Origin of the sequence: Streptomyces nogalater (assembly GCF_039532885.1) — a bacterium.
Taxonomy (GTDB): domain Bacteria; phylum Actinomycetota; class Actinomycetes; order Streptomycetales; family Streptomycetaceae; genus Streptomyces; species Streptomyces nogalater.
The window spans coordinates 4,353-99,551 of record NZ_BAAASM010000024.1 but is presented as its reverse complement, the minus strand read 5'-3'; the positions used below and the strand labels follow the sequence as shown (position 1 = coordinate 99,551).

Annotated in this window: 81 protein-coding genes, 2 tRNA genes and 1 pseudogene; 46 read left to right on the top strand and 38 right to left on the bottom strand. The window is 71.8% G+C overall.

The features are described 5' to 3' along the window. Positions 1–57: 57 nt before the first annotated feature. On the bottom strand, positions 58–732 hold the full coding sequence (locus ABD350_RS18075) for a lytic polysaccharide monooxygenase auxiliary activity family 9 protein (RefSeq protein WP_344349181.1): 675 nt from the start codon (positions 730–732) through the stop codon (positions 58–60). 473 nt (positions 733–1,205) lie between these two features. Between ABD350_RS18075 and ABD350_RS18070 the strand changes: the two genes are divergently transcribed. Continuing rightward, complete coding sequence (locus tag ABD350_RS18070) at positions 1,206–1,772, top strand: Uma2 family endonuclease (RefSeq protein ID WP_344349180.1); 567 nt, start codon at positions 1,206–1,208, stop codon at positions 1,770–1,772. A 184-nt stretch (positions 1,773–1,956) separates the two neighbouring features. Beyond that, positions 1,957–2,142: a hypothetical protein gene (locus ABD350_RS18065; protein WP_344349179.1), complete on the top strand. Its 186-nt coding sequence runs from the start codon at positions 1,957–1,959 to the stop codon at positions 2,140–2,142. Between the two features lie 3 nt (positions 2,143–2,145). Here the strand turns inward: ABD350_RS18065 and ABD350_RS18060 are convergent, their stop codons facing one another. After that, entirely contained in the window at positions 2,146–2,712 is a 567-nt protein-coding gene (locus ABD350_RS18060) for a flavoprotein (protein WP_344349178.1), read from the bottom strand. Further along, the gene (locus ABD350_RS18055; RefSeq protein WP_344349177.1) at positions 2,709–4,022 is read right to left on the bottom strand and encodes a helix-turn-helix domain-containing protein; all 1,314 of its coding nucleotides are present in this window, start codon (positions 4,020–4,022) and stop codon (positions 2,709–2,711) included. The genes ABD350_RS18060 and ABD350_RS18055 overlap by 4 nt, the downstream gene beginning before the upstream one ends. Before the next feature lie 175 nt (positions 4,023–4,197). On the opposite strand from ABD350_RS18055, the gene ABD350_RS18050 reads away from it, so the two are divergent. Both ABD350_RS18050 and ABD350_RS18045 read left to right on the top strand, forming a co-directional pair. Continuing rightward, positions 4,198–4,788 (top strand): ATP-binding protein, encoded by a 591-nt coding sequence (locus ABD350_RS18050; RefSeq protein WP_344349176.1) that lies wholly within the window; start codon positions 4,198–4,200, stop codon positions 4,786–4,788. After that, positions 4,782–5,165, top strand: a complete 384-nt coding sequence (locus ABD350_RS18045; RefSeq protein WP_344349175.1) for a hypothetical protein — start codon at positions 4,782–4,784, stop codon at positions 5,163–5,165. The genes ABD350_RS18050 and ABD350_RS18045 overlap by 7 nt, the downstream gene beginning before the upstream one ends. 184 nt (positions 5,166–5,349) lie before the next feature. Here ABD350_RS18045 and ABD350_RS18040 read toward each other — a convergent pair whose 3' ends face one another. Then, entirely contained in the window at positions 5,350–6,432 is a 1,083-nt protein-coding gene (locus ABD350_RS18040) for a pentapeptide repeat-containing protein (protein WP_344349174.1), read from the bottom strand. A 591-nt stretch (positions 6,433–7,023) separates the two neighbouring features. Between ABD350_RS18040 and ettA the strand changes: the two genes are divergently transcribed. From ettA to ABD350_RS18025, 3 genes are read left to right on the top strand one after another with little or no spacing between them, the layout of a single operon-like run. Continuing rightward, positions 7,024–8,688, top strand: coding sequence for an energy-dependent translational throttle protein EttA (gene ettA / locus ABD350_RS18035; protein ID WP_344349172.1), 1,665 nt, complete (start codon positions 7,024–7,026; stop codon positions 8,686–8,688). 6 nt (positions 8,689–8,694) lie between these two features. Continuing rightward, positions 8,695–9,126 (top strand): acyl-CoA thioesterase, encoded by a 432-nt coding sequence (locus ABD350_RS18030; RefSeq protein WP_344349171.1) that lies wholly within the window; start codon positions 8,695–8,697, stop codon positions 9,124–9,126. Then, positions 9,123–9,803 carry a DUF8185 domain-containing protein gene (locus tag ABD350_RS18025; RefSeq protein WP_344349169.1) on the top strand — a complete coding sequence of 227 codons (681 nt, stop codon included), beginning with the start codon at positions 9,123–9,125 and terminating at the stop codon, positions 9,801–9,803. The genes ABD350_RS18030 and ABD350_RS18025 overlap by 4 nt, the downstream gene beginning before the upstream one ends. A 12-nt stretch (positions 9,804–9,815) precedes the next feature. Here the strand turns inward: ABD350_RS18025 and ABD350_RS18020 are convergent, their stop codons facing one another. Beyond that, positions 9,816–10,220, bottom strand: a complete 405-nt coding sequence (locus tag ABD350_RS18020; protein WP_344349168.1) for a globin — start codon at positions 10,218–10,220, stop codon at positions 9,816–9,818. Between the two features lie 85 nt (positions 10,221–10,305). Between ABD350_RS18020 and ABD350_RS18015 the strand changes: the two genes are divergently transcribed. Beyond that, positions 10,306–11,283, top strand: coding sequence for a methyltransferase domain-containing protein (locus ABD350_RS18015; protein ID WP_344349167.1), 978 nt, complete (start codon positions 10,306–10,308; stop codon positions 11,281–11,283). A 6-nt stretch (positions 11,284–11,289) separates the two neighbouring features. Here the strand turns inward: ABD350_RS18015 and ABD350_RS18010 are convergent, their stop codons facing one another. From ABD350_RS18010 to ABD350_RS17940, 15 genes are all read right to left on the bottom strand, one after another. Then, positions 11,290–12,966 (bottom strand): FHA domain-containing protein, encoded by a 1,677-nt coding sequence (locus ABD350_RS18010; RefSeq protein WP_344349166.1) that lies wholly within the window; start codon positions 12,964–12,966, stop codon positions 11,290–11,292. Between the two features lie 34 nt (positions 12,967–13,000). Further along, positions 13,001–14,341 (bottom strand): VWA domain-containing protein, encoded by a 1,341-nt coding sequence (locus ABD350_RS18005; RefSeq protein WP_344349165.1) that lies wholly within the window; start codon positions 14,339–14,341, stop codon positions 13,001–13,003. A gap of 114 nt (positions 14,342–14,455) precedes the next feature. Next, positions 14,456–15,730, bottom strand: a complete 1,275-nt coding sequence (locus ABD350_RS18000) for a PP2C family protein-serine/threonine phosphatase (protein ID WP_344349164.1) — start codon at positions 15,728–15,730, stop codon at positions 14,456–14,458. Between the two features lie 4 nt (positions 15,731–15,734). After that, positions 15,735–18,209, bottom strand: a complete 2,475-nt coding sequence (locus ABD350_RS17995; protein ID WP_344349162.1) for a serine/threonine-protein kinase — start codon at positions 18,207–18,209, stop codon at positions 15,735–15,737. Further along, positions 18,206–19,486 carry a hypothetical protein gene (locus ABD350_RS17990; protein ID WP_344349161.1) on the bottom strand — a complete coding sequence of 427 codons (1,281 nt, stop codon included), beginning with the start codon at positions 19,484–19,486 and terminating at the stop codon, positions 18,206–18,208. Before ABD350_RS17990 ends, ABD350_RS17995 begins: the two co-directional genes overlap by 4 nt. 41 nt (positions 19,487–19,527) lie before the next feature. After that, the gene (locus tag ABD350_RS17985) at positions 19,528–20,559 is read right to left on the bottom strand and encodes a glutamate ABC transporter substrate-binding protein (RefSeq protein ID WP_344349159.1); all 1,032 of its coding nucleotides are present in this window, start codon (positions 20,557–20,559) and stop codon (positions 19,528–19,530) included. Between the two features lie 14 nt (positions 20,560–20,573). Then, entirely contained in the window at positions 20,574–22,007 is a 1,434-nt protein-coding gene (locus tag ABD350_RS17980; protein WP_344349158.1) for a hypothetical protein, read from the bottom strand. Between the two features lie 214 nt (positions 22,008–22,221). Continuing rightward, positions 22,222–23,202 carry an N-acetylglucosamine kinase gene (locus tag ABD350_RS17975; protein ID WP_344349157.1) on the bottom strand — a complete coding sequence of 327 codons (981 nt, stop codon included), beginning with the start codon at positions 23,200–23,202 and terminating at the stop codon, positions 22,222–22,224. Next, positions 23,193–24,458: a 6-phospho-beta-glucosidase gene (locus ABD350_RS17970; RefSeq protein ID WP_344349156.1), complete on the bottom strand. Its 1,266-nt coding sequence runs from the start codon at positions 24,456–24,458 to the stop codon at positions 23,193–23,195. The genes ABD350_RS17975 and ABD350_RS17970 overlap by 10 nt, the downstream gene beginning before the upstream one ends. A 7-nt stretch (positions 24,459–24,465) precedes the next feature. Next, entirely contained in the window at positions 24,466–25,299 is an 834-nt protein-coding gene (locus tag ABD350_RS17965; protein WP_344349155.1) for a carbohydrate ABC transporter permease, read from the bottom strand. A gap of 3 nt (positions 25,300–25,302) precedes the next feature. Further along, positions 25,303–26,184: a carbohydrate ABC transporter permease gene (locus ABD350_RS17960; protein ID WP_382466764.1), complete on the bottom strand. Its 882-nt coding sequence runs from the start codon at positions 26,182–26,184 to the stop codon at positions 25,303–25,305. A 56-nt stretch (positions 26,185–26,240) separates the two neighbouring features. Continuing rightward, the gene (locus ABD350_RS17955) at positions 26,241–27,587 is read right to left on the bottom strand and encodes an ABC transporter substrate-binding protein (protein ID WP_344349153.1); all 1,347 of its coding nucleotides are present in this window, start codon (positions 27,585–27,587) and stop codon (positions 26,241–26,243) included. Between the two features lie 52 nt (positions 27,588–27,639). Beyond that, a complete protein-coding gene (locus ABD350_RS17950; RefSeq protein WP_344349152.1) occupies positions 27,640–28,851 on the bottom strand; it encodes an ROK family transcriptional regulator in 1,212 nt (403 codons plus the stop codon). Positions 28,852–29,088: 237 nt separating this feature from the next. Next, on the bottom strand, positions 29,089–29,778 hold the full coding sequence (locus ABD350_RS17945) for a Uma2 family endonuclease (RefSeq protein ID WP_344349151.1): 690 nt from the start codon (positions 29,776–29,778) through the stop codon (positions 29,089–29,091). Positions 29,779–29,911: 133 nt separating this feature from the next. Continuing rightward, on the bottom strand, positions 29,912–31,018 hold the full coding sequence (locus ABD350_RS17940; RefSeq protein ID WP_344349150.1) for a mechanosensitive ion channel family protein: 1,107 nt from the start codon (positions 31,016–31,018) through the stop codon (positions 29,912–29,914). 314 nt (positions 31,019–31,332) lie between these two features. Between ABD350_RS17940 and ABD350_RS17935 the strand changes: the two genes are divergently transcribed. The 6 genes from ABD350_RS17935 to ABD350_RS17910 all read left to right on the top strand — a co-directional run bounded on the left by ABD350_RS17935 (position 31,333) and on the right by ABD350_RS17910 (position 36,952). Then, positions 31,333–31,869 carry an HNH endonuclease gene (locus ABD350_RS17935; RefSeq protein ID WP_030608086.1) on the top strand — a complete coding sequence of 179 codons (537 nt, stop codon included), beginning with the start codon at positions 31,333–31,335 and terminating at the stop codon, positions 31,867–31,869. A 257-nt stretch (positions 31,870–32,126) separates the two neighbouring features. Next, the gene (locus ABD350_RS17930) at positions 32,127–32,366 is read left to right on the top strand and encodes a hypothetical protein (protein WP_382466760.1); all 240 of its coding nucleotides are present in this window, start codon (positions 32,127–32,129) and stop codon (positions 32,364–32,366) included. Continuing rightward, complete coding sequence (gene malQ / locus ABD350_RS17925) at positions 32,367–34,460, top strand: 4-alpha-glucanotransferase (RefSeq protein ID WP_344349149.1); 2,094 nt, start codon at positions 32,367–32,369, stop codon at positions 34,458–34,460. A 119-nt stretch (positions 34,461–34,579) separates the two neighbouring features. Then, complete coding sequence (locus tag ABD350_RS17920; RefSeq protein ID WP_344349148.1) at positions 34,580–34,858, top strand: hypothetical protein; 279 nt, start codon at positions 34,580–34,582, stop codon at positions 34,856–34,858. Positions 34,859–35,085: 227 nt separating this feature from the next. Continuing rightward, positions 35,086–36,021 (top strand): DMT family transporter, encoded by a 936-nt coding sequence (locus tag ABD350_RS17915; protein WP_382466758.1) that lies wholly within the window; start codon positions 35,086–35,088, stop codon positions 36,019–36,021. A 22-nt stretch (positions 36,022–36,043) separates the two neighbouring features. Continuing rightward, the gene (locus ABD350_RS17910; RefSeq protein WP_344349147.1) at positions 36,044–36,952 is read left to right on the top strand and encodes a LysR family transcriptional regulator; all 909 of its coding nucleotides are present in this window, start codon (positions 36,044–36,046) and stop codon (positions 36,950–36,952) included. Positions 36,953–36,986: 34 nt separating this feature from the next. Here the strand turns inward: ABD350_RS17910 and ABD350_RS17905 are convergent, their stop codons facing one another. Further along, the gene (locus ABD350_RS17905) at positions 36,987–37,766 is read right to left on the bottom strand and encodes a GntR family transcriptional regulator (protein ID WP_344349146.1); all 780 of its coding nucleotides are present in this window, start codon (positions 37,764–37,766) and stop codon (positions 36,987–36,989) included. After that, on the bottom strand, positions 37,763–38,305 hold the full coding sequence (locus tag ABD350_RS17900) for a GntR family transcriptional regulator (protein WP_344349145.1): 543 nt from the start codon (positions 38,303–38,305) through the stop codon (positions 37,763–37,765). The genes ABD350_RS17905 and ABD350_RS17900 overlap by 4 nt, the downstream gene beginning before the upstream one ends. Positions 38,306–38,413: 108 nt before the next feature. On the opposite strand from ABD350_RS17900, the gene ABD350_RS17895 reads away from it, so the two are divergent. The 3 genes from ABD350_RS17895 to ABD350_RS17885 all read left to right on the top strand — a co-directional run bounded on the left by ABD350_RS17895 (position 38,414) and on the right by ABD350_RS17885 (position 40,543). Further along, entirely contained in the window at positions 38,414–38,764 is a 351-nt protein-coding gene (locus tag ABD350_RS17895) for an ATP-binding protein (RefSeq protein ID WP_344349144.1), read from the top strand. Between the two features lie 99 nt (positions 38,765–38,863). Then, positions 38,864–39,988 carry an adenosylhomocysteinase gene (locus ABD350_RS17890; RefSeq protein WP_344349143.1) on the top strand — a complete coding sequence of 375 codons (1,125 nt, stop codon included), beginning with the start codon at positions 38,864–38,866 and terminating at the stop codon, positions 39,986–39,988. A 9-nt stretch (positions 39,989–39,997) separates the two neighbouring features. Continuing rightward, complete coding sequence (locus tag ABD350_RS17885; protein ID WP_344349141.1) at positions 39,998–40,543, top strand: NUDIX hydrolase; 546 nt, start codon at positions 39,998–40,000, stop codon at positions 40,541–40,543. A 58-nt stretch (positions 40,544–40,601) separates the two neighbouring features. On the opposite strand, the gene pepN (ABD350_RS17880) is transcribed toward ABD350_RS17885, so the two are convergent. From pepN (ABD350_RS17880) to ABD350_RS17870, 3 genes are all read right to left on the bottom strand, one after another. Further along, entirely contained in the window at positions 40,602–43,178 is a 2,577-nt protein-coding gene (gene pepN / locus ABD350_RS17880; RefSeq protein ID WP_344349140.1) for an aminopeptidase N, read from the bottom strand. Between the two features lie 178 nt (positions 43,179–43,356). Further along, positions 43,357–43,602, bottom strand: a complete 246-nt coding sequence (locus tag ABD350_RS17875) for a hypothetical protein (RefSeq protein ID WP_344349139.1) — start codon at positions 43,600–43,602, stop codon at positions 43,357–43,359. A gap of 288 nt (positions 43,603–43,890) precedes the next feature. Beyond that, complete coding sequence (locus ABD350_RS17870) at positions 43,891–44,775, bottom strand: LysR family transcriptional regulator (RefSeq protein ID WP_344349138.1); 885 nt, start codon at positions 44,773–44,775, stop codon at positions 43,891–43,893. Between the two features lie 88 nt (positions 44,776–44,863). On the opposite strand from ABD350_RS17870, the gene ABD350_RS17865 reads away from it, so the two are divergent. Beyond that, positions 44,864–46,096: an MFS transporter gene (locus ABD350_RS17865; protein ID WP_425584192.1), complete on the top strand. Its 1,233-nt coding sequence runs from the start codon at positions 44,864–44,866 to the stop codon at positions 46,094–46,096. Positions 46,097–46,119: 23 nt separating this feature from the next. Here the strand turns inward: ABD350_RS17865 and ABD350_RS17860 are convergent, their stop codons facing one another. Both ABD350_RS17860 and ABD350_RS17855 read right to left on the bottom strand, forming a co-directional pair. Further along, positions 46,120–47,139: an aspartate-semialdehyde dehydrogenase gene (locus ABD350_RS17860; RefSeq protein WP_344349136.1), complete on the bottom strand. Its 1,020-nt coding sequence runs from the start codon at positions 47,137–47,139 to the stop codon at positions 46,120–46,122. 348 nt (positions 47,140–47,487) lie between these two features. Then, entirely contained in the window at positions 47,488–50,784 is a 3,297-nt protein-coding gene (locus ABD350_RS17855; protein WP_344349135.1) for a S8 family serine peptidase, read from the bottom strand. Between the two features lie 231 nt (positions 50,785–51,015). On the opposite strand from ABD350_RS17855, the gene ABD350_RS17850 reads away from it, so the two are divergent. Then, entirely contained in the window at positions 51,016–51,483 is a 468-nt protein-coding gene (locus ABD350_RS17850) for an NUDIX hydrolase (RefSeq protein ID WP_344349133.1), read from the top strand. A gap of 179 nt (positions 51,484–51,662) precedes the next feature. Here the strand turns inward: ABD350_RS17850 and ABD350_RS17845 are convergent, their stop codons facing one another. The 3 genes from ABD350_RS17845 to pepN (ABD350_RS17835) form a co-directional block, all read right to left on the bottom strand. Continuing rightward, positions 51,663–52,475 carry an SGNH/GDSL hydrolase family protein gene (locus tag ABD350_RS17845; RefSeq protein WP_344349132.1) on the bottom strand — a complete coding sequence of 271 codons (813 nt, stop codon included), beginning with the start codon at positions 52,473–52,475 and terminating at the stop codon, positions 51,663–51,665. Between the two features lie 100 nt (positions 52,476–52,575). Beyond that, on the bottom strand, positions 52,576–53,613 hold the full coding sequence (locus ABD350_RS17840; protein ID WP_344349131.1) for a hypothetical protein: 1,038 nt from the start codon (positions 53,611–53,613) through the stop codon (positions 52,576–52,578). 206 nt (positions 53,614–53,819) lie between these two features. Next, positions 53,820–56,399 carry an aminopeptidase N gene (gene pepN / locus ABD350_RS17835; protein WP_344349129.1) on the bottom strand — a complete coding sequence of 860 codons (2,580 nt, stop codon included), beginning with the start codon at positions 56,397–56,399 and terminating at the stop codon, positions 53,820–53,822. 141 nt (positions 56,400–56,540) lie between these two features. Here pepN (ABD350_RS17835) and ABD350_RS17830 point away from each other — a divergent pair, with 141 nt between their 5' ends. Beyond that, positions 56,541–57,203 (top strand): mycothiol-dependent nitroreductase Rv2466c family protein, encoded by a 663-nt coding sequence (locus ABD350_RS17830; protein ID WP_344349128.1) that lies wholly within the window; start codon positions 56,541–56,543, stop codon positions 57,201–57,203. A 142-nt stretch (positions 57,204–57,345) separates the two neighbouring features. On the opposite strand, the gene ABD350_RS17825 is transcribed toward ABD350_RS17830, so the two are convergent. After that, a complete protein-coding gene (locus tag ABD350_RS17825; protein WP_344349127.1) occupies positions 57,346–57,993 on the bottom strand; it encodes a superoxide dismutase in 648 nt (215 codons plus the stop codon). A gap of 120 nt (positions 57,994–58,113) precedes the next feature. After that, positions 58,114–59,496 (bottom strand): amino acid permease, encoded by a 1,383-nt coding sequence (locus tag ABD350_RS17820; RefSeq protein ID WP_344349126.1) that lies wholly within the window; start codon positions 59,494–59,496, stop codon positions 58,114–58,116. 401 nt (positions 59,497–59,897) lie between these two features. On the opposite strand from ABD350_RS17820, the gene ABD350_RS17815 reads away from it, so the two are divergent. After that, a complete protein-coding gene (locus tag ABD350_RS17815) occupies positions 59,898–60,479 on the top strand; it encodes a biotin transporter BioY (protein ID WP_344349125.1) in 582 nt (193 codons plus the stop codon). A gap of 135 nt (positions 60,480–60,614) precedes the next feature. On the opposite strand, the gene ABD350_RS17810 is transcribed toward ABD350_RS17815, so the two are convergent. After that, positions 60,615–62,033 (bottom strand): amino acid permease, encoded by a 1,419-nt coding sequence (locus tag ABD350_RS17810; protein ID WP_344349124.1) that lies wholly within the window; start codon positions 62,031–62,033, stop codon positions 60,615–60,617. Positions 62,034–62,260: 227 nt separating this feature from the next. On the opposite strand from ABD350_RS17810, the gene ABD350_RS17805 reads away from it, so the two are divergent. After that, positions 62,261–62,746 (top strand): ribose-5-phosphate isomerase, encoded by a 486-nt coding sequence (locus tag ABD350_RS17805; RefSeq protein ID WP_344349123.1) that lies wholly within the window; start codon positions 62,261–62,263, stop codon positions 62,744–62,746. Positions 62,747–62,885: 139 nt separating this feature from the next. Further along, the gene (locus tag ABD350_RS17800; RefSeq protein ID WP_344349122.1) at positions 62,886–63,707 is read left to right on the top strand and encodes an Fpg/Nei family DNA glycosylase; all 822 of its coding nucleotides are present in this window, start codon (positions 62,886–62,888) and stop codon (positions 63,705–63,707) included. On the opposite strand, the gene ABD350_RS17795 is transcribed toward ABD350_RS17800, so the two are convergent. After that, positions 63,704–64,948, bottom strand: a complete 1,245-nt coding sequence (locus ABD350_RS17795; protein ID WP_344349121.1) for a GNAT family N-acetyltransferase — start codon at positions 64,946–64,948, stop codon at positions 63,704–63,706. The two genes, ABD350_RS17800 and ABD350_RS17795, sit on opposite strands and share 4 nt — an antisense overlap. Positions 64,949–65,109: 161 nt before the next feature. On the opposite strand from ABD350_RS17795, the gene ABD350_RS17790 reads away from it, so the two are divergent. Then, positions 65,110–66,279: a PP2C family protein-serine/threonine phosphatase gene (locus ABD350_RS17790; RefSeq protein ID WP_344349120.1), complete on the top strand. Its 1,170-nt coding sequence runs from the start codon at positions 65,110–65,112 to the stop codon at positions 66,277–66,279. 38 nt (positions 66,280–66,317) lie between these two features. Next, entirely contained in the window at positions 66,318–66,764 is a 447-nt protein-coding gene (locus ABD350_RS17785; RefSeq protein WP_344349118.1) for an HD domain-containing protein, read from the top strand. Positions 66,765–66,788: 24 nt separating this feature from the next. Here ABD350_RS17785 and ABD350_RS17780 read toward each other — a convergent pair whose 3' ends face one another. After that, positions 66,789–67,985 (bottom strand): acyltransferase family protein, encoded by a 1,197-nt coding sequence (locus tag ABD350_RS17780; RefSeq protein WP_344349117.1) that lies wholly within the window; start codon positions 67,983–67,985, stop codon positions 66,789–66,791. A 377-nt stretch (positions 67,986–68,362) separates the two neighbouring features. On the opposite strand from ABD350_RS17780, the gene ABD350_RS17775 reads away from it, so the two are divergent. Further along, positions 68,363–68,557 (top strand): hypothetical protein, encoded by a 195-nt coding sequence (locus ABD350_RS17775; RefSeq protein ID WP_344349116.1) that lies wholly within the window; start codon positions 68,363–68,365, stop codon positions 68,555–68,557. A gap of 45 nt (positions 68,558–68,602) precedes the next feature. Here ABD350_RS17775 and ABD350_RS17770 read toward each other — a convergent pair whose 3' ends face one another. Both ABD350_RS17770 and ABD350_RS17765 read right to left on the bottom strand, forming a co-directional pair. Further along, positions 68,603–68,860 (bottom strand): DUF7660 family protein, encoded by a 258-nt coding sequence (locus tag ABD350_RS17770; RefSeq protein ID WP_344349115.1) that lies wholly within the window; start codon positions 68,858–68,860, stop codon positions 68,603–68,605. Positions 68,861–68,932: 72 nt separating this feature from the next. Beyond that, positions 68,933–69,003: transfer RNA gene (locus tag ABD350_RS17765), tRNA-Gly, on the bottom strand. Positions 69,004–69,270: 267 nt separating this feature from the next. Between ABD350_RS17765 and ABD350_RS17760 the strand changes: the two genes are divergently transcribed. The 5 genes from ABD350_RS17760 to clpX all read left to right on the top strand — a co-directional run bounded on the left by ABD350_RS17760 (position 69,271) and on the right by clpX (position 74,096). After that, positions 69,271–69,347: transfer RNA gene (locus ABD350_RS17760), tRNA-Pro, on the top strand. A gap of 178 nt (positions 69,348–69,525) precedes the next feature. Next, positions 69,526–70,896 (top strand): trigger factor, encoded by a 1,371-nt coding sequence (tig, locus tag ABD350_RS17755; RefSeq protein ID WP_344349114.1) that lies wholly within the window; start codon positions 69,526–69,528, stop codon positions 70,894–70,896. Between the two features lie 404 nt (positions 70,897–71,300). Continuing rightward, positions 71,301–71,906 carry an ATP-dependent Clp protease proteolytic subunit gene (locus ABD350_RS17750; protein WP_189996000.1) on the top strand — a complete coding sequence of 202 codons (606 nt, stop codon included), beginning with the start codon at positions 71,301–71,303 and terminating at the stop codon, positions 71,904–71,906. Positions 71,907–71,973: 67 nt separating this feature from the next. Further along, positions 71,974–72,639 (top strand): ATP-dependent Clp protease proteolytic subunit, encoded by a 666-nt coding sequence (locus ABD350_RS17745; protein ID WP_030608200.1) that lies wholly within the window; start codon positions 71,974–71,976, stop codon positions 72,637–72,639. A gap of 170 nt (positions 72,640–72,809) precedes the next feature. After that, positions 72,810–74,096 carry an ATP-dependent Clp protease ATP-binding subunit ClpX gene (gene clpX / locus ABD350_RS17740; protein ID WP_161297731.1) on the top strand — a complete coding sequence of 429 codons (1,287 nt, stop codon included), beginning with the start codon at positions 72,810–72,812 and terminating at the stop codon, positions 74,094–74,096. Between the two features lie 71 nt (positions 74,097–74,167). Here clpX and ABD350_RS17735 read toward each other — a convergent pair whose 3' ends face one another. Next, positions 74,168–75,151 carry a hypothetical protein gene (locus ABD350_RS17735; RefSeq protein WP_344349113.1) on the bottom strand — a complete coding sequence of 328 codons (984 nt, stop codon included), beginning with the start codon at positions 75,149–75,151 and terminating at the stop codon, positions 74,168–74,170. A gap of 137 nt (positions 75,152–75,288) precedes the next feature. Here ABD350_RS17735 and ABD350_RS17730 point away from each other — a divergent pair, with 137 nt between their 5' ends. The 15 genes and pseudogenes from ABD350_RS17730 to ABD350_RS17660 all read left to right on the top strand — a co-directional run. Continuing rightward, positions 75,289–77,913 (top strand): valine--tRNA ligase, encoded by a 2,625-nt coding sequence (locus tag ABD350_RS17730; protein WP_344349112.1) that lies wholly within the window; start codon positions 75,289–75,291, stop codon positions 77,911–77,913. A gap of 182 nt (positions 77,914–78,095) precedes the next feature. Continuing rightward, entirely contained in the window at positions 78,096–79,610 is a 1,515-nt protein-coding gene (gene folC, locus ABD350_RS17725; protein WP_344349111.1) for a bifunctional tetrahydrofolate synthase/dihydrofolate synthase, read from the top strand. Between the two features lie 8 nt (positions 79,611–79,618). Then, positions 79,619–79,981: a DUF4233 domain-containing protein gene (locus tag ABD350_RS17720; RefSeq protein WP_344349110.1), complete on the top strand. Its 363-nt coding sequence runs from the start codon at positions 79,619–79,621 to the stop codon at positions 79,979–79,981. A gap of 65 nt (positions 79,982–80,046) precedes the next feature. Further along, positions 80,047–80,460: a nucleoside-diphosphate kinase gene (gene ndk, locus ABD350_RS17715; protein ID WP_344349109.1), complete on the top strand. Its 414-nt coding sequence runs from the start codon at positions 80,047–80,049 to the stop codon at positions 80,458–80,460. Between the two features lie 286 nt (positions 80,461–80,746). Beyond that, positions 80,747–81,766: a rod shape-determining protein gene (locus tag ABD350_RS17710; protein ID WP_030790429.1), complete on the top strand. Its 1,020-nt coding sequence runs from the start codon at positions 80,747–80,749 to the stop codon at positions 81,764–81,766. A 168-nt stretch (positions 81,767–81,934) separates the two neighbouring features. Further along, complete coding sequence (mreC, locus tag ABD350_RS17705; RefSeq protein ID WP_344349107.1) at positions 81,935–82,903, top strand: rod shape-determining protein MreC; 969 nt, start codon at positions 81,935–81,937, stop codon at positions 82,901–82,903. 12 nt (positions 82,904–82,915) lie between these two features. Next, entirely contained in the window at positions 82,916–83,593 is a 678-nt protein-coding gene (mreD, locus tag ABD350_RS17700) for a rod shape-determining protein MreD (RefSeq protein WP_344349105.1), read from the top strand. 188 nt (positions 83,594–83,781) lie between these two features. Next, positions 83,782–86,037 (top strand): penicillin-binding protein 2, encoded by a 2,256-nt coding sequence (mrdA, locus tag ABD350_RS17695; RefSeq protein ID WP_344349104.1) that lies wholly within the window; start codon positions 83,782–83,784, stop codon positions 86,035–86,037. Beyond that, positions 86,034–87,230 (top strand): rod shape-determining protein RodA, encoded by a 1,197-nt coding sequence (gene rodA, locus ABD350_RS17690; protein ID WP_344349103.1) that lies wholly within the window; start codon positions 86,034–86,036, stop codon positions 87,228–87,230. The genes mrdA and rodA overlap by 4 nt, the downstream gene beginning before the upstream one ends. A 60-nt stretch (positions 87,231–87,290) precedes the next feature. Further along, positions 87,291–88,790, top strand: a complete 1,500-nt coding sequence (locus ABD350_RS17685; protein WP_344349102.1) for a CYTH and CHAD domain-containing protein — start codon at positions 87,291–87,293, stop codon at positions 88,788–88,790. 70 nt (positions 88,791–88,860) lie between these two features. Further along, positions 88,861–90,822 carry a TIGR03960 family B12-binding radical SAM protein gene (locus tag ABD350_RS17680; RefSeq protein ID WP_344349101.1) on the top strand — a complete coding sequence of 654 codons (1,962 nt, stop codon included), beginning with the start codon at positions 88,861–88,863 and terminating at the stop codon, positions 90,820–90,822. 177 nt (positions 90,823–90,999) lie between these two features. After that, positions 91,000–92,328: a vanadium-dependent haloperoxidase gene (locus ABD350_RS17675; RefSeq protein WP_344349100.1), complete on the top strand. Its 1,329-nt coding sequence runs from the start codon at positions 91,000–91,002 to the stop codon at positions 92,326–92,328. A gap of 85 nt (positions 92,329–92,413) precedes the next feature. Next, positions 92,414–93,526 (top strand): hypothetical protein, encoded by a 1,113-nt coding sequence (locus ABD350_RS17670; RefSeq protein WP_344349099.1) that lies wholly within the window; start codon positions 92,414–92,416, stop codon positions 93,524–93,526. Between the two features lie 48 nt (positions 93,527–93,574). Then, on the top strand, positions 93,575–94,348 hold the full coding sequence (locus tag ABD350_RS17665; protein WP_344349098.1) for a TIGR03936 family radical SAM-associated protein: 774 nt from the start codon (positions 93,575–93,577) through the stop codon (positions 94,346–94,348). 260 nt (positions 94,349–94,608) lie between these two features. Continuing rightward, a pseudogene (locus tag ABD350_RS17660) lies at positions 94,609–95,199 on the top strand (Rne/Rng family ribonuclease); the annotation flags it as partial.

The window sequence follows — 95,199 nt, the reverse complement described above, 5'->3', positions numbered from 1 at the left end:
GACCCGGTCGGCGCCGGGTCGCGTCCAGCGGGCGGTCGGGGCCGGTAACGGCCGGGGTCAGCGGAAGTTCACGTCGCTGCACAGGAAGTAGGTCTGGTCCATGTGCGAGGCCTGCCAGATGGTGTAGACGACGTGGCGGCCGGTGTAGCCGGACGTGCTCACGGGGATCGAGTAGTTCTGGCTGGGCGCGTACCTGTCGGTCTTGGTGACCAGCTGCAGGTCCTGCCAGGTCAGCGGCTGGGTGGTGGGGTCGAAGCCCTGCCGGGTGACGTAGACCTGGAAGTAGTCGGCGCCGTGGCTGGCCTGGTCGTACAGCTTCACGGTGAAGTTGGAGCCGATGTCGGTGGTCTTCCAGGGGCCGACGGCGTCGAGGGAGTTGTAGCGGCCGGCTTCGGCCTGGCCGCCGCTGCACAGCTGCCCGTTGGGGATGACGGCCTGGAAGTTGCCGGCGGAACCGTTGCGGTACAGGCCGTTCCAGTTCCACATGGCGTTGGGGTTGGCCTGCCAGGCCTGCCAGCACATGGGGTCCTGCTGGGCCATCGCCGGGTTCTGGAAGTCGCTGCCCCAGCGCTGCCAGCAGCCGTAGTTGCGGGAGGCGGGGTCGATCACCGAACCGTGCGCGGACGCGGTGCCGCCCCAGGTGATCAGGCTGATCAGTACGCCGACGAGGGTGCTCAGGACGAGCGCCAGCCGACGGACGGTGCGATGGGGTACATGTTCATGACAATGCATTGCGGGTTTCTTCCTGTGGGGGACGCCTTCACTGCGGGGGTCACGGGTGCATGGGAGCGCTCCCGCGCCTCCAGGCTGCGTGGCTTGGAACGAGGGGGCAACGCTTCGTTTCCGCCAAACCTAAAGGCCCCGTCCTTGGGTCAAACTTCCACAGAGCATGATGAACCTCACGCCGAGTCGCCCACCGGACGCACGCAAGCCGTCGCTGACCCCTTGTAGGAGGCAGGTGGCGAATATGCTTCGGTTGGGAGCGGGAGGGCTCGGGGCGGCACCCGGGGTGCGTGTCTCCCTCGTAGAGCCGAACGGTCAGCACCCGACTCGTCCTCGGCGTGATCGATGCCTCCCAAGTCGCAGTGGCGGTCCAGACGCAGCGCCGAGATCGACCAGGTGCACCGAGACGACCCGACGAGGCCCAGACAGTACGCTGAATCCAGCGGGATCGGGCCCGCGGCGCAGTGTCCGGGAGGCATGTCATGACTGCCGAGATGGTGGCCCCGGCGTGGATGCACGAGCAGATCACGGCGGAGCAATACGAGTCGTGGTCCGAGGAGCAGTGCGCCGGCATCGAAATCGTGGACGGAATGGTCGTCGTGAGTCCCAGCGCATCCAAGCGGCACAACCGGCTGGCCCGGATCCTGGCGAACGCCTTGGACGCCGCCGCCGGCTCCGACTGGAACGCCGATACGGACTTCGATGTCCGGCTGCAGGACGTCCCGCTCACGAATCGCCGCCCGGACGTCATCGTCTACCGGGCGGACACGATCGACATCACGCCCACCCGGCCTGAGCACGTACTGCTGGTGGCCGAGGTGGTGTCACCAGGCTCGGAGACCACCGACCGGATCGTGAAGGTCGACCAGTACGCCAAGGCAGGCATCGGTTTCTACTGGCGGATCGAGCAGGCGGCGACGGGCGTGCCCCTGGTGTACACATATGTCCTCGACCCCGCGACCAAGACCTACCGGGATGGGGACGTGCACACCGGGGTCGTGAAGGTCGCCGCCCCCTTCGCCGTGGAGATCGATCTCGGCCAGGTCTGAACCGGTTGTACCTGACCCGCTCTTGCAAGATGTGCTGGCCGCACGCGCGTTCTGGCTTCTCTCCCAGCCCTGGCCTGTACGGTCCCGCCCATGGCTGAGAGATCAACTACGAGCTGGCGTCACGGCATAGCGGAGGAAGCCGCGGAGATCGCCGCCGGCACTTTGGACGCCGGAGTGCGCTTGCATGGCTGAGCTGTTCCCCGAGGAACTGCTCATGGCGACCGATGCAGTCCTTGACACCGTCGAGGACCAGTTTGCCGGACTTGACGATCCCGGCGACGAGAAGGTCCTTGCTGTGGTGGAGCGCGTCGTCCGGGCCCTCCAGATCCGCTTCCCAAGAGGACCGCAGGGTGTGGGGCGGCAGTGGTGAAGTTCACCGTTGGGACGGCGGCCGAGCACGAAGCCGCGGTTCCAGTAGATCAAGGGCCTCCTCCCAGCGGAAGCTGTCGGCGCCGCCGCCCGCCTTGGGCCGGTGGGGCTCGTACGAGCCGATCAGGATGCCCATCTCCCGGAGCTGGTCCAGGCTTCGCCGATAGGCGGGGTGAGCCGCTTGGGCGGCGTTCAGGTAGGGAAGGGCAGCCGTGGGGACACCCATCCCAAACGCCTCGCAGAGGACCCCCAGCGCGAGAGTGTCGGATATGCCGGCCGCCCACTTGTTGACCGTGTTGAAGCTGGCCGGGGCGACGGCGATGGCGTCCGCCGACGGGAGCGGACGGGGATCGCCGGGTGCGCGCCACGCGGAGCGGATCGGATAGCCCGTCTGCTCCTCGATCGCCGCGGTGTCGAGGAACCCGAGCCCTTGGGGGGTGGCGATGACGCCCACGTCCCAGCGCCGCTCCTGCGCTGCTGTGATCAGCCTGCCGACGTCGGCGGCGACACCGCACGCGCAGACGACGACGTACAGGAAAGGCGTCTTGTCCGAAGCGCTCGGCTCGTTCACGCGGTGACTCCCAGTCGGCGGCTGAATCGGTGCAGTTCCGGCAGAGTACGACGGCGATCGCGGGCGACCATGCCGGCGACCAGCTCACGGACGGCAGGACGGCGGACGTCCTGGGCGGCGCAGGTCTCGGCGATGCGCAGAGCCTGGTACCCGTCGGCGAGCCGCCCCTGCTGACCGTAGGCCCGGGCCATGTCGATCCACAGCGCGGCCCGGCGTTCGGGGACAGGAAGAGGGCGGCGCATGAGCGGGCGGGCCGCCCGCAGGGCGCGGTCGGCGTCGCCGAAGGCCACCAAGGCGCTGACCTCGTGCAGGGCGACGTTGCTCGGGCTGAAGCTGGCCCAGGCATCCGGCCGGTCGAGCGCGACGTAGCGCGCCACTTCCTTCGCCTCCGTGAGCAGTTCCCGCGCCGCGCCACGGCCCCCGCCGCTGCCGGCTGAAGTGACACCACGCAGTAACAGCAGTCCGAGAGCCGCGAGGTACTGCGGAGACCGGCGGTCGTAGGACCCGGTGAGCCGCTCGGCCGTGAGCCGGACGAGGCCGACGGCCTGAGTTGGGTGCTGCGCGCGCGCCAGGACGTGGGCCTGCACGCGGACGCTCGACGCCAGGACCACCGGGTCGCCGCACCGCTCGGCCTCGGTCATGGCCCGACCGACGGCGAGCCAGGCGTTGCCCTGGTCATTCCGCTTGAGCAGCAGACTGGTCAGGGTCTGATACGCGGTGGCCAGCAACCCAGAGAGGTCGGCGCTGCCCGCCGTACCACCGGACGCCTGCCGCAGGTCCGCGATCAGACCCGGCAGCACTTGCTCCAACCCCGCGTAGTCACAGAGGTGGAAGAGCCTGCGCGCTGCGCCGACGCGCAGACGAAGGCAGTTCGCGTCCAGCCGGGCACCGGTGCCCTCCGGGCTGGTTCCCGGCAACAGCGCCCGCACGAGGCCGAGGCGCGCGTCCGAGGAGTCGCCGGCGGGAGATTCACCGCCGAGAGGGTCGGGGGAAGCCGTGAGTGCGGCAGTACTCACAGCCATGCTCGCGGCGATGAAGGTGCGGCGTTGCATTTCTCCTGTTCCCGGGTCGGCAGTGGAGGCTTCACGAGCGACGGCGAGACCCACCTCCCGCGCTGGGATACCGAGTTCGGCCGCAACCGCGCGAAGCACTCCCATGTTGTCCGTGCCACGCCCGCTCTCCAGTCGGCTCACCTTGGACTGGTGGTATCCCAGCGAGGCAGCGACGTCCTTCTGCGAGCGGCCCTGTAGCACCCGAGCACGGCGAATCACCTCGCCGATCCGTCTCGACTCACTGTGCGCTGCGGCCATCTGTCACGGCCCCTTCCGCCGTTGACCCTGCCTGCTCAACGAGCGTAGGTCAGCCGTGTCTCGCCGAGATGCAGAACCTGCATATCCCATGCAGCGCCCGCACCGAGGCAGGCCACTGATCGCGTCGGCCTGCTTGCCTGAAACGGCCGCACACGTTCATGAAGGGCCGCCGTTGATGGAAACGCACAAGTTCGCCCTGCCGGTACCCGCCAGCCTTATCGCCGTCACCGATGCGCGGCACCGAGCGGTGCGCGCAATAGGGCGCTGGAGTGGAGAGTGGGATGCCGAGGTGCTGCAGACCGCCGAACTCGTACTCAGCGAACTGCTCACCAACGCCGTACAGCACGCCGGTTCCAGTCACATCCTCCTGGCCCTCCGCCCCTTGGCGGACGTATTGAGAATCGAGGTCCATGACACCAGCGCCTCCCTGCCGAAGGTCGGTCTCCCGGACACGTACAGCGAGAGCGGCAGAGGTATGGTCCTCGTCTCCGCGCTCGCCGACCGCTTCGGGACCGAGCGGACCCACGGGGGCAAATGCTGCTGGGCCGAAATCGACCTGTCCTCCGGACCCGGCCAGCGGTTCAGCATCGGCTTCTCTCACCACGACTTCCGCGGTGACCGGTCCGTTCCACAACGCCACTGCGGACACCGCACACCTGACGGCTACGACCACTCCGCACCGAACGAAACGTCCGAAGCGCCTCCCAGCCGAGCGGCGACTTCACAAGTGCCGGCCGACACCCACCCGGGAGACTCCCGATGCTGACGGCGGCATCGAGGTGGGGCTTCTGGTGCGAGTGCTGGACGGAGAGCCTGACCGAGCAGGGCCCACCGGTGCTGCTGGCATCGTTCGATGCCTACTCCGCTCCGCAGGCGGACCGGTGGGTAGCGGTCGCCCTCGAAACGATCTCCCCGGCACTGGACGCGGACGCCTCCAGCGCAGCGTGGGAGTGGATGTATGACGGCCGCATCGACACCCGACGAGCCTTACTGCAGGCTGAGCCCTGCACGGTGTCCCTGACCCACGACAGCACCCGCATCACCTGGACGATCCGGCCCGTTCTCTTCCTGCCCCTCGCGCATCGCCAGGGCATCGAACTTCCGGCATGCGCGCACGACTTCACGCCCCGCCCTGAAGAGTGAGTTACAACTTCCTCTACTGGTTCAAGGCGGCTCGCTCCGCTCACCGCGCGCGGTCCGGCCCCCGGCCGGGCCTGCGCTCCTGTCTCCGCCCCGCTCCAGCCCGGCCGGCGCCCGTACCGCGCACGCCAGTCGTCTGATACCAGAGAAGGGGTACGTCGTTACTGAGGCGGTCGGCTCCGCGATTCTACGAGTGACCCTCAGGGGCTCCCTCTCCCCTTTCTCTGTCACTTTCTTGAAGGCACTCACGCACCCGTTTCAAAACTGCCGGATCTCTCAGGTATCGATCAGGAAGTCTACAGTTCCCCATGATCTTGGCCTGAATCAAGAGCTCTGCCGGCAGATTCACCTCATCCGTGACCATGGTCCCATCCATCAGCGCTCCCCTGAGATCAACATCCTGCATATCACCTCCGAGAAGGAACGTCTCCTTAAGGCTGACAGCCTCTAGATTCGCACCTTTCATACTTACAGTCGATAGTGCAGCTCGATCGAAATTGGCATCAAAGAGCATCGCACCCTCAAAGCTCCCCCCGTAAATATTCGCACCCTTGAATTTTGCATTGCTCAAATTAGTTCTCGCCATCGACACGTCGTAAAAAGTCACTCGATCAAACCTGGCCCCTCCGAGGATTAAGCCAGTCAGACGCCCTCCGTTCAACCTCACGCCTCGCAGATCAGTGTGTGCCAAGAGAGCGCCATGGTGCGGGTGTTCAGGCCTCCGGGTCAGGACCGTCAATGCCGCCTGAATATCTTCCGGGGCTCGATAGTCAACAGGAGTCTCGGTCGACTCGTCAGGGAGTGGCGCCCGCTCCCTTATGAATGCGGCGAGTAATTCCACGATCGTGGGATGGTCGCGCTCGGAGTCCCGCATTATACGTTCAAGCGCATAGATTCCACCCAAGCGCTCGGTCAGATTGCTTGACCCCAGCAACTTAACAGCTTCCACATAGCGATCGGTGACCTGACCCTCACGGATCAACTCTGCCTGTTCCCTATCCTTCTCTCTGGTGTGCTCGAAAATCCTATCTGTCTGCTTGTGGCTTCTATGGGTGTAGTGCACGCCGATCGCTGCCACTAGTCCGGCCCCTAAGGCCACAAGCATCGTCCGGAAACCGGTGATAACGACACCATCGGCTGGCTGAAGATCTTTCTCGCGAAGGTGAGTCCCATCAAGCCACCAAGGGCCACGCCAAAGAAGGAGGCCGTAGCCTACAACCGTTAGCGCCGCTACAAGAACAGAAGCGACCTTCCTCGTCTTAGGCTTCATGTATCGAAGCGTCCCCGAGATGGAGACTGTCCGCTCCAGGGGGGCAGAATTCAGAGCAAAACTTGAGGTAGATGGCGGAAGCAGCCTCCTCCTCACACTCAATGGATACTGATCCATGTACCGGCTATGCGGGCGGAGACGTTCCGCCCCGTAGCTTCCCAAGCTGAGGGCTCGGGTGCGGCTGGCTCCGGCTCGTCCCCACGGCCCGGCCGGCGTGGTTGCTCCCGTCGACGGCGCTGCACCGTGGCTGAGGCCGGTGGGGGTGCGGCGAGACATACGCGCGCCTGGTCGGTCGGCGTGTCCGCCGTCGTGGCTGGCTGTCGGTGGCTGAGGTTCATGCGGCGTGCTCGATGGCGCCGCTGTCAGCCGATGACCGGTTCCTGGTGATCGACTCTGGGCCGTCCCTGGGCCGTGCGAGGGTGCCCGAAGCTGACCGACGGCGACCGGCAGTGACAGACGAGACGCAGCGCGCCACAGTGAAACCCCAGGTCAGGGCCCCCGGACGGAACGGGTTTCCCCGTAGGGCTGGCGGTACGGCAAGATGGGGTGTATCTGCCCACTGCCAGATTTCAAGCTGCCGGACGGTTTCTCTTGGCTGAGTTCATTTACACCATGCGCAAGGCGCGCAAGGCGCACGGCGACAAGGTGATCCTCGATGACGTCACCCTGAACTTCCTCCCCGGGGCGAAGATCGGCGTCGTCGGCCCGAACGGTGCCGGTAAGTCGACCGTGCTGAAGATCATGGCGGGGCTGGAGCAGCCGTCCAACGGTGACGCCTTCCTCTCGCCCGGCTACAGCGTCGGCATCCTGCTCCAGGAGCCCCCGCTGAACGAGGAGAAGACCGTCCTGGAGAACGTCCAGGAGGGTGTCGCCGAGATCAAGGGCAAGCTCGACCGGTTCAACGAGATCGCCGAGCTGATGGCGACCGACTACTCCGACGCGCTGCTCGACGAGATGGGCAAGCTCCAGGAGGAGCTGGACCACGCCAACGCCTGGGACCTCGACGCCCAGCTGGAGCAGGCCATGGACGCCCTCGGGTGCCCCCCGGGCGACTGGCCCGTGGTCAACCTCTCCGGTGGTGAGAAGCGCCGCGTCGCGCTCTGCAAGCTGCTGCTGGAGCAGCCCGACCTGCTGCTGCTGGACGAGCCCACCAACCATCTCGACGCCGAGTCGGTGAACTGGCTGGAGCAGCACCTGGCCAAGTACCCGGGCACCGTGGTCGCCATCACCCACGACCGGTACTTCCTGGACAACGTGGCCGAGTGGATCCTTGAGCTGGACCGCGGCCGCGCCTACCCCTACCAGGGCAACTACTCCACCTACCTGGAGACCAAGGCCGCCCGTCTGAAGGTCGAGGGCCAGAAGGACGCCAAGCGGCAGAAGCGGCTCAAGGAAGAGCTGGAGTGGGTCCGCTCCAACGCCAAGGGGCGCCAGGCCAAGTCCAAGGCCCGTCTCGCGCGGTACGAGGAGATGGCCGCCGAGGCCGAGAAGATGCGGAAGCTGGACTTCGAGGAGATCCAGATCCCGCCGGGCCCGCGCCTGGGCAACGTCGTGGTCGAGGTCGAGGAGCTGCACAAGTCCTTCGGTGAGAAGGTGCTGGTCGACGGCCTGTCGTTCACGTTGCCGCGCAACGGCATCGTGGGTGTCATCGGCCCGAACGGCGCCGGCAAGACCACCCTGTTCAAGATGATCCAGGGCCTGGAGACGCCGGACTCCGGCGACATCAAGGTCGGCGAGACCGTCAAGATCTCCTACGTCGACCAGACCCGCGCCAACATCGACCCCAAGAAGACGCTGTGGGAGGTCGTCTCCGACGGCCTCGACTACATCAACGTCGGCCAGGTCGAGATGCCGAGCCGGGCGTATGTGTCGGCCTTCGGTTTCAAGGGGCCGGACCAGCAGAAGCCGGCCGGGGTCCTCTCCGGCGGTGAGCGCAACCGGCTCAACCTGGCGCTGATCCTGAAGCAGGGCGGCAACCTGCTCCTCCTCGACGAGCCCACCAACGACCTCGACGTGGAGACGCTCTCCAGCCTGGAGAACGCGCTGCTGGACTTCCCCGGCTGCGCCGTCGTCGTCTCCCACGACCGCTGGTTCCTGGACCGCGTCGCGACGCACATCCTCGCCTACGAGGGCGAGTCGAAGTGGTTCTGGTTCGAGGGCAACTTCGAGTCGTACGAGAAGAACAAGATCGAGCGGCTGGGTCCGGACGCCGCGCGTCCGCACCGGGCCACCTACAAGAAGCTGACCCGGGGCTGATCGGTCTTGCGCCACATCTACCGCTGCCCGTTGCGCTGGGCGGACATGGACGCGTACGGCCACGTCAACAACGTGGTGTTCCTCCGCTATCTGGAGGAGGCCCGGATCGACTTCCTGTTCCGCCCGGACAAGGACTTCCAGCAGGGGTCCGTGGTGGCGCGCCACGAGATCGACTACAAGCGGCAGCTCGTCCACCGGCACGAGCCGGTGACCATCGAGCTGTGGGTCACCGAGATCAGGGCCGCCTCCTTCACCCTCGCCTACGAGGTGAAGGACGGCGATCTCGTCTACGTCCGGGCGTCGACGGTCATCGTGCCGTTCGACTTCGACGCCCAGCGCCCGCGACGGATCACCGCGCAGGAGCGTGACTTCCTCCAGGAGTACACCGAGGCCGGCGAGGGCGCCGCGGAGGCCGAGGGGGAGGCCGTCGCCGCATGACGGTGCTGCACCTGGCCGACGAGAGGGAGGCGGCGGACCTCGCCGCCTTCCTCTCCCGGCTGCTCCACTACGACCGTGGGGCCGCGGTGCGCCTGAAGGCGGCCGGCACGGCACTCGCCGTCTTCGGCCGGCCGCCGTCCTTCGAGGTGCTGGCCGTCCGCGCGGTGCGGCTGGCGAAGCCGTACGAGGACGGGCTCGACGCCATCCTCGACGTGACCGTCTCCGCCGGTGAGCTGCTGGAGTCCGTGGACGAGCGGGGGGCCACCGCCGCCGTCCCGGGCGCGGTCACCGGTCCGCCGTGGGCCGGGCTGCTGCCGCCGCGCGCCGGCTGGCGGCCCGTGCCGGGGCTGCCCGCGCCGGACGCGCTGCGCGCCACGGTCGCCGCCGCGGTGGCCGAATTCCGCTCCCGCACCGGGGAACTGGCGCCCGAGGCCCGTACCCGCGCGGAGCTGGACCGGATCGGGCGGGACATCTGGTCCCGGCGGATAGCGGACACCGGGCTTCCGGTGCGGGCCGTGCACGCGGCCCAGTCCCTGGGCTTCCTGCGGCCGGGCGCCGGGCCCGAGGACACCAGGCTGTTCTCCTCGGGGGCGTGGCTGCGGCTGCGCACCCCCTACGGCTCGGTGGCCGTACGGCAGGCGGGCCCGCTCGGGTCCCTCGGGGTCAGCGTGCGCTGAGCCGTACCCGGCTCAGTCGGGGGTGTTCACCATCGACGCGGCGGCGTACGTCAGGTAGTTCCACAGCGTGCGCTCGTGTTCCTCGGACAGCCCGAGTTCGTCCACGGCCACCCGCATGTGCCGCAGCCAGGCGTCGTGCGCCGCCCGGTCCACGGTGAACGGGGCGTGCCGCATGCGCAGCCGGGGGTGGCCGCGGTTGTCGCTGTAGGTCGTGGGCCCACCCCAGTACTGCATCAGGAACAGGGCCAGCCGCTCCTCGGCCGGGCCCAGGTCCTCCTCCGGGTACATCGGCCGCAGGAGCGGGTCCCCGGCGACTCCCTCGTAGAAACGGTGGACGAGCCGGCGGAAGGTCTCCTCCCCGCCGACCTGCTCGTAGAAGGTCTGCTCCTGAAGCGTGCCGCGCCGAATCTCATTCACCTGTCCATGGTCTCAGACCCGGTGGCCCAGGACTCAAGGCCTAGGACCGTCCCGCGCGGGGGCCGGCCGCCCCTACTGTGGACCCATGGGCGCCTACGACAGCGAGACCGAGGCTCTCGCCGACGCGGCGCGGGCCGAGCTGGTGCGGGAGATCGACGCCGACGGGGCCTGGGCCGGGGACCCGGTGTGGCGGGAGGCGTTCGCGGCGGTGCCCCGGCACCTGTTCGTGCCGTACTACTACGTCCCCGGGCCGCGCGGCTACGAACGCCGCTGGGGCGAGAGTCCCGAACCGGGGGCCCGGGAACGCTGGGTGCGCGGCGCCTACGCGGACGCGCCGCTGGCCACCCGGCTGCGCGACGGCGAGCTGGTCTCCTCCAGCAGCCAGCCCTCCCTGATGGCCCGGATGCTGGTCGCCCTGCGGGTCGAGGACGGCGACCGGGTCCTGGAGGTGGGCGCCGGCACCGGCTACAACGCGGCCCTGCTCGCCCACCGGCTCGGCGACGGCGGCCTGGTGACCACCGTCGACCTGGAACCGGAGATCACCGAGTCGGCCCGGCGGCACCTGGCGGCGGCCGGCTACCACCCGGCCGTGGTCACCGGCGACGGCGCGCGCGGGGTACCCGAACGCGCCCCCTACGACCGGATCATCGCCACCTGCGAGTTGTGCACGGTGCCGCGCGCCTGGCTCGCCCAGTGCCGCCCCGGCGCGCGCGTCCTCACCCCGCTCGCCACCGGACTGCTCGCCCTGACCGTGCGGGACGCGCAGTGCGCCGAGGGCCGCTTCCTGCCCGGCGCCGCCTTCTTCGTGCCGCTGCGCGGCCAGGGCCGGACGGAACCGGCAAGCGTCAGCCTGGCCGGACTGCCCGCCCGGGCCCGGACGCGTGAGCCGTTCCGCTTCCTGCTCGCGCTGACCCGGGGCGCCCTCGACGCCCGGGAGGCGTACGCGCTGTGGGAGCGCGAGGGCGAGCCGGGCCGCGGCCGCTACGGCGTCACGGTCCGCGGCGAGCACGCCTGGGCCTGGCTGGACGACCCGGAGGGGCCGTACGCCTGGCCGCTGCCCTGAGCGCGGTCAGCCCCGGCGGACGGTGATCGTCGTCCAGGCGCCCACGTGCACCCGGTCGCCGTCCTGGAGCGGGACCGGCACGAACGGCTGGATCGGCTCCTCGGACATGTTGACCGTGGTGCCGTTGGTCGAGTTCTGGTCGACGACCGCCCAGCCGCCGTCCGGCTGCTGCACCAGCATCGCGTGCTGGTGCGAGACGCCCGGGTCCTCCGGCGGCACCGACAGATCGATGTCCGGGGTGTCGCCGGTGGAGTGCCGGCGGCGCCCGATGGTCACCTGGTTGCCGGTGAGCGTGCGCTGCTGCTCGGGCGAGTACGCGGGCAGGTTCAGGCCCGCGGCCTCGGGGCCGGAGCGCTGCATCATCGCCATGAAGTACGCGCGGTCCGGCCCGATGGTCGCGGTCCAGGTGCCCGACTGGGCGGCCTGGGACTGGTGCGGCGGCTGGGGTGCCTGAGGAGCCTGAGGCTGCCGGGGTGCCTGCGGGAACCCGCCCGGGCCACCCTGTCCGCCCTGTCCGCCCTGTCCGGGCGGGGCCTGGGTGGCGCCGGGGTGCGGGTAGCCGTAGCCACCGCCCTGGCCGCCGGGTTCCCGGCCCGGGCCGCCGGAGGACGGCGGGGAGATCACCCAGTCGTCCTCACCGGCCGGGGGCCGGCGGTTCGCGCGCGGGAACGCGGGCGGAGCGGGCGGAGCCGAGGCCCCGGCCTGCTGGAACGCCTGCGGGGCACCACCGGGACCGCCGGGTCCGCCGGGCGGCGTCGGCCCGGGCGCCGGACCCGGACGCGAGGGGTCACCGCCGAAGCCGGACGGGCCGGGTCCGCCGGGGCCGGACGGGCCGCCGGGACGGGAGGGATTGCCGGGACCCTGCCCCGGACCACCGCCGAACCCCGGCGGACCGGAGGGACCACCGCCCCCCGGACCCTGACCCGGGCCGCCGCCGAAGCCGGACGGCGGACCCGCCGGACGACCGGCACCGGGACCACCGGGGCCTCCAGGACCACCGGGGCCACCGGCCCCGGGACCCCCGGGCCGCTGGCCCGGGAACCCGCCGGGACCGGGACCCTGGCCCGGGAACCCGCCCGGACCGGACGCGCCACCGGCGCCGGGACCGCCCGCACCCGGGCCGCCCGTGCCGGGGCCGCCGGGTCCCTGGCCGAACCCCTGCGGGGGCGTGGGCGGGCGGTGGTCGCCGGGGGGGAACGGTGGCCGGCCCGCGGGGCCGGGCGGGGTGCGGTCGGGGCCGAACGGGGTGGGGCCCGACGGCTCGCTGCCGAAGGACGGGATCGGTTCGGCGGGGCGGTTCACCTGCGAGGGGCGCGAGCCCTGGTACTCGTAGCCGTCACCGCCGCCGTAGGTCGCGCTCGGCGGCTGGAACCGGGGCTGCGGCGGGCGCGGGGCGGCCGGGGTGTACGAGGTCGCCGTGTTGGTCAGGAAGTTCCACCGGCACTCCTCGCAGAAGGGCGCGCCGCCCTCGCGGGGCGTACGGCACTGCGGGCACAGCTCCGGTTCGGGACCGGCCGCGGCGGGACCGGGCCGGCCGGGGGCACCCGCGGGCGGCGGGAAGCCGTAGCCTCCGGTGCCCGGGGGCGGCGGCGGGGGCGGAGGTACGGCACCGGCCATGCGGTGACCGCAGACCTCGCACCAGTCGTCGGAACCCGACTGGTGTCCGTTCGGGCAGGTCGGCATGTCGGTGCTTCCCCTTCTCCTACGCTTTGGAGGGTCACTTCTTCACACGAACAGTCTTGGTGGACCGGGTCTCCAGAGTCATCTCGTCGGCCTCCGCGACCCTCGTCTTCAACCGCACAGTACCTGTCACGGCGTCGACCACGTCCACCACCTTCGCAAGCAGTTTCGCAGTATCCGCGTTCCCGGAGGCGTTCGCGAGCTGAACGGCCCGGCCCAGTTTGGCCGTTGCTCCATCGAAATCGCCCGCTTTGCGCAGGTAGATCCCTTGCTGGATGGCTTGCGCCAGTTCGGCCTGCCCGGTGTAGTGGGCGACTTGGGGGCTCATGGCGGTGGAGGCGGCCACGTCGTCGGTCCACACGGCCCGTACGAGGCCCTGCGCGCCGAGGTTCTGTACCGTTCCGTCCGGTTGCGGGACCACCAGGGAGACCCGTGCGGCGAGCATCTCCTGGCCCAGTCCGGCCGGCGGGACCGTCACGCACAGGTGGTAGTCGCGGGACTCGTCGCCCCAGGACCCGGTCGGATAGTCCCCGGCGCGCGGTCCGGCCTCGGTGCGACGGTCCGTCAAGTCCTCGACGGCGGGCGCGACTTGCTTGACGAACCGGATGGCCGTCCCGAGCGGCGTCCACACCCGCAGGGCGACGTCGGCGACCTCCTTGCCCATCGCCGTCTCCATCATCCGCGTGAAGTCGGCGGCCAGCTCGGCCGGGTCGGCGACGATGTCGGCGGTGCCGAGCAGCGCCGAGGCGATGCCTGTGACTTCTTTCACGTCCCAGTCCGTGCCCACGCCCCGCGCGTCACAGGTGAACCGGCCGGCGCACGCGTCCAGGGTGGCCCGCAGGTCGTCCGGCGACTCGTGTTCGTTGCGGCCGTCGGTGAGCAGGATGCCGTGCCGGATGGTGACGTCGGCCGCGGACAGCAGCCGGTCGGCGAGCCGCAGCCAGGTGCCGATGGCCGTACCGCCGCCCGCGCTCAGCCGGCGCAGCGCCTGCTTGGCCTGCTCGCGGGTGGTGGCGTCGGCGACCGCGAGCCGCCCGCCGCCGGGGTAGACCTCCTGGGCGACGTGGGTGCCGCCGATCACCGCGAAGCGGGTGCCGTCGCGCAGGGTGTCGATCGCGGCGGCCGTGGCCTGACGGGCGCCGCGCATCTTCGCGGGCGGGTAGTCCATGGAGCCCGAGCAGTCGACCATGACCGCCACCGCGGCGGAGGGCCGCCCCGCCGGGTGCGCCGGCGCGGCGGCGGCGCCGCCGAGGGTGCCGCCGCCGGTCGCGGTCACCGTCACTATGGCGTCGACCCGGCTGCCGCCCTCGGGCAGGTACTCGTTCTGGTAGACGTCCACCGAGAACCGCGGCACGTTCGGCTTCGCGAAATTGGCCATGCTGTGACGCATCCCCCTCGTACGCCTCGCCCACGCCAGGCGCCGGCTGCGGGCGGACCGGTCCCCTCCGGTCCGCCCCGGCTTCTCCGTGCCCGCGTGCGCGGGCTACGGCCTTCAGGCCGATCCTGCCCCCTGCGGCGGCGCCGGGAACGGCAGTACCGCCACTGTTACGTTGTCGTGGCCCCCGCCGTCCAGGGCGTGCCCGACCAGCACCTGGGCGCCGTGCAGCGGGCGGGTCGCCGCGTCCGGCGGGACGACCTCGGACATCTCCTGGGCGGTCTCGGCGTAGTTCCACAGTCCGTCGGTGCACACCACCACCGCGCCGGGCCGGTCCGGCTGGAAGCAGGCGGTGTGCGGCTCCAGTTCGTAGGCGTCCGCGCCGAGCCAGCCGGTGATCGCGTGGGCCCGCTCGTCGGCGTACGCCTCGGCCTCGCTCATCAGTCCGGCGGCCACCATCTGCGCGGCCCAGGAGTCGTCCTCGGTGAGCCGGGCGGGCGGCGCGGCGCGGTCGGTGGGCACCCAGTAGACCCGGCTGTCGCCGACCCAGCCGACGACCAGCAGTCCGGAGGTGACCACCGCGCCGACGATCGTGCAGGCCGGGGCGTTCTGGTGCGGGGCGTGCTCGCGGGCCGTTTCGGGTTCGTCGGCGAGCGCGTTGACGGCGTGCGCGGCGGCGACGATCGCCTCGTGCATCGCCGCCTGCGGATGGGTGCCGCGCGGCAGTGCGGCCAGCAGGGTGTCGCCGGCCGCCCGGGAAGCGGCCAGGGAGGCGGCGTCGGGGCGGGTCGCGGAGGACACGCCGTCGCAGACGATCGCCAGCGCCGCCGGGGTGCCGTCGGGCAGCGTGGTGTGGCCGACGGCGAACGCGTCCTCGTTGCGGTGGTGGCGCAGCCCGCGGTCGCTGACGGCCGCGACCGGGCCCGTCTCCCGCTCCATGTGGTCGCGTTCGCGGGGCTGGGCGTGCCCGCAGTTCTCGCAGTAGCCGTCGCCGTCCACCCGGCCCGTGCGGCAGGCCACGCACAGCCGGGCCGGAGCGGCGGGGGCGGCCGGCGGGGCGGCCAGCCGCGGGTCCGGGGCCTGCAACGGGTACTCGTCGGGCTCGGCCGGCCGGTCGAAGCGCACCCCGGAACCGGCGGGCCGCTCCTCCTCGGGGACCTGTCCGTGCGGCGCGCCGCCCGCGCCGGCCTCCGGCGGGTCCGCGGCGGGCGGGGGCGCGGGGCTGACGGGCCCGGCGGTACCGGTCATGGGGAGCGTCGGATGGTCCTGCGGCGGTGCGGGCACCACCGAAAGGTCGTATCCGCACGCTCCGCAGAACAGGTCACCCGGCTCCACCGGTTCCGCGCAGCTCGGGCACTTCGGCAGTGCGGCCTGCCGGGGCATCTGCGACATCGACTTACACCCACGTCCGGGGGCGGTAACGGTTGGCCCGTTCCACCAGCTCGATCCTCTCCTTGCCGCCGGGCGCCAGCCGGGCCAGCGTGCGGTAGGCACGCTCCAGGCCGAAGCGCAGCCCCCGCTCGTCCAGACCGCTGCCCAGCAGCGTCCGGCCCGCCGCGGCGGATCCGGCGCCCCCGGAGAGTACCCAGTCCAGCGCGCCGCCGAGCACTTCCGCCGACAGCCGCGCGCGCCGCGCCGGGTCCAGACCGTAGGCCTGGAGCGCCTCGACCTGCCCGGCGGCGGCCGTCAGGTCGTCCCCGAACGGTACGTCACCGGGGCCCGGTGTACGACCTCTCAGCCGGGCCCGGACGGCGGCGACCCGGGCGGCCGTGTAGTGGATGGAGGACTCCGGCACCGATTCCAGCGTGCGGACCGCGCCCTGCCGGTCCCCGGCCGCGAGCCGCACCCGGGCCAGCCCGAACGCGGCGCTCACGAAGCTCCGGTCGGTCGTCCACACCAGCCGGTAGTACTCGGCCGCGTTGTCCGGCTGGCCCAGCACCTCGGCGCACAGGCCGAGGGCCAGCTTGGGCGCGGCCTCGCCGGGGAAGGCGTCGTAGACGGCGTCGAAGGCCAGGGCGGCGCCCTCGAAGTCGCCGGTGACCAGGGCGGCCACGCCCCGCTGCCACACCACCCGCCAGTCGTCGGGCCGTTCCTCGTCCAGCTCGGCCAGGCCCGGCAGGGCGCTTTGCCGATCGCCGCTCTCCAGCCGGGCGCGGACGAGCCGCAGCCGGGTCTCCACGGTCCGCGCGGGCGCCGCGGCCAGCGCGCCGATCAGCTCGGCGGGCCCGGAGGGCGGCAGGCCCGCGAGGAAACCGGCGGCCGGGTCGCCGGGGTCGACCAGCGGCAGGGGCAGGGCGAGGGCGGCGGCCGGGGTGTCCACGGGCCGGACGAGCGCGGCCGCGCCGGGCGGGGCGGGAGCGGCGGCCGGGGTCTTCTTCCGGGCGGGGCGGGCGCCGAGCCGGGACACGTCCGCCTCCAGGGGCGGGAACAGCTCGGTGTCCGTGACCTTCACCTCGGGCCCGAACAGGGTGGACAGAGCGGGCCGCGGCTGCCCGGTCTGCAGCGCGACCACCTCGCGCAGCACGCCGGTGAGCTGCTCGGCCATCTCCTGCGCGGAGCCGAACCTGCGGTCCGGGTCGGGGTCGGTGGCGCGCACCAGGAGCCGGTAGAAGGACTCGTAGCGGCGGAACACCTCGATGGTGTCCGGGTCGGGGAGGGAGTCGGCGTAGACGGTGGTGTAGCCCTGGAAGTCGAAGGTGAGGACCGCCAGGGTGCGGCCCACCGTGTACAGGTCGCTGGCCACCGACGGGCCGGTCTCGCCGACCTCCGGGGCCTGGTAGCCGACCGTGCCGTAGATCGCCGACTCCAGGTCGTCCATCCGGCGGACGGCGCCCATGTCGATCAGCTTGAGCTGGTCCTCGGTCTGGATGGCGTTGTCCACCTTGAAGTCGCAGTACAGCAGGTTCCTGCTGTGCAGGTGGCCGAGCGCCTCCAGGGCCTCGATGCCGTAGGCGCACGCCTGTTCCACCGGCAGCGGGTCGCGGCGGCCGTCGGGGGCCCGGCGGGCGTTGGCGATCTCCTTCAGGGACTTGCCGCCGACGTACTCCATGACGATGTAGCCGTCCAGGGAGCCGGTGCGCTGGTCCAGGTGCTCGACGAAGTTGTAGATCCGCACGATGTTGGCGTGCTCGATCTCGGCGAGGAAGCGCCGCTCGGAGATCGCCGCGGCCATCGCGTCCTGGTCGCCGGTGTCCAGCAGGCCCTTGAGGACCACCCAGCGGTCGGAGACGGCCCGGTCCACGGCGAGGTAGATCCAGCCCAGCCCGCCGTGCGCGAGACAGCCCGCGACCTCGTACTGGCCGTGCACGATGTCCCCGGCGCGCAGCTTGGGCACGAAGGAGTACGGATGCCCGCACTTGGTGCAGAAACCTTCTGTGCGGCCCGGCCGGTCGCCGCGCGCCCGGCCCACCGGGGCCCCGCAGTCCGACCGGGAACAGAACCGCTTGCGCTCGGGCACCTCCGGGCGCTCCAGCACCATCGCGTGCGGGTCGGGCCGCGGCACCTGCGGCACGGACACCAGCCCGGCGCCCAGCCGCCCGCGTACCGAGGAGCCGGTGGAGGATCCCGAACTGCGCACCGACACCGAACGGCCGGTGGACTTCCCCGATACCGAACGGGACAGCCGTCCGGACACCGAGCGGCGCGAGCGCGACGACTGCGACGACGTCCGCGCGCTGCGCGAACCCGCCCCGTCCGCAGCGCCCTTGACGGCCCCGGTGGCCGGCGAGACCACCATCCCCGCCGCGGCGGGGGTACCCCCGGCCGACACCACCGGCGCGAGACCGCAGGTGTCGCAGTACAGCCCGCCGCCGACGTCCTCGTAGGCGCCACCGCACCCCGGCCGCTGGCAGGTCTGCCCCGGCTGGCTCATGACCCGTCCCCCTTACGGTCCTCCGGCTCGCCCGCGCCGCCGAGCAGCTCGGCCACCGCCCGCTGGTAGCGCAGCACGGCCTGTTCGGCCACGCGCAGGTCGCAGGGCGCGCTCCACAGCATGCGGCGGGCCGCGTCGTAGCGCTCCACCAGCAGCGGGTCCTCGGCCAGGCCGTGCCGGGCGACCTTCGCCCGGTAGGCGTCGAGCCGGCCGCGCAGCTCGGCGCGGACCGCGAGTGGCGCGGTGACCGCGGTCAACGACTCGCGGGCACGCAGCAGTTCCTCCTCCGCCTTCTCCTCCAACGACTCCAGCAGCGGGGAGAGCCGGTGCCACCGGCCCTGCCTGCGGTACTCGGCGGCGGTCGCCAGCTGCTCCTGGAGGACGGTCGGGGGGCCGCCGACCACCGGCACCTCGGTGGCGGCGATCTTCGCCAGCACCTCGACGCGCGCGGTCCGGGCCTCGGCCAGGGTGCGGTCCGCCCGGGAGAGCACGTCCCGCAGCCGGATCAGCCGCGCCTCCGCGTCCTGGCGTACCGTCAGCACGGCGTCGATCTCCCGGCGCACGTCCTCCAGGGCGCGCGCCGCACGGTCGTACACCGTGGTGTCCGGGCGTCCGCCGCCCGGCGCGGAGCTGCCCTCGGCCGGCACCCAGAACGCGAGCGGGTCGGCGACGACGTCCTCGCGCAGCCGGGTCAGCGTGCGGGTGATCCGTTCCAGGTCGTCACCGGCCGGGTGCTCACCCGGGCGCACCCCGACGGAGTGCGCGAGCTGCCGGGTGCGCTGGAGCTCGGCGGCGAGCAGGTCGATCCGCGCGGGCAGCGCCGACCACACCGCATCGGCGGCGACGATCACGTCCAGGCTCGTCGCGTACAGCTCGTTCATCCGGTCCACCAGCGCCGGCAGCGTGAACGTCTCGCTGAGCCGGCCGCTTTCGCCGCCGGGGACGGTCACGGACGCGCCGCGCAGCAGCCCGGTCAGCTCCGCCAGGTCCTCGCGGCTGGACCAGCGGCGCCGGGCGCGGACCTCCCGGGCGCCGCGCAGCGCCGCCGTGTAGGCGTCGAAGTACGTCCACAGCCGGGTGATCCGTGCCTCGGTGGCCTGCCAGCGTTCCCGGGTGACGCCGGTCAGCTCGGCGCCTTCTAGGAGTCTGCGGCCCGCGTGGTCCTGGAGGGCCAGCAGGGAGGTCTCGATCGCCTCGTGCTCCTGGCCGAGCCGCGCCAGCGCACGGTCCGCCTCGTCCCGGTCCATCACCGGCCCGGCGGGGTCCGTGACGCCCATCGATCACCTCTCGCTCGCTGTCGGTTCCGGTCGGGTGCGGCTCAGTCGCCGCGCAGATAGCGCGGCGCGGGCGGCTTCGACGCGGCCGGGTCCCGGCCCAGTGTCGCCGACAGCCACTCGTCGTACGACTTCTGCCAGCCGTTCGCCGAATAGTCCACCAGAACGCGGTTGACCCGGCGTACCAGATCGTCGGCGTCCTTCTTCATCGCCACGCCGTAGTACTCGGTCGTGAACGCCTCGCCCTTGAGCTCGACGGTCGGGTCCTGGGCGGCCTGGCTCGCGGCGAGCGCGCCGTCGGTCACCACCGCGTCGACCTCGCCGAGTTGCAGCCGGACCAGGCAGTCCAGCTGGTTGGGCACGGTGGTGGAGAGGTCGGTGGAGCGGGGCAGCCGGCCCGTCTTCCGGTCGGCGTCCAGCTTGGCGTACGCGGTCGAACCGGTCGCCGTGCACACCTTCTTGCCGGCCAGCGAGCCGTCGTAGCCGGTGACCGGCGAGGACTTGGGGGCGAGCACCTGCTGGCCGGTCCTGAAGTAGGGCGCGGAGAACGCGACCTGGCGCAGCCGGTCACAGGTGATCGTCATCGTGCGTACGACCATGTCGACGCGCCCGTCCTGGATCGCCGGGATGCGCCGGCTGGTGGGGATCGCCTTGAACTGCACCGCGTTCCGGTCGCCGAGGATGTCCTCGGCGATCCGGTGCGCGAGGTCGATGTCGAAGCCCTCCAGCCGGGCGCCCTCGGTGTTCGGGTTGCGGTAGCCCCAGCGGTAGCTGTTCTGGTCGACGCCGACGACCAGCTTGCGCTTGGCGCCCGTGCGGGCCCGGATCGCCTCGATCGTCGGGCCGTCCGCGCCGGCCGGGGGGAGTGTCCGCTCGTGCGCCCCGGCGTCCGTGCAGCCGTCGGCGCGGGCCTGGGCGCCGGTGGCGACCCGCTGGCCGGCCCGGCCCGGTTCGGGCGTCACCCGCTGGGTGCACGGCAGCAGCAGGACGAACGCCAGCGCCAACGCGCACAGCACCGCCATCGTGGCGACTCCGCCCCAGCCCCGCAGCGAGGCCCGCGCACGGTTCGCGTCCATCGCCCTGCCCCCTGTCACCGGTACTCCGAAAGCCTGCGGCCTATGCCGGCGACGGCGCCCGCCGCGCCCAGCACCGCGAGGGCGGCGGCGCCCCCCGGCAGCCAGGCCAGCGCGTCCCGTCCGTCGCCGGCGGCCTTCCTGAACTCGGCCCGCTCGTGGCCGATGGCCCGGTCCAGGCCGCGGGCGACGCCGTCGAAGCACTCGGCGGTCGCGCCCTTGGCGCCGATCACCTTGTCCAGGGCCTGCTGGTAGTTGCCGTTCTCGTCCTCGGCGCGGGCCGCGGCGTGGCGCCGCTGCCAGACGGCCGTGTCGCCCTGGGCGAGGGTGACCGGGGCGGAGCCCGCGTCGTCGTCGGCGAGCCGTGCCGCCTCGGTCAGCGCCTTGCGGAGCACCGCCATGTCCTTGTCGAAGTCGTAGTAGTGGGCGTCGTACGTCTGCCCGGCCACCGTGACGGTGTCCGCGCCGCGCGCCACCAGGCTCAGGTTCTCGTTGCCGCGCGCCTTCAGCGCGGCGATCCGGGCCTCGTGCAGCACGGTGAGCGACCGGATGCCGTGCGCGTAGGAGCCGTCGAGGCCCGAGCGGGCGACCGCGTGGCCCACGACCAGCCACAGCAGGGCGGCCGTGGTCGCGGCGGTGGCGGCGACCAGGCCGCGGTTGAGGACGCGGTGGGTGCGCCGGTACACGCGGTGCTGGGCCCAGCCGAGCGCGGCCAGGGCGAGCACGCCGAGCGCGATCGCCGCCCACGGGTACGGTGTCGCGTCGCCGTAGTCCGCGTCCAGCCGGCGGTTCTCCGTGGTGTAGAGCGTCTGCGCGGCCGGGAGCATGTGCTTTTGCATCTTCTCGTCGGCGTACCGCAGATAGGCGCCGCCCACCGGATAGCCCTGCCGGTTGTAGGTCCGGGCCCGCTCGACGAGGCCCTTGTACTCGGGCAGCAGCCGGTTCAGCCGAACCACGGTCGCCTCGGCGGCGGAGCCGGGTTCGGCGTTGGCGGCGGCGGTGACCAGTCCGGCGGCGGCCTCCCGGATGTCCTTCTCGTACTGGTCGCGGGACTTGGGGTTCTCCTGTCCGCCCGCGAGGAACGCGCTGGACGCGGCGGTGTTGGCGTCGGCCAGCGAGCGGTAGATGCCGGCCGCGCCGAAGCTGAGCGGCTGGCTGCGGTGCAGCACGTCGTCGGCGGCGGCCGAGCGGGTGCCGGTCTGCCAGGCGGTGACCGCGCCGAACGCGAGCACCAGCAGGGCCAGTACGGCACCGATGATCCGCAGCCGCCCCGGCTCGGTGGTCGCGGCGGCCCGCAGCCGCTCGGCGCCCTCGGCGAAGGCGGTGCGGCGCGCGGGCGGGGCGGGGGGCGCGGGACGGCCGTGGGGCTGGGCGGGGATGCCGGGGATGCCGGCGGCACCGGTGGGCCCGGCCGGCGGTGGCGCCGCGCTGCTCTTCGGCGGGTGTGTCACTCGACCTCCCCCATGGTCATCCGTATCGCCGCCCAGTATCACCGTCCGTACCGGCATCCGCACCGGACTTCACTGGATCTTGATCGGATCGCGGTGGCCCCCGGGGCGCGCGCCGGCGGACGTACCACCCCCCGGCAGCCAAGACGCCGGTGGCGGCGCATCGGTTCCCCCGAGGGGGCCCGGGCGGCGGCCCGCCCGCCGCCCGGGAAACCGGTCAGGGGCCGGCCGTCTCCCAGTACCGGCGCGCCCGTTCGCCCGCCGTCGCCCCCGCGCCCAGACGGTCCAGGCCCAGCAGGGCCGCGCCCAGGACCGGGCGGGCCGTGACCACGCGGACGTCGGCCTTGGGGGCGCGGGCGGCGAGCAGGGCGCGTACGGCGTCGTCCAGCCGGCGGTGGCCGGCGGTGAGGACGCTGCCGCCGAGCAGGACCGGGGTCTGTTCGTCCAGCAGGTCCAGCCGGGACAGCGCGACCGTCACCATCACCGTGACCTCCTCCGCGAGCCGGGTGACCAGCGCCCCGGCCACCCGGTCGCCGTCGGCCGCCGTGGCGAACAGCACCGGCGCCAGCTCGTGCCGGCGCGCGGGGGCGATCCGCTCCAGGTGCAGGGCCTCGATGAGCGCGTACATGGTGGGCAGCCCGAAGTGCGCGGGCAGGGTGCGGGCCAGCGCGGTCGGCTCGCCGCGGCCGTCCTCCGCGCGCGCCGCGTGCCACAGCGCCTCCTCGGCCAGGCCCCAGCCGCCGCCCCAGTCACCGGAGATCCGGCCTATGGCGGGAAAGCGGGCGGTGCGTCCGTCGGGGCGCATGCCCACGCAGTTGATGCCGGCCCCGCACACCACCGCCACCCCGCGCGGCTCGGCGACGCCCGCCCGCAGGATCGCGAAGGTGTCGTTGCGGACCTCCACCGACGTGCCCCACGCGCGGGCGCGCAGCGCGTTCGCCAGCCGCTCCTCCTCCACCGGGAGGTCGGCGTTGGCCAGGCAGGCCGACACATGGGAGACGGAGGTGACGCCCGCCTTCGCGAAGGCGCGCGCGACCGGTGCGGCCAGCGCGTCGACCGCCGCGGGCACGCCGACCGCGGGCGGGCGGAAGCCGCCGCCGCGGGCCGTGGCCAGCACCTCGCCGCCGGCGTCGACCACGGCCACGTCGGTCTTGCTGTTGCCCGCGTCGATGGCGAGCACGGTCGAGGTCAGGCCCACGCGAGGTGCTCCCGGTTGTGTGCGACCAGCCGGTCGGTGAGGGCGTCGGCGTACTCGTACTGCCCGATCAGCGGGTGGGCCAGCAGCGCGCGGAACACCCGGTCCCGGCCGCCGCGCAGCGCCGCGTCCAGAGCCAGGTCCTCGTACGCCGTCACGTTCGCGATCAGGCCCGTGAACAGCGGGTCGAGCGCCGGAGCGGGCAGCGGGACCGGGCCCGCCGGGCCGACCGCGGCCTGCACCTCGATCACCGCGTCGTCCGGCAGGAAGGGCAGCGTGCCCCGGTTGAGCGTGTTCACCACCTGGTACGGGCTGCCGCCGCCGCCCAGCAGGGCCGCCGCGAGGTCCACGGCCGCCTCCGAGTAGAAGGCGCCGCCGCGCCTGGCCAGCAGCGCGGGCTTCTCGTCCAGCGCGGGGTCGCCGTACATCGCCAGCAACTCCTTCTCCATGGCGGCCACTTCGGCGGCCCGGGAGGGCTTGGTGCGCAGTTCGCGGACGACCTCGTCGTGGGCGTAGTAGTAGCGCAGGTAGTAGGAGGGGACCACGCCGAGGCGGTCCAGCAGGGGGCGGGGCAGGCGGACGTCGGCGGCGATGGCCTCGCCGTGCCCGGCCAGCAGCCGGGGCAGCACGTCCTCCCCGTCCGGCCCGCCCAGGCGCACCCCCGTTTCCCAGGTGAGGTGGTTCAGGCCCACATGCGCCAGGTGTACGTCGGCCGGGGCCGTGTCCAGCAGGGCGGCGAACTTGCGCTGGAAGCCGATCGCCACGTTGCACAGGCCGACCGCCCGGTGCCCGGCCCGGAGCAGAGCCCGGGTGACGATGCCGACCGGGTTGGTGAAGTCGATGATCCAGGCGCGCGGATTGGCCCGGCGGACCCGTTCGGCGATGTCGAGGACGACCGGGACCGTGCGCAGGGCCTTGGCCAGGCCGCCCGCGCCGGTGGTCTCCTGGCCGATGCAGCCGCACTCCAGCGGCCAGGTCTCGTCCTTCTCGCGGGCCGCCTGGCCGCCGACGCGCAGCTGGAGCAGGACGGCGTCGGCGCCGTCGACGCCCGCGTCCAGGTCGGAGGTGGTGACGATCCGGCCGCCGTGGCCCTGCCGGGCGAAGATCCGCCGGGCCAGGCCGCCGACCAGCTCCAGCCGGTCCGCGGCCGGGTCGACCAGGACGAGCTCCTCGATGGGCAGGGTGTCGCGCAGCCGGGCGAAGCCGTCGACGAGTTCGGGGGTGTAGGTCGAGCCGCCGCCGACCACGGTGAGTTTCACAGTCAGATCAACCCTTTACTCCGGTGAGCGTCACGCCTTCGACGAACGCCTTCTGGGCGAAGAAGAACACGAGGATGACGGGCGCCATGACCAGCACGGTCGCGGCCATGGTGAGGTTCCAGTCGGTGTGGTGGGCGCCCTTGAAGGACTCCAGCCCGTAGGACAGGGTCCAGGCGCCGGGGTTCTCGGACGCGTAGATCTGCGGGCCGAAGTAGTCGTTCCAGGCGTAGAAGAACTGGAAGAGGGCGACGGCCGCGATGCCCGGCTTGGCCATGGGCAGCACCACCCGCAGCAGGGTGCGCAGTTCGCCGCAGCCGTCGACCTTGGCCGCGTCCAGGTACTCGTCCGGGATCGTGGTCAGGAACTGGCGCAGCAGGAAGATGGAGAACGCGTCCCCGCACGCCATGGGGAGGATCAGCGGCCACAGCGTGCCGGACAGGTCCAGCTGCCTGGCCCAGAACAGGTACATCGGGATGACGACCACCTGGGGCGGCAGCATCATCATCGAGATCACCAGCATCAGCGACAGCCTGCGGCCCCGGAAGCGGAACTTGGCGAGCGCGTACGCCACCGGCACCGAGGACACCACGGTGAGGACGGTGCCCAGGCCGGCGTAGAGCAGCGTGTTGCGCCACCAGGTGAGGAAGCCGGGGGTGTCGAACACCTTCCGGTAGTTGCCCCACTCCCAGGTGTGCGGGACCAGGTCCCGGCTCAGGGCCTGGCTGTCGCTCATCAGCGAGGTGAGGAACAGGAAGACGAACGGGAGCGTGAAGAACAGCGCGGCGGCCACGCCCAGGGAGTGGACCGCTATCCACTGCAGAGGTGCCTTGCGGCGGGTCATACGTCAGTCACCTGCCTGGATCAGGCCGCCGCGGCGCCGCATCAGCAGCGCGGTGAACGCCATCGACAGGGCGAACAGCACCAGCGCCACCACACACGCCGAGCCGTAGTCGAAGCGCTGGAAGCCGAGGTTGTAGACGAGCTGGGGGAGGGTGAGCGTCGACTTGTCGGGATAGCCGGGCTCGAACTGGGTGCCGGCGCCCTGGATCACCCCCGAGGCGACCTTTCCGGCGACCAGCGGCTGGGTGTAGTACTGCATCGTCTGGATCACTCCGGTGACGACCGCGAACATCACGATGGGGGAGATGGCCGGCAGCGTCACGTACCGGAACCGCTGCCAGGCCGAGGCGCCGTCCAGCTGGGCCGCCTCGTACTGCTCCGCCGGCACGTCGAGCAGCGCCGCCATGAAGATCACCATCAGGTCGCCGATGCCCCACAGCGCCAGCAGGGTCAGCGCCGGCTTGGACCACTGAGGGTCGCCGAACCAGCCCGGCGCGGGCAGACCGGCCTTCTCCAGCAGGGAGTTCACCGGCCCGGTGCCCGGGTTGAGCAGGAATGCGAAGGCCATCGTGGCGGCGACCGGCGGGGCGAGGTACGGCAGGTAGAACAGGGTGCGGAAGACACCCGTAGCCGTCTTGATCTTCGTGATGAGCAGCCCGACGCCCAGCCCGAAGACCACCCGCAGGCTCACCATCACCACGACCAGCCACAGCGTGTTGCGCAGCGCGGGCCAGAACAGCGGGTAGTGCTCGAAGACGTAGCGCCAGTTCCGCCCGCCGGTCCACTCCGGCGGGCGGAAGCCGTCGTAGTGCATGAAGGAGAAGTAGACGGTGGAGATCAGCGGGTAGGCGAAGAAGAGCGCGAAGCCGACGAGCCAGGGCGCCATGAAGGCGAGCGTGCGCAGGGTCGCGCGGCGGCGCTTCGCCGCCAGGGCGGGGGCGCTCACGGCCGCGCCTGCACGATGTCGGTGTCGATCTGCGCGGCCGTCTTCTCCAGCCCGGCCTTCAGGTCGGTGGCCTTGCCGCTCTCGTAGTCGTAGCCGAACTGCTGGATCGTCACCAGGTACACCCCGCCGTTGACGGAGGCGGGCGACGAGGTGGAGTGGGGGTTCGCGGCGATGTCCAGGAAGGTCTTGAACCGCGGGTCGTACGTCAGCTTCGGGGACTTCAGCGCGGCCAGCGTGGAGGGCACGTTGTGGATGTCGTTGGCGAAGCCGGTCACCGCGTCCGTGTCCGTGCTGACGTACTTGACGAACTCCCAGGCGGCGTTCTGCTTGCGGCTGGTGGCGGCGATGCCCGCGATGGTGCCGGTGATGTAGCCCTTGCCGTACTGGCCGGCCTGGTCGTCGGGGACGGGCAGCGGGGCCACGCCGATCTCGAAGTCCGGCTTCGCCTCCTCGGCCATGCCGAGCCGCCACTCGCCGTCGAGCTGCATGGCGACCTGACCGGTGTGGAAGGGGTGCCTGGGGCCCCACTCGTCGCCGAGGGTGGCCCGGAACCGCTCCAGCCTGCGGAATCCGCCGAGTTCGTCCACGAGCTTCTTCTGGAGCGTGAAGGCCCGCGCGAACGCCGGGTCCTTGGCGACGTTCGACTTGCCGTTCTTGTCGAAGTACGCAGGGGAGAACTGGCCGAGGTAGTGCTCGGTGGTGGTCTCCCAGCCGTGGTAGTTCGGCATGAACCCGAGCTGCCGGTAGCCGCTGCCCTGACGGATGGTCAGCTTCTTGGCGTCGGCGAGGAATTCCGACCAGGTCCTCGGCGGGTGCGTGATGCCCGCCTTCGCGAACGCCGTCTTGTTGTAGTAGAGCCCGTACGCGTCACCGAGCAGCGGGACCGCGCACCGGTCGCCCTCGAACGCGGTGTACTCGGTCATGGGCTTCGGGAACGTCTTCTCCGGGTCGATCCCGGACCTCGCGAAGAAGGGGTTCAGGTCCACCAGCGCGCCCGAGGAGCAGAACCTGCCGACGTTGTTGGTGGTGAACGAGGAGATCACGTCCGGGGCCCGGTCGCCGCCCGCCCGCAACGCCTGGTTGATCTTGTCGTCGGTCATGTTCCCGACGACCTTCACCTGGAGGTTGGGGTGCGCCCGCTCGAACCCGGCGACCAGCGACCGCACGGCCTTCACCTCGTTCGGCGCGCTCCAGGCGTGCCAGAAGGTGATCGTGGCCTCCTTCGAGGGATCGTCGTCGGCGCTTCCGACGGGCCGGCCGGTACACGCGGCGGTGAGCAGCACCGCGGTGGCGGTCAGGACGAAAGCCGCTTTTCGGGCGACTCTGGGTATGGGTGTGGGCATGACGAGGTCTCCCAGGGGACGGGTCGGCGAGGAGAGGGAAAGCCGGGGGCGCTCAGCGCGAGGTGTCGAAGACCTCGTCGCGGGTGGCGGCGAGCGCGGACTCCAGCGCGCCGCGCAGCACGGGGTGTTCGCGGACCTCGCCGACGACCAGCCGGGGCCGGGCCGCGGCCAGCTCCGCCAGTTCGGCCTGGACGAGGGCCCGCAGCACCTCGCCGCCGGCCGTCAGGGCGGAGCCGCCGAGGACGACGAGTTCGGGGTCGAGGACGGAGACGAGCGAGGCGAGGCCGGTGGCCAGCCGGGTGGCGTAGGCCCGCAGCAGTTCCCGGTGGGGGCCGTCGGCGTGGTCGGCGGCGCGGGCCACGAGCCGGGTGGCGGCCTCGGCGTGCGGTCCCGGGGGCACGTCGGATATGCCCAGTTCCCGGGCCAGCCCGGGCAGCGCCTGGGTGCCGGCCAGTTCCTGGTAGCCGCCGCTGTTGGCCTTGGTGACCTGGCGGACCAGCGGGGCGCCCGGCACCGGCAGGAAGCCGACCTCGCCGGCGCCGCCGGTCCAGCCGCGGTGCAGCCGCCCGCCCAGGACCAGGGCCGCGCCCAGGCCCTCCTGGTTCCACAGCAGCACGAAGTCGTCGTGGCCGCGGGCCGCGCCGAGCCGCTGTTCGGCCACGGCGGCGAGGTTGACGTCGTTCTCGTACTCCACCGGCATCGGCAGCGCCGCCGCGAGGTCGTCCAGCAGCGCGGGGGAGTGCCAGCCGGGCAGGTGGGAGGCGTAGCGCAGCCGCCCGGTGCCCGGGTCGAAGGCGCCGGGGGTGCCGATCACCAGCCGGTGCACATCGGACCGGACGAGCCCGGCGGCCTTGACCGCGCCGTCCAGGGCGTCGGTCACCTGCCGTACGACCGGCTGGGCGGGCCGCCGGCCGGGGGTGGGCAGCTCGTACGCGCCGACCGTGCGGCCGGTGATGTCGGCGACGGCGGCCCGGATGCGGTGCGGGGTGACGTCGAGCCCGGCGGCGTACGCCACGCCCGGATCGATCGCGTACAGCTGGGCGTTGGGGCCCGGCCGGCCCTCGCTGGTGCCGGTGGCCCGGACCAGCCCGGCCGCCTCCAGGCGGGCCAGCAGCTGGGAGGCGGTGGGCTTGGACAGGCCGGTGAGCTTGCCGATCCGGGTGCGCGACAGCGGCCCGTGCGCCAGCAGCAGGTCCAGGGCGGCGCGGTCGTTCATGGCGCGCAGGACGCGCGGGGTGCCCGGCGTACCGGCGGTTGCTGCCATGGGGGTCCACACCTGCCTTTCCGGCCGCCCAGCTTTTCAGTGTCCCGGGTGAGGCGTCCAGTCCTTGATCGACAGAGCCCTGGGATCTCGCCGTGATCACCGTGATCACTGTTAGGAAAGTTTCCTGTCCGGGTGGGAGGAACGTAAGCCGAGGAGGAAGGGGGCGTCAATAGGCGTCGGAAGACAGCGGCCCCGAGGCAACGTTGTCGTCGCCCGGGGCCGCGAGGGTCGTGGATTTCAGCTCTTGAGGAAGGGGGAGGTGTCCAGAGCGGGGTACGGCGCCGGGAGGGGCAGCGGGTCGCCGAGGGTGACCTTGGTGTCGGAGCTGTAGTACGCCTCGGCGGGGTCGTCGTCGCTCTCGTCGCTCTCGTCGGCCTCGTCGGTCTTCTGGGGGGCGACGGGGTCGGTGTAGCAGTGGGCCGTCTTGGCGTGGCGGTCGATGAGGACGTAGACGGGGATGCCGGCGGCGGCGTAGGCGCGGAGCTTGGGGCCGGTGTCCATTTCGTGGTTGGTGGAGGTGACTTCGCCGACGAGGGCAAGCAGATCGATGGGGTACCAGCCGCGATGCGCTTTCCGATAGGACTCGTCGAGTTCGGTTGGCTCCCGGCGGCAGACGTAGAAGTCCGGTACTACCAGTGCCATGGTTGTCCCGTCCGCTTGAGTGACCCGGAAGCCGTCGTTCACGCCGGCCAGGTCGAACCCGGCGAGGTGGAACTGAACGATGAGCTTCACGATGCCAGCGTTGTGTCGATGTTCCGGCTGAGGCGGCACGATGCCCGTCCCCTCGATGAACTCCGCTCGAATCGGCATTGATCCTGCCGCCTTTTCGAACGCTTCCAACAGGTCGATGGGGTCCACCTGCGGCTGCGGCTGCGGTTTCGGCACGACCGGTTCCATGATCGGCTCCATGATCGGTTCGGCGCTCATCGCTTCTCCTCGTCACGCTGATGCCAGGCTAAGCCCGTGCCGGGCGCCCCGGCAGAACGATGGGGCATTCCGTACGCCCCCGCGCCGGAATGCCCCATCTGTTCACTCGAACGAGTGTGCTGAAACCGTTCCGCTATTTCGCCGGCGGTGCCGGCCGCTGGGTGACGATCGGGGACGCCGCCGCCGACTGCGGCGAGTCCGCGTTGGCGTACACCGACGGCGCCGCCACCGTGGCCGTCGGGTCCGGGGTGTCCTCGGCGTCCTCGACCGCCGTCGCGCCGCCCACGATGCGGATGCTCGCCGCGTCGAACGCCCGCTTGATCCGCCAGCGCAGCTCCCGCTCCACCGGCACCGACTTGCCCGGCATGGTCTTCGCCGAGACCCGGACCACCATGGAGTCGATCAGCACCGAGTCCAGGCCGAGCACCTCCACCGGGCCCCACAGCAGCTCGTTCCAGGGCTCTTCCCGGCTCATCCGCTGGGCGACGTCGTCCAGCGTGGCCTTGACCCGGTCCAGGTCCTCGCTCGCCCGGACGGTCACGTCGACCCCGGCCGTCGCCCAGCCCTGCGACAGGTTGCCGATCCGCTTGACCTCGCCGTTGCGGACGTACCAGATCTCCCCGCCGTCGCCGCGCAGCTTGGTCACCCGCAGCCCGACCTCGATCACCTCACCGGTGGCCACGCCCGCGTCGATCACGTCGCCGACGCCGTACTGGTCCTCCAGGATCATGAACACGCCGGACAGGAAGTCCGTGACCAGGTTGCGCGCGCCGAAACCGATGGCCACACCCGCGACACCGGCCGACGCCAGCAGTGGCGCCAGATTGATCTCGAAGGTGGACAGCACCATCAGCGCGGCCGTGCCGAGGATGAGGAAGCTCGCCACCGAGCGCAGCACCGAGCCGATCGCCGCCGAGCGCTGCCGCCGCCGCTCGGCGTTGACCAGCAGCCCGCCCAGCGCGGTGCCGTCCACGGCCTGCGCGGTACGGCCCATCCGCTCGATCAGCTGGGTGATCGCCCGCCGCACCGCCGCGCGCAGCGCCACCGCCACGACCACGATCAGCAGGATCCTCAGGCCCATCGCGAGCCACGTCGACCAGTTCTGCTCCACCCAGCTCGCCGCGTTCGTCGCGCTCTCCTGGGCGTCCTGGAGCGTCGGCACGGCCGGGGTCGTCGACTGCGACGGTGACGGGGACGGCGACGCGCCGGCGGCCACGAGGAGGGCGGACAGGGACGACACGGCAGGTACCTCCAGGTGCTGCGCGGTCCGTACCGGCGGGGGTCAAGATCACGAAATGGTCACCGGACGGACGGGACCACCACACTAACGGGGCATCCCGGGTCCCCCGTGCCGATCCGGGCGGCGGGCGGGAAGGAGAGACACGGCTCACGCGGGCTTGAACAGGCCGGGGTGCGGGGGATGAATCAGATGTGGTCGAAAACACTCCCAGCCCGTTACCGGGACATGGTGGCGCTTCCATCAGGCCTGAGGAGAGACTGACTGCAGATCGTCCCGGCGCGAGCCACGCGCCGCCGACGCCCAAGGAGGCACCCGTGCCGCATGTCCTGGTCCTCAACGCGTCGTACGAGCCGCTCGGCGTCGTACCGCTCCGCCGCGCGCTCGTCCTCGTCCTGGAGAACAAGGCCGTCTCCCTTGAGGAATCCGGCGCCTATATGCACAGCGCGACCGTCACCCTCCCCGCACCCAGCGTGGTCCGGCTGAAGCGATTCGTCCGGGTCCCCTACCGGGGGCCCGTCCCGCTGACCCGCCGTGCGCTCTTCGCACGCGACGGGGGCCGGTGCATGTACTGCGGTGGCGTCGCAACCAGCGTCGACCACGTCATCCCGCGCAGTCGCGGGGGCAAGCACGTCTGGGACAACGTGGTGGCCTCCTGCCGCCGCTGCAACCACGTCAAGGCCGACCGCCACCTGGTGGAGCTGGGCTGGCGGCTGCGGCACAAGCCGGCTCCGCCGACGGGGCTGGCCTGGCGCATCATCGGCACCGGGCACCGCGACCCGCGCTGGCTGCCGTACCTGCAGCCGTACGGCGCGGACGACGCGCTGGCCCGGATCGACGGGGTGTCGGCCTAGCCGGTCCGGTCCGCACCGGGCCTGGCCGGTCAGGTCCGGGGTGACGCGCGCCGTGGCGTACGTGCGGGCGCGCGCCGTGACGTGGGCGCGGGCGCGTACCGGTACGGCCCCGCACCCCTCGTGCCGGTCACCGGGCCGGCCCCGGATCACCCGGGCGCCGGGCGGCTGCCGCGCGTGGGCGCGGGCTTACGGGGTAGGCCTGCCGTAACCCGTCCATGTCCGAGCCGTGGCATCCGCACACCGACAAGGAGGCCCCCGTGGCCGCTCGCCTCAGCATCCCGGCCCCGTCCAAACCCGTGGCGGCACAGTCCGCCGGGCCCGGCCAGGCGCCGCTGTGCGTCTTCAGCGCGGAGAGCGGGTACGCGCAGGCGCCGCTGACCAGCGAGCCGCCGCTGCCCGACGCCGAACCGCTGACCAGCGAGCCCCCGCTCGCCGAGGCGGCCCCGCTGACCAGCGAGTCCGACCCGGTCCCGGACATCTGCGCGCCGGGGCTGTAGATGGCCGCGGCGCCCGAGGACCACCTCGCGGAGGACCTCGCCCGGCTCGCCGAGCTGCACGGGGTCGCCACCTCCTACCGCCCCGCCCCGGACCGTACGGTCCCGGTCCCCGCCTCCGCCGTGACCGCGGCGCTCGCCGCCCTGGGCGTCGACGCGACCGGCCCCGAAGCCGTGCGCGCCGCCCTCGCCGCCCGGGAACGCGAGCTGCGCGAGCGGCTGCTGCCGCCGACGGTGGTCCGCTGGGCCGGCGCCGAGCCGCCCGCCGCCCTCACCGGCCTGCCCGCCGGCACCGTGCTGCGCGTGGTGACCGAGCAGGGAGAGGACCGGGAGGGGATCGCGGACCTGCCGCCCGGCGTCCACCGGCTGACCGCCACCGCCCCCGACGGCCGCACCGGCGAGGCCCGTCTCGTCGTCGCCCCCGACCGGCTGCCCGCCCCGCCCGGCCGCTCCTACGGCCTCCTCGTCCAGCTGTACTCCCTGCTGTCCCACCGCTCCTGGGGCATGGGCGACCTCGCCGACCTGGCGGAGCTGGCCGGCTGGGCCTCACGCACCGCCGGTGCCGGATTCGTGCAGGTCAACCCGTTGCACGCGGCCGTACCCGGCGCCCCCACCGACCCCTCCCCGTACCGCCCCTCCTCGCGCCGCTTCCCCGACCCCGTCCATCTGCGCATCGAGGACGTCCCCGAGTTCGCGTACGCCGGGGACCGCGAGCGGCTGAACGGCCTGCTGGAGCGGGCCGGACGGCTGCGCGCCGCCGTCCTGGACAAGGGCGCCCTGATCGACCGGGACGCCGTGTGGGAACTGAAGCGGGAGGCACTGGAGGTGGTCCTGGCGGTCCCCCTGGGCCCCGGCCGGCGGGCCGCCTACGACGCCTTCCGCGCCGCCCACGGCCAGGCCCTCGTCGACCACGCCACCTGGTGCGCCCTCGCCGAGGTGCACGGCCCCGACTGGCACCGCTGGCCGGACGGGCTGCGCGACCCGCGCTCGGCCGCCACCGCGCGGGCGAGGTCCGCGCTCGCCGGCCGCGTGGAGTTCCACACCCGCCTGGCCTGGCTCACCGACGACCAGCTCCGGGCGGCCCAGCGCACCGCCCGCGAGGCCGGCATGCCCGTCGGGATCGTGCACGACCTCGCCGTGGGCGTGCACCCGGCCGGCGCCGACGCCTGGGCCCAGCAGGACGTGTTCGCCGCCGGCATGTCCGTCGGCGCCCCGCCGGACGCCTTCAACGCCCGCGGCCAGGACTGGGGCCTGCCGCCCTGGCGCCCCGACCGGCTCGCCGCCACCGGTTACGCGCCCTACCGCGAGCTGCTGCGCGCCCTGTTCCGCTACGCCGGCGCCCTGCGCATCGACCACGTCATGGGCCTGTTCCGGCTCTGGTGGGTCCCTGCGGGCAGCCCGCCCACCGAGGGCACCTACGTGCACTACGACGCCGACGCCATGCTCGCCGTCCTCGCCCTGGAGGCCGCCCGTGCCGGGGCGGTGGTGATCGGCGAGGACCTGGGCACCGTCGAGCCCGGGGTGCGCGAGGCGCTCCAGCGGCGCGGGGTGCTCGGCACCTCCGTGCTGTGGTTCGAGCGGGACTGGGAGGGCGACGGCCGTCCGCTGCCGCCCGAGCGCTGGCGCGCCGACTGCCTGGCCACCGCCACCACCCACGATCTGCCGCCCACCGCCGCCCGGCTCACCGGCGACCACGTCGAGCTGCGCGACCGCCTCGGCCTGCTGGGCCGCCCGGCCGCCGAGGAGCGGGCCGAGGCCACCGCCGACGCGGCCGAGTGGCTGGCCCTGCTGGGCAGCCTCGGCCTGCTGGACCTGACGGCGGCCGGGCCGCCCGGCTCCGACGAGGAGGAGGAGATCCGCGCCGTCCACCGCTTCCTGCTGCGCACGCCGGCCCGGCTGATCGGCGTCTGGCTCCCGGACGGCGTCGGCGACCGGCGGCCGCAGAACCTGCCCGGCACCTGGGACGAATACCCGAACTGGCGCCTCCCGCTCGCCGACCGGGAGGGCCGCCCGGTCCCCCTGGAGGAGCTGGTCGCCTCGCCGCGGCTGCGGGGCCTGCTGGACGTCCTCCGGGAGGACCGGCCGCCGGGAGGCTGAGGCCAGGGGTGTCGGCAGGGGGGTGCGGGGGCGCCGGCCCCCGCCCGCCGGGCCGCGCGGGCGGGGCGGTAAGGCACCCCGGGCGCGCGGCCTTCAGCCCGGTTCGCTAACTTGAATGCGTGGACAAGAACAACGCCCTGCGCGCCGGCGCCCTGGCCGCCGGTACGACGCTGATGATGCTGCTCATGTCGTCCCCCGCGCTCGCGCTGACCCGCGACGACGGTGACGACCCCGGCCCGGGCCTGAGCGTCATCCAGACGCTGGGCCTGTACGTCTTCCTCCCGCTGGTGCTGTTCGTGGTGATCGCCGGTCTGGTCATGCTGCTGGACAAGTCGCGGGCCAAGAAGGACACCACCTCCTCCAACATCAACGTCAAGCCCGGAGGGGCCAAGGCCTGACCCGGCCGCCTCGCCGGTTCGTTCGCCGGGGGCGCCCGTCCTCCCGCCGGTACGCGCGTATGCCGTACCCGGGGGACCGGCGCCCTCGGCGTTTTCGCGTACCCCGCCCAGCACTGTTCAGGAGAACTGAAAAGAACGATCGTAAAGATTCGATGGACCTGACGGTTCAGGCCTTGCGACGGTAGGGACACCACTCTTCCCGAGGAAGCCGACCCGAAAGGCCTTCTGTGCCCGCAGCCGCGCACCAGACCCCCCTCGCGACCGCCACCGCACCCCGCGCCACCCGCTCCCGGCAGGCCGCCGCCCCCCTCCTCGGCCTGGCCTGCGCCGCGCTGGCCACCCTCGTCTGGTCCGGCAGCTTCGTCACCTCACGCGGGCTGCACGACAGCGTGCCGCCCGTCCAGCACGCCTTCTGGCGGTGGGTGATCGCGCTGCTCGCCGTCGCGCCCTTCGGCGCCCGCCGGGCCTGGCGGCAACGGCACCTCCTGCGCAAGCACGCCCGCTACGTCCTCCTCGTCTCCCTCCTCGGCGTCGCCCTCTACAACACCCTGGTCAACCAGGCCGGCCTGACCACCCCGGCCGCCACCATGGGCATGATCATGGCCGCCTCACCGGTGCTCATGGCCGTGTTCGAGCGGTTCGGCGGGGTACGGCTGGGCGCGCGGCGCACCACCGGGCTGCTCCTGGCCTGCGCGGGCGTGGTGCTGCTCGTGGCCGGCGGCGGCGCGGGCTTCACCCCGGGCACCCTGTGGATGCCGGCCGCCGCCTGCTGCTTCGCCGGCTACAGCGCGCTGCTGCGCCGCCGGCCGGCCGAACTGGACGCCACGGCCTTCCTGTTCACCACCTTCCTCGCCGGCACCGTGCTGCTGCTGCCCGCGCACGCCGTCAGCCTCGCCGCGCAGGGCGGCTTCGACCCCGCACCCGGCACGGTGCTGCCCCTGCTCTACGTCGGCGTGGCCTCCTCCGCGCTCGCCTTCTTCGCCTGGAACAAGGCCGTCGCCCTGATCGGCGCCACCCGCGCCGGCATCGTCTACTACCTCCAGCCGGTCTGCGTGGCCGCGCTGTCCTGGGCGCTGCTCGGCGAACACACCGGTGCCACCGGCCTGTTGTGCCTGGCGCTGATCCTGGCCGGGGTGGTGCTGGGCGCGGGCTCCCGCCGCTGACGGTGCCGTGTAGCGTGCGCGCATGAGCGAGTGGGATCTGAGGAAGCTGCGGATTCTGCGTACCCTGCGCGAACGGGGCACGGTCACCGCGACCGCCGCCGCCCTGCACATGACCCCGTCCGCGGTGTCCCAGCAACTCACCAATCTCGCCGCCCAGCTCGGCGTCGACCTGCTGGAGGCGCACGGCCGCCGGGTCCGGCTCACCGACGCGGCCCGGCTGGTGCTGGCGCACACGGAGCCGGTGTTCGAGCAGCTGGAGCGGGCGGACGCGGCCCTCGCGGCCTACGCGCACGGCGATGCCGGGGAGGTCCGCGTCGGCGCCTTCCCGACCGCCGTCCCCGCCCTGGTCGTCCCGGCCGTACGGGCCCTGCGGGAGACCCACCCCCGGGTGACCGTCCGGGTCCGGGAGACGGAGGCCGCCGAGGCGTACCGGCTGCTGGCCGCCGGGGACGTCGACCTGGCCCTGTCCCTGGCGGCCGAGGCCCCCGGCGCCGCCGACGCCCGCTTCACCCACGTCCCGCTGCTCGCCGACCCGCTGGACGTGGCCCTGCCCCCGGACCACCCGCTGGCCTCGGCCCCCGGCCTGACCCTCACCGACCTCGCCGCCGAGCCCTGGATCTACGGCGGCAGCGGCCCCTGGTCCGACATCACCCGCCGCGCCTGCGAGGCGGCCGGCTTCACCCCCCACCAGGGCCACTCGGCCTCCGGCTGGACCGCGATCCTCGCCATGGTGGAGGCGGGCATGGGGGTGGCCCTGGTCCCGAGGATGGCGGCCGGCCGGCGCGCGGGCGTGGTCCTCAGGGAACTGGGCGCCGACGGCCCGGTACGGCACGTGGCGGCAGCGGTGCGCAGCGGCGGCGCCGCCGCCCCGGCGACCGCCGGGGTCCTCCACGCCCTGCGCCGGGCGGCGGACCCGGCGCCCGAGGGGTGAGGACGCACAGCCGGGGCGGCACCGGTATGCCCGGTCACTCCGGGGTGAACTCGTACTGCACTTCGCAGAGGTGCCCCGCCTTGACCATGACGGTGGCTTCGATGGGGCGGTCGCCGTCGCTGTACACGACACGCAGGGTCCGCAGCACCGGAAGGTCGCTCGGCAGGCGCAATGCCTGGTACTGCTCCTGGGTCGGTACTCGTGCGGAGACGCGGTCCATGCTCAGGCGCGGCGGAAAACCGAGTTCGGCGAGCAGGGCCGGGGTGCCGCCCCTGATCTTCCGCTTCTCCGTGATGGCGGTCCCCCTGGCGAGTGCCGACGGATAGTACGACTTGACCAGTTCGACCGGTTCCCCGTCGATGGAGAGCACCTGGTGCCGCAGGAAGACCGTCTCGTCGTCGGCGATGCCCAGGACCGCCGCGACGTCGGCGGGAGGCCGGACCTCACTCACGCCGAGGAGGGTGCTGCGGGCCTCGGAGCCCGGTTTGCCGGCCTCGGTAAGCCAGCGGAAAGGCTGCCCCGCCCCGGCTGGAGCCATGTACGAAGCGGGGCGCATGGTGCGCTGCCGATGCGCGCGGACGGTGACGGAGGCTCCGGCGCGACCGACCACGAGCCGCTCGGCCTTGAGCAGCTGAAGCGCCTTCTGAATGGTCGCGTTGGAGGCATTGAACCTCGCCTTGAGCTGAGCGGTCGAGGGCAGGGCGGAGCCGGGCGCCAGGTTGCCGCTCATGATGTCGTCCCGCAGATCGGCGGCGATCCGCTCGTGCAGAGACCGCCGGTCCTCGGCGCCGCTATCAGTAGGGGGCACGATCATCCGATCCGCATTTCGTAGCGCAGCCGCTGTGTATGGGCCGGCATGACCATCATGTCGACCTGAATGGGCCGGTCCCTGTCGTCCAGAGTGACCCGGCTCAGGGTGAGGACCGGCGCACCGGGGGCCAGTCGCAAGGCGTCACGCTCCTCCGAGCTGGGCAGTCGAGCGGTCACGTCCTCACGCACACGCCTGCCGACGTGGCCGAGTCCGGCCAGTAGGGTCACCGCTCCACCGGGGATCTTTCCTCGCTCGGCGAGAGGAGTCCCACGGGCCACGTCGGCGGGATAGTACGTGTCCGTCAACTCACAGGGCTCGCCGTCGAACTCGATGATCCGTCGGCGTACGACAACGCTCTCGCCCATGGGCAGGCCCAGGAGAGCGGCGACTTCCTCCGGGGCGGGCACCTCCCCTGCCTGCACGATGCGCTGACTGCCCTTGCCGCCTCTCGCCGCGGCCTCGGCTCCCCAAGCGTCCGGCTGCCCCTGCTCCCGTGGCGTCAGGTACGGCATCGAAGTACTGACCCACGCGCTGTCGCCCACAGTGTCCTCCTGAGTCGGTCGCCGACCTTGCCGGTCTACACGGTAAGTGACGCGCGTCGGTGACGCTCTGACGGGTGACCAACCTTACTGTATTTCGCGAAAGGCGGTATGGTGCCATCGATCGTGCAACCTGCAGCGAGGTGGTGGTGCGGCATGTCCCTCTTACGGCAACGACGTTTTCCCCGCTCTCCCAGATCCGTCAGAGCCGCCCGGGCGTTCGTGCTCGAAACCCTGACGCAGTGGGGATACCTCGACCGGCATGACGACGTACTCATCTGCGTCTCGGAGCTGGCCACGAATGCCGTACTGCACGGCGTGCCGCCGGGGCGCGAGTTCTGCGTGGGAGCTGTCGGGAGCGACTCATTGATCCGCATCGAAGTGCGGGACAGCGGAGGCGGAGACCCGGAGATCGTGCGGGGCCCGGCCGAGGGGTGCGGGGCAGGGGGCTTCGCATCGTGAGTGCCCTTGCCGACGACTTCGGCGTCACCCGGCAGAACCCCGGCAAGATCGTGTGGACGGAATTCAAATGCGGTCTTCCGGCCGCACCGGAGGTGCGCGATGGAAGCAGGTGAAAGGGCGCGGCTCGATGCGTACTTCACTCGGATCGCCTTCCGCTTCAGTCCCGAGGAGCGGCCGGCCGCCTTCCTGATCACCCATCTTCCGCCCGAGCGCCCGGCCTTCGTCCGAGCGGTGGCGTGTGTGACGGACCTCAGGGCAGTGCTGCCCAAACCGAAATCCGTGCACGCGGAGGCCCAGCGCGAAATCGAGCGCAACGGACATGTGTGCGACAAGCTGTCCCGGGAACTGTTCGCCGAGCCGGACCGAGCCGTTCGGTACATCGAGACACGGGCCGCGGGTCGGCCGGTGGTCCTTCTCGACGTAGGCGGATACTTCGCTCCATCGATCGAGGAGGTGTGCAGCCGGTTCTCGGGCCGGATCATCGGTGTGGTGGAGGACACCGAGAATGGGCATCGCCGGTACTCCGAGCTGGGAAAACTGCCCTGCCCAGTCGTGTCGGTGGCACGCTCACCGCTCAAGGAGCCCGAGGACTTCCTCGTGGGACAGTCGGTCGTGTTCTCGACCGAGGCACTCATGCGGAGCCGGGGCGACATCCTGCACGGCCGTACCGCTCTCGTCATCGGGTTCGGCAAGCTCGGGTCGAGCATCGCCCGCCTGCTGCACGCCAAGGGTGTACGCGTGACGGTCTACGACGTCGATCCCGTTCGCCGTACACAGGCGCTGTCCCAGGGCTTCGCGGTGGCGCGGGCACTCGCCAACGGGCTGGAGGACGCGGGGCTCGTCCTCTGTGCCACCGGAGCGCTCTCGCTACGAGGCGAGGACTTCGGCCGGCTGCGCAACGGTGCGTACGTCGCCACCGTGACCAGCAGCGAGGACGAACTCGAACTGGCCGGCCTCGCCGACGTGTACGAGCGCACCCACGTCGGCCCGCACATCACCCGGTACCTGACGACGGGGCACTACTTTTACCTCCTCAACGGCGGCAACGCCGTCAACTTCCTGCACGGCGCCAGCGTGGGACCGTTCATCTTCCTGGTGCAGGCCGAGATACTCGCCGCTTCCGCAGTGCTCGCTCGTGACGGACTCGACCCGGGCATGCACGAGATCGGTCCGGCCGATCGCGCCACCATCGCCGCGACCTGGCTCGACTACTTCAACCAGTGAGGACGTACTGTGCCCATCACAGCCGACCACATCCGCACGACCGTCGACGCGTACCTGAATGCCCGCCCGGCGGAGAAGGAGAGGCTCGCCCGCATCACGACGTTGCTCGACGACCCGGCGGCGGACATCACCAGTCGCAAGGAGTTCCGGGGGCACGCTACGGCGGGAGCGGTCCTGGCCGATCCCGCGGGGCGAGTCCTCCACATCGAACACCTGGCCCTTAGGCGCTGGCTGCTGCCCGGCGGACACCTTGAACCGGGCGACACCACTCTCCTCGCCGCGGCACTGCGCGAGCTGACCGAGGAAACGGGCATCCCCGGCTCAGCTGTCGTCCCGGTAGGGGAGTGCCCCGTACACATCGACGTCCACCCGATCCCGGCCAATCCCGCCAAGAGCGAGCCGGATCACCGGCACTTCGACTTCCGGTTCATGTTCCGCACGTCGGCCGACGTCGGTGATCTCCAGACCGAGGAGGTGACGGACGCTGCCTGGCGTCACGCTGGCGCGATCGAGGACGAGACGCTGCGCGGCCGGGTTCTCCTCGCCCTGCGCTGATGGGACGCGCACACGAAAGGGCGCCCGGTACGGAGACCGGGCGCCCTTCGGTGGTGGCTCAGTGGGACGTCGCCGCCGCGTCCGCCGCCTGGGCCTTCAGGGCCCGTTCGATGCCCGCGCGGGACTCCGAGACCAGCCGGCGCAGGGCCGCGTTCGGCTCGGCCGCGGCCAGCCAGGCGTCGGTCTTGGCCAGGGTGTCCTCGGAGACCTGGACCGCCGGGTACAGCCCGATGGCGATCTGCTGGGCCATCTCGTGCGACCGGGACGCCCACACGTCCTTGAGGACCTCGAAGTACCGGTCCGCGTACGGCGCGAGCAGCTCCCGCTGGTCGGTCTGCACGAAGCCGCCGATCACGGCCTCCTGCACGGCGTTGGGCAGCTTGTCGGAGTCGACGACCGACGCCCAGGCCTCGGCCTTCGCCTCCGGCGTCGGACGCGCGGCACGGGCGGTGGCCGCGTGCCGCTCACCGGCCGCCGTCCTGTCCCGCTCGTACTCGGCCGCGATCTCCGTCTCGTCGTACCGGCCGACCGCCGCGAGCCGCTCCACGAACGCCCAGCGCAGCTCGGTGTCGACGGCCAGGCCCTCGACGGTCTGCATGCCGTCGAGCAGGGCCTCCAGCAGGTCCAGCTGCTCGGGCGTGCGCGCGGTCGCCGCGAACGCCCGCGCCCAGGCCAGCTGGTGGTCGCTGCCCGCCTCGGCCGCGCGCAGATGGGCCAGCGTGGCGTCGGTCCAGCGGGTCAGCAGCGCCTCGCGGGCGGACGGGTCGGCGTACAGGTCGATGGCCAGCTTCACCTGGCGGTGCAGCGACTGCACCACGCCGATGTCGGTCTCCTTGCCGATGCCGGAGAGCACCAGGGAGAGGTAGTCGCGGGTGGCCAGTTCGGCGTCCCGCGTCATGTCCCAGGCCGACGCCCAGCACAGCGCGCGCGGCAGCGACTCGGTGAAGTCGCCGAGGTGTTCGGTGACCACCGCGAGCGACCGCTCGTCCAGCCGGACCTTGGCGTAGGACAGGTCGTCGTCGTTGAGCAGCACCACGGCCGGGCGGCGCTTGCCGGCCAGCTGCGGTACGGCCGTCAGCTCGCCGTCGACGTCCAGCTCGATCCGGTCGGTGCGCACCAGCTTGCCGGCGTCGGACAGGTCGTAGAGGCCGATCGCGATGCGGTGCGGGCGCAGCACCGGCTCGCCCTTGGCGCCGGCGGGCAGCGCCGGGGCCTCCTGGCGGACGGCGAAGGAGGTGATGACACCGTCGGCGTCCGTCTCCACCTCGGGGCGCAGGATGTTGATGCCGGCCGTCTCCAGCCACTTCTTCGACCAGGTCCTCAGGTCCCGGCCGGAGGTCTCCTCCAGGGCGCCCAGCAGGTCGGACAGGCGCGTGTTGCCGAACGCGTGCCGCTTGAAGTACGCCTGCACGCCCTTGAAGAACTCGTCCTCGCCGACGTACGCCACCAGCTGCTTCAGCACGCTGGCGCCCTTGGCGTAGGTGATGCCGTCGAAGTTGACGAGCACGTCGTCCAGGTCGCGGATGTCCGCCATGATCGGGTGGGTGGACGGCAGCTGGTCCTGCCGGTAGGCCCAGGTCTTCATGGAGTTGGCGAACGTGGTCCACGAGTGCGGCCAGCGGGAGCCGGGGGCCGCGGCCTGGCAGGCGATCGACGTGTACGTGGCGAACGACTCGTTCAGCCACAGGTCGTTCCACCACTCCATGGTGACCAGGTCGCCGAACCACATGTGGGCCAGCTCGTGCAGGATGGTCTCCGCGCGCACCTCGTACGCCGCGTCGGTCACCTTCGACCGGAAGATGTACTGGTCGCGGATGGTCACCGCGCCCGCGTTCTCCATCGCGCCCGCGTTGAACTCGGGCACGAACAGCTGGTCGTACTTGGTGAACGGGTAGGCGTAGTCGAACTTCTCCTGGAACCAGTCGAAGCCCTGCCGGGTGACCTCGAAGATGGCGTCCGCGTCCAGGAACTCGGCGAGCGAGGGCCGGCAGTAGAGGCCGAGCGGCACCGACCGGCCGTCCTTCTCGTACACGCTGTGCACGGAGTGGTACGGGCCGGCGATCAGCGCGGTGATGTACGTCGAGATCCGCGGGGTCGGCTCGAAGGACCAGACGTTGTCCTTCGGCTCCGGGGCCGGAGAGTTGGAGACGACGGTCCAGCCCTCGGGCGCCTTCACGGTGAACTTGAAGGTGGCCTTCAGGTCGGGCTGCTCGAAGGAGGCGAAGACGCGCCGGGCGTCCGGCACCTCGAACTGCGTGTACAGGTACGCCTGCTCGTCCACCGGGTCGATGAAGCGGTGCAGGCCCTCGCCGGTGTTGGTGTAGGCGCAGTCCGCGACGACCCGCAGGATGTTGGGGCCCTCCAGCAGGCCCGGCAGCGCGATCCGCGAGTCCTTGAAGACCTCGGCGGGGTCGAGCGGGTCGCCGTTGAGGACCACCTCGTGGACGGTGGGCGCCACCAGGTCGATGAAGGACTCGGCGCCGCCCCGGGCCACGTCGAAGCGCACCGTGGTCACGGACCGGTAGGGGCCCCCACCCTGCGCGCCGGAGAGGTCGAGATCGATCTCGTACGAGTCAACGGTGAGCAGCTCGGCCCGCTGCTGCGCCTCTTCGCGAGTCAGGTTTGTGCCAGGCACGCGGTCATCTCCTCGATATGTGTCGGTTGCGCCATCCTTCCACGGGAGCGCGGGGGAACGCGATGTCCGCTTCCCCCCGGTCACCGTGGCGTCCGGGGCCGTACGCCGAGGAGGGCACGGACACACGGAAGGCCGCCCGGGGACGGCCTTCCGTGCGCCGCTGGTCCGCGTCGCGCGCTCAGCTCACCACGATCACCACGACACCGGTGCCGACGAGTCCGTTGTGGAAGCCGTTGCCGAAGAAGTTGTTGTGGAAGCCGCAGCCGTGCCCCCAGCCACCGCGGTCGGAACAGCCGTGGTGGGTGGAGACCTGCCCCGGTGTGGCCGCCGAGGCCGTACCCGCCGTGCCGATGGCCGCGCCACCGGCCAGGACGGTGCCGGCCGCGGCTGCCGCGAGGAGACGCCTCACGCGTAGTGCTTTCATGGGCCTACCTTCCTTCCACGCCCTCGTGGGGGTTTTCCGGCACGGGGGCGATGGGTGCCACCGCGGCGCGCGGTGCGCGGCGCGGTACGCAGGTGATGCCGCGGGGGCGGGGGGCACGTCCCGTGTGCCCGGCCGGGGCTTGTGACCGGGGCACTCGCCGACGGCGGGCACACCGCCCGACCGCGGCCCTCCTCCAACACGCTAGCGGCCCCCCGACGGCTCGGCATCTCGGACCCGAGCCCGGCCCCGGCCCCCGGCCCCCGGCCCGCCCGGCACCGCCCTGCGGCGTCAGCCGCCCGGCCGCCCCGCCTCCACCTCCGCCAGTGTCCGGGCGAACTCCCGTACCGTCTCCGTCTCCGCGTCCCGGTGCCAGACCAGGGCCAGTTCGGAGTCCGGGACGCCGTCGACGGGGACGTAGGCGAGGTCGGTGCGCCGGTGCTGGGCGGCCGTGGGCCGGCACAGGAGGAGGGCGCCGCGGCCGGCGGCGGCCAGGGACAGGGCCTCCTGGAGCGTGGTGGCCGCCGGACCGGACAGCGTCCCGGGGGCGCGGGCGGCACGCCAGTACCGCGGGGCCGGCGCCGCCGCCCCGATCAGCGGCACGGCCGCGAGGTCCGCCGCGCCGACCCGGTCCCGGCCGGCGAACGCGTGCCGGCGGGAGACGGCCAGCGTGTGCCGCTGCCGGGAGAACACCGGGCCGACGACCAGGTCCGGCTCCGCCACCGGCAGCAGCACCACCGCCGCGTCCACCGCGCCCCGCCGCACCGCCCCGAACGGATCCGCGTACGGGATCTCCACCAGGTCCACCGAACGGGCCGGGTCCTTCGCCTCGAACGCCGTCACCGCCTCCAGCAGCGGCGCGTAGGCCGTCCCCTGGAAGCCCAGCCGCAGCGGACCGGCCCCGCCCCGGGCCACCGCCCGCGCGTCCGCCACCGCCGCGTGCAGCGCCCCGTACGCCGGACGCAGCCGCTCCAGGAAGCGTTCGCCGAGCGGGGTCAGCGCCACCCGGCGGCTGGAGCGGTGCACCAGGCGGGCGCCCACCCGGCGTTCCAGCGCGGCCAGCAGCTGGCTCACCCGGCTCTGCGACACGAACAACCGCTCCCCGGCCCGGCCGAAGTGCAGCTCCTCGGCGAGTACCAGAAAGCACTCCAACTCCCGTAGCTCCAGCCCGGACACGCGACTCCCTCCGCCGATCACCGACGCTCATGCAAGGGTGAGCGGATCGCCGTTGTTCCCGCGCCGCCCGCGGCAAAGGCTGGAGGGCATGGTCTTCCACCGAACCCCCCACCCCCGAACCCGCGCCCTCGGCCCCTCCGGGCGGCCCGACACCCCGTCAGGCCGCCCGGACCGGCCCTGGGCCGCCGTCGGGATGCTCGCCGCCGCCACCTTCGCCGTCGTCACCACCGAGATGCTCCCCGTCGGCCTGCTCACCTCGCTCGGCGCGGGACTGGACGTCTCCGCCGGCACCGCGGGCCTCGCGGTCACCCTGCCCGGACTGGTCGCCGCCGTCGCCGCCCCGCTGCTGCCGGTCGCCGTGCGCGGCACCGACCGCCGTACCGTGCTGTGCGCGCTGCTGCTCCTGCTCGCCGCCGCCAACCTGCTCACCGCGCTCGCCCCCGCCTTCCCCGTGGTGCTCGCCGCCCGGCTGCTGGTCGGGATGTGCATGGGCGGGGTGTGGGCGGTGGCCGCCGGGCTCGGCGCGCGGCTGCTGCCCGGGCCCTCGGCCGGCCGGGCCACCGCGCTGGTCTTCAGCGGGATCGCGGTCGCCTCGGTGCTCGGCGTACCCGCCGGCACCTTCCTCGGCGCGGCGGCGGGCTGGCGCACCGCCTTCGCCGCGATGACCGGCTGCGCGCTGCTGGTGGCGGCCGGGCTGGCCGTCGTCCTGCCGCCGCTGCCCGCCGAGGGCGCCGTCCGCCTCGGCACGTTCCCCCGGCTGCTCGGCGCCACCCGGGTGCGGTGGCTGCTCGTCACCATCGCCCTGCTGGTCACCGGCCACTTCGCCGCCTACACCTACGTCCGCCCCGTCCTGGAACGCACCCCGGGCACCGGTCCGGGCCTGGTCGGCACCCTGCTGCTCGGCTACGGACTCGCGGGCGTCGCCGGGAACTTCGCGGGCGGCGCGCTCGCCGCCCGCCGTCCGCGCCGCGCCCTGCGGCTGATCGCCGCGGTGCTCGGCGCGGTCGTCCTGCTGCTCGCCCCGGCGGGCGGCTCCGCCCTCGCGTCGGCCGCGCTGCTGGCGGCGTGGGGCCTGGCGTACGGCGGGGTGTCCGTGTCCGGCCAGCGGGCCCTCACGGCCGCCGCGCCCGAGGCCCCGGAGGCCGCGTCCGCCCTGTTCGCCGGGGTGTTCAACGCGGCCATCGCGCTCGGCGCACTGGCCGGCGGACGGCTCGCGGACGGGCCGGGACCGACCGCCGCCCTGCTCGCGGGCGGTGTGCTCGCGGGGCTGGCGGCCCTCACCCCGGGCCGCGACGAGCAGGGGGCGGCCACGTCACCGTGACCGCCCCCGACCGCGCGGGTCTCTTACCGGCCCGACAGCTCCGCCGCCACCAGCTCCGCGATCTGCACCGCGTTCAGCGCGGCGCCCTTGCGGAGGTTGTCGTTGGAGATGAACAGCGCCAGACCGTTGTCCACCGTCTCGTCACGGCGGATACGGCCGACGTACGACGGGTCCTGGCCGGCCGCCTGGAGCGGGGTCGGGATGTCGGACAGGGCCACGCCGGGCGCCTTCGCCAGCAGCTCGGTGGCCCGCTCCGGGCTGAGGGGGCGGGTGAAGCGGGCGTTGACCTGGAGGGAGTGGCCGGAGAAGACCGGCACGCGCACACAGGTGCCGGACACCTTCAGCCCGGGGATCTCCAGGATCTTGCGGGACTCGTTGCGCAGCTTCTGCTCCTCGTCGGTCTCGTTCAGACCGTCGTCCACGATCGAACCGGCCAGCGGGAGCACGTTGAAGGCGATGGCGCGCCGGTAGACCTGCGGCTCGGGGAAGTCGACCGCCTGGCCGTCGTGGGTGAGCTTGTCGGCCTCGGCCGCCACCTTCTGCACCTGGCCGTGCAGTTCGGCCACGCCCGCGAGACCCGAGCCGGACACCGCCTGGTAGGTGGCGACGACCAGCGCTTCCAGGCCGGCCTCCTCGTGCAGCGGCTTCAGTACCGGCATCGCGGCCATCGTGGTGCAGTTCGGGTTGGCGATGATGCCCTTGGGGCGGTCGGCGATCGCGTGCGGGTTCACCTCGGAGACCACCAGCGGGACCTCGGGGTCCCGGCGCCAGGCCGAGGAGTTGTCGATCACGACGGCGCCCTGGGAGGCGACCTTTTCGGCCAGCGCCTTGGAGGTGGCGCCGCCCGCGGAGAAGAGCACGATGTCCAGGCCGGTGTAGTCCGCGGTCGCCGCGTCCTCCACCGTCACACCGTCCAGCACGGTCCCGGCCGAACGGGCCGAGGCGAACAGCCGCAGCTGCGTGACCGGGAAGTTCCGCTCCGTGAGGATCCTGCGCATGACCGTGCCGACCTGACCGGTGGCTCCGACGATTCCGACCCTCACGGCGACTCCCTCTTGTGTGTCTCTTGCCTGACCGGGGCGTTTCCATCATGCGGCCGACCCCGGTCCACCTGTCCAATTCTTTGCCCAGCGTGCCCGAGGAATGGGACACGGCCCTCCCTCGAACGGTTCCACACGTCCGCCCGGCACCCCGTCGGACTGGAGGAATTCCCTCCACGACGGCCCCGCGCCGCAAGCTGTGCCGTCCCGTCCCTGCCCGCGCGGGCCCCGGCCATACGAAGGTGTGACGTACGCCTCTGTGACCGGCCGCCGAGCGGGCCTGGACCACCGGGGAAAGGAGAAGGGGCGGGAGTCCCCTGGACACCCGCCCCTCCCTGTGCCGTCACCCCGTTACGGAGTGACCTTGCCGAGCTTCACGCTGGCCGTGCCCGCCGTCGTACCGCGCGCGTTCACCAGCTGCACCCGGCCGAAGAACTCGCGGCCCGCCGGGGCCTCGGCCGTGGCCGTGACCTGGCCGGCGACCGTCGCCGAGGCACCCGTGGCGAGGTGGACCGGGGCCGGGTCGGCGACCGTGACGGAGCCGAGGGCGGTGGAGAAGAACACGTCCCGGTAGTCGTAGTCGGTCGAGCCGGACGGGACGGCGTAGCCCACGACCTTGATCGTGTAGGTGCCGGCGGCCGGGGACGGCACGGAGACCGCCTCCTCCGAGTCGCCGTCGGCGGACGAGTCGACTTCCTTGCCGGACGCGTCGTACACCGTCAGGTCCAGGTCGGCCGCCGCGTCCGAGACCCGCCCGATGGCGACGTCGAGCGAGGTCGCGCCGGCCGGGACGGTCACCGTGGTGGTCCGCGTCTCGCCCTCCTTGATCGCCGGCCGGGCGGACTCGGCGGAGCCGAGCGGGCCGCCGGTCAGCCTGCCGTCCAGCGGGGCGTACCCGTTGGTCACCTTCCAGGACGCGGTGACCGGGGTCCCCACCTCGGCCTCGGGTACGGTCACGGTCTCCGGGTCGAAGGCCGCGCCGAGGACGGAGACGTCCAGCCGGTAGGGGTTGTCGAGCAGCGGGGAGGTGCGCCGGGACTCGACCTCGACCTCCCAGACGCCGGGCTGCGGGTCGGCGTAGGCGCGCACGTCGGGCTTGCAGCCGTTGCCGTTCAGGTAGTTGTTGTAGCAGTACGGCGTGCCGGTGTTGTCGGAGGGGACGCCGTAGGGGTGGAGGGCGACGAACCGGGTCTGGCTGCCGTCCTCGAGCCCGCCGAGGGCGACCTCCAGGGACGTCGCGCCCTCGGGCACGGTCAGGAAGTACGACCGGGTGCTGTTGCGCTGCACCGAACCGGTCGCGGAGTAGGTGTACTTCACCGGCTCGGCGACGACGACCGTGGTCAGGATCTGCTTGTCGACGCCCTCGGTCCTCGGGTCGTCGACCTCCAGGATCGCGCTCTTCAGGCCCGCCGACCCCGGCGCCGCCTGCACCCTGACCGTCACCGGCCGGTTCAGCGGGAGCCGCACCACGTCGTCACCGAGGATCCGGAAGGTGTGCCCGGCGTTGTTCTCGAAGTGCAGCTCGTGCCGGAGCGCCTTGTCCGGGCCGGACGTACGGGTGACCGTCACGTCGTACGTCTTCTTCTGCCCCGCCTTCAGGCCGCCCTCGCGGTCGTACAGGCCGGTGCCGTAGCCGGGGGTCTTCAGGGCGTCGTCGATGGCGGTGTCCACCGGCGCCTTGACGGTGTAGTCGTGGGCGGTGGCGCCGTCCTCGATGGCGTCCCAGGCGTCCACGATGTTGATCAGGCCCGCGCCCTCCTCGTACGCCTGGACGCCCTTGATGTGGTCGGCGGTCGAGGTCAGCGCGGTGCGCAGCCGGGCGGGGGTGAGGCCGATGCCCTCGCGCTTCGCGGCCGACAGCAGCAGCGCGGAGGCGCCGGTGGCCTGCGGGGCGGCCATCGAGGTGCCCTGGAGCATCGAGTAGCCGGCCGGGAGGGAGTAGCCCGCCTCGGCGACCGGACCGCCCGGCAGCCAGGTCTGCGTGGTGTTGATCGCGGCGCCGGGCGCGCTCAGGGTCGGGGTGAAACCGCCGTCCTCACGCGGGCCGCGCGAGGAGAACGGCATCATCGCGTACTTCTTCTCCACGACCGAGCCGTAGTTGGCGGCCCAGGTCTCCTTGGAGATCGTCGCGCCGACCGAGACGACCTTGTCGGCCAGGCCCGGGTCGCCGATGGTGTTGGTGCCCGGCCCGGAGTTGCCGGCGGAGATCACCAGCTGGACGCCGTAGGTGTCGATGAGCCGGGTGTACAGCTCGGCGCGCGCGTTGTTGCCGTCGTTGAGCGCGGGCAGTCCGCCGATCGACATGTTGACGATGTCGACACCGCGCTTGGTGACCAGGTCGATCATGCCCTCGGTGAGGGCGACGTTGGTGCAGCCGCCGGTCCAGGTGCAGGCCCGCGAGGAGACGATCTTCGCGCCGGGGGCCGCGCCGTTCATCTTCCCGCCGAACAGGCCGTGGGCGGCGGTGATGCCGGCGACATGGGTGCCGTGCTCGGACTCGATGACACCGATGTTGACGTAGTCGGCCTTGGCGCCGGAGGCGTTGTAGACGACGTCCTTGCGGGTCTCGACCACGAACGGGACGCGCTCGGCGACCTCGGTCGCCGGGTCGTCGGTGCCGAAGTAGCCCACCTGGAAGCCGTCCTTGTACGGCTTCATCGGCGCGTCGTCGGTGAAGTCCAGGTTGTCGTCCGTGTCGACCCGGACCGTACCGGCGGCCGGGTCGTACAGCACGCCCCAGGCGTCGGTGGTGTCGCCGTCCCGGTTGAGGTCGCCCTTCTCGTCACCGCCGGCGGTGGCGGACTCGTATATGTAGTTGAACTTGTACGAGCCCTCGGGCGCCGTGAACTTCTCGGCGCCCTGCGCGGTGGTGACGGAGAAGGCCGGGCCGGTGACGCCGGTGGTCATCCGCCGCCAGGTGCCGTCGCCGTCGGTGACCGGGTCGGTCGCGGTCACCCAGTCGACGATCTTCCGCTCGCCGGTGGTGGTCGTGCGCAGCGCCGGGTGGCCGAGGTCGACACCGGAGTCCAGGATGCCGATGGTGACCCCGCGCCCGTCCGCCTTCGGGTGGTCCCGGACGAAATCGACGGCACCGGTCTCGAAGGACGGGTTGTACGGGTTCTCCGCGGGCGTGTTCCGGCCCGGTGCCGGGTAAGCTGACTTGCCGGACGGGGACTTGACGCCCGTGGGCGCCGGGTCGTCCAGCGGGATCTCCCGCTTGAGGTCGATGGCCCGCACGGAGGAGAGCTTCACGGCGGCGGTGATGGCCGAGTCCGCTCGGCCCGTGGGGACGGTGGCCCGGACGTAGCCGAGCTTGTCGTCGGTGCGGCCCACGAGACCGCCGTCGACCGCGTCCAGTTCCCCGGCGACCCGCTCCGTCTGCCCGGGCGAGGTCGCGATCATCAGAGTGACGTTCTTGGCGCCGTCGGCCTTGGCCTCGGCGAGCAGGGCGGCGTCGTCCGGACCCAGCTTGTCGTGGGCGGACTTGACGCCGGGGTCGGCGGCCGGGGCGGGGGACGGCTCGGCGGCCAGGGCCGACGGGACCGGTCCGGCCGCGGAGAGGGCGGCCACCACGCCCACGGCCACGGCTATGCGGGCCAGGCGTCTCGGGCCGGATATGGGATCACGCTCGGGGGCGGTGTGGGTCATCGGCATCCCTCAGGTCAAGGAACGAGCGGACGGAAGCGCTCAGCCTGACCGAAAGGGCGCGATTTCAGGGGTCCGTTGACCCAATCGAAATGAACGTATGGGGAAAACCCGCGATGGAAAACGGACTTGTTCCGACGGTATGGGACGGAATACGGTCATTACGTACGGGCTGACCTGCCGGTGCCCGGATTCCCGCTCGCCGGTCCCCACCGCACGGATTAACGTCCGCGCATGCGAAGGAATTTGAGAGTGGCGGCCTACGCCGTGTGCGTCCGCGACGGACGACTCCTGCTCGCCCGGTCACCCGCGCCCGACGGCACCCCGGAGTGGGTGCTGCCCGGCGGTGGCATGGAACACGGCGAGGACCCGTACGACACCGTCCGCCGCGAGGTCACCGAGGAGACCGGCTACCGCATCGAGGTGACCGGCCTGCTCGGCGTCCACACCCGCCGGTTCGTCGGGGACCCGCGCGTGGGCCGCCGCCTGGACCACCAGTCCCTGCGGATCTTCTACGCGGGCGAGGTCACCGGCGGGGAACTCCGTCCCGAGGTCGGCGGCTCCACCGACTTCGCCGCCTGGCACGACCTGGCCGCCGTACCCGGTCTGGCCCGGGTGCAGACGGTCGACATCGGGCTGCGGCTGTGGCGCGAACGCCCGCCGCACGGACGGCTCGCGGACCGGCCGGACGTATCGCCGTAGGGGCGGGGGAGCGGTCCGGAGGGGGAGGGGGCCGGCCCGGCAAGGGCCCGAAGTCACCCGTCCGGCGCACACCCGGCAACCCGCGCGCCCAGGACCGGGCCCCTCCCCACGACCGCTGCGCACCCACAGGCAGGGGACGACATGCGCGTACGCACGGCCGTGGCCGGCCAGGAGTTCTGTCAGCCGGAGACGCGGTTGAGCACCGGCAGATAGCCGAGCGACTGGCCCGGCGCCGTCGGGTGGTAGGACTCGGTGATCGCCAGGATGTCGACGCTGTGCAGCCAGGGGCGGGACGAGCAGATCTCGTGCCCGGCGAAGGCGGCGGTGACATCGGCGAAGGTGAAGCCGTGGGCGGCGGCGCGCCCCGCGAGCACCTCGTTGAGATGGTCCACGGCGTCGTTCAGGGTGGCGCGCTCGCCGTCCTGGAGGCCGAGCGCGCAGGCGCCCTTGAGGTGGTACAGGTGCGGGTAGCCCAGCACCACGACCCGGGCGGCGGGCGCCCGGTTCCGGATGGCCGTGTAGAGGCGGTCCAGGCGCTCGGTCAGCGATCCGTCCATGGTGTCGCGCGCCCGGTCCACGGCGGTGTGGCAGCGGCCGGAGCCGCCGATCGCGCAGAGCGCCATGACGCCGGCGAAGCCCGAGTCGTGGCCGCCGACGGTGAGGGTGACCAGGCCGGTGCGCGGGCTGAGGTGGCCGAGCTGCTCGGTGAGCACCTCCTCCGTGCCGGCGCCGTTGCACGCGGCGAAGCTGAACGTGGCCGGCGCGTGCGCCTCGGCCCACAGCACGGGGTAGGCCCGGCTGCTGCGCTTGCACTCCTTGCCGGAGGCCAGGTAGTCGCCGGCGCCGACACCGGAGGAGTAGGAGTCGCCGAGGGCCACGTAGCCGCCGGCCGGGGCGCGGGGCGGCGCCTGGGCGGTCGCGGGGCCGGCGAACGCGCAGGCCGCCGCGAGGAGCAGGGAGCACGCGCCCGCCGCTGTTCGGGTCTGTCTCATGACTCTCCTGTACCGGGGCCCGTGCCGCCCCGCCCGCCGCGTTCGTCCGCCCGGGTGAGCCCTCACCCGGGCGGACGAGCAGAACTGGCCGGCCCGGCGGCTAGCGGGGCAGCACCACGACGTACGCGGCCGGGTCGCGGTCGGCAAAGGCCATCAGCGCCGTCCGCACCACCGTCGCCTGCTGCTCGGGGCAGTCCCGCAGCTTCCTCGGTGTGAGGTACACGACCGTGATGCCGAGGCGTTCCAGGTGCTCGCGCTTGCCGGTGTACCGCGACCACACCGCGTCGTCGTCCTGCCGGGACATCCGGGTGTCCAGCTCGACCGCCACCGCGTGGTCGGGCCAGTAGGCGTCCAGGCGGCCCAGATCCGGGCCGCCGGGCAGGCGCAGCTCGACGTTCCACAGCGGGTCGGGCAGGCCGTGCTCGCGGACCATCCGGTAGAGCCGGCCCTCGGCGACCGAGCGGCCCTCCGCGAACACCGCGTCCACCGCGTCCGCCACGTGCGGCCGGTGCAGCAGCCGCGCCCGGGCCAGCTCCCGCAGCAGCGGGGCCGGTTCGCAGTGGCCGCCGCGCACCGCCTCGGTCAGCAGCCGCCGTACCGTCTCGGTGTCGGTCGGCTCCGCCACCGCGTCCGCCAGCGCCCGCGCCACCGGTGCCACCGGCAGCCCCGCCACCGGCTGCGGCTCGGGCGGTTCGGCGGTGCGCAGGATGCGGACGTACCCGGTGGAGCGCGGCCGGCGCGGCCGGGACACCAGGACGTCCACCCGGTTCAGGGCCTCGGGCGGCGGGGTGGCCGAGAAGCCGTGCAGGGCCAGCGCCGCCGGCCCGGTGAGCACCGCGTCCGGGTACTGCGGCCGGTGCGGTCCCTGGGCCGTCGGCTGGGCCGGCACACCCTGCCGCGCCGCGCGGGCCGCGTACAGCAGGGCCCCGTGCAGCCGCTCCTCGCCGCTGGGCGGACCGGAGTGCAGCAGGACCACCTGCGGCAGCAGCTCCCGCCAGGGGCCGTCGGGTCCGCACCGCTCGGCCAGCTCGGCCGGGGACACACCGTGGGCGCGCAGCTGGGCCGCCGTCAGGACCCGGCGGTGGACGTCGGCGAGGTGGCGCAGGGGGCGCGGGGAGAGGGGGGTGTCGTGCGTCATGGCCTCGGAATCCCCGGTCCCGACCGGCCCGTAACCGCTGTTACACATCCGTCGAAGAATGCGGACAAGACGGTACTAAAGGTCAGGTGTTCGGATGCCGAGAGGGCAGCAGAAACCCCTGGTCCGATCGGGTGTGGACCAGGGGTTACGGCTCTGTGTGCCCGGATTTCGTAACGGTCACCGGCCGGGCAGACTCAGGCCAAGGCTCAGCGGTCGGCCGTCGCGTCGCACTCCTGCGCGCGCAGCGCCCGGGCCAGGTCGTCCCGCGCCTCCAGCACCAGCCGCCGCAGCGCCGGCGCCGCGTCCTCGTGCGCCGTGAGCCACGCGTCCGTCGCCTGGAGCGTCTCCGGCCGGTCCTGCAACGCCGGGAACAGCCCCCGCACCACATCCATGCCGATCTGGATCGACCGCTCCCGCCACACCCGCTCGATCGCCGCGAAGTACAGCTGCGCGTACGGCGCGGTCAGCTCCCGCTGCGACGGTTGGGCGAACCCCGCGATCGTCGCCTCCACCAGCGCGTTCGACAGCGCGTCCGACTCCACCACCTGCGCCCACGCCTGGGCCTTGACCGCCGCCGACGGCCGCGCGGCAAGGCAGCGCACCTGGTGCCGCTTGCCGGACGCCGTGTCGTCCCGGGCCAGCTCCGCCGCCAGCACCGACTCGTCGGCCGCCCCGTGGGCCGCCAGCGGCTCCAGGAACACCCAGCGCAGCTCCTGGTCCACCTCCAGCCCCTCGATCTGCGTGGTGCCGTCCAGCAGATCCGTCAGCAGCTTCAGATCCGGCTCCGAGGAGGCCACCGCGGCGAAGAACCGCGCCCAGGCCAGCTGGTGCTCGCTGCCCGGCGCGGCCGACCGCAGCTCCCGCAGCGCCCCCTCGGCCAGCAGCTCCCCACCGGTGCGGCGCCAGGCGGGCGCCGCGTAGTGGGTCAGCGCCGAGTTCGCCCAGGCGTGCAGCATCTGCAGCACGCCGATGTCCGACTCGCGGCCCGCGAACCGCAGCACCAGGGCGATGAACTCCCGCGCCGGCAGCAGCCCGTCCCGGGTCATGTTCCACAGCGCCGACCAGCACAGGGCGCGCGCCAGCGGATCCGTCAGCCCGCCCAGGTCCGTGCGCAGCGTCTCCAGCGAGGTCGTGTCGAACCGGGTCTTGCAGTAGGTCAGGTCGTCGTCGTTGACCAGCACCAGCTCCGGCGCCTGCTGCCCCGCCAGCTCCGCCACGACCGTACGCGGCTCGTGCACGTCCGTCTCCGCGCGCGCGTAGCGCTGGAGCGTGCCCTCGGGCGTCCGCCGGTACAGGCCCACCACGATCCGGTGCGGACGCAGCTCCGGGTGCGACTCCGGGGCCTCCTGGACGACGGCCAGCTCGGCGATCCGGCCGCCCGTGGTGTCCAGCAGCACCTGCGGGGTCAGCGCGTTCACGCCCGCCGTCTGCAGCCACGACCGCGCCCACGCGCTCATGTCCCGGCCGCTCGTCTCGCCCAGCACCGACAGCAGATCACCCAGGCGCGTGTTGCCGTACGCGTGCCGCTTGAAGTAGCGCCGGGCGCCCTCCAGGAACGCGTCCTGGCCGACGTACGCCACCAGCTGCTTGAGTACCGAGGCGCCCTTGGCGTAGGTGATGCCGTCGAAGTTCAGCTTGGCGTCCTGCAGGTCGCGGATGTCCGCCGTGATCGGATGCGTCGAGGGCAGCTGGTCGGCGCGGTACGCCCACGCCTTGCGCCGGTTGGCGAAGGTGATCCAGGCGTCCTTGAACCGGGTCGCGCCCACGTTCGCGAACGTGCCCATGAAGTCCGCGAAGGACTCCTTCAGCCACAGGTCGTCCCACCACTCCATGGTGACCAGGTCGCCGAACCACATGTGCGCCATCTCGTGCAGGATGACGTTGGCCCGCGCCTCGTACGACGCCTGCGTCACCTTGCCCCGGAAGACGTACTCCTCCCGGAACGTCACCAGGCCCGGGTTCTCCATCGCGCCCAGGTTGTACTCCGGCACGAACGCCTGGTCGTACTTCCCGAAGGGGTACGGGTAGTCGAAGTGCTCGTGGAAGAAGTCCAGGCCCTGCTTGGTGACCAGGAAGATGTCGTCGGCGTCGAAGTACGGGGCGAGCGCCTTGCGGCACATCGCGCCCAGCGGGATCTCCAGCTTCGTGCCGTCCTCGAAGGTACGGCTGTAGGAGTCCGTCACATAGTGGTACGGGCCCGCCACCACACACGTGATGTACGTCGAGATCGGCTTCGTCTCCGCGAACCGCCACACGCCGTCCACGAGTTCGCCGGCGCCGTTGCCCCACACCGTCCAGCCCTCCGGCGCCCGCACCTCGAAGCGATACGGCGCCTTCAGGTCCGGCTGCTCGAAGTTCGCGAAGACCCGGCGGGCGTCGGCCGGTTCGTACTGCGTGTACAGATAGACCTCGCCGTCCTCCGGGTCGACGAAGCGGTGCAGGCCCTCGCCGGTGCGCGAGTACGCGCACTGCGCGTCCACCACCAGCTCGTTCTCCGCCGCCAGGTCCTCCAGCGCGATCCGCGAGCCGTCGAAGACCTCGCCCGGGTCCAGGTCCCGGCCGTTGAGCGAGACGGAGGTGACCCGGGGGGCGATCAGATCGGCGAAGCTGGAGGCGCCCGGCTCGTTGCAGCGGAACCTCAGGGTGGTCACCGAACGGAACGTGCGCGGCTCGCCGTCCCCGTCGCCGACGGCGGACCGCAGGTCCAGGAACACGTCGTAGCCGTCGACGGACAGCAGGGCGGCCCGCTCCCGGGCCTCGTCGCGGGACAGATTCTCACCGGGCACGGACGGCACTCCCTTGTGATCGCGTGTAGAGCGGCAGAAACAGGACCGATCCTGCCATGTGCTCCTGACGGCGGACAGCGGGGAATGCGGGTGGCGCCGGCCTCGTTGTCGCGGGAAACGCACGTTTCGCCAAGGAGCGCCATGTCCGAGACCGTCACCTCGTCCGGCAAGACCCCCGTCGACTTCTGGTTCGACCCGCTCTGCCCGTGGGCCTGGATGACCTCCCGCTGGGTGCTGGAGGTGGAGAAGCTCCGCGACATCGAGGTCCGCTGGCACATCATGAGCCTGGCGGTCCTCAACGAGGACAAGCTGGACGAGCTGCCCGCCGACTACCGCGAGCTGCTGACCACCAAGGCGTGGCCGGCGGTCCGGGTGGTCACCGCGGCCTGGCAGAAGCACGGCGAGGACGTCGTCGGCCCGCTCTACACCGCGCTCGGCACCCGCATCCACAACAACGGCGAGGGCGCGACCCCGGAGGCCATCGCGGGCGCGCTCGCCGACGTCGGCCTGCCCGCCGAGCTGATCGACTACGCCGGCCAGGAGGACTTCGAGTTCGAGGCCGAGTTGCGCGCCTCCCACAAGGAGGGCATCGACAAGGTCGGCCAGGACGTCGGCACGCCGGTCATCGCGCTGCCCGGCCCCGACGGCGGGCAGATCGCCTTCTTCGGCCCCGTCGTCACCCCCGCGCCCAAGGGCGAACAGGCCGCCCGCCTGTGGGACGGCACGGTGGCGGTGGCCTCGGTACCGGGCTTCTACGAGATCAAGCGGACCCGGACCAAGGGCCCGGACTTCAGCAATCTGTAACTTCGCGTCGTATCTCTAACTTCGCGCCGTACAGGGAAGACCCCCGTGAGTCACGTCCTCACGGGGGTCTTCTTTCATCCGCCTGCCGTCGCGAAGGGTGAGAAGACGATCACGAGGCAGGACGTTCGGGGCGCCCGGACGCTCAGGGCGCGAGCAGCAGCACGTTGGCGCGGGACTTGGCGGCCTCGTAGCGCTTGGCCACGTCCTGCCAGTTGACCACCTGCCACATGGCCTCGATGAAGTCCACCTTCTGGTTCTTGTACTGCAGGTAGAAGGCGTGCTCCCAGGCGTCGAACACCAGGATCGGGGTGGAGCCCTGGCCGACGTTGCCCTGGTGGTCGTAGACCTGCTCCACGACCAGGCGCCCGCTCAGCGGCTCGTAGGCGAGCACGCCCCAGCCCGAGCCCTGGGTGGTGGCCGCGGCCTTGGACAGCTGGGCCTTGAAGCCGGCGAAGGAGCCGAAGGACTCCTTGATGGCCTCGGCCAGCTCACCGACGCCGTCCTGCGCCAGCGGTTCGCCGCCGCCGTCCTTCGGGCCGGTCATGTTCTGCCAGTAGATCGAGTGCAGGATGTGCCCGGAGAGGTGGAAGGCCAGGTTCTTCTCCAGGCCGTTGACCGAGCCCCACGACTCCTTGTCCCGCGCCTCGGCCAGCTGCTCCAGGGTGTCGTTGGCGCCCTTCACATAGGCCGCGTGGTGCTTGTCGTGATGCAGCTCGATGATCTCCGGGCTGATGACCGGGGCGAGCGCGGAGTAGTCGTAGGGCAGGTCGGGCAGCGTGTAGACGGGCATGGGTGATCCCCTCCGGAACCTTATTGCAAGTCTCTTGCAACTACACGCTAGCAACAAGTGGATCAGGGCAACAGAAAGGCCCCCACGTGTCTTCCGTGGGGGCCTCTCCCGTGATGGCGCTCAGCCCTTGGCGCGCAGCCGCTGCCAGGCGTAACCGACCGCGGCCAGGACCAGGGCCATGCCGCCCGAGGAGTACAACTGGGTCCGGGTGTCCGGCTCGCGCCACATCAGCACGAAGATCGCGGCCATGCCGGCCAGCGCGACCCAGGTCAGCCACGGGAACGCCCACATGCGCACGATCAGCCGCTCGGGGGCCTCGCGCTCGATGCGCCGGCGCAGCAGCAGCTGGGAGACGGCGATGAAGATCCAGACGATCAGGATGACCGCGCCGATCATGTTCAGCAGCCACTTGAAGATGTCGTCCGGCCGCCAGTAGTTGAGCAGCACGCACACGAAGCCCAGCACGGAGGAGACGACCACCGCGATCCGGGGCACCCCGCCGGACAGCCGCGCCAGCACCTTCGGGCCCTGGCCGCGCTCGACCAGCGAGAAGGCGATGCGCGAGGCACCGTAGATGTTGGCGTTCATGGCGGACAGGAGGGCGACGAGGATGACCACGTTCATCAGCTGGCTCGCGCCGGGGATGCCTATCTGTTCCAGCGTGGCGATGTACGGGCCCTTCGCCGTGACCTCCTTGGAGTCCCACGGCACCAGGGTGACGGCGACCGCCATCGAGCCGATGTAGAACACGGCGATGCGCCACATCGCCGTACGCACGGCGGACGCCACGCCCCGCACCGGGTCCCGGGACTCGGCCGCCGCGATGGTGACCGTCTCCAGGCCGCCGTAGGCGAAGACCGAGGCGAGCAGGCCGATCACCAGGCCGTTGCCGCCGTTGGGCATGAAGTCGCTGAGGTGGGAGGTGCCGGGCGCGTCCGTGCCGGGCAGTACGCCCGCGATGGCCAGCACGCCGAGGACCAGGAACAGGGTGATCGCGCCGACCTTCAGCGTGGCGAACCAGAACTCGAACTCGCCGAAGTTCTTCACGGCGGCCAGGTTCGCGCCGCAGAACACCACCATGAACAGGGCCACCCACATCCACTGCGGGGTGCCCGGCAGCCAGCCCTGGACGATCTTCGCGGCTCCCATGCCCTCGATGCCCACCGCCGTACACAGCAGCACCCAGAACGACCAGCCCGCCGCGAAGCCCGCCCACGGGCCGATCGCGCGTTCGGCGTGCGCGGAGAAGGAGCCGGACGACGGGTAGGCGGCCGACATCTCGCCGAGCATCCGCATCACGAGCATCACCAGCACCCCGGACAGGGCGTAGGCGACGACGATGGACGGACCGGCCGCGGCGATGCCCGCGCCGGAACCGACGAAGAGGCCCGCGCCGATCACCCCGCCCAGGGCGATCATCGACAGATGGCGCTGTTTGAGGCCGTGGGAGAGGGAGCCGGCCGCCTGCTGCGGTGTCGTCTCCGTGGTCGTGCTGTTGGGCATGGGTGCTGCTCTCCCCCGTGCAATGGGCGGGCAAAAACCCCGCCAGTCTCCGCGTCCCGTCCGCTCAGGCGAAGGGGTTGACCACTATCCGGACACCTCTGGTGCGCAGGGTTAATCTACGGTTACCGCGTCGAGCGTGGCCAGACATCGTGAGGGACTCGCAACTCCTTTGGTGGGATCCCACAGTTGGGATGCCCGTCCGAGCCTCTCGGCATACGTGAGGGAAACGTCTCTTCCCTAGTGATCAGTCTCACGCCCCGCCCGGTGTAATCCGCAGGCTTTGTCCGGAGCCCACCAATCCGCCGTTCCGGCCTTTGTCGGGCGCTGACGGTGATCGCGGCGAGCGCGCCGGTATAGCGTCACGGTGTCCCGACGTGTCCACACCATTCCGCGGAGTCCCCATGAGCACCGCCACCGCCACCGCCCGACCCGGCGCAGTCCTCGCCGACCTGCTCCCGGCCTCCCGCGTCCGCGACGCCGCCCTCGTGGTCGGCGGCGCCGCGCTCATCGGCCTCGCGGCCCAGCTGTCGGTGCCGGTGCCCGGCTCCCCGGTGCCGGTGACCGGCCAGACCTTCGCCGCGCTGCTCGTCGGCACCGCCCTCGGCGCCCGCCGCGGCGTTCTCTCCCTCGCCCTGTACGCGGTCGCCGGCCTGGCGGGCGTGCCGTGGTTCGCGGACGGCAAGGCTGGCACCGGCCTCGTCTCCTTCGGCTACGTCCTCGGCATGCTGCTGGCCTCCGCCGTCGTCGGCGCCCTGGCCCGGCGCGGCGCCGACCGCTCGCCGCTGCGCATGGCCGGCACGATGGTCCTCGGTGAGGCCGTGATCTACGCCGTCGGCGTGCCCTACCTGGCCCTGGCGGCCCACCTGTCCGCGTCCGAGGCGATCGCGGCCGGCCTCACCCCCTTCCTGATCGGGGACGCCCTCAAGGCCGCCCTGGCCATGGGCGCCCTGCCCGCCGCCTGGAAGGCCGTCGGCAAGCGCTAGGCCCCGCGCCGCGCACGGCAGAGGCTCGCCGGGTCGGGATCTTCCGACCCGGCGAGCCTCTTTCTCGTCCACGGGGGATGTACGGGGGTGTGTTCCGGCGGGGTCTGCCGGGGATGTCGTGTTCCCCGGGGCCGGTCAGCCGACGGACACCTTGTCGGCCGGGGTCTCGGCCGCGGGCGCCGGGCGGCCCGCCGCCAGCCGCTGCCTGACCACCGCGATCACCAGCACGACCGCCGCGACCAGCAGCGACAGCAGCACCGTCCGGCGGCCGTCGTGCTCGGTGTCGAAGAGCATGTAGACCAGCACGCCCGTGATCAGCGTCGCCGTCGCCCAGGTCAGATACGGGTACAGCCACATCTTCACGACCAGCTTCTCCGGCGCCTCCCGCTGGAGGATCTTGCGCATCCGCAGCTGCGAGAAGCAGATGACCAGCCATACGAAGAGCGCCACCGCGCCGGAGGAGTTGACCAGGAAGAGGAAGATCTTGTCCGGGGACAGGTAGTTGAAGAAGACGGCGACGAAGCCGAACACGACCGAGGCGAGGATCGCGGTCATCGGCACGCCCCGGCTGTTGACCCGCGCGAACGCCTTGGGCGCGTCGCCGCGCTCGCCGAGCGAGAAGGCCATCCGGGAGGCCGTGTACAGGCCGGAGTTCAGACAGGACAGCACCGACGTCAGCACGATGACGTTCATGATCTGGCCGGCGTGGTCGATGCCCAGCGAGTTCAGCGCGGCGACGTAGGAGCCGTCCTTCGCGATGGACGGGTCGTTCCACGGCAGCAGCGAGACCACGACCAGGATCGAGCCCAGGTAGAAGACGCCGATCCGCCAGATGATGCTGTTGGTGGACTTGGTCACCGCGCGCTGCGGGTCCTCGGACTCGCCGGCCGCCAGGGTGGCGATCTCGCTGCCCATGAAGGAGAACACGACCAGCAGCACACCGGTGAGGATCGCGCCCGGACCGTGCGGCAGGAAACCGCCGTGCGAGGTGAGGTTGCCGAAGGACGCCTTGTCCGCGTCGACGCCCGGCAGCACGCCGAACACGGCGAGCAGACCGATGACGACGAACGCGCCGATCGCCACGACCTTGATCCCGGCGAACCAGAACTCGAATTCGCCGTAGGAGCCGACGGAGACGAGGTTGGTCGCGGTCAGCACGATCATCACGATCAGCGCCCAGCCCCATTGCGGGACGGCCGGGACCCAGCCTTCGAGGATCTTCGCGCCGGCGGTCGCCTCGACCGCGAGGACGACGACCCAGAAGAACCAGTAGAGCCAGCCGATGGAGAACCCGGCCCAGCGGCCGAGCGCGCGGTCGGCGTGCGCGGAGAAGGAGCCGGACGTCGGATTGGCGGCGGACATCTCGCCGAGCATCCGCATCACGAGGACGACGAGCGTGCCGACGAGGGCGTACGACAGGAGGATGCCGGGTCCCGCTGTGGCGATACCCGAACTGGAACCGACGAAGAGACCGGCTCCGATGACGCCACCGATCGCGATCATCGACAGATGGCGGTTCTTGAGTCCTGCTTGGAGGCCCGAACCAGGGGTCATGGACGGAATTCCTTTGCGCCAGGTGGAGCTGCCCGTACGAGCGGTGTACGAGTCGGTCCAGTGAATCCGAGGCCAACGGAATCGGGAACCTCCGAATCCGTATCGTTACCTGTGGTTCCCTTCAGGATCTATGGCATGTCTCACATCATTCGGGCACCATCGGGGGCCGCCCGGCCGCCGGCACCCCGGGGGCTGCTGCCCCGGTGGGGGCGTGTCACACTCGTTGCATGCGCGTGTATCTCGGCTCCGACCATGCGGGCTACGAACTGAAGAACCACCTCGTCGAGTGGCTGAAGGCGGCCGGGCACGAGCCCGTCGACTGCGGGCCGCACATCTACGACGCCCAGGACGACTACCCGCCCTTCTGCCTGCGCGCCGCGGAGCGGACGGCCGCGGACGCCGACGCCCTCGGCATCGTGATCGGCGGCTCCGGGAACGGTGAGCAGATCGCCGCGAACAAGGTGAAGGGCGTGCGGGCGGCACTGGCCTGGAGCGAGGAGACGGCGGCGCTCGGGCGGCAGCACAACAACGCCAACGTGGTCGCCGTGGGTGCGCGCATGCACAGCACCGAGGAGGCCACCAAGTTCGTCGAGGTCTTCCTGAACACGCCGTTCTCCGGCGACGAGCGGCACGTCCGGCGCATCGAGATGCTGGCGGAGTACGAGACGACGGGCACCCTGCCCCCCGTCCCGGCCCACCACCCCCAGCCCTGACCCCACCCCGGCCCCCCGGCCTGCCCCTCCGGCCACCGGTACCGGCCGGCTGAGCGGCCGGGCCTCGGGGGGTTCGGCCCGGTCGGCCGGGCAAGACGTCGGGCAGGCGTCAGGAGACGCAGGAAAGGACACCCCCGCCGTGCCGGAAGGGCACACCATTCACCGGCTGGCCCAGGACTACGCCGGGCGCTTCCTGGGCACCGCGCCCCGCGTCACCAGCCCCCAGGGCAAGTTCTCCGACGCCGCCGCCCTGGTGGACCGCACCGAGCTGACCGCCACCGAGGCCCACGGCAAGCACCTGTTCCTCGGGTTCCGGGACAGCGACTGGGTCCACATCCACCTCGGCCTCTTCGGCAAGGTCGGCTTCGGCGACGCCCCCGCGCCCCCGCCGGCGGACACCGTCCGGCTCCGGCTGGCCGACGACACGTCGTACGTGGACCTGCGCGGCCCCACCACCTGCGCCCTGATCACGGACGCCGAGAAGCGGGAGATCCACGACCGGCTCGGCCCCGACCCGCTGCGCGCGGACGCCGACCCGGCCGCCGCGTACCGCAGGATCTCCCGCAGCCGTACGACCATCGCCGCGCTGCTCATGGACCAGAAGATCGTGGCCGGCGTGGGCAACGTCTACCGCGCGGAGGTGCTGTTCCGGCACGGCATCGACCCCTACCGCGCCGGCCGTGACATCACCCGGGCCGAGTGGGACGCGATCTGGACCGATCTGGCCGGGCTGATGCGCGAGGGCGTGCGGAACAACCGGATCGACACCGTCCGTCCCGAGCACACCCCGGAGGCGATGGGCCGCCCGCCCCGCGTGGACGACCACGGCGGCGAGGTGTACGTCTACCGCCGCGCGCACCTGCCCTGCCACATCTGCGGCGACGAGATCCGCACCGCCGGTCTCGCCGCCCGCAACCTCTTCTGGTGCCCCACCTGCCAGCGGGACCGCGCCGACGGCTAGAAACCGTGCGGCAGCCACGGGGCCGACGGCGAGCCGAACGCCACCGACGCCTCCGTCAGCGCTCCCGGCTTCGGCTCCCGTACCCGCCCGGTCGCCGCCAGGGACAGCAGGGACACCCCGCCGAGGTAGGCCGCGCCCAGCTCCCGTACGGACAGGGCGAGTTCCGCCGGGTCGGTCGTACGCTCGCAGGACGCGCCCTTCGCGTCCCCCGACAGCCGCCAACGCCCCGCGTTCCAGGGGCAGAAGGCGTCCTCCACCTCGAACACGACGTCCACCGGCGCCTGGTAGGTCCGCGCCGACAGCGCCGCGCCGACGTCCACCAGCCGGACGTAGGCGTCGTCACGCAGCCGCGGATCGCAGCGGCGGACGTCGGAGACCAGGTACCGCAGGGCGTCGTCCACCGGCCGCGACGGCACCGACAGCGTCGTCATCAGGTCGATGCCGAACAGGAACCGCCACAGCGCGCCCTCGGTCGCCGGGTCCAGCCCGGCCAGGTCCTTCAGCCGTACCGTGCCCTCGGGCGCACCGCCCGTGTTCCAGGAGCCCTTGGTGTGGAAGCGGGCGTATCCGGTGATCTCGCCGTCCCGTTCGGCGACCACGCACTGCAGCGGCGGCCCCCCGGCCCGGTGGCGCTCCGAGTCGACCAGGGCGACCCGCGCCCAGTTGGGCTGCCGGGCCAGCATGCCGGGCCGGCGCGGGACCAGGGCCGCGTACACCGCCTCGCAGGCGTCCAGCACGTCGGCCGGCGCCGCGGACCGCACCCGCACCTCGTCGGTGCCGGCGGGCAGCGCCAGGGTCACCCGGCTGGTGTCGATCTCGGCGCTGATCCGGAACGTGCCGGCACCGTATCCGAAGCGGCCGTAGATGGCCGGCTCGGACGCGGTCAGGATCGCCACCGGCTCGGCCCGCGCGTGGAAGTCGTCCAGCTGCCGGCGCATCATCGAGGTCAGCACCCCGCGCCGCCGGTGGGTGGCCGCGACGCTCACCATCGTCACCCCCGCGGTGGGGACCGAGTCGCCGCCCGGCACGGTCATCCGGAAGCTGAACGCCCCCGCCGTACCGACCAGCGTCTCCCCGTCCCAGGCGGCGAGGCAGCGGTCGAACTCCGTGGCCGCCCGCTCCGCCTCGCGTTCCTCACCCGAGACCGGCCCCGCGCCGAAGGCCCGGTACAACGAGTCGTACCACCCGTCCCACTCGTCCTCGCGCAGCACCTTCAACTCGGTTCCGTGAGCAGTCGCCATGTGCCATGCCTATCAGGGCACCGGGGGGTGGGCCAGCAATTTTCCTCCCGGCGCGGGCGCCGCGCGGCCCGGCGTGCGCGCGGCGAAGCGGAATCCCGCGCGGGGGACAAGTGGGACCTCCCGTGCCAAGCGGCCGGTCCGCTGGATAGGGTCCCGAACTGATGGCAGCAGGACGACAGCGGCGCGCGAAGGCCGACACGTTCACGGCCCGGTGCAAGAAGCGGTGGCACCGGGCCCGGGTCGGCCTGCGCAAAAGCGCCGTGGACTACTTCCGCGGCGACGGCTCCGACTGGATCGCCTTCGCCGGGCTGCTGCTGGCCGTCCCGCTCCTCGCGGCCATGACCCTGTTCGACTCGGTGTGGTGGTCCCCGGCGACGCTCGTGCTGCCCATCGTCGCCGGCGGTCTGCTGCTGCGCCCGGCGAGCCTGCTCGGGCTGTACGCGGCGGCGGCCACCGCGCTGATCGTGGAGTCGGTATGGCTCGGCCCGTACACCGAGGGCCCCTCCCGGGTCACCCCCGGCGTGGTCCTGGTGGTCGCCGCGTGCGGCTTCTTCGGGCTGCTGACCGCGCAGTTCCGCAGCCGGGTCGGCGTGCCCTGGCGGCGCGGCGGCACCATGCTGTTCGACCTGCGCGAGCGGATCCGGGTGCAGAGCAAGCTGCCGAAGCTGCCCAAGGGCTGGCACCACGAGATGGCGCTGCGGCCGGCGGGCGGGCAGTCCTTCTCCGGTGACTTCGTCGTCGCGGCCCGTACCAACGGCGGCCGGACGCTGGAGGTCGTCCTCACCGACGTGTCCGGCAAGGGCATGGACGCCGGTTCGCGGGCCCTGCTGCTGTCCGGCGCCTTCGGCGGTCTCCTCGGCTCGCTGCCCCCGCACGCCTTCCTTCCGGCCGCCAACGGCTATCTGCTGCGCCAGGACTGGGAGGAGGGCTTCGCCACCTCCATCCACCTGGTGCTGGACCTCGACTCCGGGGACTACGAGCTGTACTCCGCGGGTCATCCGCCGGGGCTCCAGCTGAGCGCGGGCAGCGGACGCTGGGAGGAGAAGGCGGCCGAGGGCCCGCTGCTCGGTGTGTACGACGGCGCCCAGTTCGACCCCGTGAAGGGCTCACTACGGCCCGGGGACGTGTTGATGCTGTTCACAGACGGTCTGGTGGAGACCGCCGAGCGGGACATCGTGGAGGGCATCGACCGCCTCACCGGCGAGGCCGACCGCTATGTGCCCGGCGGCTTCCACGGCGCCGCCTGGCATCTCATCGAAGCGGTCGCCAAGGACGTCAACGACGACCGGGCCCTGCTGCTGATCTGCCGCGAGACGCCCACGACCCGCTGAGCCGAGACGCCCGTCGCACCGCGGGGGACACTGGGGATATGCCCCCTCTCACCCTCGCCGAGGTCGAGACCCTCGCCCGCGCCGCCCACGACGGCCGGACCGACAAGGCCGGACGGCCGTACGCCGAGCACCTGGCGGCCGTGGCCGCAGGCGTGCGCGCCCGGGGCGGCGACCCGGACCAGATCGCGGCGGCCTGGCTGCACGACGCCGTGGAGGACGCCGCGCTGAGCGAGAAGTGGCTGGAGTCGGCCTGCCTCACCGCGCGGACCAAGGCCATCGTGCGGGCCCTCACCCGAGGGCCGGGGGAGCCCCAGGAGGCGTACGCCGCCCGGATCCTCGCCACCCCGGGCGCGCTGCTGGTGAAGGAGGCCGACCTCGCGCACAACACCGACCCGCGCCGCCTCGCCGTCCTCGCCGAGCCGGTCCGGACCCGGCTGACCGCGAAGTACGACCGGATGCGCGCGCTTCTCGGCCTGCACCCGTGACGGCCGCGCCGCGAGCCCGGCCGGCTAGACACCGACCCGCTCCCGCTCTCGCGGCCGCTCCCGTGGCCGGTTCCGGCCGCGGGCCAGCTCGGCCGCGTCCTGCCGGAACGCCCATTCCATCCGGGGCTCCACCGCGCAGCGGAAGACCCGCCGCACCGGCCCGGTGCACAGCACCGTGACGGCGGCCGCGGCGAGCACGGTCACCAGGATCACGCCGGGCGGCCGGTGCAGCCAGGGATGCTCGAACCAGCCGCGGTAGTCGGCGTACTTCATCAGGAAGCCGTGCAGCAGATAGCCGTAGAGGGTGCCCGCGCCGAGCGGGGTGAACCACCTCGTCCGGCCCGGCACCCACGCGAAGAAGCAGGCCGTCAGCAGCAGCGAGCAGCCCATCATCGCGAGCGTCATCACCGGGCCGCACCACCAGGGGGCGCCCAGCTCCTGCGCCGACTCGCTGTGGGCGAACCACCCGGTGTTCATGCGCGGCACCGCCCACCAGCCGACCGCCGTCGCCGCCGCGAACACCGGCACCGCGGCGATCCGCGCCCGGCGGTGGCGCACCAGCGCGAAGTGCTCGGGCCGCAGGCACAGGCCCAGCACGAAGTACGGCAGGAACTGCAGGACGCGCCGCAGGTCGAGGTCGTCGCCGATGTCCGGGCTGACGGACACCAGCATCGCGATGCCGATGGCCACCCAGAGCGGATGACGCACCAGCCGCCACAGGGGAGTGGTCAGCCGCCAGACGAACAGCGCGACCAGGAACCAGGTCAGATACCAGGGGTCGAGAAGGCTGATCTCCGCGTGCGAGCCGTTGATCAGATTCCTGAAGACCGTATACGCCGTCTCGAACACGACGTACGGTACGGCGACCCCGGTGATCAGCCGCTTCAGCCGGTCCGGGCGCATGTCGAAATGACGGGAGAAGAAGCCGGAGACGATGATGAACGCCGGCATATGGAAGGTGTACACGACGGTGTACACGCTCTCCAGGATGCGGTTGCCGTCTTTCAACGGCTCCCACGCGTGACCCGTCGCGACCAGCACGATGGCCAGGTACTTGGCATTGTCGAAGAACGCGTCCCGCTGCCGTCCGGGTCTGTCCGGCGCCGACTGCCGCGCCCGCGCGTCCGCCGGGGGGCGCGGGGCGGGCACTGCGTTCGCCGGCGGCTGCGCCAGGGGGAGCGGGCTGCGGTTCTGGCCGGGAGGCGAGGCGGCGTCAGACATCCCAGGCACCCTAACCGCGTCAGCCGGATTTCGTAAAACCCCCGCAATCATTCCTGGTTATCGTCCGCGAATATCCGCGCAATGTCCCGATTCATCCCGACTAAAGAGGGCATACATCGCCTCTGTGCCCCCGATTTGAATTACCTGGGCGCGGGATGTGTGGAGACGGAAACGAAGTCGGGTAATTCCGTGGCGAGCCGCGCGTGGGTGCTTGATCGAATTAATGTGCGGTGGATCGCCCGGGGCGGGCGGCGGTGCCCGACGATTCGTCATCGGCCGCATACGCGGGCCGGGTTGGTGGCACGATGTCCTCGGCGGGGGTGCGCGGGCCGTACCTCCGGGCCGGGAGAGCGGACCGACCGAGGGTGTGATCAGTTGTGGCCATTTCACTGTCCGTGGTGCTGCTGTTGGCGGTGATCCTGGTGGTCCTGATCCGAGGGGGGAACCTCAAGGCCGGCCCCGCCATCGTCGCGATCCTCTTCGGCTTCTTCCTCGCCTCGACCGGCATGGCCCCGTCGATCAGCCGCTTCCTGGACTCGATAGCGAACTCCATCAACTCGATCAGATTCTGACCGTCCAGGCGTGCGAGGGGCGGGCACGGGGGCGGGCGGGGCGGGCTACTCGTAGATGCGGGCGGCGGTCAGGGCGCGGGCGAAGAACGTCCAGTCGCCGCCGGCGGGCAGTTCGTCCCCGACGTTGCGGTACCAGGCCGCGGACCCCTTGACCCAGGCTTCGAGGGCTTCCAGGAACCTGTCCAGTGTCGGGTTCTCCCACTGCGGGCCGTCGGCCTCGTAGTCCGCGCGAAGACGCGCCAGGAAGGCGACGAAGGCCTCGCGGTCGGCGATGCGTTCGTCCGGCGTCAGGGGGCTCGTCATGGCGGCGAGCTTACGAGAAACGGCCCGGGGCCGGGCGGAGAACGATCCTCCGCCCGGCCCCGGGCCGTGCAGAGCGGGCGACGGGAATCGAACCCGCGTAGCTAGTTTGGAAGACTAGGGCTCTACCATTGAGCTACGCCCGCAACACCGCGCCGGCGGTCGGTGACCGCGGCACTGGAGTGCATCGTAGCGGGTCGTCCGCCGCCGAGGCCAACGACTTCGGGCATGACGGCTGTGACGATGCCGACGCCGCCGTGCACGCACCGGCGGCGAGGGCGTGCGGCCCCGGAGGGCGGGCCGGTGCCGAGCGGTGGCACCCTCGCGGCCCCCGCCCGTCGTCCCGCGTGTGTCCTCGGTAATCCGGCCGACGGGATCGGCCGGGGCATGTACCCTACGTGTCGCACACCAGACGGGGTGTGGCGCAGCTTGGTAGCGCGTCCGCTTTGGGAGCGGAAGGCCGTGGGTTCAAATCCCGCCACCCCGACCACCGGCACACGACATCGTGAAGATCGCCTTTTGGGGCGCTGACCGGCTGCGGTTACTATGCAAGCTGCGCGCCCGTGTGTCCTGGCCCTCACGGCCTACGTACTCGTCCGGGCGGCGAATCCGCCGGACCTGTCTGGCTCCGGCAGAAACCAAGAAGTCAGCCACAAGGAGACCGAACCGTGAAGAGCGCCGTGGAGACCCTGAACCCGACCCGGGTTCGGCTCACTGTCGAGGTGCCCTTCGAGGAGCTCAAGGACAGCCTCGACGCGGCGTACAAGAAGATCAACCAGCAGGTCACGGTGAAGGGCTTCCGCAAGGGCAAGATCCCGGCCCGCGTGATCGACCAGCGGTTCGGCCGCGGTGCGGTGCTGGAGGAGGCCGTCAACGACGCGCTGCCGAAGTTCTACACCGAGGCGGTCAACGAGGCCGAGCTCAGCCCGCTGGGCCAGCCCGAGGTCGACATCACGGAGCTGAAGGACGGCGAGACGCTGAACTTCACCGCCGAGGTCGACATCCGCCCGGCCCTGGAGATCCCGGACTACTCCGGTATCGAGGTCGAGGTCGACGCCGTCGAGGTCACCGACGAGGACGTCGAGAAGTCGGTCGAGCAGCTCCGTGAGCGCTTCGCCTCCACCACCCCGGTCGAGCGCGCGGCCGAGGAGGGCGACGTCGTCACGATCGACCTGGAGGCCAAGGTCGACGGCGAGGTCCTGGAGGACGGCATCGCCAACGGCGTGTCCTACACCATCGGCTCCGGTGAGCTGCTGGAGGGCATCGACGAGGCCGTCAAGGGCCTGGAGGCCGGTGGCGAGGCCACCTTCACCTCCGAGCTGAAGGGCGGCTCGGCCGCCGGCAAGGAGGCCGAGGTCACCGTCAAGGTCACCCAGGTCGCCAAGCGCGAACTGCCCGAGCTGGACGACGACTTCGCGCAGCTCGCCTCGGAGTTCGACACCCTGGAGGAGCTGAAGGCCGACAGCCGCAAGCGCCTCGCCAACATGAAGCAGTTCGACCAGGCCACGCAGGCCCAGGAGCGCGTCCTGGAGAAGCTGCTGGAGCTGGTGGAGGTCCCCGTCCCCGAGAAGCTGCTCGAGGACGAGGTCAACACCCGCAAGCACAACCTGGAGCACCACCAGCTCGCCCAGATGGGCCTCACCCTCGACAAGTACCTGGAGATCCAGGGCAAGACCGCCGAGGAGTTCGAGACCGAGACCCGCGAGGCGGCGGTCAAGGGCATCAAGACCCAGTTCGTCCTGGACGAGCTGGTCAAGAAGGAGCAGCTCAACGTCAACCAGGAGGAGCTCACCGAGCACCTCATGCGGCGTGCCGCCTCCTCCGGCATGTCCCCCGACCAGTTCGCCCAGGCCGTCGTCGAGGGTGGCCAGGTGCCGCTCCTGGTCGGCGAGGTCGCCCGCGGCAAGGCCCTGGCCGTCGTGGTCGAGGCCGCCACGGTGAAGGACACCAACGGCGAGATCGTCAACCTGGACGACGAGGAGGAGGAGACCGAGGCCGCCAAGGCGCCCGAGGCCTCCGAGGAGAACGCCGAGGGCTGAGCAGCCCTGCGGCGCCGGTAAGGCGCGTACAGCGGGCCCTGGGGACTGCCCCCGGGGCCCGTTCGCGTAACCCGGGGCCGCGGCCGGACCGGGAGGTACGGGGAACCGCGCGGCGGGCCACGGCACGCCCGCGGCCCGAAGGTCACCGCACCGCCCCGGCGCACCGCACCCGACGGCCACCGCACCGCCCCCGCGCACCGCACCCGGCGTCCGGCCGAGCTCCCCGCGCTACGCCCCCGGCGAACACTCCCATCTCCGGGATTCCCCGAAGGAGCCTGAGCGTTAGGGTCCATGAATACGGGGGCAGGGGAGTCTCCTGAAACCCCCCGCCAAGCCTCCGGCAGGACGACGTGAGACGGCCCGGCGCCGTCGTAAGACGAGCAGGTGGATACGTGACGAATCTGATGCCCTCCGCCGCCGGCGAGCCTTCCATCGGTGGTGGCCTCGGCGACCAGGTCTACAACCGGCTGCTCAACGAGCGGATCATCTTCCTCGGCCAGCAGGTTGACGACGACATCGCCAACAAGATCACGGCGCAGCTGCTGCTCCTTGCCGCCGATCCGGACAAGGACATCTACCTCTACATCAACAGCCCCGGCGGCTCGGTGACGGCCGGCATGGCGATCTACGACACCATGCAGTACATCCCGAACGACGTGGTCACCATCGCGATGGGCATGGCGGCCTCGATGGGCCAGTTCCTGCTCACCGGCGGCGCCGCCGGCAAGCGCTTCGCCCTGCCGCACGCGGACATCATGATGCACCAGGGCTCCGCCGGCCTCGGCGGTACGGTCTCGGACATCAAGATCCAGGCCGAGTACCTGATGCGTACCAAGAAGCGCATGTCGGAGCTGACCGCGTTCCACTCCGGCCAGACGGTCGAGACGATCATCCGCGACGGCGACCGCGACCGCTGGTTCACCCCGGAAGAGGCCAAGGAGTACGGTCTCATTGACGAGATCATCACGCACGCCTCGGGTGTTCCGGGAGGCGGCGGCACCGGTGCCTGACCGGCCCGGCCACGCCACGCACCGCCGAGACACCAGCCCCCCGAACGCCACCAGGACGGTGAACCCCATGAGCAACTTCCCCGGCGCCGCCAGCGGCATGTACGAGGGCCCCCGCCCCGACAGCCGCTATGTCATCCCGCGCTTCGTCGAGCGCACCTCCCAGGGCATCCGCGAGTACGACCCGTACGCGAAGCTCTTCGAGGAGCGCGTGATCTTCCTGGGCGTCCAGATCGACGACGCCTCCGCCAACGACGTCATGGCGCAGCTGCTGTGCCTGGAGTCGATGGACCCCGACCGGGACATCTCGATCTACATCAACAGCCCCGGCGGCGACATGACCGCGCTGACGGCGATCTACGACACGATGCAGTTCGTGAAGCCCGACATCCAGACGGTCTGCATGGGCCAGGCGGCCTCCGCCGCGGCCATCCTGCTGGCCGCCGGCACGCCCGGCAAGCGCATGGCGCTGCCGAACTCCCGGGTGCTGATCCACCAGCCGGCCGGTTCCACCGGCCGCGGTCAGCTCTCCGACCTGGAGATCATCGCCAACGAGTTCACCCGGATGCGCGAGCAGCTGGAGAACATGCTGGCCAAGCACTCGAACCGGCCGCTCGAGAAGGTCCGCGAGGACATCGAGCGCGACAAGATCCTCACGGCCGAGGAGGCGCTGGAGTACGGCCTCGTCGACCAGATCATCTCCACCCGCAAGCTGAACAACGCCGCCGTCCGCTGACGCGGCACGCGGCACCCCGAGCCCCCCTTGGCGCGGCGCACGGCAAAGTGAACCCTGCCAAGGGGGGCCCGAACACCGGGCCCGGCAAGGTACCGTCGGACATAAGGCAGCACCAGGAGCCGCTGGACTCATGACGTCCAGGCGTCTCCCAGGCGAAGGGGAAGCACACCGTGGCACGCATCGGTGACGGCGGCGATCTGCTCAAGTGCTCGTTCTGCGGCAAGAGCCAGAAGCAGGTCAAGAAGCTCATCGCAGGGCCCGGTGTGTACATCTGCGACGAGTGCATCGATCTCTGTAACGAGATCATCGAGGAAGAACTCGCGGAGACCAGCGAGGTGCGCTGGGAGGAACTGCCCAAGCCCCGCGAGATCTACGAGTTCCTTGAGGGCTACGTGGTCGGCCAGGAGGCCGCCAAGAAGGCGCTCTCCGTCGCGGTGTACAACCACTACAAGCGGGTCCAGGCGGGCGAGAACGGCGGCGCGAGCGGCCGGGACGACGCGATCGAACTGGCGAAGTCCAACATCCTGCTGCTCGGGCCCACGGGCTCCGGCAAGACCCTCCTCGCGCAGACCCTGGCGCGCATGCTGAACGTCCCGTTCGCGATCGCCGACGCCACGGCGCTGACCGAGGCGGGCTACGTCGGCGAGGACGTCGAGAACATCCTGCTGAAGCTGATCCAGGCGGCGGACTACGACGTCAAGAAGGCCGAGACCGGGATCATCTACATCGACGAGATCGACAAGGTCGCCCGCAAGAGCGAGAACCCGTCGATCACCCGGGACGTGAGCGGCGAGGGCGTCCAGCAGGCACTGCTGAAGATCCTGGAGGGGACGACGGCCTCGGTCCCGCCGCAGGGCGGCCGTAAACACCCGCACCAGGAGTTCATCCAGATCGACACGACGAACGTGCTGTTCATCGTGGGCGGTGCCTTCGCGGGCCTGGAGAAGATCATCGAGTCCCGGGCCGGTGCCAAGGGCATCGGCTTCGGCGCCACGATCCTGTCCAAGCGCGAGCTGGAGGCCAAGGACGTCTTCGAGGACGTCATGCCGGAGGACCTGGTCAAGTTCGGCATGATCCCCGAGTTCATCGGCCGTCTGCCCGTGATCACCTCCGTGCACAACCTGGACCGCGAGGCGCTGCTGAAGATCCTGGTCGAGCCGCGCAACGCCCTGGTCAAGCAGTACCAGCGCCTGTTCGAACTCGACGGCGTGGAGCTGGACTTCGAGCGCGAGGCGCTGGAGGCCATCGCCGACCAGGCCATCCTCCGCCAGACCGGAGCCCGCGGCCTGCGCGCCATCATGGAGGAGGTCCTCCAGGGCGTGATGTACGAGGTCCCGTCCCGCAAGGACGTGGCCCGCGTGGTCATCACGGCCGACGTGGTCCTCTCCAACGTCAACCCCACCCTGATCCCGCGCGACGCGCGCGGGCGGGGCTCGGGGGAGCAGAAGACGGCGTAACCGCCGGACACACACGGAAAAAGAAAGGGCCCCGGTCGACCGACCGGGGCCCTTCGCCGTGGCGGATCGCGTCAGAGCTTGACGCGGACCTCACCGCGGAACTTGGCGACGAGTTCCGCGTCGGCCGCCGGGTCGCTGCTCCGGCCCGCCGCGAGGTTGGCGACGTCCACCGGCATGACCAGGCCGAGGGTGCTGTGGTCGCCCCAGATGCAGATGCTGATCGTCACGTCCTTCGGCCCGCCGTTGCCCGCGCCGGTGGGGGCGCTGGCCTGCTGGCACTTGAGGACCGCGCCGTCGAGCCCGGCCGGCGTGTACGCCTTCGGCTCGCCGCTCAGGGTGACCTCGCTGTCCTTCTCCTCCAGGGCCTTGGTCTTCATGTAGGCGAACATCGCGTCGACGGCCTTCTCGGGGTCGTCGATCGTGCCGTACACACCGCCGAACTGGAGCATCTTCTTGCTCAGCGGGTTGTCGTCGTTGCCGGCCTCGTACTTCGCGCTGACGTCCTTCGGATCGTGCACGCCCCACTTCTCGGCGTCCTTCAGATCCTGCTTCGTCATCGTGTCGCTGTCGCCGTCCTTCTTCTTGTACTCCGTCAGCACCGTCGCCGGCGTCGTCAGCTTGTGCGGGCCGTCGTCCGCGACACCGCCCCCGCCGCTGCCGCCCAGTACGAAGTACGCGCCCACCGCCAGCGCGGCCACCACGGCCACCGCGCCGATGATCAGACCGGTCTTCTTCTTCCCGCCGGCCGGCTGCGGCGGCTGCGGCGGCACGCCGTAGGGCTGCTGGCCGTACGGGTTCGGCTGCTGGCCGTAGGGGCCCGGCTGCGGGGGCATGCCCTGCGGGGCGCCCTGCGGCGGCATGCCCTGCTGGGGGTAGCCGTACCCGGGCTGCGGTGCCGGAGGGGCCTGCTGGGGGTATCCGTAGCCGGGCTGGGGTGCCTGCGGCGGCTGGCCGTAGGGGCCCGGCTGGCCGTACGGCCCAGGCTGCCCCGGCTGGCCGTACGGACCCGGCTGCTGGGGTGGCTGGCCGTACGGGCCCGGCTGGTTGTTGCTCATTCCTGGGTTCCCCTCCAGAAGCTTATGTGTTCCTGACATCCTGGCCCAGGGGCGGGAAACGCACGGCACCGGGGGCCGCACCGTTACAGAACAAACGCGTTTCGGGACCGCCCCGTGACACCTCTAAACTGGCCCCCGTGACCGACAACGCTCAGCAGCAGCCCACCGCGCCCGACACCGAACTGCCGACCCAGTACGCGCCGGCCGATGTAGAGGGGCCGTTGTACGAGCGCTGGGTAGAGCGGGGTTACTTCGAGGCGGACGCGAAGAGCGACAAGCCGCCGTTCACCGTCGTCATCCCGCCGCCGAACGTCACGGGCAGCCTGCACCTCGGGCACGCCTTCGAGCACACCCTGATCGACGCGCTCACCCGCCGCAAGCGCATGCAGGGCTACGAGACGCTGTGGCAGCCCGGCATGGACCACGCCGGCATCGCCACGCAGAACGTGGTCGAGCGCGAGCTCGGCAAGGAGGGCAAGTCCCGCCACGACCTGGGCCGCGAGGCCTTCGTCGAGCGCGTCTGGCAGTGGAAGGCCGAGTCCGGCGGCCAGATCAGCGGCCAGATGCGCCGCCTCGGCGACGGCGTCGCCTGGTCCCGCGAACGCTTCACCATGGACGAGGGCCTCTCCCAGGCCGTCCAGACCATCTTCAAGAAGCTCTACGACGACGAGCTGATCTACCGCGCCGAGCGCATCATCAACTGGTGCCCGCGCTGTCTGACGGCGATCTCGGACATCGAGGTCGAGTACCAGGACGACGACGGCGAACTGGTCTCCATGCGCTACGGCGACGGGGACGAGTCCATCGTCGTCGCCACCACCCGCGCCGAGACGATGCTCGGTGACACCGCCGTCGCCGTCCACCCCGACGACGAGCGCTACAAGCACCTCGTCGGCAAGCTCATCAGGCTTCCGCTCACCGACCGCTCCATCCCGGTCGTCGCCGACACGCACGTCGACCCGGAGTTCGGCACGGGCGCCGTCAAGGTCACCCCGGCCCACGACCCGAACGACTTCGAGATCGGCCAGCGCCACGACCTGCCGTCCATCACCGTGATGGACGAGCACGCCGTCATCACCGTCCACGGCCCCTTCCAGGGCATGGACCGCCTGGAGGCCCGCTCGGCGATCGTCGCCGCGCTGCGCGCCGAGGGCCGGATCGTCGCCGAGAAGCGGCCCTACGTCCACTCTGTCGGCCACTGCTCGCGCTGCAAGACCACCATCGAGCCGCGCCTGTCGATGCAGTGGTGGGTCAAGGTCGGCCCGCTGGCCAAGGCCGCCGGCGACGCCGTCCGCGACGGCAAGGTCAAGATCCACCCGCAGGAGATGGAGAAGCGGTACTTCGACTGGGTCGACAACCTCCACGACTGGTGCATCTCGCGCCAGCTGTGGTGGGGCCACCGCATCCCGGTCTGGTACGGCCCGAACGGCGAGGTCGTCTGCGTCGGCCCCGACGAGCAGCCGCCCACGGGCGAGGGCTGGCACCAGGACACCGACGTCCTCGACACCTGGTTCTCCTCCGGCCTGTGGCCCTTCTCCACCCTCGGCTGGCCCGAGCAGACCGAGTCGCTCGCGAAGTTCTACCCGAACTCCGTCCTGGTCACCGGCTACGACATCCTCTTCTTCTGGGTCGCCCGGATGATGATGTTCGGCCTGTACGCGATGGACGGCACCCCGCCGTTCCACACCATCGCCCTGCACGGCATGGTGCGCGACCAGTTCGGCAAGAAGATGTCGAAGTCCTTCGGCAACGCGGTCAACCCGCTGGACTGGATGGACAAGTACGGCTCCGACGCCCTGCGCTTCACCCTGGCCCGCGGCGCCAACCCGGGCGTGGACGTGCCGATCGGCGAGGACTGGGTCCAGGGCTCCCGCAACTTCGCCAACAAGATCTGGAACGCGACCCGCTTCGCGCTGATGAACGGCGCGACCGTCCAGGGCCCGCTGCCGGACCCGGCGAAGATGTCCGCGACCGACCGCTGGATCCTCTCCCGCCTGAACTCGGTCGTCGCCGAAGTCGACGCCCATTACGACGACTTCCAGTTCGCCAAGCTCTCCGACACGCTCTTCCACTTCGCGTGGGACGAGGTCTTCGACTGGTACGTGGAGCTGTCCAAGACCGTCTTCCAGGCGGGCGGCGAGGCGGCCGAGGTCTCCAAGCGGGTCCTGGGCGAGGTCCTCGACGTCACCCTCAAGCTGCTCCACCCGGTCGTCCCGTTCGTCACGGAGACCCTGTGGACCACGCTGACCGGCGGCGAGTCGATCGTGATCGCCGACTGGCCGGCCGACAGCGGCTTCCGGGACGCGGCGGCCGAGCAGGAGATCTCCACCCTCCAGTCGGTCATCACCGAGGTCCGCCGCTTCCGCGCCGACCAGGGCCTCCAGCCCGGCCAGCGGGTCCCGGCCCGCCTGACCCTCGACGGCACGGCCCTCGCCCCGCACGAGGCGGCCATCCGCCAGCTGCTCCGCCTCCAGCCCGAGGGCGACTCCTTCACGGCCACGGCGACCCTGCCGGTGGCGGGCGCGGAGGTCGCGCTCGACCTCTCCGGCACGATCGACGTCGCCGCGGAACGCAAGCGCCTGGCGAAGGACCTGGCGGCCGCGGAGAAGGAGAGGGCCCAGGCCACGGCCAAGCTCGGCAACGAGGCGTTCCTGGCCAAGGCCCCGGACCACGTGGTGGACAAGATCCGCACCCGTCTGGCCAAGGCGGACGAGGACATCGCCCGCATCACCGCGCAGCTGGAGAAGCTGCCGCAGGCGTAGCTCCCGTACGCAAGCCCCCGGTGCCGGTGAGCGCCGGGGGCTTACGCGTGCCCCGTCAGGGGCGCGGGGAACCGCGCGACAAGCCACGACGTGGCCGCGGTCGGACGAGGAGGCAAGCCACCCCGGTCGGCGCCGCCAAGCCACCGCACCCTTTGTCAGCCGGTCTCCGTAGACTGGGCCCCGTGAGCGACCACCCCGGCACCAGCGACACCCCCGACCCCCTCGACAGCTTCGACGAGATCATCGAAGCCGAGACCACCCGCGACCCCGACCTCGCGGTGATCGAGGCCGGCAGCCGCACCCTGCGCACCCAGGGCGGCCCGCCGCAGGCCGACGTACCCGCGCGCCCGGAGGACCCCGAGGTCGACAAGGCGCTGCGCGAGGTCGAGGCCGAGCTGGCCACCCGCTGGGGCGAGACCAAGCTGGAGCCCTCGGTCAGCAGGATCTCCGCGCTGATGGACGTCCTCGGCGAGCCCCAGCGCTCGTACCCCTCGATCCACATCACGGGCACGAACGGCAAGACCTCCACCGCCCGCATGATCGAGGCCCTGCTCGGCGCCTTCGAGCTGCGCACCGGGCGGTACACCAGCCCGCACGTGCAGTCGATCACGGAGCGGATCAGCCTGGACGGCGCCCCGATCTCCGCCGAGCGGTTCGTGGAGACGTACCAGGACATCAAGCCGTACGTCGAGATGGTGGACGGACAGCAGGAGTACCGGCTCTCCTTCTTCGAGGTCCTCACCGGCATGGCGTACGCCGCCTTCGCCGACGCGCCTGTGGACGTCGCCGTCGTCGAGGTCGGCATGGGCGGCTCCTGGGACGCCACCAACGTGATCGACGGTGACGTCGCCGTGGTGACCCCCATCGGTCTCGACCACACCGACCGGCTCGGCGAAACCACCGCGGAGATCGCCGGCGAGAAGAGCGGCATCATCAAGCAGGACGCGACCGTCATCCTGGCCCAGCAGCCGGTGGACGCGGCGCAGGTGCTGCTGAAGAAGGCCGTCGAGGTGGACGCCACGGTCGCCCGCGAGGGGCTGGAGTTCGGCGTCGTCGCCCGGCAGGTCGCCGTCGGCGGGCAGCTGCTGACCCTGCGCGGCCTCGGCGGCGAGTACCCGGAGGTGTACCTCCCGCTGCACGGCGCCCACCAGGCGCACAACGCGGCCGTCGCGCTCGCCGCGGTGGAGGCGTTCTTCGGCGTCGGCGCGCAGCGCGCGGAGCGGCTGGACGTCGACACCGTCCGCAAGGCGTTCGCGGCCGTCTCCTCCCCGGGCCGTCTGGAGGTCGTCCGGCGCTCCCCGACGGTGGTGCTGGACGCGGCGCACAACCCGGCGGGCGCCGAGGCCACCGCGGAGGCGGTGCGGGAGGCGTTCGACTTCAGCCGGCTGATCGGGGTCGTGGGCGCGAGCGGCGACAAGAACGTGCGGGGGCTGCTGGAGGCCTTCGAGCCGATCTTCGCCGAGGTCGTCGTCACCCAGAACTCCAGCCAGCGTGCCATGGACGCGGACGAACTGGCCGCGATCGCCGTCGAGGTGTTCGGCGACGAGCGGGTGCAGGTCGAGCCGCGGCTGCCGGACGCCCTGGAGGCCGCGATCACGCTGGCCGAGGAGGAGGGCGAGTTCGCGGGCGGCGGTGTGCTGGTCACCGGTTCCGTGATCACGGTCGGCGAGGCCCGGCTGCTGCTGGGGAAGGGCTGAGAGAGAAGATGCGTACGCTCTGTGCGTCGACCCTGATCGGCGAGTTCTTCATCATCGGCTTCGCCGGGCTGGTCGCCATGAAGGATCCCGACCTGGCCACGTCGACGGTGTGGCTGGTCAGCGGGATCGCCATGCTGCTGTGCGTGCTGCTGTGCGGCATGGTGACCCGCCCGGGCGGGGTGGCCCTCGGCTGGGCCCTGCAGATCGCCCTGATCGCCTCGGGTGTCTTCGTGCCGACCATGTTCTTCATGGGCGCGGTCTTCGCGGCGCTGTGGTGGGCGTCGGTGCATTTCGGGAGAAAGGTGGACGAGGCGAAGGCCCGCTTCGCGGCGCGGTCGCAGTCGTCCTCCTCCCCGGCTGACGCTGTGTGACGGACGTCCCGGCACGCCCTGTAACCTCGTGCCACCGCACCCGTAAGTCGTGTAAGGAGCCCCTCGTGAGCCAGCGCACCCTTGTCCTCCTCAAGCCCGACGCCGTCCGCCGTGGGCTGACCGGTGAGATCATCGGCCGTATCGAGCGCAAGGCCGGCTGGCAGATCACCGCGCTGGAGCTGCGCACCCTGGACCGCGCCACGCTGGAGCAGCACTACGCCGAGCACGTGGGCAAGCCGTTCTACGAGCCGCTGGTGGAGTTCATGTCCTCCGGGCCGGTCGTCGCGCTGATCGTGGAGGGCGAGCGGGTGATCGAGGGCGTGCGTCAGCTGGCCGGCCCGACCGACCCGATCGCCGCCGCGCCCGGCTCGATCCGCGGTGACTTCGGCGTGATCGTGCGCGAGAACCTGATCCACGCCTCGGACTCGGAGGAGTCCGCCGAGCGCGAGCTGAAGATCTTCTTCCCCTCTCGCGCGTAAGGACGGCGGCGGCAGCGCGGAAGGTCCGGGCGCGGTCCCGGACCTTTCTCGCACCCCGCGTCCACGGTCCGCCGCACGCGCCGCGCATTTGAGGGAACGCGCGCCCCCGAACGCCCGTCTCCACAAGCGAGGCGGCACGCCATCTGGTGACAATGGCGGAGACCCTCGCGCAGTGTTCGTGGAGGCGCGTTTACGATGGAAGCCTTCACGTCACAGCACCCGCCTCGCCGACCTGACTTGCCTTCAAACGCACAGGGAGGCCAGATGAATCCGGATGGGGAACTCAATGTCGTTCATCGGCCGTGACATGGCTGTCGACCTCGGGACCGCCAACACGCTGGTGTACGTCAGGGGTCGCGGGATCGTACTGAACGAGCCGTCCGTCGTGGCGATCAACACCAACACGGGCGGGATCCTGGCGGTCGGTTCCGAAGCCAAGAAGATGATCGGCCGGACGCCGGGCAACATCGTGGCCGTGCGTCCGCTGAAGGACGGCGTGATCGCCGACTTCGAGATCACCGAACGGATGCTCCGCTACTTCATCCTGAAGATCCACAAGCGGCGGTATCTGGCCCGGCCGCGGGTCGTGGTCTGCGTTCCCTCGGGCATCACGGGAGTCGAGCGCCGTGCGGTCATCGAGGCGTCCTCGCAGGCCGGCGCCCGCCAGGTGCACATCATCGAGGAGCCCATGGCCGCCGCCATCGGCTCCGGTCTGCCGGTGCACGAGGCCACGGGCAACATGGTGGTGGACATCGGCGGCGGCACCACGGAGGTCGCGGTCATCTCGCTCGGCGGCATCGTCACCGCCCAGTCCATCCGCGTCGCCGGGGACGAGCTGGACAACGCGATCATCCAGTACATCAAGAAGGAGTACAGCCTGCTGCTGGGCGAGCGCACCGCCGAGCAGATCAAGATCACGATCGGTTCGGCGTACGACCTGGACACCGACGAGCACACCGAAGTCCGCGGCCGGGACCTGGTGTCCGGGCTGCCGAAGACGGTCGTCATCTCGGCGGCCGAGGTCCGCAAGGCGATCGAGGAGCCGGTCAACGCGATCGTGGACGCGGTGAAGACCACCCTCGACAAGTGCCCGCCGGAGCTGTCCGGCGACATCATGGACCGGGGAATCGTTCTGACCGGCGGCGGAGCGCTGCTGCGCGGACTGGACGAGCGGCTGCGGCGGGAGACCGGCATGCCGATCCACATCGCCGAGGACCCGCTGGACAGCGTCGCGCTCGGCTCCGGGAAGTGCGTCGAGGAGTTCGAGGCGCTCCAGCAGGTTCTGGACGCTCAGCCGCGCCGATGACGTCACTCCTCCATTCCGCCGTACGAGACGTTCTCCTCTCGTGCGGCGGATCGTTGATATAGAGGCATACGCTCCCCCTATTGGGCCTGTTCGGTTTGCGCCGCACCTTCGGCGTTTTTCCGGAGGGCCCGCCGAATTCCTACTTGAGGAAGGGCACGGCCGCCGCACGTGAGGGACACGAAAGAGAGCCGGTTGCTCCTGGTCCTGCTGGTCGCCATCGCGTTCGCGCTGATCACGGTGGACATCCGCGGAGGACGGAACTCCCCGGTCGACGGTGCCCGGCACGCCGCCGCGGCGGTGTTCGGCCCGGTCGAGGACGGGTTGTCGGGGGTGGTCGACCCGGTCGGCGACGCCGTCTCCGCGGTCCGCGACTCGGGCAGCCGGCACGACCGGCTCGCCGTGCTGGAGAAGGAGAACGCGGCCCTCAAGGCCAGGCTCGGCAGCGACGACCGCAACCGCAGCCGTCTCCGGCAGTTCGACAAGCTGATGAAGATCGCCGGTGAGGGGCAGTACGCCATCAAGGGCGCCCAGGTCATCGCCATAGGGTCGGCGCAGGGCTTCTCCTGGACCATCACCATCGACGCGGGCGCCGACGACGGCATCAAGCGGGACATGACCGTCCTCAACGGGGACGGCCTCGTCGGCCGGGTCACCACCGTCGGCCCCGGCACCTCCACCGTGCTGCTCGCCAACGACCCGGACTTCACCGTCGGCACCCGCATAGAGGGCAATGACGAACTCGGCTTCGCCTCCGGCCAGGGGGACCGCCCGCTGCGCGTGGAACTGCTCAACGGCAAGGCGGAGGTGAAGAAGGGCGACCGGCTCGTCACCTTCGGCTCCGAGGCCGACAGGCCGTTCGTGCCCGGCGTCCCGGTCGGCGTGGTCTCCCGCGTCGACCCCTCCGGCGGCGGTCTCACCCGCACCCTGTACGTCACGCCGTACGTCGGGTTCACCAAGCTCGACATCGTCGGCGTGGTCGTGCAGGGCCCCAAGAAGGACCCGCGGGACACCGTGCTCCCGGCCAAGCCGAAGCCGGTGCCGACGGTGACCGTCACGGTCACCCCGTCGGCCGGCGCCCCCGTCCCGGACACCGACGGCAGCACCGACACCGACACCGCCAGCGACGAGCAGCAGTAGGAGCCGAATCCCATGCGTGTGAACCGGATCCTGCTCTCCAGCGCGCTGGTCGTGGTGGCCCTGGTGATCCAGGTCAGCGTCCTGGCCCGGCTGCACCTGCCGGGCGCGGTGCCCGACCTGCTGCTGCTCACCGTCCTCGGCCTGGCGATGGTGTACGGCCATGTGGGCGGCGCCCTCGTCGGGTTCGGCGCCGGCCTGCTCGCCGACCTGGCCCCGCCCGCCGACCACGCGGCCGGCCGCTACGCGCTCGTGCTGTGCGTCACCGGCTACTTCGCCGGACTGATCCGGCCGGAGAACGGCCGGCTGAAGTCGGCGACCGGGCCGATGGCCGTCGTGGTCGCCGCCGCCGTCGGCTCCACCCTGCTCTACGCCGGGGTCGGCGCCCTGGTCGGTGACACCGCCGCCCGCCATGTCGGCCTGCCCGGGCTGCTGTTCTCGGCGGCCCTGTACGACCTGCTGCTGGCCCCGTTCGTGGTGCCCGGGCTGATGTGGCTGGCCCGCCGCGCCGACAACGACCCGCTCACCGAGACCGGCCCCGCCGCCAACGCCGGTGACATCTCCTCCGGCTGGCTGTCCTCCGGCACCGGCCTGCGCGTCGGCGACCGGCGCGGAGGCCTCGGCGCCCTGAAGGCGAAGGCCCGCACCCGTTCCGCCCGGGTCGGCCGCATCAAGGGGGTCAAGCGGCTGTGAGCGGCGACGGGTTGGCACCCGGCAGGTTCACTCGAACGGGTCGGCTTTCCTGGAACGTGAGTTCAGGGGCCGGTCGTTCGTCCTGCGTACGGGCACAGCGGGTTCGCACCCGGGCGCCTCGTACGCCCATGGCACGCACCGACGTCCGCGCGCGGACGTCCGCGCACTGAGAGGGGGAGACAGCCGCAGTGACCAACATTCCCGAGACCGGTCGGACCCCGCGGGTCCAGATCCGGCTCGTCGTGATCCAGATCCTCGTCCTCTCCCTCCTCGGCACGCTGGGCGGCCGGCTGTGGTACCTCCAGATCCGCGAGGGCGCGGAGTACCAGAAGGAGGCGTCCGGCAACCACGTCCAACGGGTGGTGCAGCCCGCCGTGCGCGGGGACATCCTGGACGCCCGCGGTGTGCCCCTCGCGGACAACGAGACGCGGCTGGTGGTCTCCGCCTCGCGCACCGAGCTGACCAAGCAGAAGGACGGCGGCAAGGCCGTCCTCACCAAGCTGGCCGGCGTCCTCGGCATGAGCCCCACGGAGGTCACGCAGAAGGTCCGGCTGTGCGACGCCGAGACCCCCCGGCCCTGCTGGAACGGCTCGCCGTACCAGCCGATCCCGATCACCGACGAGGCCACCCCCAAGCAGGCCCTGCAGATCCGCGAGCGCTCCGAGGACTTCCCCGGCATCACCGCCGAGCCCGAGGCCGTGCGCCGCTACCCGGGCCCCGGCAAGTCCAACACCGCGCAGGTGCTCGGCTATCTCTCGCCCGTCACCGACGAGGAGATCCAGAAGGCCAAGGACACCGACTCGCCGTATCTGCGCTCCGACATGGTCGGCCGCTCCGGCCTGGAGCGGACGTACGACAAGGTGCTGCGCGGCAAGGCCGGCGTCACCCGCTACGAGGTCGACAACCTCGGCCGGGTCATCGGCAAGGCCGAGTCGGAGGCCGCGGAGCCCGGTGCGAACCTGGTCACCAGCATCGACTCCCGCGTCCAGCGCGTCGCGGAGTACGAGCTGGACAAGGCGATGAAGGTCGCCCGCCAGCAGTACGACAAGATCACCGGTACCAACTACAAGGCCGACTCCGGTGCCGTGGTCGTGATGGAGGCCAAGACCGGCCGGATCGTCGCGATGGCCTCCGCGCCGACCTACGACCCGAACGTGTGGGTCGGCGGCATCTCCGCCAAGGACTACAAGGCCCTCACGGGGAAGGACTCCGAATACCCCCTGCTGAACCGGGCCATACAGGGTCAGGCCGCGCCCGGCTCGACGTTCAAGGTGATCTCCACGGCCGCCGCCGTCGAGGCCGGCTACCCCTTCGACGGGCGCTACCCGTGCACCAGTTCCTACTCGGTGGGCAACCAGGTCTTCAAGAACTTCGAGGGCGAGAGCTTCGGCCCCATCTCCCTGGGCCGCGCCCTGGAGGTCTCCTGCGACACCGTCTTCTACTACCTGGCCGACAAGGAGTGGAAGAAGGACGGCGGCAGCAACCCCAAGGGCCGCCCGAAGGACTACTTCTACAAGGCCGCCCACCAGTTCGGCCTCGGCAAGGAGACCGGCATCGACCTGCCCAACGAGGTCACCGGCCGCGTCCCCGACCGCCGCTGGAAGCAGGCGTACTGGGAGGCCAACAAGGACGCCTGGTGCAAGACCGGCAAGAAGGACGGCTCCTACGTCGAGAAGATCGCCTACGAGAACTGCCTCGAAGGCAACAAGATGCGCGAGGGCGACTCGATCAACTACTCCATCGGCCAGGGCGACACGCTCGTCACGCCGATCCAGGAGGCCGTGATCTACGGCGCCGTCGCCAACGGCGGCACGATGTACCAGCCGACCATCGGCAAGGCGATCATCAGTCCCGACGGCAAGACCGTGCGGGAGATCAAGCCGAAGAAGCGCGGGAGGCTCCCGGTCAGCCAGGCCACCCTCAAGGGCATGGACGACGCCTTCGCGGGCGTCATCACCCGCGGTACGGCGGCCTGGAAGTTCGGCGGCTGGCCCCACGACGAGATCCCGCTGCACGGCAAGACCGGTACGGCGGAGGTCTACGGCAAGCAGACCACGTCCTGGCTGGCCACCTACTCCGAGGACTACACGGTGATCATGACGATCGCCCAGGCCGGTACGGGTTCCGGCGCCTCCGGTGAGGCCGTGCGCAACATCTACAGCGCGCTCTACGGCGTCCAGGGCGACGGCTCCGTCGACAGCAAGAGGGCGCTGCTGCCCGAGCCGCAGAAGGGCCTGCCCAAGGTCCGCACGGACGGCACCATCGCCGCCCCGAAGATCACCGGCGACCCGGCGAAGGACACCGAGAACGCCCAGAAGGACAACCCGACCAACGGCGACGACCAGCAGCTTGCGGGCACCACGCCGTCGCCCACGACCGGCAACCGCGACACCCGCAGACGCCGCGGACACCGGGCCCGGGGAAGCCGGAGGATGCCCTCATGACCGGCACGAACAGCTTCTCCGTCTCCCGGTACGGCCCCGAGCGGCCCGGCTGGACCAGGCTCTTCGCCCGCGACTCGCTCACCCGCCGGCTGGACTGGCCGATCCTGTTCGCGGCCACCGCGCTGTCCCTGCTGGGCTCGCTGCTGGTGTACTCGGCGACCCGCAACCGCACCGAGCTGAACCAGGGCGACCCGTACTTCTTCCTGCTGCGGCACCTGATGAACCTCGGCATCGGGATCGCCCTGATGATCGCCACGGTCTGGCTCGGCCACCGCGCCCTGCGCAACGCCGTGCCGATCCTCTACGGCCTGTCGGTGCTCCTCGCTCTGGTCGTCCTCACCCCCCTCGGGGCGACGATCAACGGCCAGCGCAACTGGCTCGTCATCGGCGGTTTCTCGCTCCAGCCGGCCGAGTTCCTCAAGGTCTCGATCATCCTGGGCATGGCCATGCTGCTGGCGGCCCGGGTGGACGCGGGCGACAAGCCGTACCCCGACCACCGGACGGTGTTCCAGGCGCTGTGCCTGGCCGCCGTACCCATCATGATCCTGCTGCTCATGCCCGACCTCGGGTCGGTGCTGGCCATGGTGGCGATCATCCTCGGCGTGCTGCTCGCCTCCGGTTCCTCCAACCGCTGGGTGTTCGGCCTGCTCGCCGCGGGCGTGATCGGCTGTGTGGCGATCTGGCAGCTGCACATTCTGGACGAGTACCAGATCAACCGGTTCGCGGCCTTCGCCAACCCCGACCTGGACCCCGCGGGCGTCGGCTACAATACCAACCAGGCCCGCATCGCCATCGGTTCCGGCGGGCTGACCGGTGCCGGGCTCTTCCACGGCTCGCAGACCACCGGCCAGTTCGTGCCCGAGCAGCAGACGGACTTCGTGTTCACGGTCGCGGGGGAGGAGCTGGGCTTCGTCGGCGCCGGTTTCATCATCTTCCTGCTCGGTCTGCTGCTGTGGCGCGCCTGCCGGATAGCACGCGACTCGACCGAGCTGTACGGGACGATCGTGGCCGCCGGGATCGTCGCCTGGTTCGCCTTCCAGTCCTTCGAGAACATCGGCATGACCCTCGGCATCATGCCGGTCACCGGTCTGCCCCTGCCGTTCGTGTCGTACGGCGGCTCGTCGATGTTCGCCGTGTGGGTGGCCATCGGGCTGCTCCAGTCGATCAAGGTGCAGCGGCCGATGTCGGCGTAGCGCTCCCGGTGGTGGCGGCGCCCCCTGCCGTGACGGCGCCGCCACCACTAGATTCGGTGCATGGCGGACACGAAACGCGAGATCGAGCGCAAGTACGAAGCCGACGGGGGCGGGCTGCCCGACCTGACCGGTGTGGGCCCGGTGGCCGCCGTCCTCGACCGGGGCGTGGTCGAGCTGGACGCCACCTACTACGACACCGCCGACGAACGCCTGTCCACGGCCTCGCTCACCCTGCGCCGGCGCACCGGGGGCTCGGACGCCGGCTGGCATCTGAAGTTCCCCGTCGCCCCCGGGGTCCGCGACGAGATCCGGGCTCCGCTCGGCGACACCGTGCCCGAGGAGATCGCCGCCCTGGTCCGCTCCCGGGTCCGGGACCGGGAGCTGGTGCCGCTGGTCCGGCTGCGCTCGGCCCGGGACGTGCGGCACCTGGTCGACGCGAGCGGCACCCTGCTGGCCGAGGCGAGTCTCGACACCGTGACCGCCGAGCGGCCGACCGGCCGGGGCGGGACCGTCCGGTGGACCGAGATCGAGGTGGAACTGGCCGACGGCGGCGACCCGGCCCTCCTCGACCGGCTGGACGAGCGGCTGCGCGCGGCGGGGCTGCGGCCCTCCGCCTCCCCGTCCAAACTGGCCCGCGCCCTGGCCGAGACCGCGCCGGACCGCCCCGGGAAGCCGGCCGGGCCCGCCGCGCCCGTGACCGCCGGGGACCACGTCCTCGCCTATCTGCGCGCCCAGCGGGACGCGCTGGTCGCGCTCGACCCCGCCGTGCGCCGCGGCATCCCCGACTCGGTGCACCGGATGCGGGTCGCCACCCGCCGCGCCCGCAGCACCCTGCGCACCTTCACGGGCGTCCTCGACCGCGCCGTCACCGGCCCCGTCGGCGCCGAGCTGAAGTGGCTCGCGGGCGAGCTGGGCGTCGACCGCGACCAGGAAGTGCTGGCCGACCGGCTCACCAGCGCCCTCGACGCGCTTCCGCCCGCCCTGGTCACCGGCCCCGTCCCGCAGCGGCTCACTGCCTGGGCCGAGGCCCGCCGCGGCGCCCGCGCCCATCTGACCGGCGTCCTGGACTCCCGCCGTTATCTGGCCCTGCTCGACGCCCTGGACGCCCTGCTCGCCGAGCCCCCGCTGCGCGCGGCGGCCGGGCGCGCACCGAAGAAGGCGCTCACCAAGGCCGTACGCAAGGACGAGCGCAAGCTGACGGCCCTGATGGAGCACGCGCTCGCCCTGCCGCCGGGACAGGAGCGCGACGGCGCCCTGCACGAGGCCCGCAAGAAGGCCAAGCGCACCCGGTACGCGGCCGAGGCCGCCACCGAGGCCCTGGGCGCTCCCGCCCGCGCCCTCACCAAGGCCATGAAGAGCCTGACCACCCTGCTCGGTGACCACCAGGACGGCGTCATGGCCCGCCGTACCCTGCGCGAGCTGGCCGCGGTGGCCCACGCGGCCGGGGAGAGCGCGTTCACCTACGGGCTGCTGTTCGGCCGGGAGGAGGCCCGCGCGGCCCGGCTGGAGGCGGAGCTGGCCGAGCGGTGGAGGAGGATCGGCGGCAGGCTGTCCGGCTGAGCGTGCGGGGCGGCCCGCCGGGCGGGTTACGCTTGATGGTCACCCCTGTCAGCTCATGAAGGTTCGCGAGATGCCTGTCGAGTCGGTTTTCCCGCAGCTCGAAGCTCTGCTCCCGCACGTGCAGAAGCCGATCCAGTACGTCGGCGGAGAGCTCAACTCCACGGTCAAGCCGTGGGACGAGTGCGATGTCCGCTGGGCGCTCATGTACCCGGACGCGTACGAGGTGGGTCTGCCCAACCAGGGCGTCATGATCCTCTACGAGGTCCTCAACGAGCAGGAGGGCGTTCTCGCCGAGCGCACCTACAGCGTCTGGCCGGACCTGGAGGCGCTGATGCGTGAGCACGGCGTCCCGCAGTTCACGGTGGACGGCCACCGCCCGGTGAAGGCCTTCGACGTGCTCGGCCTCAGCTTCTCCACGGAGCTGGGCTACACGAACATGCTCACCGCGCTGGACCTGGCGGGCATCCCGCTGGAGTCCCGGGACCGCACCGAGGACGACCCGATCGTCCTGGCCGGCGGTCACGCGGCCTTCAACCCGGAGCCGATCGCCGACTTCATCGACGCGGCCGTGATCGGCGACGGCGAGCAGGCCGTCCTCGACATGACCCGGATCATCCGCGAGTGGAAGGCCGAGGGCCGCCCCGGCGGCCGCGAGGAGGTGCTCTTCCGCCTCGCGAGGACGGGCGGGGTGTACGTCCCGGCGTTCTACGACGTGGAGTACCTGCCGGACGGCCGCATCGCCCGCGTGGTGCCCAACCGCTCCGGCGTGCCGTGGCGGGTGTCCAAGCACACGGTCATGGACCTGGACGAGTGGCCGTACCCCAAGCAGCCCCTGGTGCCGCTCGCCGAGACCGTCCACGAGCGGATGTCCGTGGAGATCTTCCGCGGCTGCACCCGCGGCTGCCGCTTCTGCCAGGCAGGCATGATCACCCGGCCGGTGCGCGAACGGTCCATCACGGGCATCGGCGAGATGGTCGACAAGGGGCTGAAGGCGACCGGCTTCGAGGAGGTGGGCCTGCTGTCCCTGTCCTCCGCCGACCACAGCGAGATCGGCGACGTCGCCAAGGGCCTCGCGGACCGGTACGAGGACGACAAGATCGGCCTCTCCCTGCCCTCCACCCGCGTGGACGCCTTCAACATCGACCTGGCCAACGAGCTGACCCGCAACGGCCGCCGGTCCGGTCTGACCTTCGCCCCCGAGGGCGGCTCGGAACGCATCCGCAAGGTCATCAACAAGATGGTCTCGGAAGAGGACCTGATCCGTACGGTCGCGACGGCGTACGGCAACGGCTGGCGCCAGGTGAAGCTGTACTTCATGTGCGGCCTGCCGACGGAGACCGACGAGGACGTCCTCCAGATCGCCGACATGGCCACCCGCGTGATCCAGAAGGGCCGCGAGGTCTCCGGCTCCAACGACATCCGCTGCACGGTCTCCATCGGCGGCTTCGTGCCCAAGCCCCACACCCCCTTCCAGTGGGCGCCGCAGCTGTCGGCCGAGGAGACGGACGCGCGCCTGGCGAAGCTGCGCGACAAGATCCGCGGCGACAAGAAGTACGGCCGCTCGATCGGCTTCCGCTACCACGACGGCAAGCCCGGCATCGTGGAGGGCCTGCTCTCCCGCGGTGACCGCCGCATCGGCGCGGTGATCCGCGCGGTGTACGACGACGGCGGCCGGTTCGACGGCTGGCGCGAGCACTTCTCCTACGACCGCTGGATGGCGTGCGCGGACAAGGCCCTCGCCCCCTTCGGCGTGGACGTCGACTGGTACACCACCCGGGAGCGCACCTACGAGGAGGTCCTGCCCTGGGACCACCTCGACTCCGGCCTGGACAAGGACTGGCTCTGGGAGGACTGGCAGGACGCGCTGGACGAGACCGAGGTCGAGGACTGCCGCTGGACGCCGTGCTTCGACTGCGGTGTCTGCCCCCAGATGGACACCCACATCCAGATCGGCCCCACGGGCAAGAAGCTGCTGCCGCTGACGGTGAAGAACGCCGGTCCGGCGCCGGCGGCGAGCGGTCACACGCACTGAGTCCGTCCGCTCCCCGCGTCCCTACGGCCGCTGAGCCCCCTCGCCCGGTCGCGAGGGGGCTCAGCGGCGTCCGGTGGCGTACCGGTGTGCCCGTAGCGTGTGTGTTCGCGGCGAGTTGTCTTGTTCACGCGGTGGGCCGCTGTTAGTTCTTGGGCACCCGACGCCAGGGAGCACGCCGTGTACCGAGAGCCTTCCCTCCCCGTTCCTCCGCGTTCACGTGTCCGGGTCGTCGCCTGCGCCGTCGTGGCCCTCGCGCTGGTGACGCTCACCGCCGCGACGACCGCCCCCGACGACGGCACCCGGACCGCCGCCGACCCGGCAGCCGTGGTCCGGGAGTGGAACGCCGTCGCCACCGGCACCATCACGGCGAGCCTCGGCCCGCGTCCCTCCGGGCAGGCCGCGATCTGGCAGGGGTTCGTCTCCGTCGCCGTGTACAACGCCGTGGTGGGGATCGAAGGCGGCTACGCCCTGTACAAGTGGCGCGAGCGCGGTCCGGCCAGGGCCTCCTCCGCGGCGGCCGCGGCCACCGCGGCCCACGACGTACTGCTCACCTACTTCCCCGCCTTCAAGGAGCGGCTGGACACCGCCTACGCGGACTCGCTCGCCGCTGTGCCGGCCGGCCAGGCCAGAGACCTGGGCGTGCGCTACGGGAAGCGCGCCGCCGCCCGCGTCGTCGAACTCCGGGAAGGGGACGGCAGGTTCGCGGACGTTGCGTTCACCGCTTCCCCGGCACCGGGCGTCTGGCGGCCCACCCCGCCCGCCTTCCAGCCCTTCATCGACACCTGGCTCGGCAGGCTCCGCCCCCTCCTGCTCACCTCCCCGCGGCAGTTCCGTCCCGGTGGACCGCCCGCCCTCGCCTCGGCCGCCTACGCCCGGGATGTCCGGGAGCTGAAGGTCATGGGCGCGAAGACCGGCTCGGGCCGGAACGCGCGGCAGACCGAGACCGCCCTCTTCTTCAGCGGCAACCTGGTCGCGCAGGTCCAGACAGCCGTACGGGACCACGCCGCCCGGCACCGGCTCGGCATCGCCGAGACGGCCCGACTGTTCGCCGCCGTGAACGCGTCGGCGACCGACGCCGTCGTCACCACGTGGGACGCCAAGCTCCACTACGGCTTCTGGCGGCCGATCACCGCCATCCGGCTGGCCGGCACCGACGGCAACCCCGCGACGACGGCCGACCCGGCCTGGGAACCGCTGCTGCCCACCCCGCCGCACCCGGACTACATCGCCGGCCACACGACCGTCACCGCCGCCGTGACACGCGCCCTGACCGGCGTGCTCGGCACCTCGCGCATCGACCTCGACGTGCCCTCCGAGGTCACCGGCACCACGCGGCACTACCGGACCGCCGACGAACTGAACCGGGATGTCGTCGACGCCCGGGTGTGGGGCGGTGTCCACTCCCGCACGGCGGACGTGGACGGCTGCCGGGCCGGCACCCGCGTGGCCGCCTGGGCGCTGGACCACTACTTCCAGCCGGTCGCCGGGGACCGCGCCACCGGCTGACGCACAGAGCCGACGGCACGGCACTGTGTCGCGCTGAACATGACAGGGCCGCATCCGATCGGCCGGTCCACGCGTCTTTTCGGACATGGATCTCCAGAAGCCGCCGGAACCGCCCCACCGGCCCGAAGGGTGCCTCGTCGTCGCCGTCCGCCTGCCCGTGCGGATCGTCGTCCTGGTGCTGGTCGTGCCGGTGCGGATGATGTGGGACGCCCTCGTCGTCGCCGGACGGCTTCTGCGGGACACGGTGTTCAAACCACTCGGACGGGCCCTTCTGTGGACCGGCAGGGCCCTGTTCGTCTGGCCGTTCCTGGCCCTGTGGCGGTACCTCCTGGTCCCCGTCGGCAGGGCACTCGCCTGGCTCGGCCGGATCCTCGTCGTCGTACCGGCCGTGTGGTGCCACCGGTACCTCCTCACCCCCGTCGGGCACGCCCTCGCCTGGCTGGCGCGCGCGGCCGGAGCCGGGCTCGCGTGGGTGTACGCGCGCGTGCTGGTCCCCGTCGGACACGCGCTGGCCTGGCTGCTGAAGGGCGCCGGCGCGATCCTGGCCGCCCTCGGACTCGGCGTGTACACGGCGCTCGCCTGGCTGGTGCGGTACCTGGTCGTCGTCCCCGCGCGATGGCTCTACACCTGGGTCCTCGCCCCCGTCGGCCGGGCTGTCGCCTGGTGCGCGCGCGGGCTCGCCCGGCTGCTGGGCCTCCTCGTCACCGGGATCGGCCTGGCCCTGTACTGGACCGCCCGGGTACTGCTCGTCCTGCCCGCGCTCGCGCTGTGGCGCTGGGTGCTCGCACCCGTCGGCCGGTTCCTGGCGCTCGTCGCCCGCGAGATACGGGACGCCCTCGGGCACGCCTGGCGGATCGCGGGGCGGATCTCCCGGGCCGTCGGGCGCGCCCTCGGCACCCTCTTCCGGTGGATCTTCGTGGAACCGGTGCGCTGGGTGTACCGGACCGTCCTTGCGCCCGTCGGGCACGCGGTACGCGCCGCCGTCCTGCGGCCCGCCGCCGCGGGCGTACGCGCGGTGGGACGGGTTACCCGGGAGATGGTGACCACGGCCCGCGACACGGTGCGGCAGGCCCGCGCCGAGGTGCGGCGGATGCTGTTCGGCACACCACGGCAGCCGGCCGCGGTGGACCGGCGGGAACCCGTGGCCCGCGACACACGTACTCTTGGTAGGAGTACGACCGCACTCACGAAGGACTGAACGACACTGGGCAAGCGACAGCCCGAAGGCCCGCCGCCCGCACCCGCGGTGCAGCGCATTCGTCTGCGCTACACCAAGCGCGGCCGCCTGAGGTTCACCAGCCACCGAGACTTCCAGCGCGCCTTCGAGCGGGCGCTGCGTCGCGCCGAGGTGCCCATGGCGTACTCGGCCGGGTTCACGCCGCACCCCAAGGTGTCGTACGCCAATGCCGCACCCACCGGCACGGGCAGTGAGGCGGAGTACCTGGAGATCGCGCTCACCGCACCGCGCGACCCGGAGACCCTGCGCGCCCTCCTCGACGAGTCGCTGCCCGCCGGGCTCGACATCATCGAGGCGGTCGAGGCACGGACCTCCGGCCTCGCCGACCGGCTGACGGCCTCCGTCTGGGAGCTGCGGCTGGACGGCGTGGAGCCGGCCGAGGCCGAGCACGCGGTGCAGGCCTTCACCAAGGCCGACACCGTGGAGGTGCAGCGGATGACGAAGAACGGCGTCCGCACCTTCGACGCCCGCCCGGCGGTGGTGAGCCTGGAAACGCACGGTGCTCCGGCTGATAGGCCGAGCGACCGGCCCTGTGCGATACTGCGGCTGGTTGTTCGGCACGTGACGCCTGCCGTACGACCCGACGACGTCCTGTCCGGTCTCCGCGCCGTGGCCGACCTGGCGCCGCCGGTCCCCGCAGCGGTGACCAGGCTGGCGCAGGGGCTGTTCGATGAAGAGACCGGCACGGTGACCGACCCGCTCGCGCCCGACCGCGAGGCTGCCGGGGCCCTGACGGCCCAGTCGGCCGCCGCGACGGCGCCCACGCCGGAAGGTCCCGCGTAGGGACGGACGTCGTAGCGCCGCCCTCGTACTCGGGAGCCACCTGGGTCGGGCAGCGCACCGACCAGAAGACTTTCGCCAGGCCGTACCGACAAGGCGTACGGAACCGGCGAGACAGGACACAGAGTGCTCCCGTGCGGCGCCCGCGCCCCGGACGGCGGCCATCGCGCATCGCGCGGGCCGCGGACGTCAACGGCGGCGGTCCCCGAGACCGGCGCCGGACCAGGTGCGGCGCCCGGGAGCCTGACGGGAGATACGCCCGCATGCTCGGACCGAACGAACCCGAAGAGGGTTCCGAACTGAACACCCCCAGCGACACCCTGCCGCCGCGCAGGCGCCGCCGTGCCGCCTCCCGCCCGGCGGGCCCGCCCGCCGCGGCGGCCGAGGCGCCCGCCGAGGTGACCGTGCCGGCCATACCGGCCGCGGAGACGGACGAGATCGCCGAGGCGGTCGAGGACGAGACCATCGGTGCCGAAGAAGCGCAGGTGACCGACCAGACCGCGGCGAGCGGCGAGGCCGCGCCCGCGCGTCCGCGCCGCCGGGCCACGCGCCGTGTGTCGGCGCCTGCCGGTGCACCGGTGTCCGCCGAGGCCGCCGAGACCGTCGTCCCGGCCGCTGCCGCCGCCGAGACGGCCCCCGCCGTCGCCGAGGCCGGCGCGGTCGTCGTCGGCGAGGAGGCCGCGCCGCGCCGTACCCGGCGCCGGGCCACGCGCAGCGTGTCCGCGCCGACCGCCGCCACGGCCGCCACCGGGACCAGCGAGACCGCTTCGGCCGCCGAGGAGCCCGCCGAGATCCGCGCAGCCGCGCCGGAAGCGGCGCAGGAGCCGGCCGCCGAGGCCGCGCCCGCGCGTCCG

Excerpts from the sequence above, each read along its gene's own strand:
- ABD350_RS18015 (WP_344349167.1), top strand. The coding sequence starts at position 10,306 with ATGGGCGCCTACGACAGCGAGACCGAGGCTCTCGCCGACGCGGCGCGG.
- ABD350_RS17795 (WP_344349121.1), bottom strand. The coding sequence starts at position 64,948 with ATGGCGACTGCTCACGGAACCGAGTTGAAGGTGCTGCGCGAGGACGAG.
- ABD350_RS17985 (WP_344349159.1), bottom strand. The coding sequence starts at position 20,559 with ATGGACGCGAACCGTGCGCGGGCCTCGCTGCGGGGCTGGGGCGGAGTC.
- ABD350_RS17990 (WP_344349161.1), bottom strand. The coding sequence starts at position 19,486 with ATGGGCGTCACGGACCCCGCCGGGCCGGTGATGGACCGGGACGAGGCG.
- ABD350_RS18070 (WP_344349180.1), top strand. The coding sequence starts at position 1,206 with ATGACTGCCGAGATGGTGGCCCCGGCGTGGATGCACGAGCAGATCACG.
- ABD350_RS17905 (WP_344349146.1), bottom strand. The coding sequence starts at position 37,766 with ATGATCGTGCCCCCTACTGATAGCGGCGCCGAGGACCGGCGGTCTCTG.
- ABD350_RS18075 (WP_344349181.1), bottom strand. The coding sequence starts at position 732 with ATGCATTGTCATGAACATGTACCCCATCGCACCGTCCGTCGGCTGGCG.
- ABD350_RS17965 (WP_344349155.1), bottom strand. The coding sequence starts at position 25,299 with ATGACCCGCCGCAAGGCACCTCTGCAGTGGATAGCGGTCCACTCCCTG.
- ABD350_RS17790 (WP_344349120.1), top strand. The coding sequence starts at position 65,110 with ATGGCAGCAGGACGACAGCGGCGCGCGAAGGCCGACACGTTCACGGCC.
- ABD350_RS17805 (WP_344349123.1), top strand. The coding sequence starts at position 62,261 with ATGCGCGTGTATCTCGGCTCCGACCATGCGGGCTACGAACTGAAGAAC.
- ABD350_RS18025 (WP_344349169.1), top strand. The coding sequence starts at position 9,123 with ATGACGGTGCTGCACCTGGCCGACGAGAGGGAGGCGGCGGACCTCGCC.
- ABD350_RS17830 (WP_344349128.1), top strand. The coding sequence starts at position 56,541 with ATGTCCGAGACCGTCACCTCGTCCGGCAAGACCCCCGTCGACTTCTGG.
- mreD (WP_344349105.1), top strand. The coding sequence starts at position 82,916 with ATGCGTGTGAACCGGATCCTGCTCTCCAGCGCGCTGGTCGTGGTGGCC.
- ABD350_RS17890 (WP_344349143.1), top strand. The coding sequence starts at position 38,864 with ATGGAAGCAGGTGAAAGGGCGCGGCTCGATGCGTACTTCACTCGGATC.
- ABD350_RS18010 (WP_344349166.1), bottom strand. The coding sequence starts at position 12,966 with ATGCCGACCTGCCCGAACGGACACCAGTCGGGTTCCGACGACTGGTGC.
- ABD350_RS17785 (WP_344349118.1), top strand. The coding sequence starts at position 66,318 with ATGCCCCCTCTCACCCTCGCCGAGGTCGAGACCCTCGCCCGCGCCGCC.
- ABD350_RS18065 (WP_344349179.1), top strand. The coding sequence starts at position 1,957 with ATGGCTGAGCTGTTCCCCGAGGAACTGCTCATGGCGACCGATGCAGTC.
- ABD350_RS18040 (WP_344349174.1), bottom strand. The coding sequence starts at position 6,432 with ATGAAGCCTAAGACGAGGAAGGTCGCTTCTGTTCTTGTAGCGGCGCTA.
- ABD350_RS17720 (WP_344349110.1), top strand. The coding sequence starts at position 79,619 with ATGCGTACGCTCTGTGCGTCGACCCTGATCGGCGAGTTCTTCATCATC.
- ABD350_RS17750 (WP_189996000.1), top strand. The coding sequence starts at position 71,301 with ATGCCCTCCGCCGCCGGCGAGCCTTCCATCGGTGGTGGCCTCGGCGAC.
- ABD350_RS18045 (WP_344349175.1), top strand. The coding sequence starts at position 4,782 with ATGCTGACGGCGGCATCGAGGTGGGGCTTCTGGTGCGAGTGCTGGACG.
- ABD350_RS17845 (WP_344349132.1), bottom strand. The coding sequence starts at position 52,475 with ATGAGACAGACCCGAACAGCGGCGGGCGCGTGCTCCCTGCTCCTCGCG.
- ABD350_RS17825 (WP_344349127.1), bottom strand. The coding sequence starts at position 57,993 with ATGCCCGTCTACACGCTGCCCGACCTGCCCTACGACTACTCCGCGCTC.
- ABD350_RS17840 (WP_344349131.1), bottom strand. The coding sequence starts at position 53,613 with ATGACGCACGACACCCCCCTCTCCCCGCGCCCCCTGCGCCACCTCGCC.
- ABD350_RS17950 (WP_344349152.1), bottom strand. The coding sequence starts at position 28,851 with ATGGCAGCAACCGCCGGTACGCCGGGCACCCCGCGCGTCCTGCGCGCC.
- ABD350_RS17685 (WP_344349102.1), top strand. The coding sequence starts at position 87,291 with ATGGCGGACACGAAACGCGAGATCGAGCGCAAGTACGAAGCCGACGGG.
- ABD350_RS17680 (WP_344349101.1), top strand. The coding sequence starts at position 88,861 with ATGCCTGTCGAGTCGGTTTTCCCGCAGCTCGAAGCTCTGCTCCCGCAC.
- ABD350_RS17895 (WP_344349144.1), top strand. The coding sequence starts at position 38,414 with ATGGTGCCATCGATCGTGCAACCTGCAGCGAGGTGGTGGTGCGGCATG.
- malQ (WP_344349149.1), top strand. The coding sequence starts at position 32,367 with ATGGCCGCGGCGCCCGAGGACCACCTCGCGGAGGACCTCGCCCGGCTC.
- ABD350_RS17955 (WP_344349153.1), bottom strand. The coding sequence starts at position 27,587 with ATGCCCACACCCATACCCAGAGTCGCCCGAAAAGCGGCTTTCGTCCTG.
- ABD350_RS17670 (WP_344349099.1), top strand. The coding sequence starts at position 92,414 with ATGGATCTCCAGAAGCCGCCGGAACCGCCCCACCGGCCCGAAGGGTGC.
- ABD350_RS18000 (WP_344349164.1), bottom strand. The coding sequence starts at position 15,730 with ATGTCGCAGATGCCCCGGCAGGCCGCACTGCCGAAGTGCCCGAGCTGC.
- ABD350_RS17995 (WP_344349162.1), bottom strand. The coding sequence starts at position 18,209 with ATGAGCCAGCCGGGGCAGACCTGCCAGCGGCCGGGGTGCGGTGGCGCC.
- ABD350_RS17910 (WP_344349147.1), top strand. The coding sequence starts at position 36,044 with ATGAGCGAGTGGGATCTGAGGAAGCTGCGGATTCTGCGTACCCTGCGC.
- ABD350_RS17855 (WP_344349135.1), bottom strand. The coding sequence starts at position 50,784 with ATGACCCACACCGCCCCCGAGCGTGATCCCATATCCGGCCCGAGACGC.
- ABD350_RS17815 (WP_344349125.1), top strand. The coding sequence starts at position 59,898 with ATGAGCACCGCCACCGCCACCGCCCGACCCGGCGCAGTCCTCGCCGAC.
- ABD350_RS18050 (WP_344349176.1), top strand. The coding sequence starts at position 4,198 with ATGGAAACGCACAAGTTCGCCCTGCCGGTACCCGCCAGCCTTATCGCC.
- ABD350_RS17810 (WP_344349124.1), bottom strand. The coding sequence starts at position 62,033 with ATGACCCCTGGTTCGGGCCTCCAAGCAGGACTCAAGAACCGCCATCTG.
- ABD350_RS17735 (WP_344349113.1), bottom strand. The coding sequence starts at position 75,151 with ATGAGCAACAACCAGCCGGGCCCGTACGGCCAGCCACCCCAGCAGCCG.
- rodA (WP_344349103.1), top strand. The coding sequence starts at position 86,034 with ATGACCGGCACGAACAGCTTCTCCGTCTCCCGGTACGGCCCCGAGCGG.
- ABD350_RS17745 (WP_030608200.1), top strand. The coding sequence starts at position 71,974 with ATGAGCAACTTCCCCGGCGCCGCCAGCGGCATGTACGAGGGCCCCCGC.
- ABD350_RS17865 (WP_425584192.1), top strand. The coding sequence starts at position 44,864 with ATGGTCTTCCACCGAACCCCCCACCCCCGAACCCGCGCCCTCGGCCCC.
- ABD350_RS17820 (WP_344349126.1), bottom strand. The coding sequence starts at position 59,496 with ATGCCCAACAGCACGACCACGGAGACGACACCGCAGCAGGCGGCCGGC.
- ABD350_RS17960 (WP_382466764.1), bottom strand. The coding sequence starts at position 26,184 with ATGGCGCCCTGGCTCGTCGGCTTCGCGCTCTTCTTCGCCTACCCGCTG.
- ABD350_RS17850 (WP_344349133.1), top strand. The coding sequence starts at position 51,016 with ATGCGAAGGAATTTGAGAGTGGCGGCCTACGCCGTGTGCGTCCGCGAC.
- ABD350_RS18055 (WP_344349177.1), bottom strand. The coding sequence starts at position 4,022 with ATGGCCGCAGCGCACAGTGAGTCGAGACGGATCGGCGAGGTGATTCGC.
- ABD350_RS17945 (WP_344349151.1), bottom strand. The coding sequence starts at position 29,778 with ATGAGCGCCGAACCGATCATGGAGCCGATCATGGAACCGGTCGTGCCG.
- ABD350_RS18005 (WP_344349165.1), bottom strand. The coding sequence starts at position 14,341 with ATGGCCAATTTCGCGAAGCCGAACGTGCCGCGGTTCTCGGTGGACGTC.
- ABD350_RS17710 (WP_030790429.1), top strand. The coding sequence starts at position 80,747 with ATGTCGTTCATCGGCCGTGACATGGCTGTCGACCTCGGGACCGCCAAC.
- ABD350_RS17780 (WP_344349117.1), bottom strand. The coding sequence starts at position 67,985 with ATGTCTGACGCCGCCTCGCCTCCCGGCCAGAACCGCAGCCCGCTCCCC.
- ABD350_RS17770 (WP_344349115.1), bottom strand. The coding sequence starts at position 68,860 with ATGACGAGCCCCCTGACGCCGGACGAACGCATCGCCGACCGCGAGGCC.
- ABD350_RS17875 (WP_344349139.1), bottom strand. The coding sequence starts at position 43,602 with ATGAAAGCACTACGCGTGAGGCGTCTCCTCGCGGCAGCCGCGGCCGGC.